Source organism: Paracoccus isoporae, assembly GCF_900101865.1.
Lineage (GTDB): Bacteria > Pseudomonadota > Alphaproteobacteria > Rhodobacterales > Rhodobacteraceae > Paracoccus > Paracoccus isoporae.
Map to the genome: position 1 here is coordinate 56835 of NZ_FNAH01000003.1, position 110859 is coordinate 167693.

Genomic DNA, 110859 nt, shown 5'->3' on the forward strand with positions numbered 1-110859 from the left:
TCGATCTCCGTCGCCTTCCAGCTCACATAATCCACCGCCTGATCGAAGCGCACCGGCGGCGCATCCTTGGGCGAGACGATCTCGAACAGCCCGGTGCCCGCCAGATCGGCGGAGACCACAGCCGCGATCTCGGCCGCCAATCCGCCTTCATCCTGATCCGCGCCATCCCCGGCCCCCGCGACGCGCAACGCCAGCGGCATCGGCCGGCTGACACCTTCGGTGATCTCGATGCGCAGCGGCGAATCCTGCGCGGCCACCAGACCGGGCAGCAGCGCCAGAAGCCCCGCAAGCCACAGGATCGCGACCCTCATTGCAGACCCTCGATCCCGTTGGGGGTGAAGGTCATCTCGACATCGTCCCATTCATAGAACTTGTCGTCCGGCAGGTCATAGCCGCCGGCCGCGCAGCGCAGCACGGCGCGGCGGGCCGCCTCGAAGGCCTGCTGGCGGGCGGGATCGGGATCCGGGTCATCGACGATGCGGAAACTGTCGGGATCGGGCACCCCGTCGCGATCCATCTGGAACCCCACCACCACGCGGGTCTCGGCCGCCTCCAGCGACAGGGTCGAAAGGTTCCAGCAGCTTTGCACCGCGTCCCGGAATGCATCTCGTTCCTCCAGCGTCATCGGCACAGAGGCGATGTCCACCGCCTCGCTGAGGTCGCGCTCCGACAGGCGGGTTTCGCCCATCGCATCGGCAAGCGCGTCGTCCAGCAGGTCGGCATTGATCGCGGCTGCACCGGCATCGTTCAGCGCATCGGTCAGCACGTCCGAGCCGCCGCCCTCGCCGGTCCCCTTCGGCGCGTTGCCGTCCACCGGGCTCGGCGTGGCCTCCTGCGCGTTCAGCGCCTCCTGTTGCAGGCGCTCCTGCTCGGCCAGACGCTGCGCGAGGTCGCGTTGCCGGGCAAGCTCTGCCTCGGCGCGGGCGCGGGCCGCCTCGGCGGCCTGTTGGCGGGCCTCGCGCGCGATCCGCGCGGCTTCCTCGCGCTCTGCGGCCTCGGCGGCGCGGCGCTCTTCTTCGGCCCGGCGCTGTTCTTCCAGTCGCCGCTCTTCCTCGGCCCGCCGCTGTTCTTCCAGGCGCCGCTGTTCTTCGGCCCGCCGCTGCTCTTCCGCTTCGCGGCGACGCTGTTCCTCGGCTTGGCGCGCCTCTTCGGCCAGGCGCTCCTGTTCGGCACGCTCCGCCTCCAGCCGCGCAGCCTCGGCCTGCTGGCGCGCCGCTTCCTCCGCTGCCCGCGCCGCTTCTTCCTGCCGGGCGCGTTCGGCCTCCGCCTCGCGTGCCGCCGCCTCCTGCGCCAGTCGTTCCTGTTCCTGCCGCTCGGCCTCCGCCTCGGCCTGGCGCTGCTGCTCCGCCTCGCGCGCCGCCTCTGCTGCCGCCAGCCGCTCGGCCTCTGCCGCTGCGGCCGCTTCGGCCGCCGCCTCCGCCTCTGCCGCCTGACGCGCCGCCAGGACCGCCTCGCGAAGCCCTTCCGGCCGGTCCGGCGGCGGGCGCGAGCTGCTCAGCGCCAGTTCGGAGACCGGCGGTGCCGCAGGCTGTTCGGGTGCCACGGGTGCATCCGGCCGTTGCGGGGCCGCCGTCTCGGGCGCAGCGTCGGGAGATGGCGTCTCGGGCGCGACCTCGATGGCGGGTTCCGGCGGGGCGGGCGCAGGCGCAAGCGTCGCCACCTCGACCGGCGGCGTCATGGTTTCGACATCGCTCAGATCCGGCGCGGCTTCCGCCGTGGTCGCGGGCTCCGGCAAGATCGTCGCGCTGCTGTCGGGCTGCGGGGTATCCAGCGCCAGATCCGGGCCCTCGGGCGCGGTGGTGTCGCCGGGCGCTTCGGGCTGGACCGGCGCTTCGCCATCGGCCTGCCCCACCGGCCCGGCCCCGCGGGACCGCGCCGCCAGCTCCTCGAATTCCTGCGCAGAGATCGTCACCACCTCGGTCAACTGTGGCGGCGGATTCTCGCGGGCGGAAAACAACGCACCCCCGACCACGGCCCACAAAACCAGCCCGGTATGGGCGAGGCCAGAGATCCACAGACCGAAGCGCTCGGCCCGGTCCCGACCCTGTCCCTGTTCGATCTCGACCGGATCCAGCATCGGATCAGCCGTCCATCCGCGGCCCGCCGGTTTCCGTCACCAGCACGATATTGTTGAACCCGGCGGCGTTCAGCGCCCCCATCACCTGCACCACGCGGGCATAGGGGATCGTGCCGTCGGCGCGCAGGAAGATCTTCGACGACTGGCGCTGCTCGGCAACCTCGCGCAGCCGGGTGACCAGCTGCGCTTCCTCGACGCTGTCATCCATCAGCACCAGCGGACCTTCGGCGGGCACCGAGATGGTCAGCGGCTCCTCCGGTTCCGCCGCCACCGCATTCGCGGCGGTATCGGGCAGTTGCAGCGGCACGCCCACGGTCAGCAGCGGGGCCGCCACCATGAAGATCACCAGCAGCACCAGCATCACGTCCACGAAGGGCGTCACGTTGATCTCGGCCATGGGCTGACGGCGGGACCGCCCCCTGCGCGCCGGCCGGTTGCGGGACTGGACCTGCATCGGTCAGCCCTCGTTCAACTGGCGCGAGAGGATGGTCGAGAACTCGTCCGAGAAATTCTCGTAATTCGCGCCCAGCCGGTCCGCGTCCGCCGTGAACTTGTTATAGAAGATTACCGCCGGAATCGCCGCCAGCAGGCCGAGCGCGGTGGCCAGCAGCGCCTCGGCAATGCCCGGCGCCACCACGGCCAGCGATGTGTCCTGCGCAATCGCGATCTGCTCGAAGGCGGTCTTGATCCCCCAGACCGTCCCGAACAGCCCGATGAAGGGCGAGGTGGAGCCGATTGTCGCAAGGAAGGACAGCCCCCGCGTCAGCCGCACCTCCTCGCGCCCGATGGCGACATTCATCGCCCGGTCGATGCGCTGCTGCGTGCCGGGGATCATGCCGCCGGTGTCATCCTGCGACTTGCGCCATTCACCCATGCCGGCCGCGAAGATCCGCTCCGCAGCCCCGCGCGGCTTGTCGCCCAGCCGGTCATAAAGATCGTCCAGAGGCTCGCCCGACCAGAAGGCGCGGTCGAATTTCGCCGCCTCCCCCCGCGCGGCGGAAAACTTCATCAGCTTCTGGATGATGAGCGCCCAGGACCAGAAGGATGCAAGGATCAAGAGCACCATCACGATCTTCACGATCAGCGAGGCACGCATGAACAATGCGATCAGCGAAAAGTCAAGTTGTTCCATGATCTGCCCGTTATGCCAGCCATTTTCGGCCTTTGCCGGGTGTTCTAGCAGATCCGGCGCGCGACGACCAACGAATTGGCGTTCAACTTCCCATGATGTGCGCTAGATCGCCAGGCAGCCGCCGCGGCCGCATATCCGCGCCCAGACAGGCCAGCACCACCCGCGCTGCAAACAGGACATGGTCGCCGCGCAGAACGGTCTGCGCAAGCTCGATCCGGGCGGGGGTGATGCGGACCGCTTCGGTCGTGACGCTCAGCGCATCATCGAAGACGGCGGGCGACAGGTAATCCGCCTCCACCCGCCGGACGGCGAAGACGAGACCCTGCTCCGCCTTCAGCCGCGCCTGATCCACCCCGAGCGCGCGGATCCATTCGGTCCGGGCGCGCTCGATATATTTCAGGTAATTGGCGTAATAGACGATCCCGGCCAGGTCGGTGTCCTCGTAATAGACCCGGACCGGCCAGCGATGCATCAGTCCCAGCTCCGGATCTGCGTGGCGAGTTCGGGGAAAAGCTGCGGGTTGGCGCAGACAATGTTACCGGCATCGACCACCGGCCCCTCGCCCCTTATCGCCTCGACGAACCCGCCGGCCTCCTTGACCAGCAAGATCCCCGCCGCGACGTCCCAGGAATGGATGCCGCGCTCCCAGTAGCCGTCATAGCGGCCTGCCGCGACATAGGCGAGATCCAGCGACGCCGCCCCGAAGCGGCGCACCCCTGCGGTCAGCGGCATCAGCCGGGCCAGATCCTTCAGCGTCGCCGGCAGCGTGTTGCGCCCGCCGAACGGAACCCCGGTGGCGAAGATCGATTCGATCATCTGGCGCCGGCCCGAGACCCTGAGCCGCTGCCCGTTCATCCAGGCCCCACCCCCCTTTTCGGCGGTGTAAAGCTCGTCCTTGGCGGCGTCGAAAATCACCGCCGCGACGATCTCACTCTTATGCTCAAGCGCGATGGAGACCGCCCAATGCGGCAGGCCGTGCAGAAAATTGGTGGTGCCATCCAGCGGATCGACGATCCAGCGGCGGGTCGGATCCTCTCCCGGCTCCTCGCCGGTCTCCTCGCCGATCCAGCCGTAATTCGGCCGCGCGCCGCGCAGCTCTTCCTTGATGATCTTCTCGGCCTCGCGATCGGCGCGGCTGACGAAATCGCCCGCCCCCTTCACGCTGACCTGAAGGTTCTCGACCTCGCGGAAATCCTTGACCAGGCTGCGGCCCGCCTTGCGGGCGGCCTTGATCATCACGTTCATATTGGCGCTCGGCATGGCGCGGCTCCTGAATCCCGGTTTGGCGGGGGTTTAGGGGCAATGGCGCGCAAAGGGAAGCCATTGCCTGCGCGCCGCGCCGCGCGCGCCCCGCCGCGCCTCAGGCCAGCGGACGCCGGTTCCTGGCCCCTTCCAGCTTCGCCAGCCGCAGGAAATGCTGCATATAGGGCTGCTGCAATTCCAACCCCCGCACCGCGGCGTGCACGGTGCGGGTCACGCCGGCCTCTCCCAGCCGCAGAAACGCCAGCTCGGGATTGTCGGCATGACGGCGCAGCACCCAGTCGGGCATCACCGCCACGCCGCGCCCGGCCGCCACCAGCATCAGCGTCACATCGGTCAGCTCGATCTGGCGGACCTCGCGCGGCTCGACCTTGGCGGGGCCGAGAAACTCCGAGAACACGTCCAGGCGCTCGCGATACATCGGATAGACGATCAGGGTTTCGGGCGCCAAATCCTCGGGCCTGACCCATCCGCGTCCGGCCAGCGCGTGCATGGCGGACACGACAAGCGTGGGCGAGTAGTCGAACAGCGGCTCGAAATGGATCTCCGGCAGGTCGTCGGGATCCATCGAAATGACCAGATCGACCTCCTCGCGCTGCAGTGCGGGCAGCGCGGTAAAGGCCAGACGCTGGCGGATGTCCAGATCGACCTCGGGGAAGCCGCGCCGGAACTGGTCGAGCGCGGGCAGGATCCAGTCGAAACAGGCATGGCATTCCAGCGCGACATGCAGCCGCCCGACCCGCCCTGCCTCGACCCCCTTCAGCTCGGCCTCCGCCGCCTCGACCTGCGGCAGCACCTGTTCGGCCAGACGCAGCAGGCGCAGCCCCGCCGCGGACAGGCGCATCGGCCGGGCGCGGCGCACGAACAGCTCCACGCCCACCTGCTCCTCCAGCGCCTTGACCTGGTGCGACAGCGCCGACTGGGTGATGTTCAGCGTCTCGGCGGCACGGGCCAGCCCGCCCTGGTCGTGAATGGCGCGCACCGTGCGGAGATGACGAAGTTCGAGATGCATGTGTTTCATAAAAAACTTGTGGATTATGAATTTGTCTCACGCCGCCGGGAATGGCACAAGGGGGCAAGCTTCAAGGATATTGTTCATGCCCACGCCGAATGTCAGTTTTGAGTTTTTCCCGCCGCGCAATCTGGACGCCTCGTTCCGGCTCTGGGAAACGGCGGGCGCGTTGGCGCCGCTGGCGCCGGAATTTGTGTCCGTGACTTACGGGGCGGGCGGCACGACCCGGCAGTTGACGCATGAGGCGGTGACGGCGCTGTCCGATCATTATGGGCTGAACGTGGCGGCGCATCTGACCTGCGTGAATGCCAGCCGCGAGGAAACGCTGCAGATCGTCGATGAATACGCGGCCTCGGGCGTGCGCGAGATCGTGGCGCTGCGCGGCGATGCCCCGAAGGGAGAGGACCGCTGGACAGCGCATCCCGACGGGTTCGCCTCCTCCGTCGAGCTGATCGAGGCGATTGCGGCGCGCGGCGACATCACCATCCGCGCCGGGGCCTATCCCGAACCGCATCCCGATTCGGGCGGCTCCAGCAATGCCGATGTGGCGTTTCTGAAGCGCAAGATGGATGCCGGGGCCAGTTCGGCCATCACCCAGTTCTTCTTCGATGCCGACACGTTCTTCCGCTTCCGCGACGCCTGTGTCGCGGCGGGGATCGACGCGCCGGTCCTGCCCGGCATCCTGCCGATCCAGAGCTGGACCGGCGCGCGCAAATTCGCCGAGCGCTGCGGCACCTCGGTGCCCGGCTGGGCGGTCGAGGCGTTCGAGCGCGCGGGCAAGGAGGGCGAGGCCGCCCTGGCGCGGAATCTGTGCGTGACGCTGTGCCGCGACCTGCTGGATGGCGGGGTCGAGCATCTGCATTTCTACACGCTGAACAGGCCGGAGCTGACCCTTGCCGTGTGTGAGGATCTGGGCGTGGAGCGCACGGGTCTCGCCGCCTGAAAACCCAGCAAATCAGGGCCGGCAACGGCTCAGTGATGCCAGTTTCCGGCGCGGCGCAGATGGCGTTGGCGGCGGCGGGCGCGGCGGCCGGTGTGGTCTTCCGCGAAGGGCGCGAGATGGCCAGTCAGCACCGCCGGGCCGCCATAAGGTCGGGCGACCGATCCATGCAGATCCTCGCTGGCGTCATGGCCGGCGAGGCGCGGCGCGCGGGCCAGGAACGCCTTGCCCCAGCCGCGCCAGTTCCCGACCGGCGGCGCGTCGGCGTCGCCGCGGAACCGGGCGCGCCAGCCATCCGGCAGCCTCATGCCCGCGGCCTCGGCCTGGTCCAGCATCCAGACCAGCGGAATATTGGCCAATGGCCGCGAGTCCTCCGCCCCCCAGAGCTGGCCGCCGATATCGGAATGATAGCCGCGGAACCACATCTGGCGCACCGCGCCCGGCGGGTGGTCGGCGCTGCGCCACAGGATCGGCTGGTAGGCTTTGCGGGTTTCGTTCAGCGCCAGGGCCTGCGCCGCGCGCTGCACATTGCCGCCGAGTTGCTGGTCGTGGAAGCGATAGCGCGGCTCGGTCAGCATCCACAGCATCGGCAGGCGGATCCCGAGCGCCATCACCGTGTCGAACACCCCGAGAAACGCGATGGGAACCCCATCATGACACAGCCTGCGCCGCAATTCGGCGCGCGCTGCATCATCGGTTCCGGTGCGGTAGTTCCGCCATAAGCTGCGTATATTCCGTGTCGTCGCCTCCTGGGCGCGCAGAAGCCCGACCTGGCCAATCATACCGGCGAGAGACCTAATGGCGAAGGCTCCGCGCGAATAACCCAGCAGGATGATCCGGTCGCCGGGGCGATAAGCTGTGGCAAGCCAGCCATAGGCATCGCGGATGCGGCTGCCCATGCCGTGGCCCATCGCGATTCCGATCAGGCTCCCCCAGTCTTCCCATTGCTGTCCGGCGGCGTAGCGGACGCGCAGATCCACCCCGCGCAAGGGGCGAAGGAGCCTGTAAATCCGGCCGATATTGGAGTGCCGCCCCGCCATCAGCGAGGCGAAGGTGCCGTCGATCAGAACGACATGGGTGACGGGCGGGCGACTCATGGCTCGAACCTAGCAGCAATTCCTTCCGGGAACATGGACCGATGCATCCCGCTTATTGTCCGCCCGGCGCAAGGCGGCGTGCACGGCGCGTACACAGGCTGTACACCGGATGTACACCGGACGTGCAGACACGCGATGCCGCGGCCCCGATGACCGGCGGCGGGGGGCGCTCCGCCGCGGAGCGCTATTTGCGGTGCGGGGCTTCCGGGGCTAGCGGTGGCGACGGGCGCGATCCGGATATCTCATCGGCGCGACCATGCGCTTGAGGAGAGGCCGCTGATCCGGCGGGTCGGGCGTGTGATCCCCAGCACCTGCCCCGGCCTCTGGCCCGGCGCCGGTGCCGAGCCCGGCTCAGCCCAGCCGGTGGGCCGTGGCGCGTTCCATCTCGCCAAAGCCGTTGAAGCGGGTATTGGTCACAACCGAATAGGCGCCGCAGCCGTGGAAGATCAGGTAGTCGCCCTCCTCCACCGCGCCGGGCAGGGTCAGCTCTCCGGGCAGGCGATCGACCGAATCGCAGGTCGGCCCGAAGATGACCCGGCCCGATTCGTCGCCGCCGCGCGGGGTGCCGTCGGGACCCAGCAACTCGATCCGGTCGATATTGCCGACTACGGGCAGTTCGGCCAACCCGCCATAGACGCCGTCATTCAGGAAGACATGGGTGCCGTCGCGCACTGCCTTGACCCGCGTGATGAGCGAGAAGGCGTCGGCGCAGATCCCCCGGCCCGGCTCGCAGACCAGACCCGGCGCGTCGTCCCCGAACACCTCCGCGGTAACGCGGCCGATGAGATCGAAGATGTCCTCCAGCGCCGGTTCGACGCCGTTCACCCGGTGCGAGGGGAAGCCGCCGCCGACATTCAGCCGCCGCGCCCGCACACCGGCCATGTCGCAGATGTCGCGCGCGGTGCGGATGTAATGTTCCCAGGCGCCGGGATCGGTGCATTGCGTGCCGGGATGGAAGGTGAGCGACGGGATGAAGCCCGCATCCGCGACCCGGCGCAGCAATTGCGCGGCCAGGTCCGGCGTGGCCCCGAACTTGGAGCCGAAATCATAGATCGCCCCCGCCACCGGCAGCTTGAAGCGCGGCGAGATCTCGCAATTCTCGGTTGGCACGGCGTCGATCAGCTTGGCCAGTTCCGATTCGCTGTCCACGGACCAGGCCTTGACGCCTGCCTCGACCGCCTGGGCGATTTCGTCGCGGGAGCGCACCGGGTTGTGGTAATGGCGCGCCGCGCCGGGCGCCATGCGGCCGATCAGCGCGATCTCGGCGGGCGAGGCCACGTCGAAGCCGGTGATCCCGGAATCGACCAGTTCGGCGATGACCTGCTCGTCCGGGTTGGACTTGACCGCATAGGTCACGAGCCCCGGAAACCCGTCCAGGAACCGCTGCGCCGTGGCGCGCAGCACCGAGGGCGCGAACACCATGACCGGGTTTTCGGGTTGCAGATCGCGGATGATCGCGGCGGGGTTGTCCCAGACAGTGTTCGACTTTGTCATCGCAGCTTCCGTTTTCGCGTGGTGACAGAGGGCCAGTGGCATCTGCCGGAAATAATGCAGTTTCCCCGCCGGTTCAAACGGGAACGCCCCGGACGGTGCCGGGGCGTTCGGAATGTCGAAGGGCGGCGCGATCAGTCGTCGTCGCGGATTTCCTCGGCCAGCTCCTCGCGCTGTTCCAGCGCCTCCTGGCTGAGTGCAGAGACCACGGCGATCCGGTCATCGGTCACGACGATGGACATCTCGCCCGGTTCCAGCATGACTTCCTTTTCGCCCAGGCCCAGGAAACCGCCGATCTCGGCAATGGCGCCGACGATCTCGCCATTGGCGTTCAGGACCAGGTCTTCCAGCTCGCCGATCTGCTCCCATTCGGCGTCGATCTCGGTATAGGCGACGCTGTCGTCCCAGTCGGTTTCGCCGGTGATGTCGACCGAGTAGATCTCGGCGCCGTCGAGCGCCTCGGCGCGCAGAAGCCCGGTCTGCATTGCGGCACCCGGATCGGCGGCGGCGGCGTCGGCGGCTGGCGCTTCGGCCGCGGCCTGGGCGGCGTCGGTTTCCATCGCCGTGTCCTCGGTGGCGGTCTGGGCGAAGGCCGCGCCGCCGAGCGAGAGGAGAAGGGCGGAGGTGAGATAGAGATGTTTCATGGTCGTTGTCCTTTCCATGTCTTTCCGCCGCACCAACTCGCGGCGGGGCGGATGCGTTGCGCGGGATCACGGAAATATGGGGTGGTGTTAGCAAAGATCAGGTGGGGGGCGGAACGGCTCGCCCCGGGCGCGCTGTTCAGACATGAATGGCGGCACAGGGCGCGCGTCCGACCGCGGGCTGACGCGTCCGGCCTCGGGGCCATGCGCCTTATCGCGCATCCCCGTCGAGCGACGGACCGGCGCGGACCGGCGACGAAGCGTCCGCCCGTGGGGCGGTCGGACGCTCGCCCGGCGGGGCTTTCGTCCCTTGTACCGGGCGGGGAGTGATTTCGGGGTTATGCCCCGTCAAAGGCGCGTCTGATCGCGTCGCCGTCCAGCTTTTTCATGGTCAGCATGGCGGCGGCGGCGCGGCCCGCGGCCTCGCGGTCATCGGCGGCCATCAGCTCCAGCATTCCCGGCGGAATGATCTGCCAGTTCAGCCCGAACCGGTCCTGAAGCCAGCCGCATTCCATGGTCTGCCCGCCCTCGGATAATGCCGTCCAGAGCCGGTCAACCTCATCCTGGCTGTCGCATTCGATCATCAGCGACAGCGCCAGATTGAACCGGTCCGGTCCGGGGGCCGCAAAGGCATAGAGCCGCGTGCCGGCGACGGTGAACTCCACCGTGCGGACGCTGCCCGCCGCACCTGCAGGGCTTTCGGCATTCTGATCGGAGATCCGCTCCACCCGGCTGTCGGGAATTGTCGCGGCATAGAATTGCGCCGCCTCGACGGCATTCTCGTGATACCACAGGCAGGGGGTCAGTCGGGTCATGGGGGTGTCTCCAGTCTGAACAGATCGATGAATTTCTGCGCCGCCTCCAGATCACCGCTGGCGCTGGCAGCGCCCTGCGAGATCATCTCGGTCAGCGTCGCGGGGCCGTAGACGGTGAAGGCCAGCGTGTTGCCGGTGCCCGACAGAATGAAGGGCGCGTCGGGGGTGCGCACCGCGCGTGTCGCCAAGTCGCCGTCGGAGAGCTGCATCTCGAAGGCCTCGGCCCCGAAATCGAAGCCGGCGCGCAGGTCCATGCCCGCCGCCGCATCCGCGCGCAGATTGACGCCCATCGAGATCATCAGCGCCGACGGGCTGATGAATCGCGTCGGATCATGGCCGGGCATTTTCATCGCCCAGACGCAGAGCGCCTCGAGCACCGGCAGCAGATCCTGCCCGGCTTGGGTCAGCGCATAGATCCCCAGCGACGCGTCATGGCTGACCACGCCGGCCTGTTCAAGCTGGACGAGCCGCTGGGACAGCACGCTGGGGGTGATGCCGGGCAGGCCCTTGCGGATCATCTGGAACCGCTTCGGCGCGAAGATGAGCTCGCGCACCACCAGAAGCGCCCAGCGATCCCCGATCAGGTTCAGCGCATGCGAGGCCAGGCAGCCTTCGTCATATCGCAGTCGCATGGAGTCGCTATGTTTGGTCATGTTTTCATACTAACAGTTGTTTTTTACTACTGCAACTGCCATGCTGTGATTCGACGAGTTCAGCTAAAGGAGACGGGACATGGCCTATTACACGGGGATGGTCGCCGCGGTGCCCACCGCGAACAAGCACCGCTACACCGAGCACGCGGCGGCATCCTGGCCGCTGTTTCGCAAGCATGGCGCGGTGCGGATGACCGAGAGCTGGGGCGTGGACACCCCGCCCGGCAAGGTCACCGATTTCCAGCGCGCCGTGGCGGCGAAGGAAGACGAGACCATCGTCTTCACCTGGATCGAGTGGCCCGACCGCGCGGCGGCCGATGCCGCCTGGCAGAAGATGGAAACCGATCCGGACATGGAAGCGATGGGCGAGATGCCGTTCGATGGCAGCCGGATGATCTATGGCGGCTTCACACCGGTCGTGGCCCATGGCCAGCTCGACGGTGCGGCGTATTACCAGGGCTTTCTGCTGGCGGTGCCGGAGGACCAGAAGGACGCCTTCATCAAGATGGCCGATGCAAGCTGGCCGGAATTCGAGAAACAGGGTGCGCTGGGCCTGGCCGAGAACTGGGGGGTCGATGTGCCCCACGGCAAGCAGACGGATTTCTATCGCGCCACCAAGGCCCAGGATGGCGAGGCGGTGCTGTTCAGCTGGATCGCCTGGCCGGACCGCGCGACCTGCGACGCGGCCGCGAAAAAGATGGAGGCCGAGATGGCCGGGCAGGAGATGCCGGACATGCCGTTTGACGGCATGCGCATGATGTGGGGCGGGTTCGAGACCATCTTCGATTCGGCCAAAAGCTGAGGACGCAGCGCGCCGCGGTCCGGCCCGGATCGGTGATGGTCCGGCCGGTGCCCGGCGCGGGTGAGCGGGACGCGCGACGATCGCGACGCAGGCGGCGGCGATCGAACCGGGAGAGGGTATTTTCATGAAAGAGAACGGGCTGACGCTGTACACCTATGGCTGGGTGCCGGAATTCGCGCGGGCTTTCGTGCGCGACTTCCGCATCCGCTGGCTGCTGGAAGAGATCGGGCGCGACTACCGCATCGCGGCATTTCCGGTGTTGGAGAAATCCCCCGCGCATCTGGCTATCCAGCCCTTCGGGCAGGTGCCGGTGCTGCGGGACGGCGATCTTGTGCTGTTCGAATCCGGCGCGATCGCGTTGCATCTGGCGGAGGCGACCGATCTGATGCCCGAGGGCCGGCGCGCCGAGGTGACGCAATGGGTGCTGGCTGCGCTCAACACGGTGGAGCTGGCGTCGGGCGGCTGGATGAACATGGTGCTGGCGGCACGGATGCCGGAGGCGTTCGGCCCGGCCTCGACGCCGGAGGCGCAGGAATTTGCCCGGCAACTCATGCGCCAGCGGCTGGATGCGCTGGAAAGCATCCTCGCCGTGCGCGACTGGCTGCTGGGCGATTTCACCGTCGCGGATATCGTGATGGTGGATGTGCTGCGCTTCGTCGCGGCCGAGGGCGCGCTTGGCGATCATCCGGCGCTGACCGGATATGTCGCCCGCGCCACCGCGCGCCCCGCCTTTGGCCGGGCGATGGAGGATCATATGGCGCATTGGGATGGGTCCGATGCGGAACAGGCGGCGGGATGAGCGCCGCATAACGAGGAGACGAAAGATGAGTTTTCATGGCAATCCCTGCTGGTATGAGTTGACCACCACCCAGGGCAAGCTGGACGAGGCGGGCGCATTTTACGGCCGCATCTTCGGCTGGAATGTCGTCGATTCCGGCATGGAGGAGTTCAGCTATCATCTCGCCACGATCGACAGGGTGCCTGTTGCCGGGCTTATGAATATGCCCGACGACGTGTCCGGCATGCCGCCCTGCTGGATGATCTATTTCGCCGTCGATGATTGCGACGCGTTCTGCCGGGACGCGACCGCGAAAGGCGCCAGCGTGCATCGCCCGCCCAGCGATATCGAGGGCACCGGGCGCTTCGCCATCCTCGCCGATCCGCAGGGTGCGGCCTTTGGCGTGTTGCAGCCGGATATGAGCCAAATGAGCGCGGAAGAGATCGCGCGGGCACGGGAGGGGGGCGGTGCGTTCAACCAGAGCCGCGCCGGGTTCGGCAACTGGAACGAGCTGATGAGCAGCGATCCCGAAGCCGCCTGGGATTTCTATGCGCCGCTGCTGGGATGGCGGAAAGGCGATGCGATGGATATGGGCGAGATGGGCACATACCAGCTTTTCCGCCGCGATGAGGCCGATATCGGCGCGATGATGGGCTTGGCCGATTCGCCGGTGCCGTCATGGCTGGCCTATTTCGGCGTGGATGGCAGCGTGGCGGCCAAGGTGGAGGAGATCACCGCGGCGGGCGGGGCCGTGCTGCATGGCCCGATCGAGGTGCCCGGCCCGGCCTGGGTTGCGGTGGCCACCGACCCGCAGGGCGCGGCCTTCGCCGTGGTCGGGCCGGAGAAATAACCCGTAACACGCTGCGCGGCCGGATCATGGCCGCGCGGGTCAATGCCTGGCGGTGGCTTGCCGCTCCGGTTCCGGTCCTTTGCCGGGGCCGGTGCCGCCCTGCCCTTGCCGCACGAATGCCGGGGGCAGGGGCGGATCACGACGCGCGGCGGGGGTGGGCGACAGCGCGGGTCCGAAGGTGACGCCGTGCCGGGCCGGATCGGACTGGGAGGAAAGACGATGGATGAACGTGACGCGATACAGGCCGTGCTGGATCGGCAGGCAGAGGCCCATGCGGCGGGCGATGCGGCTTCGGTGATGGACGCCTATGCCGAAGCGCCGGTGCTGTTCGATCTGCCGCCGCCGATGCAGGTGGAGGCCGACGCGGCCGGCTTGCAGGACTGGATCGATGGCTGGGACAGCCCGCCGCGCATAAGCTATCGCGATGTGGAGATCGCGGTGGCCGGTGATCTGGCGATGGCCTGGGGGTTCGTGCGCACCGATACGCGCCGCGACGGGCAGGAGGGCGGGTTCTGGACCCGCAGCACATGGGGGTTCCGGCGCGGTGCAGCGGGCTGGAAGATCTGCCATCAGCATAATTCGGTGCCGTTCTACATGGATGAAGATCAGCGCGCGGCGCTGGATCTGGAACCCGGCACGGGGACGGCCCGCATCTCGGAGGGAGACGGATGATGAAAGCGATGGCGGCGATGTGTCTGCCGCGCGCGGCGGGCGCGGACAGCGTGACGGCGGGCGGACACGAGGTGTATTGCGAGGTTCACGGCGAGTTTGCGGCGGAGGGGTCTCGCGATGGCTGAGACGAAGGTGGAAGGCAGCGGCGATTGCGGCAACTCACCCAAGAACCGGCTCGCGCAGGAAATTGCGGTGGGGCTGGAGACGGGCGGGCTGTCCCGCGATCTGCTGGCCGAGGATGTGGTCTGGCAGCGGGCGGACGGCCGTGAGATTGCCGGGGCCGAGGCGGTGCTGGCGGCGTTGTCCGAGGTGCAGGCGCCCCGGCGGGTCGTGGTCGATCACGCGATTTCGCATGGCAAGGTCGGCGCGGCGAACGGGATCAGCACCGGGCGGGACGGCAAAGCGCGGGGGTTTGCGCATGTGATCGGGTGGAGCTCGACCAGTGCGAAGAAGGTTGCGGTTGTTCGGAGTTATGGGGTGGGGTGAAGGTGTAGTGGCGGCTAAGCGGACGGAGCTGAAATTGCCAGCTTAGGGTCAGATGCCCGAGCTCATGGTCTGCTCCCTATTTCAGCGAATTCACTCTGCCGCTTTCCGCTTTGACCGGTCTGCAGCCCAGATGTCGTCGATGGATTCAACCTTAAGGACATCCTTTATCTTCTGGACCGCCTGCGGCGAGTATCGAGCGTGCGTCACACGGCCGACCTTGATTTCCTTGAAGCAGTCGGCGTCCGCACGAAGGTCAAGGTGATCGACCACAGCGCGGGATTTCGGCGGCGTCAGCCCAACCTTTTTGGCGAGTTGCGCCGCACCGAGGCTGTAAAAATCCAGCTCGTTTACGCGCCGCACAGCGACAACAGCCCCTGTCCCCTCTCCCTCTTTCAGCAGTTGGACAGGCGTTCCTTCATTCTTCGTCAGGCGAAGGCTGAGAGATGGGCCATCTCCTTCTGCCGTGATGTTGATCGAAGCCACGCCGGGGAAGACTGATGACCATGCCTCGCCACCCGCGAGGCGGGTGCAGACTTTGTCAAGCTCGCGGTCGCTTGGTTGCTCGTAATCGCCATTCACCGCACTCTCCAGCACGGCAAGGCTGCGTGCCTTGGCGACAGCATCCATCCTCTTTCGGGTGCCCGGAGCCAAGAGGCCCTTTATCTCCTCGATCTCCTTGTCAAAGAGTGCCGCCAAATCCCTTGGCGCTGTTGTCGATATTGGAAGGACGCGCTCGGGCAGTTCAAGTAACAGCTTCTGGTCAAAGATTTCGTCGTGAATATCACGAAATAGCGTTACGCCCGCTTGTGCATAGAAGTACAACTGATGCTCTGACATATCGACTAGGTAGTGCTGGGCTGCGTCCCGCTGCCCATTGATCGTTTGCAAAGTAAGCGCCTGCTCATCGGTCAGAAATTTCACGCTCGCATCGGTCAGCCCTCTCCGGACGCAAGCATCAAAGCCGATAGTCTGCTTCTCGCGCGCCTTCCTGATCTTCCCGCCCCTATGCCGAATTGCCGATTTGAGAAGCATCTCAAAGGAATGGTCCAGCAAGATGAGAACAGCCTCCGCTCTGCCGCGATCCCAAGGGCGGTTGAAGTGGTCAATAGAAAGGACAAGCGCGTTGATCGCCTTTTCGCGAAGCTGTCGAACTTCCTTCTTCATGCGCTTCCCAGTGACCTCTTAAATCCACGGCGGCTTATCTCTAACTTAATGCCCCGCGTCGCTCGGCGAATTGAATTACCCAACATCTCTGGAAGCAGCCGGTCGTGCAAGATATAGCATTGGTCAATTCGGGCTCAAACCCGACATTCCCTCCAACCCACCCCGCCCGGAACGGCCGCGTCAGCGGCCCGGGCAAGCGCCTGCCCGTCCGGGCGGGCTGGCGCTCTGGTGCCGTCAGACCTGCGGCTCAGCGAAGAGATGCGGGTTGCGCGATAAAGCGCGCAGCTCGGACCGATGCGGCGCCACCCCACGGGCAGGCGCGCGCCCTCGGTTGGGGTTAAACCGGGGACATCGGAGCCGAACCCTCAGACCCCCGCCGCCCGGCGCTTGTTGATCGCCACGCGGCGCAGGAAGGCGGCGACGAAGATCGCCGTCAGCACCAGCACGATGGTCGCGGCGGGCGCGCTGTCGAGATAGAAGCTCGCATAGGTGCCGAGCAGCATGCCTGCGATGTTCACCGCCACCGCGACGATCAGCATCCGCCCGAAGCTGCGCACCACGAGGAAGGCGATGGCGCCCGGCGCGATCAGCAGGCCCACGGCGAGGATCAGCCCGGTCGCGCTCAGCGTGGCGACGATGGTCAGCGACAGGATGGTCAGCAGCCCGTAATGCAGCAGATCGACCGGCAGGCCCGAGGCGCGGGCCTGGGCCGGGTCGAAGGCGTGCAGCATCAGATCCTTCCATTTCACCAGCAGCGCCACGCAGACCACGGCCGAGATCCAGCCGGCATTGATCAGGTCGGCCGCGCCGATGCCCAGCATGTTGCCGAACAGGATATGGTCCAGATCGACATTGGTGCGGATCGCCACCACCATGACGATGCCCAGCCCGAACATGCCGGAAAACACCACCCCCATCACGGTGTCCTGCTTCACGCGGCTGTTCTCGGCCAGATATCCGGTGGCAAGCGAGGTGACCATCCCCGCGGCGAAGGCCCCGACGATCAGCGGCAGGCCCAGCATATAGGCCAGCACGATGCCCGGCAGCACCGCATGGCTGACCGCGTCGCCCATCAGCGCCCAGCCCTTGAGCACCAGAAAGCAGCTCAGCAGCGCGGTGGGGGGTGCCACCAGCAGGCAGATCAGGAAGGCGCGGTCCATGAAGGGGAAGGCGAAGGGGTGCAGCAGCGTCTCGGTCATGGGGCCGGCTCCAGCGCCGCGGCGGCGCGGCGGCGCGCGGCCAGCAGCCCGTGTTTCGGGGCCCAGATGAAGGCGGCGAGGAAGATCAGCGTCTGCATCACCACGATGATCCCGCCGGTCGCGCCGTTCAGGAAGAAGCTGACATAGGCGCCGACGAAGCAGGTGACGGCACCGATCGCGACCGAGGTCAGGATCAGCCGCGGGAAACGGTCGCAGATCAGATAGGCAGTGGCACCCGGCGTCACCACCAGTGCGATGACCAGAAACGCGCCCACCGTCTGCATGGCCGCCACGATGCAGGCCGACAGCAGGGTGAAGAAGACCAGCTTCAGCAGCCCGGCGCGCAGCCCGATGGAGCGGGCATGGCTTTCATCGAAGAACACCACCATCAGATCCTTCCATTTCACCGCCAGCACTGCGAGCGACCCCAGCCCGATGATCGCAAGCTGGCGCGTCTCGCCCGGCGTGACGGCCAGGATGTTGCCCATGGTGATGGCCTGCAGATCGACCGCAATCGGGTTGATCGAGACGAGGAACAGGCCGAGGCCGAAAAACGCGGTGAAGATCAGCCCGATCACCACATCGACCTTCAGCCCGGAACGGTCCGACAGGAACAGCATCGCGCCCGCCGCCAGCCCCCCCGACAGAAACGCGCCGAAGGCCAGCGGAAAGCCCAGGAGATAGGCTCCCGCCACGCCGGGCACCACGGAATGCGACAGCGCATCCCCGATCAGTGACCAGCCCTTGAGCATCAGATAGGCCGACAGGAAGGCGCAGACCGCCCCGACCAGCGCCGAGACCAGCATGGCGCTGAGCATGAAGCCATAGGTGAAGGGATCGAGAAGCAGGCTCATGCGCCCTCCCCGTCGCGGCTGGCGGCGCGGCGCGCATCCTCGCGGCGCTGCATCTGTTCGCCGTAATGCACCAGCGGGCGTTCATCGTCGGAATAGATCGTCACCGCGCGGGCGTCGTCATCGTCATGCAGCGTTTCGCCGCCGAGCGTGAAATGCCGCAGCACGCCGCCGAAGGCCCGTTCGAGATTGGCGCGGGTGAAGGTCGTCTCGGTCGGGCCGTACGCCAGCACCGTGCCCTTGACCAGCACCACCCGGTCGCAGAATTCCGGCACGGAGCCGAGATTATGGGTGGAGACCAGCATCACCCGCCCCTCGGCGCGCAATTCGCCCAGCAGGCTGATGATCCGCTCCTCGGTTTTCACATCGACGCCGGTGAAGGGCTCGTCCAGCAGAATGACCTGCCCGTCCTGCGCCAGCGCACGGGCCAGGAAGACCCGCTTCTTCTGGCCGCCCGATAGCTCGCCGATCTGGCGGTGGCGGTAATCGGACATGCCCACCCGCTCCAGCGCCGCGCCCACCGCCGCGTGATCGGCGCGGGACGGGATGCGCAGCAGGCCCATCTTGCCGTAGCGGCCCATCATCACCACGTCCTCGACCAGCACCGGGAACGACCAGTCCACCTCCTCGGATTGCGGGACATAGGCCACGAGATTGCGCCTGAGCGCCTCGCGCACCGACAGGCCGAGAAGACGGATCTCTCCGGCGGCTTCGGGGACGAAGCCCATGATCGCCTTGAACAGCGTCGATTTCCCGGCCCCGTTCACGCCGACCAGCGCCGTCACCGTGCCGCGCGGAATGGCGAAACTGGCATGGCGCAGCGCGGTATGGCCGTTGCGATAGGTGACGGTCACGTCGCGGGCCAAGATCCCGCCATCTGGGGCGGTGCCGGGTTCGGTCATCTGCTGTTTCCTTCCTCGAGCCCGGCGGCGATGGTCTCGGCGGTGACGCGCAGCAAATCGAGATAGCTGGGCACCGGGCCACCCGCATCGGACAGGCTGTCCACGTAAAGTTCGCCGCCGTAATGCACGCCGGTCTCGCGCGCGATCTGGCGGGCGGGGGCGGTGTTGACGGTGCTTTCGCAGAACACCGTCGGGATGTCGTTCTGCCGCACCCCGTCGATCACGCCGCGGATCTGTTGGGGCGTGCCCATGCGGTCGGCATTCATCGGCCAGAGATACAGCTCCTCAAGCCCGAAATCCCGCGCCAGATAGGAGAACGCGCCTTCGCAGCTTACCAGCCAGCGGCGCGATTCGGGCAGCGCCGCGATGCGGTCGCGGATGGGCGAGATCGCGTCGCGGATCTGCTGCTGATAGGCGGCGGCATTCGCGCGGTACTGCGCCGCATTGGCCGGATCATGTTCCGCGAAGGCTGTGGCGATATTGTCGATATAGGCCATCGCCGTATCCAGCCCTATCCAGGCATGGGGGTTGGGGTTGCCCTCATACGCGCCCTGCGCGACCGCGATGGGGGTGATCCCCTCGGTCAGGGTGACGGAGGGCAGATCGCCCAGATTGGCCAGGAACTGCTCGAACCAGATTTCCAGGTTCATGCCGTTGCGCAGGATCAGATCGGCGCCTTCGGCGCGGACGAAATCGCGCGGTGTCGGCTGGTAGCCGTGGATCTCCGATCCGGGCTTGGTGATCGAGACGACCTCGGCCGCATCGCCCGCCACCTGCCGGGCCATGTCGGCCAGCACGGTGAAGGTGGTGACGACCTTCATGCGCTGCGGCGCGGGGTCCGGTGCGCCGCCCTGCTGCGCGGCAACCGGCGAGACGGAGAGCGCCGCCGCCAGCGCGATGGATCCTGTCAGGCTGCGCATGTCCCGTTCCCTGCTGCCAACTCGCTTTCTGTAAATGCAATTCATTCGCATTAGTCAAGCGCAAATGCGACGCGTTCGCAATTCCTTGTCAAGCCGCAACGATGGGTCTAGACCGGAGACAGGCAGCGACGGGGCGGGGCATGAGCGCAGAGACCACGGATTTCGCCACCGCGCTCCGCGAGGCCGGGCTGCGGGTGACGCAGCAGCGCATGGTGCTGCTGTCCATCCTGATGGAGGCCGCCGATCATCCCAATGCCGACGAATTGCTGAGCCGGGCGCGCGAGATGGACGATTCGGTCTCGCTGGCCACCGTGTATCGCACCATCTCGACGCTGGAGGAGGCGGGGCTGATCCGCAAGCTGTCGCTGGAGAACGAGCCGGCGCGCTATGAGCTGGCGCAGGCGGCGGAGCATGACCATCTGGTCGATATCGACAGCGGCGAGGTGATCGAGCTGGCCAGCGCCGAGATCAACCGCCTGCGGGCGGAGCTGGCGGCGCGGCTGGGATATGAGATCGTCAGCCAGCACACGCTGATCCGCGCGCGCAAGACCCGCGACCGTCAGCCGGGGTAAAGATCGCGAAACCTGCCGAGCGCCTCGTCGAAGGCGCCGCGCAATGCCGGATCGGGCCGGATCTCCGCCCCGATCCGGGGCGGGGTGCAAACCTGCGCCGGATCGGCACTGCTTTCGGCCATCAGCCCCAGCCGCGCCGCGCCGAAGGCGGCGCCGAAATCGCCGCTTTCCGGCACCAGCACCGGCAGGTCCAGCGCCGTGGCAATGACGCGCAGCCAGTAATCCGACCGCGCCCCCCCGCCCAGCGCCAGCAGCGCGGCAGGATCCGATCCGGCGGCACGCAGGGCGGCCAGGTTATCCGCGAAGGCGAAAGCCACGCCTTCCAGCACCGCCTGGGTCATGGCGGCGCGGTCGCTGCGCGCCGACAGACCTGCGAATCCCGCGCGGACCGAGGCGCTGTTATGCGGCGTCCGGTCGCCCGACAGATAGGGCAGGAAGCTCACCTCTCCGGGCGGGCGCAGCGCGGTGCCAAGCTCCGCCGTCAGATCGGCGGCGGGTCGGCCGACGATCCCGCTGAGCCATTCCAGCGCGCCCGAAGCAGACAGGATCACCCCCATCTGGTGCCACATGCCGGGCAGCGCGTGGCAGAACGCATGCACGGCGCTGTCCGGGCGCGGCAGGTAGCGGTCGGTGGCGGCAAACAGCACACCCGACGTGCCGAGCGAGACGAAGCCCTGCCCTTCGGCCACCGTGCCGGCCCCGATCGCGGTGGCGGCATTGTCGCCCGCCCCGCCGGCCACGGGAATGCCTTGTGCCAGCCCGAACTCGGATGCGACCTCGCCGCGCAACCCGCCGGAGACCGCGCTGCCCTCGATCAGACGGGCCATCTGGTCGCGCCGCATCCCCGAGGCCGCAAGCAGCCTGTCGGACCAGGCGCGCGCGCCGGTGTCCAGCCAGCTTGTGCCCGCCGCGTCCGACATCTCGGCCACGCGCTCGCCGGTCAGCCAGAGCCGCAGGTAATCCTTGGGCAGCAGCACGCAATCGACCTGCGCGAAAAGCTGCGGCTCCTCCTCGGCCATCCAGAGCAGTTTCGGCGCGGTGAAGCCGGCGAAGACGATATTGCCGGAGATCTCGCGGAACTCTGGCATCGCATCGAGCCGCGCGGCCTGGGACTGGCTGCGCGAATCGTTCCACAGAATGGCCGGGCGGATCACATGGTCGGCGCGGTCCAGCGTCACCGCGCCATGCATCTGGCCCGACAGCCCGATCCCTTTAACCGCCGAGAGATCCTGTCCCGCCGCAAGCTCCCGCAGGGCGTCGCGCGTGGCCTCGATCCAGTCGGAGGGCGCCTGTTCGGACCAGCCGGGATGGGGGCGCGACACGGTCAGCGGGGCAGTCGCGGAGGCCAGCACCTGCTGCGCATCGTCCATCAGCAGCGCCTTCACGCCCGAGGTGCCCAGATCGATTCCAAGATACATGTGTTACCCCACCAAGATCAGGCGTCAGCCATCATCCTGCGCAGAGTGTCGGGCAAATCGGACGCCGCCGCAATCACCGCATCCGGGTTCAGCGGCGTGACCTGCCCGGCCAGCCCGGCCGGTCCGGCATGGCTGCCGCCAAGGAACGCTACCACCCGCATCCCGGCCGCCTGCGCAGCCCGGATCCCGGCCGGGCTGTCCTCGATCACGATGCAATCGCGGGGCACCACGCCGAGCCGGTCGGCCACGAAGAGAAACAGATCCGGGGCGGGCTTGCCCTGCGCGACCTGGGCTGCCGAATAGACATGCGGCGCGAAATCGTTCTGCAAGCCGCACAGCCTCAGCGTATGGGCCAGACGCGCCGGGGTGGAGGACGACGCCACCGCCTTCGGCGCGGCGGGCAGGGCGCGCAGCGCCGCCGCGATCCCCTCGATCGGGCGCAGCTCGGCGTCGAACCGCGCGGCCAGCCGGGTGCGGTATTCGGGCAGCAGCACCGTGGCATCCGCGCCCTGTTCGCGGGCAACGATCCCGACGATCTCGGCCACCGAGCGGCCGATCATTCGTTCGTAGATCCGGGCGTTGGAGATCTCTGCCCCGGCCCAGCGCAGCGTCCGGCCCAACTCGGCCACCGAAATCGGTTCGCTGTCGATCAGAACGCCGTCGCAATCGAAGATGAAGGCGGTCATGTCCGGCCCAGATAGCTCTCCAGCGTGGCTTTGGTGCCGCGATCCCACAGCAGGGTCAGCCAATGGGCGAAACGGTCCTGAAAGCCCGGATTCCGGCCGACCTCGCCATAGATCTCGGCCATCTCCAGCCATGCGGCGGGGCGGTCGCGGGCGGCGCGGGCGGTGTCGGACAGGCGGTCCCAGTTCGGATCGTTCGGCGCGATCTCGGCACCCGAATCGGTGGTTCCGGCGCAGTAGCGGCACCAGAGCGCGGATTCCAGCGCCAGCCCGTCGATGGACTGGCCCGAGGCGAGGCGGTCGGCAATGGTCGGGATGATGAATTTCGGCTGCCGGTTGGAGCCGTCGAGGCACAGCCGCCGCACCGTATCCCCGATCTTGGGATTGGCGCAGCGTTCCTTGACCTTGGCGAAATAGGCCTGAAGATCGGTGTTCGGGACGGGCGGTACGGCGGGAATGATCTCCTCCTGCTCGATCTTGTCGAGAAAGCCGCGCACGAGGTCGTTCTCCATCGCTTCATGGACGAAGTGAATATCCATCAGCCCGGCCGGATAGGCGATGACGGCATGGCCGCCATTGAGGATGCGGATCTTCATCAGCTCGTATGGGGTGACATCCGCGACGAACTCCACCCCGACCTCTTCCAGCGCCGGGCGGCCGGCGGGGAAGTCATCCTCCAGCACCCACTGGATGAAATCCTCGCAGAAGACCGGGCTGTCATCCTCCACCCCCATCTCGCGGATCAGGGCGCGCTCACGATCCGAAGTGGCGGGGGTGATGCGGTCCACCATGCCGTTGGGAAAGGCCACCTGCGCCGCGATCCACTCCGCCAGATCGGGGTCGAAGAGGCGCGCGGTTTCCACCACCGCCTCGCGCGCGATGACGCCGTTATGGGGGATGTTGTCACAGGACATGACGGTGAAGGGCTGTTGCCCGGCCTCGCGCCGCGCCCGCAGCCCGGCGACCAGCAGGCCGAACACGGTTTGCGGCGCATCCGGGTTCTGCCCGTCTTCGGCGATGGCGGGATGGGCGGGGTCGAAATGCCCGGTCTCGGCATTGATGAAATAGCCGCCTTCGGTGATGGTCAGGCTGGCGATTTTCGTGGCCGGGTCGGCCAGACGCGCAATGACCGCGGCGGGATTTCCGGGGGCGAGATAGTCGATCATCGCCCCGATTACCTGCGGATCGGACGCATCGGCGGATTGCTCGACCACGGTATACAGGAAATCCTGCGCCGCCAGCACCTCGCGCATCCGCGCGTCGGACGGCATGACGCCGGCACCGACAATGGCGAAATCATGGCCCCGCCCGACATTCATCAGCCGGTCGAGATAGACGGCCTGATGGGCGCGGTGGAAATTGCCCAGGCCGAAATGGACGATCCCGCCGGTCAGCGCCGCGCGGTCATAGGACGGCGTGGCGATCGGCAGGTCGGGCAGGTTCGCGGTGTTCAGCTTCATTTCAGCTCATCCAGTTGCCGCCGTCCACGTTGAAGCATTGGGCGACGATGTAATCGGCTTCGGGCGTGGCGAGGAAGACTGCCATGCCGGTGAGGTCTTCGGCGCGGCCCATCCGGCCATAGGGGACGGCGTCGCCGACCTCGCGCTTCTTATGGCCGCGCGGCTTGTTTTCATAGGCGGCGAACTTGGCATCCACGCCGTCCCAGTGGTCGCCATCGACGACGCCGGGGGCGATGGCGTTGACGTTGATCCCATGGGCGATGAGGTTCAGTCCGGCGGACTGGGTCAGGCTGATGACGGCGGCCTTGGTCGCGCAGTAGACCGCGACCAGAGGCTCGCCGCGCCGCCCGGCCTGGCTGGCCATGTTGATGATCGTGCCGCGGCGGCCGGTGTCGATCATGTGCCGCGCGACCGCCTGCATGGTGAACAGCGTGCCCGCGACGTTGATCGAGAACAGCCGGTCGTAGCTGTCGCGGGTGATGTCGGTGATCGGGGCCAGATCGAACAGCGCCGCGTTGTTGATGAGGATGTCGATCCCGCCCATCTGCATGGCCGCCTCGGCCACCCCAGCGTCGATGCTGGTCTGGTCCGCGACATCCATGACGATCGGGATCGCGCCGATCTCGCTTGCGGTGTCGCGCACCGCTTCGGCGTCGATATCGGCGATGGCGACCACGGCCCCCTCGCGCAGATAGGCCTGCGCGAAAGCCCGGCCGATGCCGCGCGCGGCCCCGGTGATGAGTGCGGTCTTGCCGGGCAGCCGGGTTCCGGCGACGCTCACGCCGCCAGCCCGTCTTCCCGGAACTTGTAGACCCGGCCATCCTGCGGGGTCAGCCAGATCTTGTCGCCGTGATGGACGGGAAACTCGCCCTCGGCCCGCGCGATCACGTTCTCGCCGCTGTCCAGCTCGACATGCAGCAGCGTGTCGGAGCCCAGATGTTCCGCCACGCCGACCGTGCCGGGAAACGCGCCTTCGGTGGTCGACATGCGCCAGTGTTCGGGGCGCACGCCGATGGAATGTGCGCCCATGCGCCGCGCCGCCTCGCCCTCGATGAAATTCATGTTGGGCGAGCCGATGAACCCGCCGACGAAGCGGTTTGCCGGGCTGTTATAGAGATCCAGCGGGCTGCCGACCTGCTCGATGCGTCCGGCGCGCAGCACCACGATCTTGTCGGCCATGGTCATCGCCTCGACCTGATCGTGGGTGACGTAGATCATCGTGGTCTTGAGCTTGTTGTGCAGATCGCTGATCTCGACCCGCATGTTCACCCTGAGCGCCGCGTCGAGATTGGACAGCGGCTCGTCGAACAGGAAGGCCGCCGGTTCGCGCACGATGGCCCGCCCGATGGCGACACGCTGGCGCTGACCGCCGGAAAGCTGGCCGGGCCGGCGGTCCAGATAGCTGTCGAGGTTGAGGATCTTCGCCGCGCGGTCCACCCGCGCCTTCTGCTCTGCCTCGGGCATCTTGGCCATCTTCAGCGGAAAGGCGATGTTCTTGCGCACCGACATATGCGGGTAAAGCGCGTAGGACTGGAACACCATCGCCAGCCCGCGCTTGGCGGGTCCGGCATCGGTCACGTCCTGCCCGTCGATCAGGATCCTGCCAGAGGTCACGTCCTCAAGCCCCGCGATCAGGCGCAGCAGCGTGGATTTGCCGCAGCCCGACGGGCCGACGAAGACGACAAACTCGCCCTCGTTGATCTCCAGATCGACGCCGGGGATCACCTCCACGTCACCGAAGCTCTTGCGGACATTCTGAAGCGTAATCGCGCCCATGTTCTCAGTCCCTTCTTATTTCACCGCGCCGAAGGTCAGGCCGCGGACAAGTTGTTTCTGGCTGAACCAGCCCATGATCAGGATCGGCGCAATCGCCATGGTCGAGGCCGCCGACAGCTTCGCCCAGAACAGGCCCTGCGGGCTGGAGAAGGACGCGATGAAGGCCGAAAGCGGTGCAGCGTTGGTGGTGGTGAGCTGGATGGTCCAGAACGCCTCGTTCCAGGCCAGGATGATGTTCAGAAGCAGCGTCGAGGCAATCCCCGGCACCGCCATCGGCGTCAGCACATGGACGATTTCCTGCCCCAGCGTCGCCCCGTCCATCCGTGCCGCTTCCAGGATCTCGCCCGGAATCTCGCGGAAATAGGTATAGAGCATCCACACCACGATCGGCAGGTTCATCAGCATCAGGATGATGACCAGCCCGATCCGCGTGTCCATGAGACCCGTATTGAGGAAGATCAGATAGATCGGCACCAGCACGGCAACGGCGGGCATCATCTTGGTGGACAGCATCCACATCAGGATGTTCTTGGTCTGCTTTGTCGGGGCGAAGGCCATCGCCCAGGCGGCGGGAATGGCCACGATCAGCGCCAGGATGGTCGAGCCGACGGCGATGATGACGGAGTTGGTGAACGGCCGAATATAGTCGTTCTGGGTCTGCACCTCCCCATAGCTTTGCAGGGTGAAGGACGGGATCAGGTCGAAGCCCGCAATCGCCTCCTGCTCGGTCTTGAAGCTGGTGATGACGGTGTAGAGGATCGGGAAGAAGATCAGCAGGGCCACGACCCATGCGGCGATGGTCCAGCCGATCTTGGTCTGCGTCGAGACTGCGCGTGCCATGGTGTCCTCCTCAGTCCAGGTTCTTGCCGACGGCGCGCATCAGGAAGATGGCGACGATATTGGCCAGCACGACCGCGATGATCCCGCCTGCCGCGGCCCCGCCAATGTCGAAGTTCAGCCGCGCGGCGCGATAGATCAGATAGGTCAGGTTGGTCGAGGCATTGCCCGGCCCGCCATTCGTCGTCACCAGGATTTCGGCATAGATGCTGAGCAGGAAAATGGTCTGGATCAGGATCACCACCGTAATTGCCCGCGACATATGCGGCAGGGTCAGATAGATGAACCGGCTCAGCGCCGAGGCGCCGTCCATCTCGGCCGCCTCCATCTGCTCGCCATCCAGAGATTGCAGCGCGGTCAGCAGGATCAGCGTGGCGAAAGGCAGCCATTGCCAGGCCACGATCAGGATGATCGAGAACAGCGGATATTGCGCGAACCAGTCCACCGGCGCCATGCCGAGGAACTGCGCCACATCGGCAAAGACGCCGTAGGACGGGTGCATGATCATATTCTTCCAGATCAGCGCGGCCACAGGCGGCATGACGAAGAAGGGCGAGATCACCAGGATCCGCACGATGCCCTGCCCGAAGATCGGCTTGTCGATCAGCAGCGCGATCAGGATGCCGCCGACGACCGTGATGCACAACACGCCCAGCACCAGGATCAGCGTGTTCCAGATCGAATCCCAGAAGGCCGGATCGGTGTAGAAATACTGGTAGTTGAACCAGCCGGCCCAGCTCGTCTGGGTGGGGTTCAGCAGGTTGTAGTTCAGGAAGGAGTAATACAGCGTCATGCCGAGCGGCACGATCATCCAGATCAGCAGCAGGATGATGGCGGGTGCCCGCATGATCTTCGCGAGGCTCTGGGTCTGGCGTGTCGCCATGGCGTAGCTCTCCGGGTGGAAACGATGCGGGGGCGACGGCGCGCGCCGTCAGCCTGGCCGGCCTGACCCCGCCCGGATGATCCTATCCGGGCAGGGTCGCGCGGTTCGGGTCAGCGGCTGATATAGCCCGCGCGGGTCATTTCGCGCGTCACGTTGGACTGGGCGCCCGCCAGCGCATCCTCGGCCGACATCTGCCCGGCCAGTGCGGCCGAGAATTGCTGCCCGACCGAGGTGCCGATGCCCTGGAATTCCGGGATCGCCACGAATTGGCCGCCGGTATAGGGAATGTCCTGCACCGAGGCCTTCTGGGTGTTCGCGCTTTCGATGGCGTTCAGCGTCATCTCGGCGAAGGGCGCGGCTTCCTGGTATTCGGCATTCTCATAGAGCGAGGCGCGCGTGCCCGCGGGCGCGTTGCGCCAGCCATCGGCCTCGGCCACGGCTTCGGTATAGGCCTTGCTGGTCGCCCAGGCGACGAAGGTCTTGGCGGCTTCCGGCGCGTCCGAGGTGGCCGGGATGGCCAGGCTCCACGACCACAGCCAGTTTCCGTGATTGTCGACGCCTTCCTTGTTCGGGAATTGCGCGAAGCCGACACTGTCCGCGACGGTCGAGTTCTCCGGGTCGGTCACGAAGCTGGCGGCGATGGTGGCGTCGATCCAGATGCCGCATTTGCCCTGCTGGAACAGCGACAGGTTCTCGTTGAACCCGTTGGAGGATGCGCCGGGCGGGCCGTAACTGGTCATCATGTCGAGATAGTCGGTCAGCGTGGCGTTCCATTCCTCGCTGTCGAATTGCGGCTGCCAGTCGGGATCGAACCAGCGCGCGCCATAGCTGTTGGCCATGGCGGTCAGGAAGGCCATGTTCTCACCCCAGCCCGGCTTACCGCGCAGGCAGATGCCATAGACTTCCTCGTCCTTGTTGGTCATCGCCTCGGCGGCGGCGCGGATCTCGGCCCAGGTCGGGCTGTCGGAGATGGTGACGCCTGCGGCCTCTGCCAGATCGGTGCGATACATGACCATCGCCGATTCCGCGTAGAACGGCACGGCATAGAGCGTGCCGTCCACCGACAGCGCGTCGCGCACCGGCGGCAGCAGATCCTCGCTGTCGTAATCGGGCAGGTCCGACAGCGGCAGCAGCCAGTCCTGGTTGGCCCAGATCGGAACCTCGTAATTGCCGATGGTCAGCACGTCATACTGGCCGCCGCGGGTGGCGATGTCGGTGGTGACGCGCTCGCGCAGGATGTTCTCCTCCAGCGTCACCCAGTCGAGTTCGATATCCGGGTTTGCTTCGGTGAAAGGCGCGGTCATGCGTTGCATGCGGATCATGTCGCCGTTGTTGACGGTGGCGATGGTCAGGGTCTCGGCCAGGGCCGGGACCGACAGCGCGGTCACGGCACAGGCCCCCGCGAGGGCGCGAGTGATATGGGCCATAATTCCTCCTCCATGCGCGACAAATGCTCGCGTTATGGGCAAATGCTCACAGCTTTCGCTATACTTGTCAAACCGAAACTCGCTATGACCGGGAAGCAGGCGCCGCAGAACGCGGCGGAAGAGGGCGGAATGACGCGGGAAAACAACAGGCTGGATCAGGCGGCGCGGGCGGCATGGATGTCATGGGTCGGCGGCATGACGCAGGACGAGATCGCCCGCGAGCTGGGCGTGTCGCGCCAGACGGCGCAACGGCTGGCGGCGCAGGCCATGGCGGCGGGCATCGTCAAGGTGCGAATCGATCACCCGCTGACGGAGTGTCTGGAACTGGCCGGGCGGTTGCGCAGCCGCTTCGGTCTGCGCCAGGCCGAGGTCTCGCCCGAGGAGGCGGGGCTGTCCGGCGTGGCGATGCTGACGGCCGAGTTCATCGAGTCCCAGCTTGGCCGGGCAGAGCCGATCACGCTCGCCATCGGGACCGGCCGCACGCTGCGCGCCGGGGTCGCCCAGATGCGGCGCATGGACTGCGCGCAGCACCGCATCGTCTCGCTGACCGGCAATATCGCGCAGGACGGCTCCGCCGCCTATTACAACGTGCTGTTCGCGCTGTCCGACCTGGTGACGGCGCACAGCTATCCGCTGATGGTCCCGGTCATTGCCGCCACCGCAGAGGAGCGCGAGGCGCTGCACCGCCAGCCCGGCAACCGGCGGGTGATGGATATGGCGGCGAATGCCGATGTGGCGCTGATCGGTCTGGGCGATTTCGGGCCGCGCGCACCGTTGCAACAGGACCGGTTCCTGACCGGCGCCGAGGTGCGTGCCCTGGCCGATCAGGGTGCGGTGGGCGAGATCCTGGGCCATGCCTATGACGCCAGGGGCCAGATGCTGCCGCGCGACGAACGTGTGGCCTCGGCCCCCCTGCCCGACCCGGCCCGCGCGCTGATCGTCGCCGCGGCCCGCGGGCCGGACAAGCACGCCGCCCTGCTCGGCGCGCTGCGCAGCGGGCTGATCAACGGGGCGATCTGCGATGCGGGGACCGCCCGCTGGGTGCTGGACCAGCCGTCGCGGGACGACTGACCGGATCGGTTTTCCCTTTCGCCGCGCCCCTCCGGTCCCTATATCCGCCGCGCAAGCAACGGAGTTTTTTTGATGGGCTACAAGATCACCGTCGCCGGTGCCACGAGCAATCTCGGCCGTGAAATCCTGAACATCCTGGCCGAGCGGAAATTCCCGGCCGAGGAGGTGGTGGCGCTGTCGCCGCGCCGCTCCCTCGGCACCGAGGTCAGCTATGGCGAGCGCACGCTGAAGACGCGCGACATCGACAGCTTCGATTTCGACGGCACGGATATGGCGCTGTTCGCGCTCGACGCCGACGACGCGCGCAAATATGCGCCGCGTGCGGCGGAGAGCGGCTGCGTGGTGATCGACGGCTCCGACGCGTTCCGCATGGACCCGTCCGTGCCGCTGATCGTGCCCGAGGTGAACGCCGCCGGGATCGAGAGCTATCGCGAGCGCATGGTCATCGCCTGCCCCGACGCGGCGACATCGGCGCTCGTCGCGGCGCTGAAGCCGCTCCATGACCGCGCGCGGATCCGCCGGGTGGTGGTCTCGACCTACCAGGCCGTCTCCGGCGCCGGGAACGAGCAGATGGACGAGCTGTGGAACCAGACCAAGGGCATGTATGTCCCCGGCCAGGAGGTGGAGCCGAACCACCTGCCCCGCCAGATCGCCTTCAACGTGATTCCGCAGGTCGGCGCGTTCATGGAGGACGGGGCGAGCCGCGCGGAATGGCAGATCGTGACCGAAACCAAGAAGATCCTCGACCCTTCGATCCGCATCGCCGCGACCTGCGTGCGGGTGCCGGTCTTCGTGGGCGACGCGGAATCGGTGAATGTCGAGTTCGCGGATTTCCTGGATGAGGACGAGGCCCGCGACATTCTGCGCGAGGCGCCCGGCCTTCTGGTCGTCGACAAGCAAGAGGATGGCGGCTATGTCACCCCGGTCGAGACGGTGGGCGATTTCGCGACATTCGTCTCGCGCATCCGGCAGGATCCGACGGTCGAAAACGGGCTGAATCTGTGGCTGGTGGCCGATAATCTGCGCAAGGGCGCGGCGCTGAACCAGGTCCAGATCGCCGAGATCCTCGGCCGGGAATATCTGCAGAAAGGATAGGCGCGGGGGCCGAGCTGCACCGCGCTTCGCCTTCAGCCAGTGCCGCTCTCTCCGCGCTGCGCTTCTGCGGTGGGCTGCTCCCCGCCCGGTGTGACCCCGGCGTCCGGCGCGGCCTCCGGCGCGTCTTCTGCCTCCGCCCGGACGGTCTCGCCATCCGATTTCGCCAGCATCCGCATCGTGGCGCGGAAATGATCCGCCGGCATGGTCGCCAGCGTCACCGCGTCCTCGTCGGGATTGCGCTCCAGGAACGCGGCCAGAAGCCGATGCCCGAGCCCGTAGCCAGTCCAGCGGCGGATGGTCTTGCTGCCGCCCAGGAACCATGCGGCGTGGTCATAGCCGAGCTGCGACCATTCATTCATCGCCCGTCGCGTCAGGCCGGGGGCCGGTGTGACGGCATCCCACGGATCGGGCTTGCCGCCCAGCACCTGGCGCACGAAATGCCCGGCCAGCCCCTCCGTCACCAACGCCTCGCCCAGCGAACTGCCATAGCCCGGCCCGTCCCAGCGGATCACGTGATGGATCTCGTGGATCAGCGTGCGTTGCAACGCGGCCGCATCGAATCGCGGCGGGTCGATGGTAATCTGCACCTCGCCGGGCGCAGGCGCGTATCCGGCCACGCCCCAGCCGGTGATGACCCGCTCGCCCGACCGGATCACCACATCGAAATCCGGCAGATCGGCGTGTTCGGCGGCGATGTCCACCGCCTCGCGCACGGCAGCGCGGATGTCGGACATGATGAGCGTCAGATCGAGACGCGCATTCAGGAAATGCAGATTCGTGACAGGCATCGGTTTCGCGATCAGGGATCCTGGGCGCACCCTAATCGCTCCGGCCAGAAGGTGCCAGCGGCGCGCGGGGTCGGGGCTGCAGATGGGCGGAAAACCCGCCGCCGCCCCGGTCAGATTTCCGGGACCAGAACCTCGCGCTTGCCGACATGGTTGGCGCTGCTGACCACGCCCTGATCCTCCATCATCTCGACGATGCGGGCGGCCTTGTTATAGCCGATGGCCAGTTTGCGCTGGATATAGCTGGTGGAGCATTTGCGGTCCTTGGCGACGATCATCACCGCCTGGTCGTAAAGCTGATCATCGCCATCGGCGGAGTTGCCAAGCCCCAGAACCGCATCGATATCGCCCGCCACCTCGTCCTCGGGGCCATCCACCACGCCGGATTTATATTCCGGCGGGCCGAAGGATTTGAGATGGTTCACCACCTCCTCGACCTCTTCATCCGACACGAAGGGACCGTGGACACGCGTGATGCGCGAGCCGCCCGCCATATACAGCATGTCGCCCTGCCCCAGCAGCTGCTCGGCCCCCTGCTCGCCCAGAATGGTGCGGCTGTCGATCTTCGAGGTGACCTGAAAGGAAATCCGGGTCGGGAAGTTCGCCTTGATCGTGCCGGTGATGACATCGACCGAAGGCCGCTGCGTCGCCATGATGAGATGGATGCCGGATGCCCGCGCCATCTGCGCCAGACGCTGGATGCAGGCCTCGATCTCCTTGCCCGCGACCATCATCAGGTCGGCCATCTCGTCGACGATGACGACGATATAGGGGAAGGTCTCGGGCTGGAATTCCTCGGTCTCGAAGATCGGCTCGCCGGTATCCTCGTCAAAGCCGGTCTGGACGGTGCGCTTGAACATCTCGTCGCGGGCCTGCGCCTCGCGGACGCGGCCGTTATAGCCCTCGATGTTGCGCACGCCCATCTTGGACATCTTGCGATACCGCTCCTCCATCTCGGCGACGACCCATTTCAGCGCCACCACGGCCTTTTTCGGATCGGTCACGACGGGTGAAAGAAGATGCGGAATGCCGTCATAGACGCTGAGTTCCAGCATCTTCGGGTCGATCATGATGAGCCGGCATTCCGCCGGGGTCAGCTTGTAGAGCAGCGACAGGATCATGGTGTTGATCGCCACCGATTTCCCCGACCCGGTGGTTCCCGCGATCAGCAGATGCGGCATCTTCGCAAGGTTGGACACAACCGGGCCGCCGCCGATATCCTTGCCCAGCGCCAGCGGCAGCGGATAGGACGCATCGCCATAGGATTTCGCCGACAGGATCTCGCGCAGCAGCACCTTCTCGCGCCGCGCATTGGGCAGTTCGATCCCGATCACACTGCGCCCCGGCACGGTGGAGACGCGCGCCGACAGCGCCGACATGGAACGCGCGATGTCGTCGGCCAACCCGATCACGCGGGACGCCTTCAGCCCCGGTGCGGGTTCGAGTTCGTAAAGCGTGACCACCGGGCCGGGATGGACGGCGGTGATCTGGCCTTTCACCCCGTAATCGTCCAGCACCGCCTCCAGCATCCGCGCATTCTCGGCCAGCGCCTCTTCGGAGAGCTGCAGCCGCTCGATGGTCGCGGCGGCGGTCAGCAGGGACAAAGGCGGCTTCTCGTAGCCGCTGCCGGTTTCGTCGAAGCGCAGCGAGGGCTGCGCCTCGTCCCGCGCCTGGCGCGACGGCGCGGCGGCCTTGCGCGATGCGACCACGACGCGCGCCGTCTCGGCCCCGAACGGGTGCGGCTCGGCGGGCTCGACCGGGGGGTTCTCTGCCGCGTCATCATCCAGCGCGACCTCCTGCCGGCCGGCATTCAGCCGCTGGGTGACCGAGCTGAGCAGATTGCTGCTGCGCTTGGAGATCGCGTCGGTGATCCGCGCGTTCACCTCGTCCTCGGAAGGGGCGGAGGCATCATGCGCCTGCGGCTCGACCAGTTCGCTGTCGCCGTCATCCCAGTCGCTGTCCTCACGGCGGCGTGCGAACAGGCCGCGCCGCTTCTCTCGGACGGTGTCGTCCTGATCCTCGGTCTCCGCGCGGCGCCCGGCCTGTCGCGCCTTGATGCCGCGTGCCGCCCCGACCGCGCCTGCCGCGCCACGGCCCAGCAGGCGCAGCACCATGTCATAGGCCGTCACCAGCCCCGTGCCCAGCCAGCGCAGCAGCCGCCGCGCCTCGGCCATATCAAAGCCCAGCACGAAGCCGTAGAACAGCACCGCCGCGACCGCCATCATGGCGGCCGCCAGCTTCAGCGAGGCCGCGATGCCAAAGGGCAGCAGCGTCATCAGCCCGCCCATGATCATGTCCCCGAAATGGCCACCCAGCCCGAAGCTTTCCTGCCAGCCCGCAGGCGGCACCAGCGAGGCGCAATAGACCGATCCCACTGCCACGGCGATGGGCAGGAACACCGCGCGCATCACCCGCTCCTCGCCCTTGTGCAGCATCATCCGCAGCCCCCAGACCAACGCGCCCAGCACCAGCCCCCAGGCCCCGTAGCCCGCGATCATCATCAGCGGCGCGGCAATATAGGCGCCAAACCGGCCCAGCAGGTTCACCGGCGGCTGATCGGTTGCAGCAAGGAAGCTGGGATCGTCGGGCGACCAGCTATACAGGATCATCGCCAGCACCGCCGCCAGAACGACCAGCGCGGCGCCGACCAGCTCCTTGCCGCGCCGTTCCAGCGCAGCCTGGGTATTCTGATCAAACAGAGGATCGCGGTGTTTCGCCTGCCAGCTCGCCATGCTTCCTGTCCCTACTCGTAGATCGTTTGCTTCAGGCATTCGAGCGCCTGTTCGGTCTCCGCCTCGTCCGCCACCAGCGCGACGCGGATGTAATTCTGGCCGGGATTTAACCCATCCACCTCGCGCGACAGATAGGCCCCCGGCAAGACCTGGATCCCCGCCTCGCGCCACAGCTTGCGGGCCGCCGCCTCGCCGTCATCGACCTGCAGCCACAGAAAGAACCCGCCATCCGGCGCGCGGTATCCCGGCACATGGCCGAGCACCCGGTCGGCCACGGCATATTTGCGGTGATAGAGCGCGCGGTTCTCGACCGCGTGGCTTTCATCGTTCCAGGCGGCGGTGCTGACCGCCTGCGCCGAAAGTGGCAGCGGCGCGCCGGAATAGCTGCGCAGCCGCCGGATCTGGCCGATCGCATCCGCACCGCCCGCCGCGAAGCCGGAGCGCAGCCCCGGCAGGTTCGAGCGTTTCGAGAGCGAATTGAACATCACCACCCGGTCGGCCAGCCCCATCCGCGTGGCCATCGCCAGCGCACCGGGCGGCGGGTCGTCGCGGTAGATCTCCGAATAGCATTCATCGGCAAAGACCAGGAAATCATGCCGGTCGGCCAGCGCGATCAGATTCTCCAAATACTCCCCATCGGCGATCGACCCCTGCGGGTTGGCCGGAGAGCAGATATAGGCGATGGCGGTCCGGTCCAGCGTGCCGGCGTCCAAAGCCGCGAAATCGGGCAGAAACCCGTTCTCGGCCACGGCCGGCACAAAGACCGGCGCGGCACCCACGGCAGCCGCCGCCACCGCATAGACCTGATAGAACGGGTTCGGGATCAGGATGGCCGGCTGGGCGCCATTCTTCTGCTCGGGGCACAGCGCCAGCGCGGCATTGAACAGCCCCTCGCGGGTGCCGTTCAGGCTGGTGATCCGGTCCGGCGCGATCTCGATGCCGTGGCGGCGCGAGATCCAGCCCGAAATCGCGTCGAGCAACTCCGGCGTGCCTTCGTTGGGCGGATACTTCCCGAAAAGCGCAATGTTTTCCGCCATGATCGGGGCGACGAAATCCGGCATCGGGTGGCGCGGCTCGCCAATGGTCATGACCACGGGCGCGCCGCCGGGCTCGATGCCCGACAACAGCTTGCGCAAGCGCGGAAACGCGTATTCCGGCAGGTTCGAAAACCGCTCGGGTTGTGCCATGACTGCCTCTCTCGTCGGGATCGTCGCGCCCCGTTACCGTCTCAGGTTACAAAAACCCGCGCGTGCAGTCCAGCGAATCTAGGCGTCGAGCGCGGTTTGAATGGCCTGGGCGACGCGAAGCAGACGGCGATCCCCGCCCCGCGCGCCCATCGCCATGATGCCGCAGGCCGGCCGCGCCGTGGGCAGGGTCATGGCCGGAAGCCCCATGAGATTGCCGATCCGCGTGTTGCGCAGCGTCAGCAGGTTTTGCGAGGCAAAGAACGCCGCATCCGTCAGCAGCCGCTCGCGATCCGGGGGCAGGATGGCCACACTGGGCAGGATCACCGCGTCGAATCCGGCCACGGCCTCGGCCCATTGCGCGCGCAGCCGGTCAAGCGCCGCCCAGGCCGCCACGTAGTCCGGCGCGGAGACCGCCTTGCCGGCCCGGAACCGCTCCAGCACCGGCGGATACATCGCCTCTGGCGCCTCCTCGATATGCGCCGACCAGATGCCGTAAGCTTCCGGCGCGAACAGGAGCGGCGACAGCGGCATCGCCTCGGCCACGCATCTCGGGGCGGCGCGGGCGATACCCGCCCCGGCGCGCGCCAGCGCCTCCACCGCCTCCTCGAAGGCGGCAACCGGGGCCTCGTCGGCCTCCTCGAAGGGTGCGCCGTCCAGCACCATCAGCCGCAGCCGCGCCGGGTCGGCACCGGCCAGATCGACCGGCGGCGCGGCGGCGATCGCGCTAAACAGCGCGGCGCAATCCTCGACCGTGCGGGCCAGAGGTCCGGCCACGTCGAAGCGCGGGCAGAGCGGCACCACACCGCGCGAAGGCACCGCGTCATTGGTCGGCTTGAAGCCCACCAGCCCGTTCCATGCGGCCGGCGCGCGGATCGAGCCGCCCGTGTCCGACCCGATCGTGGCCGCCGCCAGCCCCAGCGCGACCGACACCGCCGAACCGGAGCTGGACCCGCCCGGCGCCAGCGCCGGGTCGAGCGCGTTGGGCGGCGTTGCGGTGATCGGGTTCACCCCCAGCCCGCTGAAGGCCAGTTCCGTCATATGGGTCTTGCCGAGGCAGACCAGCCCGGCCGCATCGGCATTTCGAAGGATGTCGGCATCGCGCCGGGGCACCCGTCCCTTCAGCAGCGCCGAGCCGGCCTCTGTCGCGACCCCCGCCGTGTCGATATTGTCCTTCCAACTGATCGGCACCCCGTCGAGCAGGCCCAGCCGCTGCTCGGCCTTGGCCCGGTCATGGGCGGCAATCGCCTCGGATCGCGCCCGCTCCGGGGTCAGCCGGGCAAAGATCAGGTCGCGGTCGGGATGGTGTTCGGTCGCATCGAGATAAGCGTCCGTCAGATCCACGGGCGAGACCAGCCCCGCCATGATCGCACGCCCCTGTTCGCAGGCCGGTTTGGTAAGCCAGTCCATATGTCCTCCGCCGCTTGCCTGCGAAGGCTACTGCCCGAGGCGCGGCCCGTCCATGAGTTTTGGCCGATGGACCTTGCCGGGACGCGGCCCTAGACTCGCGGCATGAAAAACGAATTCGACGTGGTGATTGCCGGGGGCGGGCTGAACGGGCCCGCACTGGGTCTGGCGCTGGCGCAGGCCGGGTTGCAGGTCGCGGTGGTCGATGCGGCGCCGGAACGGGCGCGGGCGGACCAAGGGTTTGACGGGCGCGCCTATGCGCTGGCGCTGGCCTCGGTGCGGCTGTTGCGTGCCATCGGCATCTGGGACGAACTGGACGGCCAGTCCCAGCCGATCACCCGCGTTGTGGCCCGGCAGGGGCGATCCGGCCCGGCCGATCCGCTGGGGCTGTTCTTCGACGCCGCCGAGATCGAAGAGGGCGTGCTGGGCCATATGCTGGAGGATCGGTTCCTCTATCGCGCGCTCATGGACGCGATGAACGGCCGGCTGAGCCATCTGGCCGCCACCGAGGTGACCGGGCAGCAGGCCGATCCCGGCGGCATCGACGTGACGCTGTCGGATGGCAGGGTGCTGCGCGCCCGGCTGCTGGTCGGGGCGGATGGGCGGCATTCGGGCGTGGCGGCGCGCGCCGGGATCAGCCGGACGGGCTGGGATTACGGCCAGACCGCGCTCGTCGCCGCGCTGAACCAGTCGCGCCCCCATGACGGCGCAGCGCATCAGGTCTTTCTGCCCACCGGCCCGCTGGCGGTGCTGCCGCTCACCGGGGCGCGGTCGTCGATCGTCTGGTCGCTGGACCAGCCGGTGGCCCATGCGATCGCCGGGCTGGATGACGCGGACTTCCTGGCGGCGCTGTCGCCGCATATCCGCGATATTGCGGGCGAGATCTCGCTCGCCGGGCCGCGATTCTCCTATCCGCTGTCGCTGTCGCTGGCAGAGCGCTACGTGGCTGACCGTGTGGCGCTTGTGGGCGATGCGGCGCACGGGGTGCATCCCATCGCCGGCCAGGGCCTCAATCTGGGGCTGCGCGATGTCGCCGCGCTGGCCGAGGCGGTGGTGGATGCCGCCCGCAACGGCGAGGATATCGGCTTTGCCACCACGCTGGAGCGGTATCAGGGCTGGCGGCGGTTCAACGCGACCGCGATGGCGCTCGGCATGGATGGGGTGAACAGCCTGTTTTCCAACGACCGCCCGCTGCTGCGGCTGGCGCGCGGCATGGGGATGGGGGCGGTCAACGCGGTGCCCGCCTTGCGCCGGGGCTTCATGCGGCAGGCGGCCGGGCTGAGCCTGGACCCGATGCCGCGCCTGCTGGCCGGAAAGCCGCTGTGAGCGTCGCGATCAGTCGGCCTTGATCTGCCGCGCCTCGTCGATCAGCATGATCGGGATGCCGGCGCGGATCGGAAAGGCCAGCCCGGCCGCGCGCGAGACCAGCTCCTGCCTCTCGGCATCATAGATCAGTGCCGAATGGGTCGCGGGACAGACAAGCGCCTCCAGCATGTGCCGGTCGAATCCGGGTTCCGCCATCGGCCCCTCGGCCGGGCCTGCGGCGTCCTGGACACTGTCATCGCTCATTGCATCACCTCGTCATTCTCGCCGTTGCGAAGCTGGTATTCCAGCAGCCCTTCCAGCAATGCGCGCCGCGCCGCCAGCGTCTCCGCCTCCAGCAGCGCCTGCTTGTCCTGCACCTCCAGCGGCAGGGCCATGGCCAGCGAGTTGACCAGCAACTCGCCATCGGCGTCGTCGGCGGCCTCCCAGTCGGTCGACAGCTCGTTCGCATCCATGTAGCGCCGCATCAGCGACAGGAACCCGTCGCGGTCCCAGTCCGGGTCATCCTCGCTGTCGAGATGGTCGTCGTCATAGCCCTGCCAATCGACATGCCCGGTCGGGTAAGGCTGGAACCCCTGCTCCACCCGGTCGAGATGGAAGCGCGAGATCTGGCCGAGCGAGATCAGGTAGCGACCGTCCTCCTGCTCGGAGAAGCCCACGATCCGCCCGGCCGAGCCGACGCCCGCCAGCGTCTCGCCCGACTCGTCCAGCGGCTGGATCATGCCGATCAGCCGGTGCGGCGTCTTCAGCGCGTCCTCCACCATCTGCAGATAGCGCGGCTCGAAAATGTCCAGCGGCAGCCTTGTGCGCGGCATCAGCACCGCGCCGGGCAGGATGAACAGGGGGAGTGTATCGGGAAGGTCGATTTCGCGCCGGGTCATGCGAAGATCAGGCTGGACAGCCGGCGCCGCCCCTTCTGCGCCACCGGATCGGTCGGCTTCAGCGCATCGAAAATGGTGATGAGCTGCGCCTTCGCGGCACCGTCATTCCAGTCGCGGTCGCGGCGAAAGGATTCCAGAAGCTGATCGACGGCTTCCTCGACATCGCCGCCGGCATGAAGCGCCGTCGCATAGTCGAACCGGGCCTGATGATCGGCGGGATCGGCCTCGACCTTTTGGCGCAGATCATCCAGCGGGCCGGCGCTCGCCGCCTGCTGGGCCAGTTGCAACTGCGCCCGCGCGGCCTCGACCGGGGAGGATGCGCTGATGGCGGCAGGCACCTGTTCCAGCGCCTGCGCGGCCTCGGCCTGTTTGCCGCCCGCCAGATGGGCGCGGATCAGACCGCCCCAGGCCTCGGCATTCTCCGGCTCCTCGCCGATGATGGCGGCAAAGGTTTCGGCGGCGTCGCCATGGGCGCCCTCGGCCAGCATGGTCTCGGCCGCCTCCAGCGCCTCGCCCAGCCCGCCATCATCGCCGGAGAGCTGGGTCAGCTTGTCGATGAATTTCTTCAGCTCGCTCTGCGACAGCGCGCCCTGAAAGGCAACGACCGGCTGACCCTGCCAGAACGCGTAGACGGTCGGAATCGACTGGACGCGAAGCTGACCGGCGATCATCTGGTTTTCATCGACATTGACCTTGGCCATGACCACCCGGCCCTTGGCCTTGGCCACCTCTGCCTCCAGCGCCGGACCCAGCGTCTTGCACGGGCCGCACCACGGCGCCCAGAAATCGACGATGACCGGCACCTGCATGGATTTCTCGACGACTTCCTGCATGAAGTCGGCCTCGGTCACATCCTTGATGATCTCGCCCGTCTGGGGCGCGGCGGTGTCGTCTCCGGAAAGCAGTTCAGCCATTTCAACCTCGATTTCGTGTTTGGCGCCAATATGGGGCGCGACCGGGCGGGGTGAAAGGGGCCTCAGAGATCAAAGCTGGCGAATACCGGCACATGATCGGACGGGCTGTCCCAGCCGCGCACAGGCCGCAACACGCGGCTGCCATGCCCGGCATTGCTGATATCCGGCGTGGCCCAGATATGATCCAGCCTGCGCCCGCGATCCGAGGCGTCCCAGTCGCGGTTGCGGTACGACCACCAACTGTAAAGCTGTCCCTCGGGGATGTCCTGCCGGGTGATGTCCACCCAGCGTCCGGCGTCTTGCGCCTCGGACAGATGCGCGACCTCGATCGGGGTGTGGCTGACCACCTTCAGCAATTGCTTATGCGACCACACGTCGTCCTCGCGCGGGGCGATGTTGAAGTCACCCACCATGATAGAGCGGGCGGGCCGGTCCTCGTGGAACACGTCGCGCATCTCGGTCAGGAAATCGAGCTTCTGGCCGAATTTCTCGTTGACCTCGCGGTCGGGAATGTCGCCGCCTGCCGGAATGTAGAAGTTATGGATCACAACGCCGTTTTCCAGCCGCGCCGCGACATGGCGGGCATGGCCCAGCCGGGCATAGTCGCGGTCGCCTGCATCCTCGACCGGCAGGCGCGACAGGATGGCGACGCCGTTATAGCCCTTCTGGCCACGCGCCACGATGTGATCGTATCCGAGCGCACGGAACCCCTCGGTCGGGATCTTCTCGACCGGCGATTTGCACTCCTGCAGGCACAATATGTCAGGTGCCTCCTCGCGCAGCAGCCGTTCGACCAGCCCGGCGCGCAGCCGGACGGAGTTGATGTTCCAGGTGGCGATGGTGAACATGGACTATCCTTCCGTCAGGGCGCAGACCCTAGCGAGCCTGTCCCTGACTGTCGAGACCGGCGAAAATTCCCTTTGCCCGCCCCGGCTTGGCCGATACAAGGCGCATGCAGAAAGCAGGAACGGAACCGGATGAAGATCACGATTGACGAGGCGCTGTCGCGCGGCGGCGCAGGTATTTTCCAGAAGCGGCTGCTGCTGATTTTCGGGCTGGTCTGGGCGGCGGACGCGATGCAGGTCATCGCGGTCGGCTTCGCCGCGCCATCCGTCGCGGTGACATTCGGGCTGGAGCGGGCGATGGCGCTTCAGATCGGCACCATGTTCTTCCTGGGCATGTTCGTCGGGGCCTTCGTCTTCGGCCGCGTCGCCGACGTGATGGGCCGGCGCAACGTGCTGCTGCTGACCGTGGCGGCGGATGCGGTGTTCGGGCTCGCCTCGGTCTTTGCGGGCGATTTCACGTTGCTGCTGTTCCTGCGCTTCCTGACCGGGATCGCGGTGGGCGGCACGCTGCCGGTCGATTACGCGATGATGGCCGAATTCCTGCCGCCCAAGAATCGCGGCCGCTGGCTGGTGCTGCTGGAAGGGTTCTGGGCCATCGGCACCATCGTCGTGGCGCTGACGGCATGGATCGCCTCCGCCTACGGGGCCGAGGCGCCCTGGCGGTGGATCTTCCTGGTCGCCGCCCTGCCCGCGCTGATCGGCATCTTCCTGCGGATCTGGGTGCCCGAATCGCCGATGTATCTGCTGCGCAAGGGGCGGCAGGACGATGCGCGCCGGGTGGTGAACCGGGTTCTGGCAACGAACGGGGCCGAGAAACTGCCCCATGACACCGAGCTGACCCTGACTGCCCCGCCCGAAGGCGCGCCCGGCTCGATCTTTTCGGGCAGCCTGCTGATGCGGACGACCGGGATCATGGCGGTCTGGTTCCTGGTATCGCTGTCCTATTATGGCGTGTTTATCTGGGTGCCCGGCTGGCTGGCGGCCGAGGGCATGGGCTGGGTGCGAGGCTACGGATTCCTGGTCATCCTCGCCCTGGCGCAGATCCCCGGCTATGCGCTGGCGGCGTACGGGGTCGAACGCTGGGGCCGGCGGGCAACGCTGATGGGGTTCCTGCTGGCTTCGGCCGCTGGCTGTTTCCTGTTCACCCTGTCGCTCAACCCCGCGCTCGTCGCGCTGTCGCTGATCCTGATGAGCTTCGCGCTGCTGGGAAGCTGGGGTGCGCTTTACGCCTTCACGCCAGAGCTTTACCCGACCAATCTGCGCGGCACCGGGATGGGCACGGCCTCGGCCATCGCCCGGCTGGGCGGGCTGTTCGCGCCGACACTGCTGACCTTCGCCTTCGCGCGTGGCTTCGGCTTCGCCATCGGGGTATTCGCGATCCTGCTGGTGCTGGGGGCGGCCGCGCTGCTGCTGGTGCGCACCGAGACCCGCGACCGCGCCATCGGCTGACGCGGCCGGCATCGTCCAGGTCGACCCATGAAAAAAGGCCCCGGCTTGCGCCGGGGCCAGTCCGAGACAGGGAGGGTGTGGCCGTATCCCCGAACCACTGGGCTTCGCGGCTACAACCCTAAGCCGCAGAGCCGGTTCCGCCCCCGCCCTGATTTTTCACGCCACCAGCCGGTAGCCGCCGCTTTCCGTGACCAGAAGCCGCGCGTTCGAGGGATCCGGCTCGATCTTCTGGCGCAGGCGATAGATATGCGTCTCCAGCGTGTGGGTGGTGACGCCGGCGTTATAGCCCCAGACCTCGTGCAGCAGCACGTCCCGCGCAACGACCCCATCCTGTGCGCGATAAAGGAATTTCAGGATATTCGTCTCCTTCTCGGTCAGGCGGATCTTCCGGTCCTTTTCATCGACCAGCATCTTCATCGCCGGCTTGAACGTGTAGGGGCCAAGCTGAAAGATCGCGTCTTCGGACTGTTCATGGGTGCGAAGCTGCGCACGCAGCCGCGCCAGCAGCACCGGAAACTTGAACGGCTTGGTGATGTAGTCATTCGCCCCGCTGTCCAGCCCCAGGATGGTGTCGGCATCGGTGTCATGCCCGGTCAGCATGACGATCGGGCATTTCACGCCCTGCTTGCGCAGCCGCTTGCACAGCTCGCGCCCGTCCGTGTCGGGCAGGCCCACATCCAGCACGACGAGATCGAAGATGGCCCCCTTGGTCTTTTCGACCGCCTCGGCCCCCGTGCCCGCCTCGAACACGTCGAACTCCTCGGTCGCGACCATCTGCTCGGCCAGGGCCTCGCGCAGATCTTCCTCATCGTCCACCAGCAAAATCTTCTTCAAACCGGCCATGCTCTTGCCTCCTTTGGCGTTGTCCCGCAGAAGCTGGCTTGCGCGCGCCGCCCCGTCCAGCGATGTTGCAAATTCCTCACGCGCTGTTGTCGCGGGAGCCAGAAATGTTTCAGTTTGTTTCAACAATGAGCCTGCTGCCGACCCTGTCCGAACGAATTTCCCGCGCCCGCGCCGAGCTGCGCATGGGGCTGGCCATCGGCATGGATGGATGGCTGGTGGCGGCGATCGAGACGCTGCGCCCCGACCGTCTGGCAGCGCTGCGCGCGGCGGGGGAAGTGGCCGTCACCCTGACCGCGCGCCGGGCCGAGACGCTGAAGATCCGGGTCTATGACGGCGATCTGGCACGGATCGAGATGCCGGGCGCGGCGGATCTTCCCTGGCTGCGCGCCGTGGCCGATCCCTCCGCCGATCTGATGACGCCGATGAAGGGCCCGTTCAGCAGCCTGCGGGGAGGCGATACCACCCCGCATCTGGCCGCGATCCTGCTGGCCAAGTCGGCCCAGCTTCTGCCCGCACTCGTCATGGTCCGCGCCGACGTGCCTGCGGAGCTCTCGCGCCTGTCCGCCCGGCCAGTGATCGACGCACTCGCGCAGGAGGCGCTGCTGCACCCGGTCGCCGCCGCCCGTCTGCCGCTGGAGGCTTCGGAACAGTCGCGCCTGCACATTTTCCGCCCCGAAGACGGCGCGGCCGAGCATTACGCGGTCGAGATCGGTCAGCCCCGGCGAGACGGGACCCCGCTGGTCCGGCTGCATTCCGCCTGTTTCACCGGCGACGTTCTGGGCAGCCTGAAATGCGATTGCGGGCCGCAGCTTCATGCCGCGCTTGCCGGCATGGGTGCGCTTGGCGAAGGCGTGCTGCTCTATCTCAACCAGGAAGGGCGCGGCATCGGGCTGGCCAACAAGATGCGCGCTTACGGTCTGCAGAATCAGGGCTTCGACACGGTAGAGGCCAATCACCGGCTGGGATTCGAGGATGACGAGCGCGACTTCCGCATCGGCGCCGCGCTGCTGCGCGAAATGGGATTCTCCCGCGTCCGGCTGATGACCAACAATCCGCGCAAGGTGGCGATGCTGCAATCACACGGCATCGAGGTGGTCGAGCGTGTCCCGCTGATCCTGCCCGCAAACCGGTTCAATCGCGCCTACCTGGCCACGAAGGCCGAGAAATCGGGCCATCTGCTGTGAGCCCGGCCGACATCGTGCTGACGCCCGCGGGGCTGCGATTCCTTGGCCGGCACCTGCCCTGCAGCATCGGGCGCGGCGGCGTGACAAAGGCCAAGGCAGAAGGCGACGGTGCCACGCCTTCGGGCATCCACGCCGTGACCGCCTGCTGGTACCGGCCCGACCGGATCGCCCGGCCCGCGCCCTGGGCCGTGCCCATCGGACCGGTTGACCTGTGGTGCGATGCCTCGGGCCACCCGGACTATAACCGCCATGTGCGCGCGCCCTTCGCGGCCAGCCACGAAACCCTGCGCCGCGCCGATCCGCTCTACGACATCGTGCTGACGACCGACTGGAACTGGCCCGCCGCCGTACCGGGCATGGGATCGGCGATCTTCCTGCATCAATGGCGCAGACCGGGCTATGCCACGGCAGGCTGCATCGCGATGGCGCGCCGGGATCTGGTCTGGCTGGCCGCGCGCGCGGCCCCCGGCACGCGGATCATCGTGCCGGATGCGATCCCGAAACATGACGGCCCGCGCGGTGCGGCGGCCGACACACGCGTCTAGCCCTTGGCGGAATAATCCCGCGCGCCGAAAATGGCGCTGCCCACCCGGATATGCGTCGCCCCCTCGGCAATGGCGGATTCGAAATCCGCGCTCATCCCCATCGACAGGCCCGGCAGACCCTCACTCTCGGCCAGCCGACGCAGCAGGCGGAAATGCGGCGTCGAGTCCCCGGATTCGGGCGGGATGCACATGAGGCCCTGCGGATTCAGGCCGAGTGCGCGGATCTGTTCCAGAAACCCGGCCAGCTCATCCGGCAGGATCCCCGCCTTCTGCGGCTCATCGCCGGTATTGATTTGCACGAACAGCTCCGGCGCCGTGCCATGCGCCTCGATCGCCGCGACCAGCTTGCGGGCCAGCGACATGCGATCCAGCGTGTGGATGGCGTCGAACAGCCCGACCGCGGCCTTGGCCTTGTTCGATTGCAGCGGTCCGATCATGTGCAGCCTGACGCCGGGATGCCTGCCCTTCCAGCCCGGCCATTTGCCCTGCGCCTCCTGCACGTAATTCTCGCCGAAGACGCGATGGCCCGCCGCCAGCACCGCCTCGACGCGCGCATCGGGCTGGACCTTGCTCACCGCGATCAGCTCCACCGCGCCCTCGGCCCGTCCGGCCGCCTGTTCCGCCGCCCGGACGCGGTCGATGATCTCGTTCAATCCCATGCCGGGACCGTCCCAAAAGAAAAGAGCGGGCGCAAGGCCCGCTCTTTCCGAATATTCGTTCGATCGTGGGATCAGAAGTTGAACTTGATGCCCATGTCCGAACGGATGTTCTCGTTGTAGCCACGCTCGATCGAGCCGGCCAGGATGGCGCCGCCCAGGTCGTACTTGGCACCGATACCGAACGCGTTGTCGGTGGCGTTGCCCGGCGCGTCGTTGTTGGCGATGTAGGCCGACAGGGTGGTCATCGGCGCAACTTCGTAGTCGCCGTACAGCACGACGGTCTGGCTGTCGAACGCGGTCGGGCCGTTGTCCAGCCAGTTCAGACCGATGCCGTTCGAGGTGCCCGGCATGGTGTAGTAGGCGCCGACGAAGTACTGATCGTTGTTGTCGATGCCAGCGCCGTTCTGAACGGCAGCAGCGGACAGCTGGATCTGGTTCCATTCGTAGTCGATCGAGATGCCGACTTCTTCCGACGAACCGATCGGCGAACCCGCGGTCTGGTCGGGATCGACATAGGACAGACGACCGGTGAAGCCACCGACGCTGTACTCGGCTGCAACGCCCATGCGGTCATTCTCGACGCCGTAGCCGCCGGTGCTGAACGCGTAGAACGAACCCTGAGTGTTGCCGTAGGAACGGCTGATCAGGCCGACTTCCGATTCGTACAGCAGGCCGACCGAGTCGAACGCGGTGCCGACGTTACCCATGGAGACGGTCAGACCGCCCGAGGTCACGTAGACATAGCCCGGCGAGGTGGTCGAGTTCGAGTTGCCGTCGTCGTACTGCAGACGAACGCGGGCACCGAAATCAACGCCCTGATCGGTGGTGGTCGAACCATCGATGTTGAAGCGGACGCGGGTGTCGATCTGCGCTTCTTCGGTACGACCTTCCTGATAGTCGATCGCGGCGCGGCCGTAGCCCGAAATGGTGACGTCAGCGGCGGCGACGCCAGCCGACATGACCAGAGCGGTGGTCGCGAACAGAGTCTTTTTCATGGTGTTCCCTCTTGTCTCTCGGTGTTCCCCCCAGAACCGCGTTTCTGCGGCTTGGGTATGGGGAAGGTGTCGCCCTTTCGTCCCGTCAATGCAATTAAAAGGCCTTTCACATTACGGGATTGCCCGATTTGTGGTGCACATTGGTCACACTGAACGCGGGGGTTCTGCACGGGCGGAACTGCGGGAAAAGCTTGTCCGTGGCGGCTGTTCCGGGCTAATGAGCGGCAAGACCTTCGGGCATCACCAGTATAAGGACTCCGCCATGATCCGTTTTGCGCTCCGTGCCACCGCGACCCTCGCGATGACCCTGTCGCTGGCGGCATGCGGCGGCGGCGGACTGTTCGGGGGTGGCGACCGCAGCGGGCCGCAGGCCCTGCAGCGCGAGGACCCGGGCGAGACCACGATCTGGGATGTGTTCGGCAATCGCAGCAACGCCAACACCGCCGTCGCGGTGAACAAATATCTGTGGAATGCCAGCCTCGACGTGCTGAACTTCCTGCCGATCCAGTCGGTCGACCCCTTTACCGGGGTGATCGTCACCGGCTACGGCACCCCGCCCGGCGGCGGGCGCAGCTATCGCGCCACGATCCAGGTCACCGATCCGGCGCTCGACGCGCGCTCGCTGAAACTGTCGCTGCAGGGCGCGGGCGGGGCGGCCATCGCGCCGGGCACGGTGCGCGCGGTGGAGGACGCCATCCTGACCCGCGCCCGCCAGCTTCGCGTGGCCGACGGGCGGCTGTAACTAGGGACTTACTTCTCGGACAGGCCAGCGTTAAACCCTTCGGGCAATACCATGCCCGGAGTCACCATGTCCTACCACCCCGCAACCAGCGAACCGCATTGGCAGCAGGCCTGGGCCGATGCCGAGAGCTTCAGGGCCGTGCGGGACGAACGCCCGAAATACTACGTGCTGGAGATGTTCCCCTATCCGTCCGGGCGCATCCATATGGGCCATGTGCGCAACTACACCATGGGCGACGTGGTGGCGCGGTTCAAACGCGCGCAGGGGTTTTCGGTGCTGCATCCGATGGGATGGGATGCGTTCGGGATGCCGGCCGAAAACGCCGCGATGGAACAGGGCGGCCATCCGCGCGACTGGACCTATGGCAACATCGCGACCATGCGCGATCAGTTGAAACCGCTGGGCCTGTCGATCGACTGGAGCCGCGAATTTGCCACCTGCGACGACGATTATGTCGCGCAGCAGCAGGCGCTGTTTCTGGATTTCCTCGACGCCGGGCTGATCACCCGCAAATCGGCGCAGGTGAACTGGGACCCGGTCGACATGACCGTGCTGGCCAATGAGCAGGTCATCGACGGCAAGGGCTGGCGCTCCGGCGCGCCGGTAGAGCGCAAGGAGCTGACGCAGTGGTTCTTTCGCATCTCGGATTACTCGGACGAGCTGCTGTCAGCGATTGACGGGCTCGACGGCTGGCCGGAAAAGGTCCGGCTGATGCAACAGAACTGGATCGGCAAGTCGCGCGGCTTGCAGTTCCGTTTCCAAACCGTGGACGCGCCCGACGGGTTCGATGAGATCGAGGTCTACACCACCCGCCCCGATACGCTGATGGGGGCGAGTTTCGTGGCCCTGTCGCCCGATCATCCGATGGTCAAGCAGCTGGCCGCGGGCAATGCCGAAATCGCCGCTTTCATCGAGGAATGCCGCCGCATCGGCACCACCGAGGAAGCCATCGAAACCGCCCCGAAAATGGGCTTCGACACCGGGCTGAGCGTCACCCATCCGCTCGATCCCGACTGGAAGCTGCCGATCTGGATCGCGAATTTCGTGCTGATGGATTACGGCACCGGCGCGATTTTCGGCTCCCCGGCCCATGACGAGCGCGACCACGAATTCGCCACCAAATACGGCCTGCCGATTCGCGCGACCTTCGGTGAAAAGGGGATGGACCTTGCCGCCGCCGACGGGATGGTGGCAAAGGCACCCTATGTGCCGCTGAAATCCGAAACGGTCAGCTATGTGCGCGGCTTCTCCGGCCAGCCGGAGCAGAGCGGCGAGGCCGCCGTGACCGCCGCCATCGCCCATGCCGAGGAGCAGGGTTACGGCGAGGGCGTGACGAAATATCGCTTGCGGGACTGGGGCATCTCGCGCCAGCGCTACTGGGGCTGCCCGATCCCGGTCGTGCATTGCGATAGCTGCGGCACCGTGCCCGAGGCGAAGGAGAATCTGCCGGTGCTGCTGCCGCAGGATGTCAGCTTCGACCAGCCCGGCAACCCGCTGGACCGGCACCCGTCCTGGCGGCAGGCGAGCTGCCCCGAATGCGGCGGTGCGGCCACGCGCGAGACCGACACGATGGACACCTTCGTCGATTCGTCGTGGTATTACGCCCGCTTCACCTCGCCCCACGCGGCGACGCCCACCGACCGGGCGGATGCCGATTACTGGATGAATGTGGACCAGTATATCGGCGGGATCGAACATGCGATCCTGCATCTGCTCTATTCCCGATTCTTCGCCCGCGCGATGGTGAAAACCGGCCATCTGCCCGAACAGGCCAAGGAACCTTTCGATGCGCTGTTCACCCAGGGCATGGTCACGCATGAGATTTACATGACCCGCGACGCGCGCGGCCGGCCGGTCTATCACCTGCCAGAGGATGTGACCGACGGCACTCTCGCGGATGGCACGGCGGTCGAGGTGATTCCCTCGGCCAAGATGTCGAAATCCAAGAAAAACGTCGTGGACCCGGTCAATATCGTCGCCAGTTTCGGCGCCGACACCGCCCGCTGGTTCATGCTGTCCGACAGCCCGCCTGAACGTGACGTGGAATGGACCTCCGCCGGGGCCGAGGCGGCGTATAAATTCCTCTCCCGCCTCTGGCGCCTGGCCGATGACGCGCCCGAAGGCGGCGACGATCCCGAGCTGACCCGAAGCGCCCATCGCGCCATCGCCGATGTCACGAAATCCATCGAAAGCTTCGCCTTCAACAAGGCGGTCGCGAAGCTCTATGAACTCGCCAACGCCGTCGGCAAATCGAAGGCGGGCGGCGAGGCGCGGCGCGAGGTGCTGCGGATCACCGCGCAGCTTCTGGCGCCCATGGTGCCGCATCTGGCCGAGGAGATATGGGCCAAATCCGGCGGCATCGGGCTGGTGGTGGATGCTGGCTGGCCCAAGGCCGATCCGGCATTGCTGGTCGATGACACCGTGACCCTGCCCATCCAGATCAACGGCAAGCGGCGCGCGGAGATCAGCGTCGCCAAAGACATGCCCAAGGACGAGATCGAATCGCTCGTCCTTGCCGACGAGACGGTGCAGAAATTCCTGGACGGCGCCGCGCCGAAAAAGCTGATCGTGGTGACGGGGCGGATCGTCAATGTCGTGGCGTAGCCCCCTGCCCCGCCGCGCGGCCATCGCCGGGCTGGCGGCACTGGCCCTCGCCGGGTGTGACCTGACCCCGGCCTACGGCCCCGGCGGCACCGGCACGGCCCTGCAGGGCAAGGTGGCGCTGCGCGACCCCGACAGCATCGACAGCTTCGCGTTGAACCGGCGGCTGAGCGAGCGGCTCGGCCCGGAACAGGCGGCGCTCTACAGCCTGGATTACCGGCTGACCATCGCCGCGGTGTCACAGGCGATCACCCCCTCCGAGGTGGCGACCCGCTATTCGCTGAACGGCACTGCCGATTTCGCGCTGACCGACAACGCCACCGGCGCCCCCATCGTGCAGGGCCGGGTGTCCAGCTTCACCTCCTATTCCGCGACCGGCACGACCATCGCCACCACCACGGCCGAGCGTGACGCGCATGAGCGGCTGATGGTGATGCTGGCCGACCAGATCGTGACGCGGCTGCTGGCCACGGGTCCGCGGCCGGGATGATCCTGAAGGGCGCAGAGATCAACCGCTATCTCGCCCGGCCCGATCCGACCCGGCCGGCGCTGCTGATCTATGGCCAGGACGCCATGCGGGTGGCGCTGAAGCGCGCCGAGGCGGTGGCCGCACTGACCGGCCCCAACGCCGACGAGGAAATGCGCCTGACCCGGATCCCCGGCGCCGATCTGCGCAAGGACGCGACGCTGGTGGTCGATGCCATCAAGGAGGTCGGCTTCTTCCCCGGTCAGCGCGTGGTGCTGGTCGAGGACACCCCCGACGCCGCAGCCCCCGCCCTCGCCACCGCGATCGGGGAATGGGCGCATGGCGACGCGGCGATCGTGGTCACGGCGGGCGGGCTGACCAAATCATCCGCGCTGCGCAAGCTGTTCGAGCCGCATGCATCCGCCGTGACCGCCCCGATCTATGACGATCCGCCCGGCGAGGAAGAGATCCATCGCTGGCTGGCCGAGGCCGGGCTGACGGATGTGCCGCAACCCGCCATGCGCGACCTCTTGGCGTTGTCGCGCGCGCTCGATCCCGGAGATTTCCGCCAGACGGTGGAAAAGATCGGGCTTTATAAACACGGCGACGACAGCGCGCTCTCGCCCGAGGAGATCGCGCTGATGGCCCCCTCCACCATCGATGCCGAGGTCGATGAGCTGATCGACGCGGTGGCCGAGGGCAAGTCGGACCGGTTCGGCCAGCTCATGCGCCGCATCGAGGGTCAGGGCATCGCGCCCGTGACCATCTGCATTGCCGCGCTGCGCCATTTCCGTGCGCTGCACGCCGCCAGCGCCGATCCGGGCGGGGCGCAGGCCGGGCTGTCGCGGCTGCGCCCGCCGGTCTTCGGGCCACGCCGCGACCGCATGGCACGGCAGGTGCAGGGCTGGGGGATGCGCAACCTGGAAGAGGCGATCCACCATCTTCTCGACACCGATCTGCAACTGCGCAGCGCCTCGCGCGCGCCGCAAATGGCGCTGATCGAGCGGGCGCTGATCCGGCTTTCCATGATGCCGCGCGGCGCGCGATGACCCCGCCCGCCCGCGCCGCGCAATGAGCACCGCCCTCGTCATTGGCGGCGGCCCGGCCGGGCTGATGGCCGCCGAGGAGCTGGCGCGCGCGGGCCATCCGGTGATCCTCGCCGAGGCGATGCCGACACCGGCGCGCAAATTCCTGATGGCGGGGAAATCGGGGCTGAACCTGACCCGTAACGAGCCGCTGCCGCAATTCATGCAGAATCTCAGCTTTGGCGCACAGGACGATCCGCCCCCCTGCCTGGCCGATCCCGACGCCGTCTTCGGCCCCGAAGACGCGATGAGCTGGGCCAGCGGGCTGGGGATCGAATTGTTCACCGGCTCCACCGGCCGGGTGTTTCCGGTCGGCATGAAGGCCTCGCCGCTGCTGCGCGCCTGGCTGGCCCGGCTGCGCGGAGCGGGGGTCGAGATCCGCACCAGATGGCGCTGGCAGGGTTGGGACGATGGCGGCTTCGCCTTCGACACGCCGCAGGGCAGGCAGGCGATCCGGCCCGGCGTCGCGGTGCTGGCGCTTGGCGGGGCAAGCTGGCCCCGGCTGGGCGCGGACGGCTCATGGCAGCCTGATCTGGCCGCGCAAGGCGTGCAGGTCGCGCCGTTTCGCCCGGCCAATATGGGGCTGCGCGTGGCGTGGTCAGCGCCGATGCGGCGGCATTTTGGCCAGCCGGTCAAGGCCACCGCGATCCGGGCGGGCGACACGGTTAGCCGAGGCGAATGGGTGATCTCGCGCCACGGGATGGAGGGCGGCGGAATCTACGCCGTCTCGGCCGCGATCCGCGACGGGGCACCCGCGACCCTCGACCTCGCGCCGGATCTCTCCCACGCAGCCCTGAGCGCGCGCTTCGCCGGGACGCGCGGAAAAATCTCCATCGGCAACTGGCTGCGCCGCGTGCTGGGCGATCCGGTCCGCGCCGCGCTGATGCTGGAATGGGGCCGCCCCTTCCCCGACACGGCCGAGGGCTGGGCCGCGCTGGCGAAAACCCTGCCCATCCGCCATGACGGCCCGATGGGGCTCGACCGCGCCATCTCCTCGGCAGGGGGCATCCGCTTCGCCGCGCTGAGCCCGTCGCTCGGACTGCGCGCCCTGCCGGGCGTGTTCGCCGCCGGAGAGATGCTCGACTGGGAGGCGCCGACCGGCGGCTATCTGCTGACCCATTGCCTCGGCACGGGCCGACAGGCCGGGCGCGCCGCCGCGCGCTACCTGTCCGAGGTGCGCCGGTAGGCCGGGCGGGCATGCATGCGTGCCTCGTATTCCTCCAGCCAGGCCTCTCCGATCGGGAACCGCGCCGCCCGCGCCCAGATCAGGCAATGGGTCAGGATGATGTCGGGCACGGTGATCTCCTCGCCCATCAGGAAAGGCCCCTCCGCCGCCCGCCGGCTCAATGTCTTCTGGCTCTGCTGGAACTCCCAGCGCAGCGATTGCTTGATCCCGGTCACGCGCAGCTCTTCGGGCAGCACGAAGGTATGACGCGCGGCCGTCCACAGGATCGCGTCGAACTCGTCCAGCAAAAACTGCGTCAGGCTGTCCTGCCGCGCCCGCGCCCGCGTCCCGGCCGGGTGGGTCAGCGCGCCATGCCGGTCGGCCAGATATTGCAGGATCGCGGTCGAATCGCTGATCGGCACCCCGTCATCGACCAGCACCGGCACCTTGCCCGAGGGGTTCAGCTCCACCACCTCGTCGGATCGGGGCGGGGCCGGGTGATGCTCGAAGGGCTGGTCCAGCTCCTCCAGCATCCACAACACGCGGAACGCGCGGGTCGAGGCGGGTCCGATCACTTGATACATCTGCAACGCTGCTCCTTTGCCGGTTCTGGCACCCGCGCAGGCTAGGCCGATGCGCCGGGCGCGGCAAGCAGGCTCCGCCGCCGCTTGACCCTGACCTGCGACTGCGCCAATGCTGCCTTGAGGCCCGGAGAGCGCGCTATGTCCACCCCGTCATCGAAACTGTTCACGCCGATCCTGATCGGCGGCTGCATCATCCTGCTGATCAACTTCGCGCTGCGCGCCAGCTTCGGGGTGTTCCAGATCCCGGTGCAGGAGAGCTATGGCTGGCTGCGGTCGGATTTCTCGCTGGCCATCGCCATCCAGAACCTGGCCTGGGGGATCGGCCAGCCGCTGTTCGGGGCGCTTGCCGAACGCTGGGGGGATCGCTGGGCGGTGATCCTGGGCTCGCTGCTCTACGCGCTTGGCCTGGCGATGTCGGCCGTGGTGACCACCCCCGCCGCGATGCAGATGTGGGAGATCGCGGTGGGTTTCGGCATCGCCGGCACCGGGTTCGGCGTCATCCTGGCGGTGGTCGGCCGCGCCGCCAGCGACGAGAACCGCTCCCTCGCGCTCGGCATCGCCACCGCCGCCGGATCGGCCGGGCAGGTCTTCGGCGCGCCATTGGCCGAGGGGCTGCTGGCGTTTCTGCCGTGGCAGGGCGTGTTCCTGACCTTCGCGGCGCTGTCGCTGACCATGATGCTGTTCCTGCCGCTTCTGGGGCCGGGCAAACCCGCCGCACCGAGCGAGTTGGAGGAAAGCCTCGGTTCGGTCCTCAAGCGCGCCTTCCGTGACCCGTCCTATCTGATGATCTTCGCCGGGTTCTTTTCCTGCGGCTATCAGCTTGCCTTCGTCACCGCACATTTTCCTGCACTGGTGACCGAGATGTGCGGCCCGATCGCGCCGGGCAGCCTGCTGCACTCCATCGGCATCACCACCACCTCGTCGCTGGGGGCGTGGTCGATCTCGCTGATCGGGCTGGCGAATATGGCGGGGACTATCTTCGCGGGCTGGCTGGGCAATCGCTACAGCCGCAAATATCTGCTGGCCGGGATCTATACGCTGCGCACGCTGATCGCGGCGGCCTTCATCCTGACCCCGATCACACCCGGCACGGTGATCCTGTTCAGCGTGGGCATGGGCGCGCTGTGGCTGGCGACCGTGCCGCTGACCTCGGGGCTCGTCGCCTATATCTACGGGCTGCGCTACATGGGCACGCTGTATGGATTCGTGTTCCTGTCGCATCAGCTCGGCTCCTTCCTGGGCGTCTGGCTAGGCGGCACGCTCTATGACGCGACCGGCGGCTATACGATGGTCTGGTGGGTGGGCGTGGGCGTCGGCGCCTTCTCGGCGCTGATCCATCTGCCGGTGCGCGAGGCCCCGTCGCGCCTGCCCGCCGCCGCCTGATGGCGACAGAATCGCAGCTCGCCTCTCGCGCATGTGACGCAACCCAACCGGTTATCAGCTTGTTAAGCCGCATGAATAACAGCGCGTTGCAGGGAGTGACCGCCATGATGAAACAAGTTGCCGCGGCTTCGGCCGCCTTGATGATGATCGCTTTGCCCGTGTCCGCCGATCCGGGCAATGGCAATGGCAAGCCTGCCAAGGTCAAGCAGATGCAAAAGCAGGGTGGCGGGGCGGGCCGCGCCGCCTATGCCAGCGACTGCCCGCCCGGACTGGCCAGGAAAACCCCGTCCTGCATCCCGCCCGGACAGGCGAAGAAGCGGGGCAATTACGGGCGCAATGTCGGCGACATCCTGCGGGTTGGCGATTATGTCATCATCCGCGACCCGGCCCGCTATGACCTCGAACGGCGGGATGGCTGGCGCTATTATCGCGGGGCCGATGACCGGGTCTATCGCGTGGACCGCGACAGCAACAAGGTGCTGGCGGTGCTGAACCTGATCGACGCCTTCACGAACTGAGCGCGTCGCGGCAATCGGCAGGCGCAGCGCGCCCAGCCTGACCGCAACCGCCCCGGCTTCAGCCCTTTGCCGCGGCAGGCTCCTTCCATGTCAGCGTCATCTGGGTCTGCGTCACCCGCGCCGCCACCTTTCCGTCGCCGCGCGTGACCACCACCTCCCAGATCTGCGTGGTGGACCCGATATGAACCGGCGTCGCCGTCGCCCGCGCCACGTCGCCTATGCGGATCGGGCGCAGGAAATTCACCTTCGATTCCAGCGTCGTCGTGTTCTCGCCTTCCTTGAGGTTCAGCGTCGCGCCGGTCCCGGCGATATTGTCGGTCAGCCCCAGGATCGCGCCGCCATGCATCACGCCGTTGCGGTTTGACAGCGCCTCCGTCACCGCCAGCTCCATCACCACCCGGTCGCGCCCCGCCTCGATCAGCGTCATGCCGAGCGTATGGGCGAATTCCGGCTGCGCGCGGGCAACGTCCTGAAGGCGGGCGGGATCGGTCATGTCGGCTCCTGTCTCTGGCGGTGTCGCCGCGGATCTTCCCGCGCGCCGGGGTGAATGACAAGCCACGCCGCACCCCCTCGCCAAGCGCGCCGGGTCGCGTTAATCCTCGGCCCATGATCTGGGACGCCATCGCCAATATTCCGACCGCGCAGCTTGTGACCTTCGTCACCGGCGGGCTGCTGCTCAACCTCGCGCCGGGGCAGGACGTGCTGTTCGCCTCGGCTTGCGGGATCAAGGGCGGGCCGCGCGCGGGCGCGGTGGCAGGGCTTGGCGTGGGCATCGGGGTGCTGTTCCACCTGACGCTGGCCACGATCGGTCTGGGCGCGGTGGTGGCCGCCCATCCGGGCCTGTTGCGGCTGATCAAATATGCGGGCGCGGCCTATCTGCTGTTCCTGGCCTGGCAAAGCTGGCACGCCACCCCGCACGGCCCGGCCCGCCCGGCACCGGAAAGCCTGTGGCGCATCCTGCGGCGCGGCGCGCTTTCCAACATGCTCAACCCCAAGCCGGTGCTGTTCCTGCTGGCCTTCCTGCCGCAATTCACCCATGTCTCCTACGGCCCGATCTGGCAGCAGATCCTGGGGCTGGGGCTGATCTTCGCCGCCACCGGCACGCTGGTGACCATCGGCTACGGCGTCGTCGCGGGCTGGCTGGGTCTGCGGCTGGGGCGGCATCTGGGCATGATGAACAAGCTGGCGGCGGTGATCTTTGCCGGGCTGGCCGTCCGCATGGTCGCGAAGTGAGGCTGACCCCCTACGCACCGCCCCCGGACCCCCCCGAGATCCTGCACCACGACCACGAGATCCTGGTGGTGAACAAGCAGGCCGGGCTGCTCTCCGTCCCCGGCCGCAGCGCCGAGAAGGCCGATTGCCTCATCCACCGGCTGCGCGGCCCGTTTCCCACCGTGCTTCTGGTGCACCGGCTGGACATGGACACCTCCGGGGTGATGGTCTTTGCGCTGACGCCGCATGCGCAGCGCCACCTGTCGAAGCAGTTCGAGGAGCGGCGGGTGAAGAAAGCCTATCTCGCCCGGCTCTCGGGCCGCGTGGCCGAGAAAACCGGCACCGTCGATCTGCCGCTGACCGTCGACTGGCCCAACCGCCCGCGCCAGAAGGTCGACCCCGAGCACGGCCGCCCCGCGCGCACCGACTGGCGCGTGATCCGCGCAAGCGAGGCCGAGACCCGCATCCGGCTCTTCCCGCTCACCGGGCGCAGCCACCAGCTCCGCGTCCACATGTCAGAGACCGGCCACCCGATCCTGGGCGATCCGCTCTATGCCACCGGCGCGGCGGCGGATCACCCGCGTCTGATGCTCCACGCCGAATCGCTGCGCATCCGCCATCCCGACAGCGGCGTGCAGATCGGCTTCTCGGCCCCCGCACCGTTCTGACCCCGATCCCGAAGGCGCAGGGTTCCGCCCATCGCGCGGCACGCGGGACACAGGGCGTGGCCTTTCCTCACGCATCGGTGAATAGTTGACAACCAGAGCACCCGGCGGACCAGCGGCCGGGCGCGGGACCGGGCCGGGGCGACATCACCGCGCCGCATCACGGTTCAGGGTGCGGGTTGAACGGTATGACGGGGGTTTCGGATGTATGCATTGCTGCGCAGCTTTCTCGGGAAATTTGTCAAAACCGGCCATCTGACGGTGATCGACCACAGCGGCGCGCGCCATGATTACGGCGACGGCACCGGTCCCCGCCTGGTGGTCCGTCTGCACAGCAAGGCCGCGGAACGCGCCATCGCCACCAACCCGGCGCTGAAATTCGGTGAAGCCTATATGGAGGGCGAGATCGACCTGCTCGAAGGCACGGTCTATGACCTCATCATGCTCGGCTATGCCAATGCCGGTCGCGCGCTGATGCCCGCCGCCTGGATGCAGGCCTTCGAGCGGATGCGCATCGTCACCCGCCGCTTCCAGCAGATCAACACAAGGCTGCGGGCGCGCGGCAATGTGCAGCGCCATTACGACCTGTCAGCCCGGCTCTACCGAATGTTTCTCGACCCCGACATGCAGTATTCCTGCGCCTATTACCCCGGCCCCGATCTGCCGCTGGACGAGGCGCAATTGCTGAAAAAGCGCCACATCGCCGCCAAGCTGATGATCGAGGACGGCATGGAGCTGCTCGATATCGGCTGCGGCTGGGGCGGCCTGGGCCTCTATCTGGCGCGGGTGGCAGGCGCACGGGTGGACGGGGTGACGCTGTCGGACGAACAGCTTGCCGTCGCCCGCCGCCGCGTGGTGCGGGAGGATCTGGCCGGCCAGGTGGATTTCCGCATCCAGGATTACCGCGAGATTGACCGCGATTTCGACCGCATCGTCTCGGTCGGCATGTTCGAGCATGTCGGCATCAACCATTTCGACGCCTATTTCCGCAAATGCGCCGCCATGCTGCGCCCCGGCGGGGTGATGCTGCTGCACACGATCGGGCGCGCCAACCCGCCCGGCGCCACCAACCCGTTCCTGCGCCGCTATATCTTCCCCGGCGGCTATATCCCGGCCATGTCCGAGATCCTGCAATCGGTGGAACGCTCCGGGCTGATCGTGACCGATACCGAGGTGCTGCGGCTGCATTACGCCGAAACCCTCAAGGCCTGGCGCGCGGCCTTCATGGCGCGGCGCGACGAGGCGAAGGCGCTCTATGACGAGGCGTTCTGCCGGATGTGGGAGTTCTACCTGGCCGGCAGCGAGGCGGCGTTTCGCGAAGGCGGCATGGTGGTGTTCCAGATCCAGCTTGCCCACCGCGTCGATTCGGTCCCTGTCACCCGCGACTACATCCCCGCCGCCGAGGAACGGCTGGCGCGCTGCGAAGCACAGCGCGGCATCCCCGCCCCCGCCTGGCCCGAGGACTGGCCCGCCGACTGGTCCGGCCGGATCACCGCCGCGGCGCGCTCCGATCTCGACCGCGCCGCTTCCGCGCGGCGCAACGCAACGTCACGACGGCCCGGCTGATCGCGTCGCCGCGCGCTGCGCTATGCTGGCAAACAGCACCGCTTGGGAAGGGGGCCGGGGCCATGATGCCAGCACGCAGCGATCTCGCGACGCATGAGGTGACAAACCAGCCGCCCCCGCCGGGCGACCGCGATCTCTGGGCCGATGATCCGCTGCTTCGGGCATTCCTGACCGGCAGCGACGCACGGACCGATCAGATCGCCCCCTATGCGCGCAGCTTGGGCACGCAGGCGCTGCGCGACGCCGCACGGCAGGCCAATGACCACCCGCCCGAGGCGGTGATCTTCGACACGGGCGGGCGCAGGCTGGACGAGGTGCGGTTTCACCCCGCCTATCACCAGCTCATGCAGCTCTCGACCGAAGCAGGCTATGCCGCGATCGCGTGGGAGGATGCGCCGTGCGGGCATCTGTCCCATGCGGCGATGGTCTATCTGGCCAGCCAGGTCGAGCCGGGGCATTGCTGTCCGCTGACCATGACCTATGCCGCAGCCCCGGTCCTGCGCCGGATGCCGGGGCTAGAGGACTGGACCCGCGCCATCGCCTCGCGCCGCTACGATCCCGCGATCCGGCCCGTTGCCGAGAAACACGGCGCCACGATCGGCATGGCGATGACAGAAAAGCAGGGCGGCTCGGATCTGCGCGCCAACACCACGCAGGCGCAGCCGGATGGCGATCTGTGGCGGCTCTCAGGGCATAAATGGTTCTGCTCTGCCCCGATGTCGGACGGGTTCCTGAAGCTGGCGCAGACCGCCCAGGGGCTGAGCTGCTTCCTCGTCCCCCGCTGGCTGGAGACCGGCCGCAACGCCATCGAAATTCAGCGGCTGAAAAAAAAGCTCGGCAACCGCGCCAATGCCTCGGCGGAAATCGAGTATCGCGGCGCGCAGGCGCATCTTCTGGGCGCGGACGGGGACGGGGTGCGCGTGATCCTCGACATGGTCCACCACACCCGGCTGGATACCGCGTTGGCCCCCGCCGGGCTGATGCGCGCCGCCCTGACCGAGGCGCATCGCTGGGCCAGCCATCGCCGCGTGTTCCAGAAGACGCTGATCGACCAGCCCCTGATGCAGGCGGTGCTGGCGGATCTGACGCTGGACTGGCTGGGCAGCCTGGCGCTGTCGCTGCATGTCGCGCGCAGCTTCGACGGTGCCGGGCCACAGGACCGCGCCTTCGCCCGGATCGGCGTCGCCATCGCCAAATACCTGTCGAACAAGCTCTGCCCCTTGGTCGTGGCCGAGGCGATGGAGGCGCTTGGCGGCATCGGCTATATCGAGGACGGCCCCCTGCCGCTTCTGTATCGCGAGGCACCGCTGAACGGGATCTGGGAAGGATCGGGCAATGTCATCTGCCTCGACGTGCTGCGCAGCCTCGCCCGCGCGCCCGGCGCAGCGGAGATGCTGGATCAGGAACTTGATGCCGCGCGCGGCCTCGATGCTGGGTTCGACCGCGCGCTTGCGTCCTATCGCCACGACTGGCGGGCGCAACCTGCCGAGGCGGAGGCGCGGCAATTCGTCGAACGGACCGGGCTTCTGCTCAGCGCCGCGATCCTCATCCGCCATGCGCAGGACGGGCGGATCGACCACGCCCTGCCCGCCGCCTTCATCGCGACAAGGCTCGGCGGCCCGCGCGGCCGCTTCGCCGGGGCGGCTGCGGTGCCGGACCCGGCCCGGCTGCTGGCGCTGTGTTTCGCGCCAACCGCCTGACTCCCCGCCGCTATGCGCCCGCATCCCGCGCCCGCATCCGGGCAGTTCGCTTGACTTTCGCCCCCCCCGGCACCATTCAGCCCGGAGACGAAAATCCGAAGGAATGCCGATGGCGCGCAGCGAAAAGAAGGAAGGTCTCTGGGAAACGGTCAAGACCGTGTTCTGGGCGCTCGTCATCGCGGGGATCTTCCGCACCCTGTTCTTCCAGCCCTTCTGGATCCCCTCGGGCAGCATGAAGGACACGCTGCTGATCGGGGATTTCCTGTTCGTCAACAAGATGGCCTACGGCTACTCGGCTGTCTCCTGCCCCTTCTCCATGTGCCCGATCGAGGGCCGCATCCTCGAATCCCAGCCCGAGCGCGGCGACGTGGCCGTGTTCCGCCACCCGACCCGCGGCGTCGATTTCATCAAGCGCGTCATCGGCCTGCCGGGCGACCGGGTGCAGATGCGCGAGGGGCGGCTGTTCATCAACGAAAACCCGGTCAGCTACGAGGAAGAACCCGATTTCATCGAGGAAAAGGCCCCGCAGGGCTCGCACCGGCTGACCCCGCGCTGCAGCAATGACCCGGTCCCCGAAGGCGGCGCCTGCGTCAAGGAGCGGCTGACCGAGAACCTGCCCGACGGGCGCAGCCACAGCGTGCTGAACATCACCGATGGCTGGATCGCCGACAACACCCCGGTCTTCACCGTGCCGGAGGGGCATTATTTCTTCATGGGCGACAACCGCGACAACTCCGAGGATTCGCGCTTCCCGGCCGTGACCGGCGGGCTGGGCTTCGTGCCGGCGGAATATCTGATCGGTCGGGCCGACCGGATCATGTTCTCCTCGGCCGGGCGCTCGATGCTGTTCTTCTGGACCTGGCGCCCCGACCGCTTCTTCAAGGCGGTGAATTGAAGGTCTCGGCCGAGCTGCGCGGCTTCATGGCCCGGCTGGGCCACGACTTCGCGCGCCCCGAACTGCTGATCCAGGCGCTGACCCACGGCTCCGTCGCCTCGCCGACGCGGCCGCACAACCAGCGGCTCGAATTCCTGGGTGACCGGGTGCTGGGCCTGACCGTGGCCGAGGCGCTGTTCGCCGCCGACCGCAGCGCCACCGAAGGCCAGTTGGCGCCGCGCTACAACACGCTGGTGCGCGGCGAGACCTGCGCCGAGATCGCCCGCGAGATCGGGCTGGGCGAGGTGCTGAAGCTCGGCCGTTCCGAGATGATGTCCGGCGGCCGCCGCAAGGAGGCGTTGCTGGCCGACGCGATGGAGGCGGTGCTGGCCGCCATCTATCTCGATGCCGGGTTCGATGCGGCGCAGACCGTGATCCTGACCCTGTGGGCCGGGCGGCTCGACAATGTCGAAGACGACGCCCGCGACGCCAAGACCGCGCTTCAGGAATGGGCGCAGGCCAACGGGATGAGCCCGCCGCAATACAGCGTCACCGATCGAAGCGGCCCCGACCACGCCCCGGAATTCGAGATCACCGTGGCGCTGGAAAACGGCCGCCGCGCCGTCGCCCGCGGCAAGGGCACCAAGCGCAGCATCGAACAGCAAGCCGCCCGGACGATGCTGGCGGAGATCGGGGCGTGAGCGGCGATCTGCACGGCCCGCACGCGATCTGCCGACCGCCCATGCGTGGCGACGCACCGCCCCGGCCCGCCGCCCCGTTTCCCCCAAGCCGCCCCCTGTCGCGGCGCCACCTCCATCACCGGACCCCAACCCATGACCGATGACCACACCCAGACCCGCGCCGGCTTCATCGCCCTGATCGGCGAACCCAATGCCGGGAAATCCACCCTGCTGAACCAGATGGTCGGCGCCAAGGTCTCCATCGTCACCCACAAGGTCCAGACCACCCGCGCCCGCATCCGCGGCATCGCGATGGAGGGCGCGGCGCAGCTTGTCTTTGTCGACACGCCCGGCATTTTCCGCCCGCGCCGCCGGCTCGACCGCTCGATGGTCGCCGCCGCATGGGGCGGGGTGTCGGATGCCGATGTGATCGTCCTGCTGATCGAGGCGCATCGCGGCCTGACCGACGGGGTCCAGCAGATCCTCGACAATCTGCGCGAAACGGCGGGCGACCGCCCCGCGGCGCTGGCGATCAACAAGATCGACCGGGTGAACCCCGAAATCCTGCTGTCCCTGACCCAGCAGATGAATGAGGCCTATCCCTTCGCCCAGACCTTCATGATCTCGGCCCAGAAAGGCCGCGGCACCGACGCGCTGCGCAAATACCTGGCCGAAACCGTCCCCGAAGGCCCGTGGCTCTACCCCGAGGATCAACTGGCCGATCTGCCCATGCGCATGATCGCCGCCGAGATCACCCGCGAGAAGCTGACCCTGCGCCTGCACGAAGAACTGCCCTATCAGCTCACCGTCGAAACCGAGGCGTGGGAGGACCGCAAGGACGGCAGCGCCCGCATCGATCAGATCGTCTATGTCGCCCGCGCCGGTCACAAGGGCATCGTGCTGGGCCATAAGGGCGAAACCATCCGCGCCGTCGGCAAGGCCGCCCGCGAGGAGCTGACCGATTTTCTCGGCCGCCCCGTCCATCTGTTCCTGACCGTCAAGCTGCGCGAGAACTGGCTGAACGAGGCGGAGCGATTCACCGAAATGGGTCTCGATTTCAACGATGGCTGAACGGCTGGCGGCGCATGTCTGGGTCGGGGCCTATCTGACCCGGCTGGGTCTGGCCAATCTCCCCGCCTATGTGCTGCGCCACGGCGACGACACGGCGGGCGCGGTGCTGGTCAAATGCGCCACGCTGGACGGGCAGGCGACGCTCTGGCGGCGCGAATGGAATTTCGAGAGCGACACCCGGCCCTGGACCCGCATCAGCGCCGGTCCCGAGGCCGAGATCGACGCCGCGATCAACCGCGAAGCAGGTTTCGACCCCGATCTCTGGGTGATCGAGATCGAAAGCCGCGACGGCCGCACCCTGCTGGACGAGGACGGGCTGGGATAGCGCGCGCCTTGACATGCCGCCCGCCCGCACCCTAACCCCGGCCACGGCAGAACGACGCCGAAAACCATCAACCGCATGATGCCGACTGCTCCGGCATCTGCGCCGGAAAGCACCATGCCCAACCCAGATCGACGCCCCGCGACAACCGCCTCCGCCCTGCCCGGCATCGCCGCGATGAGCCTGGCGATGTTTCTGCTGCCCGCGGGCGACGCGCTGACCAAATCGCTGACCAGCATCATGGACCCGATCCAGATTGCCGCGATCCGGGCGGTTATCCAGGTGGCGCTGCTGTGGCTGGCGCTACCGCTGCTGCGCGGTTTCGCGGGCGGGCCTTCCCTGTCGGGATGGTCGATCCTGTCGGGCGTGCTGACGGCGGTGGTGGCGCTGTCGCTCATCACCGCGTTCCAGACCATGCCCATCGCCACCACCATCGCGATCTTCTTTGTCGAGCCGCTGCTGCTGATGCTGCTGGCAGGGGTGTTTCTGGGCGAAACCCCCGGCCCGCGCCGCTATGCGGCGGCGGCGGTGGGGCTCTGCGGCACGCTGATTATCCTGCGGCCGAACCTGGCGGAGTTCGGCGCGGCGGTGATCCTGCCGCTGATCGCCGCCCTGGCCTTCGCGCTGAACATGATCGTCACCCGCAAGGGCACGCGCCATGTCTCGCCCTTCAGCTTCCAGCTCGGCGCGTCGGTGCTTGGCATGATCGTGCTGGTGGCGGCGGCGCTGATCCGCACAGCCCTCGGCGGGGCATCGCCCGTCTCGCTGACCGGGCTGCCGGTCTGGGCGCTTGTCTTCCTGCTGGCCTCCGGCGCGATGATCGCGCTGACCTTCCTGCTCATCACCTTCGCCTTCAAGCACAGCGAGGCGAGCGTGCTGGCGCCGTTCCAGTATCTCGAGATCCTCGGCGCGGTGATCGTCGGCTACCTGGCCTTTGGCGAGGTGCTGGACCCGCTGACCCTGCTGGGCACGGTGATCGTGCTGGGTTCCGGGCTCTACGTGCTGCACCGAGAGGCGCGCGCCGGAAAGCCCGCCCCGCCCGCGCCGGGGCTGCGGGGTGGCGATTAGGGTTCGGGGCCGACTTCTGCCCGCTCCGAACCCCGCGCGCCCCCAGGCACCGCCGGAAACCTGACAGGCCCGGCGACGCCGTGGTGGGAGGTTGGGCGCGACTTATTCCGCCGGCACCTGCTCACCGGCCTGCACCACCAGCGAGGCAAGCTGGCCGCACAGCGCCGCCTCGTCCGCGCCCTGCTGGGATGCCGCATCGGCCAGCGACTGCTCGACGCCCATGGCGCTGACCATGCCGTCCTGCCCCTTGGCATAGGCCTCCTCGGCTGCGGCCTCGTCGCTGGCGGCGGGCATCATCGCCAGCAGCTCGGTCTGCGTCTCGATGGCCGCACCGTCGATGTGCCCCTGCGCCTGGCAATATTCCAGCACGCCCAACTGATTGCGCGCGGCGGACACCGCCATATCGGGATCCTGCGCGGCGCCATCCTGCGCATGGGCCAGGCCAGCAGTCAGGGCGAGACCCAGGGCGAGAGCGGTTGTCTTGAACATATCAAACCTCAACATTGATGCGGCTTGCGTGCCGCCGCGGTCAATCTGCGCATCCCGCCCGCAACATCAACCGCACCCGCCGGGGATGAGTGCCGAACCGCCGAAACCCGCCCCGCGCATCGGCAAGACTCCCCCTGCCCATTCCGATCCGGCCACGGTAACAACAGCGTCATGGAACCCGCGCCGCAGCCCGCTGATTCGCCGAAAGGCTTTCTCTTCGCCCTTGGCGCCTACGGGCTCTGGGGGGTGCTGCCGCTCTACATGAAGGCGCTCGCCCATATCCCGCCGCAGGAGGTGATCGCCCATCGCGTCATCTGGTCGCTGCCCATCGCCGGGGCGGTGCTGCTCGCGCAGCGCCGCACCGATGACATCCGCGCCGCCATCGCAAGGCCGCGCCTGCTGCTGATGGCCGGGCTGACGGCGGTGCTCATCACCGTGAACTGGCTGATCTATGTCTGGTCCATCGCCAATGACCGCGCCATCGAGGCGGCGTTGGGGTATTATATCAACCCGCTCTTCTCGGTGACGCTGGCCGCACTTCTGCTGGGCGAGCGGCTGACCCGGATGCAGATCGGCGCGGTGCTGCTGGCGGCGGCGGCGGTGGCCATCCTGACGGTGGAGACCGGCAGCCTGCCCGCCGTGGCCGTCGGGCTGACCTTCTCCTGGGGGTTCTATGCGTTCTTCAAGCGGTCCCTGCCGCTCGGCCCCAACCAGGGCTTCACGCTGGAGGTGATGCTGCTCTTCCTGCCCGCGCTTGCCTATCTGATCTGGTTGCAGATGCAGGGGGCGGGGCATTTCGGGCGCAACTGGCAGGACACGCTGCTGCTGATCGGCTGCGGCCCGGTCACGGCCATCCCGCTGATGTTCTACGCCAACGGCGCCAAGCTGCTGCGCCTCTCGACCATCGGGATCATGCAGTATCTCACCCCGACCATGGTGTTCTTCATCGCCGTGCTGATGTTCGGAGAGCCCTTCGACGGCGCCAAGCTGATCGCCTTCCCGATGATCTGGCTGGCACTGGCAATCTATTCATGGTCGCTGCTGCAATCCGCCCGCGCCCGGCGTCGCGCCGCGCGGATGAAGACCGCCCTGCGCCCGGAGTGAGCCTGCCGGTCTCGCGCCACGATATATGCGTCGCGCAGGCGGCCTGACGGATCAGCCCGCGCTCGCCACCCACCAGGTCGTTCCGGACGGATCGCGGAACCCGCCCCGCCGGTCGCCATCCTTCTGCGGCTCCAGCGGCTGCACCGCCTCCGCCCCGGCCGAGAGCGCCCGCGCATAGACCGCCTCGGGATCGTCGAGATAGAGATGCAGATGCGCGCCGCCGCCAAGATCGGCCTGCCCGACCATCACCACGCTGTCGCCGATCCGGGTCTCGGCATGGATGACCTCGCCATCCTCGCCACGCTGCACGCGCAGCGCCTCGGCACCGAAGACGCTCTGCGCGAACTCCAGCACCGCACCGGCATCGCTGACGATCAGGTAAGGGGACAGATCGGGATAGCTGGCAGGCTTGTACATCGTTCATTCCGGTAACTGCGGCGGTGTCGCTCAACGTCGCGGAGCCGCCGTATGTTCCGTGTCGGCAGCGTGTGCCGTTCGGGGCGCGTTAACCTGTCGGTGTACATCCGGTGTACAGCCTGTGTACGCGCGGTGTACGCGCTGTGCGGGCGGTTTTTCAGCCGGATTTCGGCAGCGCCTCGATCAGCACGAAGGCCTGCGCCCAGGGGTGATCGTCGGTCAGCGTGACGTGAACCACCGCCTCATGGTCAGTTGGTGTCATCTTGTCCAGCCGCTCCGCCGCCCATCCGGTCAGATGCATCACCGGCTGGCCGCTGCGCAGGTTGGAGACCGACATATCGCGCCAGCTTATGCCCATTGCCAGCCCGGTCCCAAGCGCCTTGGAACAGGCTTCCTTGGCTGCCCACCGCTTCGCCAGCGTGCCGGCCTCGTCCTTGCGGCGCGCGGCCTTGGCCAGTTCGCGCTCGGTAAAGACACGGTTGCGGAACCGGTCGCCGTGGCGGTCCAGCACGCCCCGGATCCGCTCGATATTGGCCAGATCCGTGCCGATTCCCAGAATCATCGCGCGCCCGCCGGGAACGCAGCGGCACAGGCCCGGCGGCGCTTACGCACCGCGCGCCTCGTCCATGCGGCGGCGCATCTCCTGCACCGCGGCGGGCAGGCCGATGAACAGCGATTCCGCGATCAGGAAATGGCCGATATTCAGCTCCTTCACCTGCGGAATCGCGGCGATGGGGCCGACCGTGTCGAAGGTCAGCCCGTGGCCCGCATGGACCTCCAGCCCCAGCGAGTCCGCCAGCGCCGCGCCCTCGCGCAGCCCGTCGAGTTCCGCATCGCGCTCCGCAATCCGGCCCTCCGTGTCGAAATCGCAATAGGCGCCGGTATGCAGTTCCACCACCGCCGCCCCGATCCGCGCGGCGGCCCGGATCTGGGCCGGCTCATGGCCGATGAACAGCGAGACCCGACAGCCCGCCGACCGCAACGGCTCGATGTAATGGCCAAGCGCATTCTCGTTGCCCGCCACGTCCAGCCCGCCCTCGGTAGTGCGCTCCTCGCGCTTTTCGGGCACCAGGCAGACCGCATGCGGCGTGTGGCGCAGCGCGATGGTCTGCATCTCCGCCGTCGCCGCCATTTCCAGGTTCAAGGGCAGGCGCAGCCCCGCCATCAGCGCATCAATATCGGCGTCGCTGATATGGCGACGATCCTCGCGCAGATGGGCGGTGATGCCGTCCGCGCCCGCTTCTTCCGCCAGTTGCGCGGCCCTGAGCGGGTCCGGCCAGGGCGTGCCGCGCGCATTGCGCACCGTCGCCACATGATCGATATTCACGCCGAGTCTCAGCATCGCGGCACCTCCTGCCCGCAGGTTAGACCGGCTGCGGCGGCGGCGCGAGTCCCGTTGCCGTCACCCACCAGTTTTCATGCGCCGCACCAATGCGATAGGCGGCCAGCCCCGCCGCGCTTGCATCGGTGAAAATCCCGAAACAGGTCGCGCCAGAGCCGGACATCCGCGCCAGCAGCGCACCCGCGTCGCGCAATTCCCGCAGCACCGTGGCGATCTGGGGGCAGAGCGTGATCGCCGGCGCCTCCAGATCGTTGCGGCAGGTCTGAAGATAGGCAACGAGTGCGGGCAGGTCGAAGCGGTCGGGCATTGCGGGCAAGGGCGCATTGTCCTTGCGCTGCAAGGCGCTGAAGACTTGCGGGGTGGGCATCTCGACGCGCGGATTGACCAGCACCAGCCGCAGATCCGGCATCTCCGGCACGGGCTCGATGATCTCGCCCACGCCGCGCATCCGGGCCGGGCGCGCGGCCAGGCAGACCGGCAGATCCGCCCCCAGCCGCTCGGTGGCGTCCGGGATCGGCACGCCCATCCGCGCCAGCCCGCGCAGCACCGCCGCCGCATCCGCCGAGCCGCCGCCGATCCCGGCGGCGACGGGCAGGGTCTTGGTCAGCCGGATCGCCGCCTGTCCGCCCGCCAGCCGCGCAGCCTTCAGGCAAAGATTGTCGTCCTCGTCCAATCCGCTGGCAAAGGGGCCGTCCACCGACAGGCTCAGCGGCCCCGCATCCAGCGTCAGCTTATCCCCCGCCGCCGCAAACACCACCAGCGAGTCGAGCAGGTGATACCCGTCCGGCCTCTGCCCGGTGACATGCAGCGCCAAATTCAGCTTGGCCGGCGCGACTTCCGTGACGCTCATTCGGTCGCGGAACGCTCGGCCGCGCCTGGCTCCGACGGCAAACGCCCCCCATTCGCCGCCTCCTCCGCCAGCACCGCATCCAGCCCACGCTGCAATTTCGCCCGGATTCGCTGCGAATCTTCCTCGGTTTCGGGGCCGAAACTCAGCGCCCGGCTCCACTGGATTTCCGCCTCGCGCTTGCGGCCGACCTGCCAGTAGATATCGCCCAGATGGTCATTCACCAGCGAATCGTTGCTCATCAGCGCGACGGCGCGTTCCTGCGGCTCCACCGCCTCGCGGTAGCGGCCAAGCCGGTACAGCGCCCAGCCGAGCGAATCGAGGATATAGCCGTCATCCGGCGAGAGCCGCACGGCGCGTTCGATCAACTCCAAGGCCTCATCGAGATTCTCGCCCCGATCGACATAGGAATAGCCCAGGTAATTCAGCATCTGCGCGTTGTTCGGCTGGATTGCCAGCGCCGCGCGCAGATCGGCTTCGGCGCGCGGAAAATCCCCCAGCCGCTCCAGGGCGATGGCGCGGGCATAGCGCGGGAACCACAGCGCATCGGTGTCGGCCGGGTCGATCAGCGCCACGGCCTTGTCATAGGCCGGAACCGCCTGGGCCCATTTTTCCTGCTGCCGCATCAGATCGCCAAGCGCGATCCAGCCCTCGGGCAACTCGGGATGGGCCGCGGTCAGCGCCAACGCCGCCTTTTCCGCATCGCCCATCCGATCCGCACGGGCAAGCGCGTCGATCCGCACCAGCTCGGCAGTGGGGCGCATCTGGTCCTGTTCGCGCAGCTTGTCGAACTGCGCCTCGGCGGCATCGAACTGGCCCACCGATTGCAGCATCTGCGCCACCATCAGCCGGGCATCGGCCATGTCGGGCGCGACATAGCTGGCCATGCGGGCATGGATCAGCGCCAGCGGGTTCGGATCGACGTCATTGGCCAGCAGCGTGGCGAAGGTCAGATAGACCTGGGCCACGCCGTCGCGCGGGTTCTGCACCACGTCGAAGGCCACCGGCTCGCCCTGCCGGAGCCGGTCGGCCAGATCCTCCGCCACGCCGTCGATTGCGATCCCGGCCACATCGTCCAGCTTCTGCAGCGCCTCGTCCCGCCGGTCGATCTGGGCCAGCACCTGCGCCTCGACCACGGCGGACATGATGTTCTGATCGGGCGCGTCGCTCTCCAGCAGGGCCGCGGCGGATTCGAAGTCACCGACCAGAGCCTTTGCCAGCGCCATGTTGTAATCGACCAGCTCGCCCGTGCCGGGGATCGCCCGCACACGCTCGAACGCGGCATCGGCATCGGCGGCGCGGCCCAGGCCCAGCAGGGCCCAGCCCCGCAACATCCCGTCGAGCAGCACTTCGGGGCCCTGCGGATCACCCGGCCCGGTTGCGTCCAGGGCCGCGAGCAGCCCCTCCCAATCCTCGTCCTGCGCCGCCCGCGCACGCGTGACAAGCTCGACGAGGCGCGACGAGATCCCCGCCCCGCCCGCATCTATCCGCTCGTCGATCAGGCCGAAGGCGCGGTCGATCTGGCCCGAGGCAAGCAGCGTCACGAGCGCGCTGTCATTGAGATAGCTGGAGGACGGATCCTGCGCCAACGCACGGAGGTAATACTCAGCCGCAGCCTCGAAATCATTCTCCATCGCCGCCGTGCGCGCCGCCAGATACGGCCCGACGAGATCGCGGGTCAGGGGCGCGGATGTATCCGGTGGCGCCTCTGCCTCGGCGGGCTCCGTCGCGGCATCCTGGGTCGTGTCCCGGTCGGGGCGCGGTGGCGGCGGGGTCGAATCCTGCGCCCAGGCCGGCATGGATGTCGGCAGCGCGGCCGGCGCCGCGGCCAGACATGCAAGGGCGAGAAGGTGCAGAAGCTTCATCAGGTCCGATCCGGTATTCCGTGTCGGCACGACCCTATCCCCGCCACCGCGGACACGCAACGCCGGGACCGGGCGCCGTGTCGCCCGCCGCCATCACATATTCGGGTAGTTCGGCCCGTCCGCACCCTGTGGTGTTGTCCAGACGATGTTCTGCGACGGGTCCTTGATGTCGCAGGTCTTGCAATGGACGCAGTTCTGGAAATTGATCTGGAACCGGGCCTCGTCGCCCTCGCCCACCACCTCATAGACGCCTGCCGGGCAATAGCGCTGCGCAGGCTCGGCATATTCGGGCAGGTTGATCTCGATCGGGACGGAGGGATCCTTCAGCTTCAGATGCGAGGGCTGGCTTTCCTCGTGATTGGTGAAGCTGAAACTGACATTGGTCAGCCGGTCGAAGCTGAGCTTGCCGTCGGGTTTGGGATAGTCGATCTTCGGGTAATCCGCCGCCTTGCCGGTGGCCTGCGCGTCGGTCTTGCAGTGTTTCCACGACCCGAGGGGATTCCAGCCGGTCAGGTTGGCCACCCACATGTCGAACCCGCCAAGCGCGAGGCTGGCCCAAAGCCCCATGCGCGACCAGATCGGCTTGACGTTGCGCACCTTCTTGAGATCCGCCGCGACCGGACCGGAGCGGATATCGTCTTCGTAAGCGGTCAGCTCGTCGCCCTCGCGCCCCTCTGCGATGGCAGCGGCCGCAGCGTTTGCGGCGGCGATGCCCGACAGCATGGCGTTGTGATTGCCCTTGATGCGCGGCACGTTCACCATCCCCGCCGAACAGCCCAGAAGGACGCCGCCGGGGAAACTCAGCTTCGGCAGCGACTGCCAGCCGCCTTCGGTGATGGCCCGCGCGCCATAGGCGACGCGCTTGCCGCCCTCCAGCAGTTCGGCCACCATCGGGTGATGCTTGAACCGCTGGAACTCCATATAGGGATAGAGATAGGGGTTGGCGTAGTTCAGGTGTACGACGAAGCCGACCAACACCTGATTGTTCTCGAAATGATAGATGAAGCTGCCGCCGCCGGCATTCTTGCCGAGCGGCCAGCCCATCGTGTGGGTGACGGTGCCGGGCTTGAACTTCTCCGGGTCGATTTCCCAGATCTCCTTCATGCCGAGCCCGAATTTCTGCGGCTCATGCCCGTCCGAGAGGTTGTATCTGGCGATCACCTCCTTGGAGAGCGAGCCGCGCACCCCCTCGGCCAGCATCACGTATTTCCCGCGCAGCTCCATGCCGGGTTCATATTGCGCGCCGGGCGTGCCGTCGGCATTCAGCCCCATCTCGCCCGCGACGACCCCGGCCACGCGCTCGCCATCCAGCACGAGCGCGGAACAGGCCATGCCGGGAAAGATTTCCACGCCCATCGCCTCGGCCTGCTCGGCCAGCCAGCGGGTGACGTTGCCCATCGAGACGATGTAATTGCCGTGATTGTTCATCAGAGGCGGCATCGGCCAGTTCGGCACCCGCATCTGGCCGGACTCCCCGAGAATGTAGAAATTATCCTCCGTGACCTCCTGCGTCACCGGGGCGCCCTTGTCGCGCCAGTCGGGGATCAGCGCATCCAGACCCGACGGGTCCAGCACCGCGCCGGACAGGATATGCGCCCCGATCTCGGAGCCTTTTTCCAGCACGACCACGTTCAGATCTTCGTTGATCTGCTTGAGCCGGATCGCCGCGGAAAGCCCCGCAGGTCCGCCCCCCACGATCACAACGTCGAAATCCATCGACTCGCGTTCGACTGCGTTGTCCTGCTCGGTCATCTGGCTTGCCTCCGCTCGCATTTGCTTCCGCATTTCTAGACCCTGAGACCCCGCCCGGCAATGATTACGCGGCGCTGCAGCAAGACGTTAGCGCAATCTTCGTAAACATGGCGGCGGGATCGGGTGCGGAAAGCATCAAGATTCGGCGGCGGGACGCGCACACCGGACTGTTTCCCTTGCATTGCCCGCGCGGATGATGGAACGCTGGGGGACAACGGAACCCCGCGCCCCTGCCATTTGTTTGGCGGGGGCGTTGTCCTAGACCACGCCGCGTGCCGCCGTTGGCGGGGCGGCGGCAGACGCAGCAGAAGCAGGAAAGACGATGGAAAAGATCCCCATGACGCGCGCCGGATATGAACAGCTCGACGGCGAACTGCGCGATCTCAAGGGCACCGAGCGGCCGGCGATCATCGCGGCCATTGCCGAGGCGCGGTCGCATGGCGATCTGTCGGAAAATGCCGAATATCATTCCGCCCGCGAGAAGCAGAGCTTCATCGAGGGCCGCATCAAGGAGCTGGAGCAGGTGCTGTCGCGCGCCGAGGTGATCGACCCCTCGAAGCTGTCGGGCAGCATCAAGTTCGGCGCCAAGGTGGTCCTGCTGGACGAGGATACCGAGGAAGAGAAGACCTACCAGATCGTCGGTGAGCACGAGGCCAGCCTGGAAAAAGGGCTGCTGAACATGCGCTCGCCGTTGGCACGGGCGCTGATCGGCAAGGAAGAGGGCGACAGCGTCGATGTGCAGACGCCCGGCGGGCTGCGCAGCTACGAGATCCTGTCGGTCCGGTTCGCGTGATGCCGGACTGGCGCGGCGGACGGGACAAGGCCGGGCGGGCCACCATCATCGGTGCGGCGCTGACGGCGCTGTGGCTGGTGATGCTGCTGCTGTTCTGGCTGACCTCGGGCGGTGCCGGAGACGGGCCGGGCCGCTGGGTGTCCATTGTCGCGGCGCTGATGCCGGTGGCGCTGATCTGGGTCGCCGTGCGGCTCGCCCATTCCGTGCAGGCACTCGGTGACGAGGCGCAGGACTTGCGCGCGTCGCTGGAGCATCACCTCCTGCGCCGTGAGCCGCCGCGCGGCGGGGCGGAAGCTGCGGCGCCCGAGACGGCAACGCCAAGGCTTGCCGCGCCCCCGCCGCGCCCTGCGCCGCCTGCCGCCACCCGCGAGCGTGCGGCGGCGCCTCCGCCCGTCCGCCGCGAGGAACCGCGCCAGTCCAGCCTCGGCTTCGATGCGCCGGAGCCGGTGGATCTGCCCGCCGAGACGGTCCTGCGCGCGCTGAACTTTCCCGACGGCCCGGATGATGCCGCGGCCATCGCGGCGCTGCGCGATGCGCTGCGCGATCCCGACCATGCGCGGCTGATCCGCAGCGCGCAGGACGTGGTGACACTGCTGGCCGATCGCGGCATCTATACCGACGATCTGGAGCCGGCCCCGGCCGATGCTGCCGCCTGGCGCCGGTTTGCCGAGGGGCAGCGGGGTCAGGCCGTCTCCGGCGTCGGCGCGGTTCACGACCCGCAAATGCTGGAGGCCGCGGTGGTCGCCATGCGCAGCGATGACGTGTTCCGCGATGCGGTGCATCATTTCCTGCGGCTGTTCGACCGCGGCGCGACCGCGCTGCTGCCGCGCCTCTCGGATGACGAGATCGTCTGGCTGGCAGAGACCCGCTCGGCGCGGGCCTTCATGCTGATGGCGCGGGCGGCGGGGTTGTTCGGGCAGGAGGAGGGATGAGCCGAGCCGAACCCGGCGCATCGGCTTGCGCCTGATCGCGACGCCGATATGGTTGCCTCCTGACCCCTGACCCAGTGAACGTCATGCCGATACCGACACCCGCCCTTTCGCGCAGGGACCGCGCACAGGAACAGGCCCGCAGCCGCGCCCTGTCGCGCACACCCATGCAGAGCCTGCGGCACGGCGCGTTGCAATCGCTGCCCTTCTTGCTGGTGATCGCGCCGTTCGGGCTGCTGTTCGGGGTGGTGGCGACCGCGGCAGGGTTCGACCTGGCCGAGACGATGGGCTTCACCATCCTGGTCTTCGCCGGCGCATCGCAATTCACCGCAGTGCAGTTGATGACCGATCAGGCCCCGGTCTGGCTGGTCATCCTGTCATCGCTGGCAGTCAACCTGCGCATGGCGATGTATTCGGCCTCCATGGTGCCGTGGCTGGGCACCGCCTCGCAACCGACCCGCGCAGCCATTGCCTATGCGCTGATCGATCAGACCTATGTCCTGTCGATCGATTACTATCAGAACGCGCCGCGGCTGAGCCTGCCGCAGAGGCTCGGCTATTTCGCGGGCACCTCGCTGGTGATGTGCGGGGCCTGGGTCTCGTGCAGCCTCGCGGGCGCGGTGTTCGGCCGCGCGATCCCGGACAGCATTCCGCTGGATTTCGCCGTGCCGATCACCTTCCTCGCGATGATCGCGCCGGCGCTGCGGACGCCCGCCCATGTGGCGGCGGCCAGCGTGGCCGTGATCGTCTCGCTGTTGCTGGTGGGGCTGCCTGCGGGCGTCGGGCCGATGATCGCCGCGCTGCTGGCGATGCTGACCGGCGCCGGGGTGGAGACCATGATGATCCGCAGAAGGGACAGCGCGTGATGCCCGGCTATGGCAGTTTCGAGATCTGGCTGATCATCCTGTCGGTGGCCATCGGCACGTTCTTCCTGCGCTACAGCTTTCTGGGCGCGATCGGCAATCGTCCGATGCCGGAATGGGTGCTGAGGATGCTGCGCTACACCGCCGTCGCGGTGCTGCCCGCCTTGGCCGCGCCGCTGGTGCTCTGGCCGGCGGCAACGGAAGGCCAGACCGACCCGGCCCGCCTGGCCGCGGCAATCGTCACGGTGATCACCGGCCTCGTTGCGCGCAATGCGCTTGCCGCCATCATCGCCGGCGCAGTCACGCTGGCGATCGGGCTTTACCTGTCATAGGCCTCGATCGAGCCGTCCTTCATCTGCAGCAGATCGCCGTGAACCAGCCGCGGATCGTCGTCGAGGAACTGGGTGGACTGAACGCCCGGCAGGGTCAGGAACCAGTCGCGCAGGCGCAGCGGGCTGAACCCGCTTGGCGCGCCCTCGAAGCCCGGTGTGGATCGCAGCACGGCTGAGCTGCCCACCGCGCAGAACGCCTTGCCGACCGGGCCATTGCCCTGCGCCGCGCGCAGGGCGCTCTCGGCCACCTCGGCCGTGACCGGCACGGTGTCCAGCGTCACGTAGTAACGCTCTCGCGGCAGGTTCCGGGCATGGTAGTCGATATAGACATTCCGCATCTCCGGCGTGATGCCATAGAGAACGTCATGGCGTTCGGGCGCGCGCGGATGGACGAAGCTGCCGGCGGGGTCGAAGATCACCCGCTGGCTGGCATTGATCATCAGCGCCGAATGGCCGCCCTCGCCCCGCGCCAGCCCGATCACCGTGATGAGCGAGATCGACGGCTGTTCGTCCGAACGGTACTGCACCGCACGCACGGCCTCGTCGCTGGCCCATTTGTTGTCGGCACCGCAGGCGGCCAGAAACAATGGCAGCGCCAGGGCGATCAGAACGCGCCGCAGCATCAGGCGTTCGTCAGCGCCAGAAACACCAGGACCCCGAGCGACAACACGGCGGACCAGGTGGCGAATTTCACGAAGCCGGCGAACATCTTTTCATGCTCGCGAATATCCATCGTGCCGTGTTCGTGCTCGGTTGCGTCATTCTGTGCCATGGCCTGTGTCCCTCACGCCGTTATTCGCGCCTTGCATAGACGATTGTCCGTCGGCTGTCACGCCGCTGCGCGCCACAGCACGCCACCGTGATCGTCCGTCCCTGCACGGGTGATGCGCCCCTCCTGCGCCAGCCGGTTCAGATGCCCGACCGATTCGACGAGCGCCAGGCCGAACTCCCCCGCGCCGATCGGCCGCTTGAACAGTGCCGGAAAGCAGCCCACCGCGGTCAGCCTCTGCTCAGACAGGGCGCGATGCACGCGGTCGAGCGCCGAGACGTGATTCTCGCGCATCTGGTTCAGCCGCAGGGGCAGGCCGGTGAAGGCCAGCTTGTGGCCGGGAAGGACGAGATGGCGATCTTCTGCCATGGCGGCGAAGCGGTCGCAGCTTTCCAGCCATTCGCCCACCGGATCGGCCTCCGGCTCGGTCGGATAGACGCCGAGATTGGGCGAAATCCCGGGCAGAAGCTGGTCGCCGCCGATCACCAGATCGTCGCCAAGCGACCAGAAGGTGGCATGTTCGGGCGCATGACCATCGCCGGTCGCCACGCGCCAGTCGCGCCCGCCGAACCTGACGGTCTGCCCATCGCAGATGCGGCGATAGCCCAGCGGAATCGGATGAACGCAGTCGGAGAAATTGAACGGACGCTCGCCCGCGCGCTGTGCCAGCATCTCCGGCGGCATGCCGGCGGCGCGCCAGAAGGCCAGCGATTGCGGCGGCGGCGCGTCCTGCTCGTCCAGCACCAGCATCCGCGCGGTCAGCCAGGCGGTGCGGGTCGCCCAGATCTCGGCGCCGTGATCCGCGAACCAGCCGGCCAGGCCGACATGGTCCGGGTGGTGATGGGTGACGATGACCCGCCGCACCGGCTGGCCGTGAAGCGGGCCGTCCAGCAAGGTCTGCCAGATCGCCCGGTTCTTCGCCGTGTCGAAGCCGGTATCCACCAGCGTCCAGCCATCGCCCTCGTCAAGCGCGTAGACATTCACGTGATCCAGCTTCATCGGAAGCGGCAGGCGCATCCACACCACGCCCGGCGCGACCTCGATGGCTTCGCCGGGGCCGGGCGGCTCGGCCCAGGGATGCCGGATCTCTGCGCTCACGCCAGGCCCAGGGCCTTGTCGCTGACCGCGTCCAGATCCGCGACCCCGGCCTCCACCCCGGCCAGATCGGCAGCGAAATGCGGCAGGACACGGTCCACATAGATGCGGGCGAGCGCCTTTTCATCCTCGCCCCCGGCCACCGCGGCCTTCAGATGGTAATAGGCGCCAAGCACGCGGGAGAAGGCCTGCAGATAGGGCATGGCTGCCGCGAAGCGGTCCTCCATCTTCATCTCGACCAGCTTGCCGGTGACTTCGGACAGGGTTTGCGCGGCGGTCCAGATCTCTTCGACCCGGCGTGGCCAGAGCTGGCTGTTGGCGCGCGCGAAATCCTGGACCTCGTCCAGGAGCGACTGCGCCGCGCTGCCGCCATCGGCCATCTTGCGGCCGACCAGATCCATCGCCTGGATGCCGTTCGTGCCCTCGTAGATGGGCGTGATGCGGACATCGCGCCAATACTGCGCCGCGCCCGTCTCCTCGATATAGCCCATGCCGCCATGCACCTGAATCGCGGTGTCGGCCACGCGGCAGCCTACATCGGTGCCGTAGGTCTTGGCCACCGGCGTCAGCAACGCGGCGCGCGCCGCCCAGTCGGCATCCCCGGTGGCGCGGGCCAGATCGAGCGCGGTCGCGCAGGCCAGGCAGATCGCGCGGGCGGCGAACACCTCGGCCCGCGACACGGCCAGCATCCGGCGCACATCGGCATGGCGGATGATCGGACCGAACTGCTCACGCTCCGCCGCGTATTCGGCGGCCTTCTGCAACGCCGCCTCGGCCACGCCCACGCCCTGCACCCCGACGCCGAGACGGGCCGCGTTCATCATCGTGAACATGGCCGCCATGCCGCCATTTTCCCTCCCGATCAGCCAGCCCGTCGCGCCCTCATAGCTCATGACGCAGGTGGGAGAGCCGTGAATGCCCATTTTCTCCTCAAGGCTGACGACCTTCAGGCTGTTGGCCTTGCCCGGATTGCCGTTTTCGTCGGGCAGGTATTTGGGCACCATGAACAGGCTGATCCCCTTGGTTCCCGCAGCCCCGTCCGGAAGCCGCGCCAGCACCGCGTGACAGACATTTTCGGTCACGTCGCTGTCGCCCCAGGTGATAAAGATCTTCTGCCCGGTGATGGTATAGCTGCCATCGCCATTCGGCTCGGCCTTCGTCTTCAGCGCACCGACATCGGAGCCGGCCTGCGGCTCGGTCAGGTTCATCGTACCGCTCCATTCGCCGGAGGTCAGCTTGGGCAAATAAAGCGCCTTCATCTCGTCACTGGCATGATGTTCGAGCGCCTCGATCTGGCCCTGGGTCAGAAGCGGGTTGAGTTGCAGCGCCAGGCAGGCGCCGGACATCATCTCCGAGACCGACATGTTCAGCGTCTGCGGCAATCCCGCCCCGCCATGGTCGGGATCGGCCGACAGCCCGATCCAGCCGCCTTCGGCAATGGCGCGGAACCCCTTGTCGAAGCCGGGAGAGGATCGCACGACGCCGTTTTCCAGCCGCGCCGGATGCGCGTCGCCCGCAGGGTTCAGCGGTGCCAGCACTTCCGCGCTCATCCGCCCGGCCTCGGTCAGAATGGCGTCGACAAGGTCGGGGGTGGCTTCGGAAAACCGCTCGGTCCCGGCCACTTCGGCAAAGGGCACGACGTGGTTGAGGATGAAGCGGATCTGATCGACAGGGGCGCGGTAAGCCATCGGAACTCCCTCGCCGGCTTGCCGGTTAGGCGCACGGCGTCTATGCAATGTTTCAGTCAGACCAGATTACAAGCGCCGACCGGTCCGGCAAGACATGCACCGATAAAACCCTGCGTAACGACAGCTTTGACCCCTCATGCAAGCCGAAACCCGCCGCCTGACGCCCGAGTCCGAACAAATCGCCTATGCCGCGATGCTGCTCGCGCAGGGACGTCTGGTGGCGATGCCGACCGAGACGGTCTACGGGCTGGCGGCGGACGCCACGAATGCGCAGGCGGTGGCAGAGATCTACGCAGCGAAGGGTCGGCCGAGTTTCAATCCGCTGATCGTCCACGCCCCGGACCTGGAGACGGCGGCGCGGTTCGGGCGCTTGGACGCAGAGGCAAGGCGGCTGACGGAGGCGTTCTGGCCCGGCGCATTGACGCTTGTTGTTCCGTTGCGCCCGGATGCGGGACTGGCCTCGCTGGTGACGGCGGGACTCGACACGGTGGCGCTGCGCGTGCCGGCGCATCCGGTGGCACAAGACCTGCTGCACGCCTTTGGCGGGGTCGTCGCTGCGCCATCGGCCAATCCGTCGGGACGGATCAGCGCGACGACGGCGGGGCATGTGCTGGACGGGCTGCAGGGCCGGCTGGCGGCGGTGATCGATGCCGGGCCGTGCGAGGTCGGTGTCGAATCGACCATCATCGGCTGGCAGCAGGGCATCCCGGTCCTGCTGCGGCCGGGCGGATTGCCGCCCGAGGTGATTTCCGACTGCCTGGGCACGCGGCTTCTGCCACCGACGCCCGATCCGGGGCGCCCCGCAGCGCCAGGAATGCTCTCAAGCCACTATGCACCCGCGGCCTCTGTCCGGCTTGATGCCGCGACCGCGGCAGCGGGTGAGTTCCATATCGGCTTCGGGGCGGTCTCGGGAGATGTCTCGCTGTCGAAATCGGGTGATCTGGTCGAGGCGGCGTCGAAGCTGTTCGATCTGCTCCACCGGGCCGATGCCAGCGGAAAGCCGATCGCGGTGGCGCCCATTCCGGCACATGGGCTGGGTGCGGCGATCAATGACCGGCTGCGCCGCGCCGCCGCGCCGCGCTGATCCATCGCGTCAGGCCCGCCCGGCGGCACCCGACAGAAGCAGCGGATCGACACCCAGCGATTGAAGCGCACGCAGCCAGACCTCGCCCGGATCGCCGAACGCGTGATCATGATCCATTTCCGCGGTCAGCCAGCCATTGGCACGGATCTCGCTGTCCAACTGCCCCGGCCCCCATCCGGCATAGCCAAGCGCGAGGATGGCCCGTTCTGGGCCGCGCCCCTCGGCCAGTTCGACGAGCATGTCGCGCGTGGTCGTCAATTCGAGGCCGGAGCCGACAGCCATCGTGCCCTCATGCTCCGCGCCGGTCGCAGGGTGCAGCAGGAACCCCCGCACCGGCTCGACCGGGCCGCCGATCCGGACCGGCAGGTCCGGTACAGCCCCGCCTGTCTCGATCCCCAGCATCTCCAAGAGCTTGGCGAAGCGCATCTGCTCCATCGGCTTGTTCAGCACGATCCCCATCGCGCCGTCATTGCCGTGCGCGCAGACCAGCACGACCGAGTGGGCGAATCGCGGATCGGTCATCTCGGGCATGGCGATCAGGACCTTGCCGGTCAGGTCGCTGTCGGGGTCAATAGGGTGAGGGTTCGTCTGCTCGGGCGTCATGCGGGGCCTCCTGCCCTGATAGATCGGGTCTGGCACCCGCATCCGCAACCCTGTCCCGAAAAGGTGATTTCAGCCCGGATCGCCGGCGCGGTAGACCGTGGCCCATGAAATACGCGCTTGTCCTGACCCTGCTGACCGCCCTGCCCGCCACGGCCCAGACCCTGCCCGAGGGGCTGCGATCCGCCGGTTTTCTGCCCGGCTGGACGGATGCGGCGGGCAACCGGATCGCGGCGCTGGAACTGGTTCTGGAGCCGGGCTGGAAAACCTATTGGCGCAGCCCGGGCGATGCCGGGCTTCCGCCCGAATTCGACTGGATGGGCAGCAATATCGCAGAGGTGGCGTTTCACTGGCCTGCGCCAGAGATCATCGACTCGGACGGGCTGCGCACGCTCGGCTATCACGACCGGCTGGTTCTGCCCTTCACCGTCACGCCACAGGACCCGGACCGGCCGGTCGGGATCTCGGCCCAGGTCACGTTCGGTCTGTGCGAGAATATCTGCATCCCGGCGCAACTGACGCTCAGCGCCGCGGGCCCAGGCGATCGACCTGACCGCGACATCCTCGCGGCCATGGACGCGGCCCCGGCTCAGCGCGAGATTCGCCCGGCCTGTGCCATCGGCGCGATCGAGGACGGCATGACCGTAACCCTGTCCCTGCCGGAACCGGGCCGCGATCTGGCGGTGGAGTATCTGGCCGATCCCTCAGTCTGGGTGTCGGCGCCGGAACTCAGCCCCGATGGCGGCGAGGCCACCGTGGATCTGGTGGCCCCTTCCGGGCAGCCTTTCGCGGTTGCCGCGGACGGCATCGTGATGACCCTGCTGGGCGAGGACGGTGCCAGCGAATTTCGGGGCTGCGCCGCGGCCTGACGCGTCAAACACCGAGACACCACCGCATGATCGCCTTCTGGGCATGAAGCCGGTTCTCCGCCTCGTCGAAGATCACCGAATGCGGCCCGTCCATCACCGCGCTCGTCGCCTCGTCATTGCGATGGGCGGGCAGGCAATGCATGAACAGCGCATCGGGCTTTGCCTTCGCCATCAGCTCTTCGTTCACCTGATAGCCGCGCAGCTGGTTATGCCGCCGCTCCTTGGCCGATTCGGGATCATGCATGCTGACCCAGGTGTCAGTGACGACCAGATCGGCGCCCTCGACGGCCTTGTGCGGATCCCGCTCGATCTCGGCCCGGACGCCCTGTTGCCGGGCGAAGTCGAGCCATTCGCGTTCGGGGTCGAGCGTCTGCGGCCCCGTGAAGGTCAGATCGAAGCCGAATTGCCCGGCCGCGTGCACGAAGCTGGCGCAGACATTGTTGCCATCGCCCGACCAGACCACCTTTTTGCCCGCGATCGGGCCGCGATGCTCCTCATAGGTGAGAATATCGGCCATGATCTGGCAGGGATGGGTGCGGTTGGTCAGCCCGTTGATGACCGGCACGGTGGCATATTCGGCCATCTCCTGAAGCGTCGCCTCCTCGAAGGTGCGGATCATGATGAGATCGACATAGCGCGACAGGACGCGGGCCGTGTCTGCGATGGTCTCGCCATGGCCGAGCTGCATTTCCCTGCCCGACAGGACCATCGTCTGCCCGCCCATCTGGCGCACGCCGACATCGAAGCTGACGCGGGTGCGGGTCGAGGGTTTCTCGAAGATCAGCGCCACCATGCGCCCCGCCAGCGGCGCCTCGTCGTCCGGCGTGCCCTTGGGGCGGCCGTCCCTAGCCGTTTTCATGGCGCGGGCGCTGTCGATGATGGCGCGGAGATCGTCTTTCGAGGTGGTGTGGATGTCGAGAAAATGCGTCATGTCGGTTCTGTCTTTCGGATATCGGCTCAGCAAGCCCGCTTGTCGGGCCCGGGTCAAGGGGGCGCTGCCCCCGCCGCGCGTGCCGCGCGGCCTCCCGGGGTATTGTCATGAAGAAGAAAGGTCTCGTCGCCGGGTCATCACCCGGACCGGCCTGCCCTCGCCATCCTCGCGGATCGCGTCGCCGCGAAACCCGGCCTTTTCATAGGCGCGTATGGCGCGCAGATTGTCCGTAGCGGGGTCAATGGCCAGCGTCGAGACATTGGCCAGAAGCTGATCGCCAAGCGCGCGGAGCCAGGCCCCGCCATGACCGCGGCCTTGCGGCGCGCCGAACACGTCGATGGCCAGGCTGTCGGCCGGCAGGCCGGCGAAATGCGGAGCAGGCCAGTGATGGGCCGGATAATATTGCGCATAGCCTAAATCGAGGTCGTCGCGGCTGGCGATCACCTGGTGCATGACCGGGTTGTCCAGATCCTCGCTGACAAGCGCGATCTGGCGGTCCGGGCCGGGCCACCATTCCGCCACAGGCGGCTGGCGCAGCCATTCGGCCAGCATGGGCAGATCGGCCTCCGTTACAGGTCTGAACCGGTACTCAGCCATTCAGTGACGCCGCCGCCCGGTCGAGCCGGTCCACCGCCTCCGCAATCTCGTCATCCGTGATGTTCAGCGGCGGCAGCAGGCGCAGCGTGTCGTCGGCGGCGGCGACGGTCAGGATCTGCTGGTCGTAGCCGGCCTTGACCATCTCGCCCGGCGCGATCCGGCATTTCAGGCCCAGCATCAGCCCTTGCCCGCGCACCGCCTCGAAGATGTCGGGATGGGCGGCCACCAGCCCTTCCAGCTTCTGACGCAGAAGCCCGCCCTTGCGGTTGACCTCTGACAGGAAGGCCGGCTCCGCGACGATCTCCATCACCCTGGCGCCGACCGCGCAGGCCAGCGGGTTGCCGCCATAAGTCGAGCCATGCGTGCCCGCGATCATCCCCGCCGCGGCGTCTTGCGTGGCCAGAACGGCGCCGAGCGGAAAGCCTCCGCCGATCCCCTTCGCCACCATCATGATATCGGGCGTGATCCCGGCATATTCATGCGCGAAGAGCCGACCGGTCCGGCCCATGCCGCATTGCACCTCGTCCAGGATCAGCAGCGTGCCGGTTTCGTCGCAGAGCTGCCGGATCTCCTTCAGATCCGCGTCATCCAGGGGGCGGATGCCGCCCTCGCCCTGGATCGGCTCCAGCATCACCGCGCAGCTCTGATCCGAGAGAGCCGCCTTCAGCGCCGCCAGATCGCCCCAGGGCAGTTGGCGGAACCCCGGCATCAGCGGGCCAAAGCCCTTGACCATCTTCTCGGACCCGGCCGCGGCGATGGCGCCAGTGGAGCGTCCGTGGAATGCGCCCTCGAAGGTCAGGATCTCGACCCGTTCGGGCTGTCCGGTCTGGTGGAAATATTTTCGCGCCATCTTGATCGCCAGCTCCGCCGCCTCGGTGCCGGAATTGGTGAAGAATACGGTGTCGGCAAAGCTGTGCGCGACCAGCAGATCCGCCAGCCGCTCCTGCTCCGGGATCCGGTAGAGATTGGAGACGTGCCAGATCCGGCTGGCCTGCTCGGTCAGCGTGGCGACCAGGTCGGGATGGGCGTGACCCAGCACGTTCACGGCGATGCCCGCACCCAGGTCCAGATAGCGCGTGCCATCCCCGATGATTGCCCATGCCCCCTCGCCACGCGCGAAGGAGAGGGGCGCGCGGTTATAGGTCGGCAGGACATGCGGAAATTCGGACATGGGAAGGCTCCTTCAACTGGCCTTGATCGGATAAGCAGGTGGAATCGCCCGTGTAACCGCCGGACATGCGGGATCGCGCCTCAGCGGCGTCGGGGACGGGCGATATATGCGGTCCGGTCGATCATGGGTGATTGAATGCGGCAAATCCGGCGTTTCAGCAAGCGCTAATTTCGCCGGGGAAGGTGCCATGTGTGGTCCGCAGCAGCGCGAAACATGGTGATGAGACCATACCTGGGCAGGATCAGCTTCGTCCTAGCATGCGGGCTCACGGCTTCATCCGGTAGCCGCTGCGCAGCAGATAGAGCGCCAGCCCGCAGACCGCGAGCACTGCGCCCGCGCAGACCGCGCCGCCCAGAACTGGGCTCGAATCGCTGACGCCAGTGAAGCCATAGCGCGCCCCGTCGATCAGGTAGAAGATCGGGTTGGCATGGCTGATCGCACGGAACACCGGCGGCAACGCCTCGATCGAATAGAACGTGCCGGAGAGGAAGCTGAGCGGGGTGACGATGAAATTGGTGATCGCCGCCATCTGGTCGAATTTCTGCGCCAGGATGCCCCCGATCAGCCCCAGCCCGCCCATCAGCAGCGCACCCAGCACGATGAACAGCGCCGCGATCAGCGGATGAACCGGGAACTGCCCGATCACCAGTGCCATGCCGATCCCGATCACCAGCGAGACCAGCCCGGCGCGCGCCACGGCGCCGGTCAGATAACCGGTCAGGATCTCTCCGGCCGAGAGCGGTGGCATCAGCGTGTCCACGATATTGCCCTGCATCTTCGAGGCGATGATGCTGGAAGACGTGTTGGCAAAGCTGTTCTGGATCACCGTCATCATCAGGATGCCCGGCCCCAGGAACACCAGATAAGGCAGGCCCATCACCTCGCGATCGCCGCGGCCGAGTGCGACGGAGAACACCACGACGAACAGCCCCGCCGTCATCAGCGGCGCGAAGATCGTCTGTTGCCAGACCGCCATGAAGCGGCGGATCTCGCGTCCGGCCAGGGTTTGCAGCCCCAGCCAGTTCACGCGGCCAAAGCGGCGGGCGCCCATCGGGCGGCGGACGATCTGTTCGGTCTGGGGCATGAGGCCTTCTTGAATTGGCGGGCGCGGCGGGATATTTCTCGGTATTCCCGGTGTGACCGGGCATGTCTGAAATTGCAAGATGGGCGGGGGACCGCCGGAAAGGCTGAGATGTCCTGGACCGACGAGCGCGTCGAAACCCTGAAGCGGATGTGGTCTGAGGGCCAGTCGGCCAGCCAGATCGCGAAGGAGCTTGGCGCGGTGACCCGGAATGCCGTGATCGGCAAGGTCCACCGGCTCGGCCTATCGAACCGCAACGAAGGCGAGGGCGACGCGGCGGCGAATGCGGCCCCCGCCGCCGCGCCGAAGGCGGAGCCCAAGGCGAAGGCCGCGGCCAAGGCGAAATCCAAGGCGAAATCCGAGCCGCCCAAGGCCGAGGCCGCCGCGACGCCCGAGCCTGCTACTGAGGCAGCCGTGTCGCCCGCGCAGCCCGCCTTCCCGTCGCGCCGGCCCATCGTCCCCGCCGGCCAGCCCTTGCCGCCGCAGCCGTCGGCCAACGAGATCAGCCCCGAGGCGCTCGCCAATGTCCGCGAGGTCGAGAAAAAGGCCCGCAAGCTGTCGCTAATGGAATTGACCGAGCGCACCTGCAAATGGCCGATCGGTGATCCGGCGACCGAGAAATTCTGGTTCTGCGGCCTGCCCGCGCAGCAGGGCAAACCTTATTGCGAGGCCCATGTCGGCGTGGCGTTTCAGCCGATGAGCTCGCGCCGCGATCGTCGGCGCTGATGCTGGGCTGGCTCGATCACGCAGAGACGGGCGGCGGGGCCGCGGCCCATGCGCTGATGCGGGATCAGGCGGTCAGGCTGGCGGCGGCCGGGATCGCGGTGCGCGGCGCGTTGCAGACCAGCGATGCCGCCGCCGATGAATGCCACTGCGCGATGACCCTGCGGATTCTGGGCGATGACGGGCCGGATGTGATGATCTCGCAGGATCTGGGCCGCGAATCGCGCGGGTGCCGGCTGGATACGGGCGCGCTCGAATCCGCCGCGCAGCGCGTGCTGGAGACGCTGCCTGAGGCGGAGCTGCTGATCCTCAACAAGTTCGGCAAGCAGGAAATCCTCGGCCGCGGCATGGTGTCGGTCATCGCCGCCGCGATGGAGCGCGGGCTTCCGGTGCTGATCTCGGTCGCGCCGCAGCAGCAGGCGGAATTCGCAGAGTTCGCAGGCGGGCTTGCAACGAAGGTGAAGCCGGCGGATCTGGATGCGTGGTGCGACCGTGCGACCCGTCTCCGCGCGGCATGACGGTGCAGCCGTGACCGAGATCGACGCGCGCGGATTGCTCTGCCCGCTGCCCGTGCTGCGGCTGCGCAAGGCCCTGACTGGACTGCCCGAAGGCGCGCGTGTCACCTTGCTGGCCACCGACCGCATGGCCGCCATCGATGTGCCGCATTTCTGCGCAGAAGCAGGCCACAGACTGATCGCCACCGAGACCCAGCCCGATGGCGCGATGCGCTTCGAGGTGCGGCGCGGCGCCGCCTTTGACTGCCGCGCGGATGGCGGCTAGCGCACCTGCCCGAGCCGCCCGGCCGCGATCGCGGCCATGTTCAGAATGTCGTTCACCGTGGACGAGGTCGAGCAGATCTGGATCGGCTGCGGCACACCGGTCAGGATCGGACCGATCACGGTCGCACCCGCCATTTCCTGCATCAGCTTGACCGAGATCGACGCGGAGTGGCGGGCAGGCACCACCAGCATGTTGGCCGGGCCGGAGAGCCGCGAGAACGGGTATTTCGCCGCCTGATCCATGTTCAGCGCGACATCCACGGTCATCTCGCCCTCATACTCGAAATCGACCCGGCGGGCATCGAGCACCTTCGTGGCCTCGGCCATTTTCTCGGCCCGTTCGCTGACCGGGTATCCGAAATTCGAGAAGGAGAGGAAGGCCACCCGCGGATCGAGGCCGAGGCCGCGGGCCACATGCGCGCCGCGCGTGGCGATGTCGGCCAGATCCTCGGCCTCGGGCCACTCATGGACCAGCGTATCCCCGATCAGCACGATCCGGCCCTTGTGCAGCACGGCCGTGATGCCCACCGCGCCATCCTGCGGCCGCACATCGAAGACCTGCCCGATCTGGGAGAGCACATGCGCGTTCTTGCGCGTGGCACCCGTCACCAGCCCGTCGCCATGACCATGCGCCAGCATCAGCGCCGCGAAGACGTGCCGGTCGCGATTGACCTGCTTGTCTGCATCCTCCCGATCAACCCCCTTGCGCTGCAACCGCGCATAGAGAAACTCGTGATAGGCGTCGAGATGGCGGGTCGAGCCGGCATTGACCACGGTCAGCTCGCGCACGGCATCGCCCAGCCCGGCCTCTTCCAGCTTGCGGTGCACATCGTCCTCGCGTCCCACCACCGTCGCCGGTCCCATGCCGCCGCGTTGCCAGGCCACCGCGGCGCGCAGCACGCGCGGATCGTCGCCTTCGGCAAAGATCATCCTTGCCTGATGCTGGCGGGCGCGGGCGTGGATGCCCTGCAGGATCGCCGCTGTCGGGTCCATCCGCGCCTGAAGCGCGTCGCGATAGGCCTCCATGTCGATGATCGGGCGGCGCGCCACGCCGGTGTCCATTCCGGCCTTGGCCACGGCGGGCGGCACGACATGGATCAGCCGGGGATCGAAGGGCGTCGGGATGATGTAATCGCGCCCGAATTGCAGCTTGCGCCCGTAAGCCACGGCGACCTCGTCCGGCACATCCTCGCGCGCCAGCTCGGCCAGGGCCTGCGCGCAGGCGATCTTCATCTCGTCATTGATGGCGCGGGCATGAATGTCGAGCGCGCCGCGAAACAGATAGGGGAACCCCAGCACATTGTTGACCTGGTTGGGATAGTCGCTGCGCCCCGTCGCCACGATGGCATCGGCGCGCACGGCGTGGGCATCTTCCGGCGTGATCTCGGGGTCGGGATTGGCCATGGCGAAGATCACCGGGTTATCGGCCATGCTCTCGACCATTGCCTGCGTCACCGCGCCCTTGGCCGAGACACCCAGGAACACATCCGCGCCCGTCATCGCCTCTTCCAGCGTGCGGGCCTCGGTGGCGACGGCATGGGCGGATTTCCATTGGTTCATGCCCTCGGTCCGGCCCTGCCAGATGACACCCTTGGTGTCGCACATGATGCAGTTCTCGTGCCGCGCGCCCATTGCCTTCAGCAGCTCAAGGCAAGCGATCCCGGCGGCCCCCGCGCCGTTGAGCACGATGCGCACATCCTCGATCCGCTTGCCCGACAATTCGAGCGCGTTGATGAGCCCTGCCGCGCAGATCACCGCCGTGCCGTGCTGATCGTCGTGAAACACCGGAATGTCCATCAACTCCTTCAGCCGGCTCTCGATGATGAAGCATTCCGGGGCCTTGATGTCTTCCAGATTGATGCCCCCGAAGGTCGGCCCCATCAGCCGGACGGCGTTGACGATCTCGTCGGGGTCTTCGGTATCAAGCTCGATATCAATGGCGTTGACGTCGGCGAAGCGCTTGAACAGCACCGCCTTGCCCTCCATCACCGGCTTGGAGGCCAACGCGCCCAGGTTGCCAAGGCCGAGGATCGCCGTGCCGTTGGAGATCACGGCGACCATATTTCCCTTGGTGGTGTAGTCATAGGCCGTCTCGGGACGCTCCGCGATGGCTTGGACCGGCACCGCCACGCCCGGCGAATAGGCCAGCGACAGATCGCGCTGCGTGGCCATCGGTGTCGAGGGCACCACGTCGAATTTCCCCGGCCGGGGCTCCATGTGATAGGACAGCGCCTCCTCGGGCGTGGTGCGGGCGGTGCGGGGTCTGGTCTCGTTCATCGGTCCTCCGGCCTTCTCGTGACGCCTGTCTACGCCGCGCGGCCGGGACGCTCAATCAGGTCGCGCCATTGCGGCCAGGCGGTTTCACCCCGTAGACCACGCAATACAGCGCCGGGACGAAGAGCAGCGTGATGAGCGTGCCGACGATGATCCCGCCCATCATCGAGAACGCCATCGGCCCCCAGAACACCTGACGCGAGATCGGGATCAGGGCCAGGCTGGCCGCGGCGGCGGTCAGCAGGATCGGGCGGGCCCGGCTGTCCGAGGCGTGATAGACCGCATCCCATCGATCCTGCCCTTTCTGGATCAGGTTCTCGACCTCATGGACCAGGATGATGGAGTTGCGGATCAGGATCCCCGCAAGGGCCAGGATCCCCAGGATCGCGACAAACCCCATCGGCACGCCGAATCCGACCAGCACGATCACCACCCCGATCAGACCCAGCGGGGCGGCGGCGAACACGATGGCCGACAGCCGGAAACTCTGCATCTGCGCCATGATGAGGAACGCCATGCTCAGAAGCATGAGCGGGACCACGGCGGCGATGGGTTCCTGGCTTTCGGTCGAGCTTTCGACCGTGCCGCCGACCTCGATGCGGATGGTGGATGGCAGGCTGTCCTTGAATTCCGCAATCGACGGGGCGAGATCCGCAACCAGCGTTGCGGGCTGATCGGCCGAGGCGATGGCGGCCTTCACCGTCACCGTCGGCAGCCCGTTCCGCTGCATAATGAGCGGCTGCTCGGTCGCATATTCCAGCTTGGCCAGGCTGGCCAGCGGGATGGGCGTGCCGCTATCCGTGGCGAATTGCAGGTTGCGCAGCGTGTCGATGGAGCTGCGCTCTTCCGCCGAGGCGCGGCTGATGACGTCGATCAGGAACTCGCCGTCGCGAAGCTGGGTCACGGTGCGTCCCGAGAACATCATCGCCAGGGCTTCCGCGATATCCGCCGAACTCACCCCCAGCCTGCGCGCCTGATCCTGCCGCACGCGCAACCGCAACACCCGCGCCGGTTCGTCCCAGTCGAGGGCGATATCGCTCAGCCGCGTATCCTGTGACATCAGCGCCGCCAGATCGCGGGCGGCGTCGCGCGTCGCCCCGATCTCCGGGCCGGAAACGCGATACTGCACCGGCTTGCCCACCGGCGGGCCGACCTCCAGCAGCTTCACATAGATGTTTTCGTCAACAAACGCGGTCTCGGCCAGCCGATCCAGGCGCGCCTTGACGCGGTCGCGCGCCGCGAGCCCGGTGGTCTGGATCACCACCTGCCCCATATGCGGCCCCGCGGTCGGCACGTCGAGCGCCAGGACAAATCGCGGCGCACCCATCCCGATGTACGTTGTCCAGTATTCCACGTCCGGGTCGTCGCGCAGATGGGTTTCCAGCCGGTCCATCGTATCGCGCGTCGCCCGGATCGAGGCGTTCTGGCGCAGTTCCACATCCACGACCAACTCGGTGCGGTCGGTGGTGGGAAAGAACTGCTGCTCGACGAATTGCATGCCCCAGATCGAGACCAGGAAGGCGATCAGCGTCACGCCGACCGTGATCCATTTGAACCGCATTGCCGCGCGGAGCAGGCGATGGAAGATGCGCCGCAGCCAGCCGGGATTGCCGTCGTGGTGCTTCATCTTCCGCGGCAGGAAGGTGATGCCCAGGATCGGCGCGAACAGCACCGCGACGATCCAGCTCACCACCAGCGAGACCGCGATGACCACGAAGAGCGAAAAGGTGAACTCGCCCGCATCCGAATTGTTCAGGCCGATGGGAATGAACCCCGCCACCGTGACCAATGTGCCGGAGAGCATCGGGAAGGCAATGGATGTCCAGGCATAGGAGGCCGCATCGGTCAGCGTCTCGCCGATTTCCAGCCGCGAGATCATCGTCTCGATGGCGATCATCGCATCGTCCACCAGCAGACCGAGCGCGATGATAAGCGCGCCGAGCGACACGCGTTGCAGCGTGATGCCGTAGTAATCCATGAAGACGAAGGTGATGGCCAGAACCAGCGGGATCGACATGGTGACCACCATCCCGGCCCGGAAGCCGAGGCTGATGAAGCTGACCACCAGCACGATGGCCACGGCCTCCATCAGGGCTGTGACGAAATGGCCGACCGCCTCCTCGACGACCTGGGGCTGATCGGCGAACTTGGCCATCTCGATCCCGATCGGCAGGTCGGCGGCGACATCCGCCATCAGCGCGTCGACCTGCGCGCCGAAATCCAGGATGTTCTGCCCCTCTTTCATGCCGATCTGCAGGCCGATGGCGGGTTGGCCGTTATAGCGGAACAGGTTCTCCGGCGGGTCCTGGTAGCCGCGCCGGACGGTGACGATATCGGCGAGGTTGAAGAACCGGTCGCCGATCCGGAAATTCACATCCGAAATGGCGTTCGCGTCACCGAACTCCCCGTCCACGCGCACCAGGATCCGCTCCGGCCCGGATTCGATCACCCCGGACGGCGCAATCACGTTCTGGCTGTAGACGGTATTGAGCACCTGATCCTGGTTCAGCCCCAACGCCGCGAGGCGCGAGGGCGAGAATTCCAGATAGATCTCCTCGTCTTGCACGCCCAGCAACTCGACCTTGCCGGCCAGCGGCAGCGCCTGCACCTGATCGCGGATCGCATCGACGCGGTCACGCAGTTCGCGCGGGGTGAAGCCGTCCGCGGTGAAGGCATAGATATTGCCGTAGACATCGCCGAAATTGTCGTTGAAGCGGAACCCGGCGAACTCTTCGGGGAAGTCCGGCCGGATATCGGCCATCATGTTGCGCACGCGCTTCCAGATTTCCGGCACCTGGTCGCCTTTCACCTCCGGCGACAGCTCGACATAGACCACCGCCTGACCCGGCATGGTGACGGAGCGGGTGAATTTCAGCTCGTCCAGCTCCTCCATCTTCTTCTCGATCCGCTTGGTCACCTGGTCCAGCGTCTCGTCGATGGAGGCCCCCGGCAAGGCTGCAGCGATCACCATGACCTTGATGGTGAAGTTGGGATCCTCCTCCCGCCCCAGATTGACGTAGGACATGCCGCCCGCCAGCATGGAGACGATCAGCAGGAACCACACGAAGCTGCGATGCTTCAGCGCCCAGTCGGACAGGTTGAACCGCCGCGCCGGCATCAGGGCCTCACCCGCCGGCCCACCGGCTGGCCGTCCTGCAGGGAGTTGACGCCGCGGATCACCACCTCCTCGCCGACGCTCAGCCCAGACAGGATCTGCACCTGCCCGGCGAAACGCTCGCCGGTCTCTACCGGGCGATGCTCGACCTGGGCCGCGCCGTCCTGGCGGTGGATCACCCAGACCGCCACCGCGTCCCCCGTCCCGGTCAGCGCCGGTTCGGGCACCGACAGGGCAGATCCGGCATCCCCCGCACGCTGCGCGCGGATCAGCGAGTTGAGCCGGAAACTGGTCGAATCATCCATCGCCACATGCACGCGCCGGGTCCGGGTCGCGGCGTCGGCCAAGGGCTCCACCCGTTCGATCTGGCCGGAGACCCGCGTGTCGGGATCGGCTTCCAGCCAGATCGTCATATCCGTGCCGACCGGCATGGTGCTCAGCGCAACCTCCGGCAAATCGATCATCGCCTCGCGCGTGGATTCGTCCGACAGGGTCAGCACGGGCGTGCCCGCACCCACCACCGCGCCCGGATTCTCGAACACCGCCGACACCACCCCGTCGAAGGGCGCCATCAGCCGCGCGAAACCTTCGGCATCCTCGGCCCGCGCGAGTTCGGACCGCGCCTGCCGCAGACCCGCTTCCGCCGATTTCAGCTCGCGCTCCGCCTGTTCCAGCCGCGCGGTGGAGGCGACGTTGCGCCGGGCCAGGCCGCGCACCCGTTCGGCGGTCAGGCTCGCGGTTTCCTGCGTGACCTCCGCGGTCTCCACCGCCGCACGGGCCGCGCGCACATTGTCCTGCAAATCGTCGGGCGCGAGTTCGGCCAGCAATGCCCCCGTCTTCACCGTCTCGCCCACATCTACCGGGCGGGCGGACAGCCGGCCAAGGGTCTGAAAACCAAGCTGCACCTCGGTCGCGGCGGCCACCACGCCCGCGAAACTGCGGCGCTGCGACGGGTGATCGGCCACGACGATGGAGACGACGGGCCGGATGACCGGCGCTGTCGCCGTCGCCTCCTCGCCCCCCGACCAGGGCAGCTCGATCGCCTGCGCCGCCGGGGCGGCAAGCGCCGCCATGACAAAAAGCGCGGCGCGGATCACGGGTCGATCTCCGCGGCGACGACCTGCCGCCCGGGATAGAGCCGCTGTGACCCCGCGCCGACGATCACATCGCCCGCCGCGACCCCGCTTTCCAGCAGGACGAACCCGTTTTCGAAACTCTCGATCGCCACCTCGCGCAGTTCCGCGCGCCCGCCCTCGCCGACCAGCCAGACCGCCGGGGCCCCGGCGTCGGAGCTGAGCGCGGTCCACGGGATCCGCACGGCGCTGCCTTCGCTGATCCGGATGGTGCCGCTGACCGCGGCACCCAGCAGCGAGACATCGTCGGGCGCGTCCGCCACCTCGGCCCGCAGCCTGACCGACCCGGTCGAAGCCTCGACAAGCGGCGCGATCTCGGTGACGCGCGCCGTCATCGGTGCGGCGGAGACATCGAGCGTGCGCAGCGCGACGGGCTGGCCCATCGCATCGTCCAGCATCGCCATGTCCGGGGTCAGGAAGACAGCCTCGATTCCCGACATCGCGGCCAGCGACAACACCGACTGCGCGGCGCCCACGACCTGCCCGGGCTCGCCCTGCCGCGCCGTGACGACGCCATCGAACGGCGCGGTCAAATCGGTGTCCTCCACCGTCCGCCTGGCCTGGTCGAGCGCGCTCTGCGCCTGCTTGGTCTGGGTTTCGGCGGCGCTCAGCGCCTGGCGCGCCGTGTCGCGCGCCGCGCGCGTGCCGACGCCGCGTTCCAGCATCGCGGCGGCACGTTCCGCGGCAAGCCGGGCCTGCTGTTCGGCCGCCTCGGCCGCCGCGAAGCTGGCCTGGGCGGCGTTCAGCGACTGTTCGGATTGCTGCGGGTCGATCCGGGCCAGCACCTCGCCGCGGGCGAAATGGTCGCCTTCGAGCACCAGCACCTCGGTGATGCGGCCGCCCCGGCGAAAGCCCAGGTCAACGGACTCGCGGGCCTCGAGCGTTCCGGTCAGGCTGAGATCGACGCCGACATCGTCCTGGCGCAGCTCGATCAGCTCGACGCCGATCGCGTCCGCTGCCCGCACCTCGCCCGGCAGGGTTGCCTGGCCAGCCGCAAACGCCGCGGCACCAATCGTTAAGACATATCTCGGCTGGATCAAGCGGGGCCTCCATCCACCGGGTTTTGATGCCCCAATTCGGTCAGCTTGAAAAGACACGCCTGCGGCATCTACCGCTGCGTCACATGCGATTTGATCTGGCCAGCACAAGCTGCAATTATAAGCGTTCGGTGTCGACCGACCTGCGTGTCACCCGAATGTCGCCGGCCTGTGATAGGGTCACGCAATCTTTTGGAACCAGGGACGATCCCGGACTCTTTGCCTGATGATACTGGAGTTCTATATTATTCACCCAGCCAGACGGTGTGTCGAGTAGTTGCAGATGTTGCGAGTGAATGATGACATTTCCATTGAGGAGTGGGAGCTTGTCGAAAGCTTCACCCGCGCGCAGGGGCCGGGGGGGCAAAACGTCAACAAGGTCTCCACCGCGGTCGAGCTGCGTTTCGAGGCCGAACGGTCGCCGAGCCTGCCTGACGCGGTCAAGCGCCGGCTGCGGCGGCTGGCGGGGCGTCGCTGGACGCAGGACGGCGCGGTCATCATCCTGGCCCAGGAAACCCGCAGCCAGTCGCGCAATCGCGACCTGGCCCGCGACCGGCTGGCAGATCTAATCCGGCGCGCCGCGCAGGCGCCCAAGCGGCGCATCCCGACCCGCCCGACCCTGGGCAGCCAGCGCCGCCGCTTGCAGGCAAAGGCGCAGCGCGGCACGGTCAAGGCGCTGCGCGGCCGGGTGGAGCCGGGACATGACTAACGCGTTCCGCCTGGCTCTGGGTCGGATCCTGGGCAGCCGACCCCCGGCGCTTCAGGTCGGCGCGCTCTGCGTGCATCGCGTCACGGGTCAGGTTCTGCTCATCACCAGCCGCGATACCGGCCGCTGGATCATCCCCAAGGGCTGGCCGATGAACGGACACAGCGTCGGAGACGCCGCCCTGCGCGAGGCGTGGGAGGAGGCCGGGGTCCGGGGCGCGGTCTCTCGCGAAGCGTTCGGCCATTATGGCTACATGAAGCGGCTCGGGGATGGTCTGTCGACGCCGATCCGCGTGCAGGTTCATCTGGTCGAGGTGGATGATCTGGCCACCGAGTTTCCCGAGAGCGCCGAACGTGACCGGCAATGGTTCGCTCCGGCCGACGCGGCGAGCCGCGTGGAGGAGGCGGAGCTGAAATCCCTTTTTCATAAGCTCAAAGCATAAACTGATCAAAATTTCTGTCGGTTTTACTTGCCGCTAACCCGCCGCGCCCTATGCTCTGGCCGATGTTGAAAGACCGCGAATATCACGTTCTGGACAAGGATCTGTCAAAGCTCGGCCATGCCGAAGGGGCGGGCCGCGTCGCCGGCCGCCCGCTGCGCCGCTTCGGGCTGATTCTCTGGGTCGTCGGCCTGCTGGCCCTGCTGGCCGCCTTCGCCGGGGCCGACGTGCCCAGCCAGGGGACGATGATCGCGGGGCTGGCGGTGGCCATGTATCTCGGCCTCAACATGGGGGCGAACGACGTCGCGAACTCGGCCGGGGCGGCCATTGGTGCGCGCGCCCTGCCCATCGGCCTCGGCCTGGCGGCGGTGGCCGCGGCGGAGCTGTGCGGCGCGCTTCTGGCCGGCAGCGCCGTGACCCGCACCATCGCGGAGGAGATCATTGCGCCGGCACAGGGCACGGGTGCCGGGCGCGAACTGGCCAGCGTGATGGCCTGCGCGCTTGTCGGCGCCGGTCTGTGGATCACCCTGGCGAACTGGGCGCGGGCGCCCGTCTCCACCACCCACAGCATCGTCGGCGCGGTGGCCGGGGCCGGCATGGCCGCGATGGGTGTTACGGCGGTGAACTGGGCGATGATCGGCCAGATTGCGCTCGGCTGGGTGTTCGCGCCGCTTGCAGCGGCGCTCATGGCGGCCGGCATCCTTGGATTTCTTCGCTGGCGCGTGCATTTCGCCGAAGACAGCGTGAAGGCCGCGCGGCTCTGGTTGCCGCTGCTGATCGCGGTGACCGTGACGGTGTTTGCGCTTTATGTCGCCAGGCTTGCAAATCGCGGCGGGCTCACGCCGGCCTGGCTGGGCCTGTGCGTGACGCTGGGCATTGTCTCGCATCTCCTGTCGCGATGGCATCTCGACCGGCAGCTCATCCGGCACCGCAACCGGTCCGTTGCGCTGAAGAACATCCTTGCCGGTCCGCTGGTGGTGACGGTGCTGCTGTCCGGCTTCGCCCACGGCGCCAACGATGTCGGAAACGTCGCCGGTCCGTTGACCGTGCTGCTCGCCGGGACCGAGGCAGAGGACATGCCACGCTGGATCATCGGGATGGCGGGGATAAGCGTCGCGGCGGGGTCGCTGATCTTCGGGCGTCGGCTGGTGCGCATGGTGGGCAGTTCCATCACCCGGCTGAACCCGGTGCGGGCCTTCTGCGCGGCCCTGGCCGGTGCGGCGACGGTGTTGGGCTGCTCTGCGCTCGGCCTGCCGGTTTCGACCACCCATTGCGCGGTGGGCGGGATCTTCGGCGTCGGGTTTTATCGCGAATGGGAGGACCGCCTGCGCCGCAAGACCCGCAAGGCTCTGCCGGTGGAGGAGATGCATCGCCGCCGGCTGGTGCGGCGCAGCCATGTCTGGACCACGCTGGCAGCCTGGGCGGTCACCGTGCCGGGTGCGGGGATGATGGCGGCAGGTGTGTTCGGCCTTCTGTCGATGGTAAGATGACGCATTGTTGCTGGCGAGAATCCGCCGAATATGCTATCCCTCCGGCAAAGAGCGCGGTCAAAAGCGTGACGAGGCAGTGATGATTCGAGCGATCCGGGCCGTTCTGGCCATGGCTTTCCTGGCAGTTCTGACCGCTTGCGGCGGCGACAGCGCCCCGGTCAGCAGCGCGACGACACCGCGCTTCCTGGCCTATCAGGGCCCGCCGGTGACGCAGGTGGTGGTCAACAAGTCGGACCGGCTGATGTTCCTGCTGTCGGACCGGACCGTGCTGAAGGCCTACAAGATCCATCTCGGCAATGAACCTGTCGGCAGCAAGCAGTTCGAGGGTGACGGCAAGACGCCCGAGGGCATCTTCTTCGTTGACCGCTTCAACCCGCGCAGCGCCTATCACCTCTCGGTCGGGATCGACTACCCCCGCCCCCAGGACGAGGCGCGCGCCGCGATGTATGGACGCAAGCCGGGCGGCGACATCTTTTTCCATGGGCGGGGGCCGGACGGGCGAAAGGCGTTCCAGGACGGCAAGGATGACTGGACCGCCGGCTGCATCGCGGTCGAGGATGCCGAGATCGAGGAGATCTATGCCATGCTGCGCAAGGGCACGCAGGTGGTCATCAATCCCTGATCCACGCGCTGCTGTCCCGTCTGCTTAGCGGGGTTGCCGGGGCGCGCATGACAGTAATCAAGCCACTGGCGGGCGGGATGGCCGCCCCCCTCCGCGCTCTCGGCGCGGAACGGATGAGTTAGAGCAGCACGCTTGCTGCCGCGAGGCAAACCTGACCGGTGCCATCCGGCGCAGATTTCCCGGTAAGCGAGCGCCGCGAATGGCTCCGCCCCGCAGCCGGGTCGCGAAACCGCCTGGATGGAAGGCAGCGCCGCCCGCTCTGGCGCGACGCGTCAGGTTCCGGTCATCCCGTCCCAGAAATTCCGCACCTTGTTGAAGAACCCGGAGGATTGCGGCGAATTGTCGGCCTTGATCTCGTCAAACTCTCGCAGCAACTCCCGCTGCCGCGCGGTCAGGTTGACCGGCGTCTCCACCACCAGTTCGATCAGCATGTCGCCCGGCTCGCCGCGCATGCCGGCGCCGTGCCGCAAGGGCGGCATGCCCTTGCCGCGCAGCCGCATCTGCCGGCCGGACTGGCTGCCGGCGGGCACCTTGACCCGTGACCTGCCGCCATCAATGGTCGGCACCTCGACCTCGCCGCCAAGTGCCGCGGTGGCCATGCTGACCGGAACCTGACAGGCCAGCATCTTGCCGTCGCGCAGAAAGATCTCGTGCTCCTCGACGGTGACGAAAATATACAGATCACCCGCCGGTCCGCCGCGCAGCCCGGCCTCGCCCTCTCCGGCCAGCCGGATACGGGTGCCGGTCTCGACGCCTGCAGGGATATTGACCTGCAAGGCGCGGCGCGTCTCGACCCGGCCCTCGCCGTGACAGGCGGGACAGGGATTCTTGACCATCTGCCCGGCGCCGTTGCAGCTTGGGCAGGTCCGCTCGACGGTGAAGAAGCCCTGGCTGGCCCGCACCTTCCCCATGCCAGAGCAGGTCGGGCAGGTCACTGGCTCCACAGCACCTTCCGCCCCGGTCCCCTCGCATTCCGAGCAACTGACCGAGCCGGGCACGTTGATGGTTTTCTGCGCCCCCTCATAGGCCTCTTCCAGCCCGACCGAGAGATTATAGCGCAAATCCTGGCCGCGCGTGGCCCGCTGCCGGCCGCCGCCCGCGCGCGCGCCCATGAAATCCCCGAACAGATCGTCGAACACATCGGCGAACGCCGTGCCGAAATCGCCCTGCCCCGCAGCACCGCCGCGCCCGAAGCCGCCAAACCCGCCCGAGCCGTCAAAGGCGCTGTGACCGAAGCGATCATAGGCCGCCTTCTTCTGCGGATCCTTCAGGCAGTCATAGGCTTCGTTGACTTCCTTGAACTTCGCTTCGGAGGTCGGGTCGGAGCCGTTGCGGTCGGGGTGAAGCTCCTTCGCCTTGCGGCGATAGGCTTTCTTGATTTCGTCGCCCTGCGCGCCTTTCGACAGGCCGAGCGTCTCGTAGTAGCAGCGTTTCGCCATTCCGTGCCCCTTACGCGAGAGCCGGCCCGGACAGAATGCCCGAACCGGCCCCCAAGGTCATTCGCGCTTACTTGCGCTTGTTTTCGTCCAGATCCTCGAAATCGGCATCGACGATATCGTCATCCACGTCACGCGGCGCGTCGGGGTCGGGCTGGGCCTCGCCCTCATCCGATTGCGCCTTGTAGATCGCTTCGCCGAGCTTCATCGACGCATCCATGACATTCTGGATGCCGCCCTTGATCTTGCCGGCATCCTCGGTCTTGAGGGCCTCTTCAAGTGCGTTGACGGCCAGTTCGATCGCCTCGACGGTCGAGCCATCGACCTTGTCGCCGTGCTCCTCCAGCGATTTCCTGGTCGAATGGATCAGGCTTTCGGCCTGGTTGCGGACCTCGACCAGTTCGCGGCGGCCCTTGTCGGCCTCGGCGTTTTCCTCGGCGTCCTTGACCATGCGTTCGATGTCCTCGTCGGACAGACCGCCCGAGGCCTGGATGGTGATCTTCTGTTCCTTTCCGGTGCCCTTGTCTTTCGCACTGACATTCACGATGCCGTTCGCGTCGATATCGAAGGTCACCTCGATCTGGGGCATGCCGCGCGGGGCGGGCGGGATGTTCTCCAGATTGAACTGGCCGAGCAGCTTGTTATCCGCCGCCATCTCGCGTTCGCCCTGGAAGACCCGGATCGTCACCGCGCCCTGATTGTCCTCGGCGGTCGAGAAGATCTGCGATTTCTTGGTCGGGATGGTGGTGTTGCGGTCGATCAGCCGGGTGAACACGCCGCCAAGCGTTTCGATCCCCAGTGACAGCGGCGTCACATCCAGCAGCACCACATCCTTGACGTCACCCTGCAGCACGCCGCCCTGAATCGCGGCACCAAGCGCCACCACCTCATCGGGGTTCACGCCCTTATGGGGTTCCTTGTCGAAGAACTTGGTCACTTCCTCGATCACCAGCGGCATGCGGGTCTGACCGCCGACCAGGATCACCTCGTCGATCTCGCCCTTCGAGACGCCTGCATCCTTCAGCGCCGCCTTGACCGGATCCATGGTCTTGCGAACCAGGTCGCCCACCAGGCTGTCCAGCTTGGCGCGGGTCAGCTTGACGACCATGTGCAGCGGCGTGCCGGTGTCCTTGTCCATCGAGATGAACGGCTGGTTGATCTCGGTCTGAGTCGAGGAGGACAGCTCGATCTTGGCCTTTTCCGCCGCCTCTTTCAGACGCTGCAGCGCCATCTTGTCCTTGGTCAGATCGACGCCGTGTTCCTTTTTGAACTCGTCAGCGAGGTAGTTCACGATCCGCATGTCGAAATCTTCACCGCCGAGGAACGTGTCCCCGTTGGTCGATTTCACCTCGAACAGGCCATCGTCGATTTCCAGGATGGTGATGTCGAACGTGCCGCCGCCAAGGTCATAGACCGCGATGGTCTTGCTGTCCTTCTTGTCCAGACCGTAAGCCAGCGCGGCCGCGGTCGGTTCGTTGATGATGCGCAGAACCTCAAGCCCCGCGATCTTGCCCGCATCCTTGGTGGCCTGACGCTGGGCGTCGTTGAAATAGGCCGGCACGGTGATGACCGCCTGGGTCACATCCTCACCCAGATAGGATTCGGCGGTTTCCTTCATCTTGCCAAGGATCATGGCGCTGATCTGGGCGGGGGAATATTTCTCGCCCCGCGCCTCCACCCAGGCGTCGCCGTTGCCGCCATCGACGATGTCGTAGGGCACCAGCTTCTTGTCCTTCTCGACCGCCTCGTCACCGATGCGACGGCCGATCAGGCGCTTGACGGCGAAAATCGTGTTGGTCGGATTCGTCACGGCCTGGCGCTTGGCGGATTGTCCCACCAGGCGCTCGCTCTCCGTGAAGGCAACGATCGACGGGGTGGTGCGCGCACCTTCACTGTTCTCGACCACTTTCGGCTGGCTGCCGTCCATGATGGCAATACAGCTATTGGTCGTGCCCAGGTCGATCCCGATGACTTTTGACATGTTCAAACCTCTCTTCCGGCGATGTCGGCGGCCTGCGGGTCCAAAGCTGGCCCCCGAAGACCTGATCCCATTGTTTGACGTGCCGGCCCGCTGGCCGACTTCGTTGGGCTATATAGGAAGGGGCAATTCTGGCTGCAAGAACCACTGCGCGCGCGGACGGCGCTGATTTTCCGCCTTCTTCAGAACGGGATCGGAGAGCGGTGGCGGATCAGCGCCCGGCAGACCAGCTCAGCGACACCTTGTCGCGATTCACGAAATCGCCCATCAGCCCCAGCATCATCAGCACCAGCCCCGCATAGATCGGATAGGTCAGGCTGGAATTATGCGGCGTGTAGTTCACGAAGGCATAGCCGCGGGTCTGATCGATGACGTGGAACAGCGGATTCCAGTCGAACATGTTCAGCATCATCGGCGGCAGCGTGTTGGCCACCACCATCTTGCCCGAGGTAATCATGTTCAGCCGCCGGTAAAGCTGACTGATCATCGCCACGCCTTTCGGCCACCAGGGCTGCAGCGCCCGGAACAACAGCCCGATGCAGCACCCGGTGAACCAGGCCAGAATGAACATGCCGATGCAGGGCACGAGATATTCGATATTGAGCGGCTCGATAAACGTATTCGCCATCAGCAGCAGAACCGCGGCGGCGAGAAACTGGTTGTAAAGGACCGAAAACGCGGCGGCCAGCAGCGCGATGATCGTGTTCATCGGCGCGTGCTTCATCAGCGGCGAGACCGGGCCCTCGGCCGTCATGATCTGCTGGATCGCCATGTTGTGGGACATAAACATGAAGATCCCACTCATGATATAGACGATCATGCTGCCGCGGATGGGAGAACTTCGGATTCCGATCACGAAGAAGATCAGGTAAAACACAGAGACCATGATCAAGCCGCGCAGCACGACCATCATCAACCCGGCCACGGCATTGCGTTCGCCCCTGCGAAGCTTGTAGACAGTCATGTGGTAGATCAGCGCGATGGTGGTCAGGCCGGCCTGACGGAAGTTTTTGGTCTGTCGCTGCTCGAACATGATCGCTCTCCGTCATGGCGTATCTTGCCCTGACCCCGGCTCCGCATCATAAGGGGCTGAAACTGCCTGCACAATCGTTCAGTCAATGTTAAGTGAATCGAGATACGGGTGACGACATGGATTTTGACAAGCTCACCAGCGTGATGCGGCAACTGGCGCTCGGGGCCGGCGACCGGATCATGGAGATCTACAACGCCGATGATTTCGAGGTTCGGGCCAAATCCGACGCCTCCCCCGTGACCGAGGCGGATGAGGCCGCCGACGCGCTGATCGCGGATGGCCTGCGCGAGGCCTTTCCCGACATCACCCTCGTCACCGAAGAGCAGGCGGAAACCCACAGCCAGAATGCCCGCACATTCCTGATCGTGGACCCGCTGGACGGCACCAAGGAATTCGTGAAGCGCCGGGGCGATTTCACCGTGAACATCGCCTATGTGGAAAATGGCGTGCCGATCCGCGGCGTGGTCTATGCGCCCGCCAAGCAGCGGCTGTTCTACACCACTGCCGATGGTCGCTCGGTGGAGGAGACCGGTCCGTTCGGTGAGGTTGTGGGAGAGACCCATCCGATCGGCGTCAACCCGATGCCGGACAATCGCGGGCTGATGGTGGTCGCGTCGAAATCCCACCGGGACGAGGCGACCGATGCCTATATCGCGCGCTACAAGACCCGTGACATGACCTCTGCCGGGTCGTCGCTGAAATTCTGCCTCGTGGCGACGGGCGAGGCGGATCTCTATCCGCGCCTTGGCCGGACGATGGAATGGGATACCGCGGCGGGCGACGCCGTGCTGCGCGGCTCCGGCGGCGAGGTCGTGCGCTTCGACGACCACACCCAGCTGGCCTATGGCAAGCCCGGTTTCGAGAATCCGTTCTTCATCGCCTACGCCCCCGGTGTGCTGCTCGTCAAAGACGAGGCGTGATGTCGGTTGTCATCGTCATTCCGGCACGGTTCGCCTCGTCGCGCTATCCCGGCAAGCCGCTGGCGATGCTGCGCGGCGCGACGGGCCGCACCGCCTCGCTGATAGAGCGAAGCTGGAATGCGGCGCAAGCCGTGGCCGGGGTGGACCGGGTCGTGGTCGCGACGGATGATCGCCGGATCAGCGACGCGGCCGGGGCTTTCGGTGCCGAGGTGGTGATGACCTCGCCCGACTGCCGCAACGGCACGGAGCGTTGCGCCGAGGCGGTGGCCCATCTGGGCATCGCTCCCGAGATCGTGGTGAACCTGCAGGGAGACGCGCCGCTCACCCCCGCCTGGTTCATCGAGGATCTGGTCGCCGGACTGCGCAAGACGCCCGAGGCGGAGCTGGCAACGCCGGTTCTGCGCTGCTCAGGCCGGATGCGCGCGGATCTGCTCGCCGATCGCGTCGCCGGGCGTGTCGGCGGCACGACGGCCGTGTTCGGCGCAGCCATGCAGGGGCTCTATTTCTCCAAGGAGGTGATCCCCTACGCCGCGCGCGACTACGCCCCGGACGAGCCGACACCGGTCTTTCACCATGTCGGCGTCTATGCCTACCGGCCCGAGGCACTTCAGGCCTATCCCGGCTGGCCGGAGGGCAGGCTGGAAATGCTGGAAGGGCTGGAACAACTGCGCTTCCTGGAAAATGGCCGACATGTGCTCTGCGTCGAGGTCGAGGCGCGCGGCCGTCAATTCTGGGAGTTGAACAACCCGGAGGATATTCCGCGGATCGAGGCGATGCTGGCGGAGATGGGCGAGGCGTGACCCCGCCCCGGACGAGCGTCGTCATCGTGTCCCGCGGGCGGGCGGCTCATCTGCGGCGCTGCCTACTGGCCCTGCGCCTGCAACATCACCCCGATTTCGAGATCGTCCTGGTCGCGGATGCGGCGGGTCTCCCGGAGTGTCCCGAACTGGACATCAAGCGGATCGCCTTTGACGAGCCGAATATTTCTGCGGCGCGCAATCTCGGGATCGGCGCCGCCGCGGGCGGGGTGATTGCGTTCATCGACGACGATTCCATCGCGGAGCCGTGCTGGCTGTTCCGGCTGACCGCGCCGTTTTGCGACCCGCAGGTCATTGCGGCCACCGGCTGGACGCGGAACCGCGACGGATTTTCTTGGCAGGCGCGCAGCCATTTGATCGGACCGGATGGGCTGACACGCACGTTTCCATCAGCGCCGGGCATCAGTCTGCATCCGCCCTGCGACGGGGCGGCTGTCAGCACGCTGGGGACGAACTGCGCCTTTCGCGCCGACGCGGTGCGGGCGATCGGGGGATTCGACCCGGCCTTCGCCTATCACCTCGACGAATCGGACGTTAATCTCCGGCTGGCCGCGGCCTTCCCGCACGGGCTTACCGCCATCGTGCCGGATGCGCAGGTGATCCACGAACAGGCCGCAAGCGCACATCGCAGCGCGGCCCTGGCCGCGCGGGACCTGACCGCCAAGGGGCGCTCGACGGCGATCTTCGCGCGCCGTCATGGTGCGGACATCCCGACCGAGCGCCTCGTCTCGCGCCATCGGCGGCAGCTTTTGCGGCAGATGCTGGACGGTCGGCTGGACCCGTTCAAGGTCGCGCCGATCCTGAAGACGCTGCGCCGCGGGATTGCGGAAGGCCGGGACGCGGAGGCAACGGACCCGCCATCGCCGCGCCAGGATGCGCCCCCCGATTTCCGCGCACTCGCCCCTGCAGCGGATGACCCGCTGACCCTTACCGGATGGCACTGGCAGGCCACCGCTCTACGCCGCCGTGCGGCCCGTGACACAGCGGCCGGTCGGATCGTGACGCTGATCCTGTTGAGCCCGAGTTTTCTGCCCCATCGCGTCACCCTGACCGAAGGCGGCTGGTTCGAGCAGATGGGCGGGCTCTGGGGCGCATCGGAGCCGGATGATCCGCCCGTGCGGGCGTGGACGATGACCAGGCGATCCCGCCGGGAGCGCGATTTGGCGGAGGCCCGCCGGAACTTGTCACTTTATGCAGGCGTTTGCGCAGCGCGCTTGTGGACTGCAAGACGTTCAAAGTAAAAGAGAGCCACATTGCGCCCTCTGAAATCAAAAGGAAAATTCACCATGAGTCGGAAAGTAACGAAAGCTATTTTTCCTGTCGCCGGCCTGGGTACGCGCTTCCTCCCCGCCACGAAGTCGATTCCGAAGGAAATCATGACGCTCGTCGATCGGCCGCTGATCCAGTACGCCATTGACGAGGCCCGCGCCGCCGGGATCGAGGAATTCATCTTCGTGACCTCGCGCGGGAAGGGCGCGCTGGAAGATTATTTCGATCATGCGCATGAGCTTGAAGCCAATCTCAAGCGCGCCAACAAGACCGAGTTGCTGGACATCCTGCGCGCCACCAACATGGATTCCGGGGCCATCGCCTATGTGCGCCAGCACAAGGCCATGGGGCTGGGTCACGCCGTCTGGTGCGCCCGCCGGCTGGTGCCGAATGACGAACCCGTCGCGGTCATCCTGACCGACGACGTCATCATGGGCGAGCCGCCCTGCCTGCAGCAGATGATCGAGGCGCATGCCGAAACCGGCGGCACCATGGTCGCGACCATGGAAGTGCCGATGGAAAAGACGAAATCCTACGGCGTGCTCGATATTGCCGAAGATATGGGGGCCATCGTGAAAGCCAAGGGGCTGGTGGAAAAGCCCAAGGAAAACGCCCCGTCCAACCTCGCGGTGATCGGGCGCTACATCCTCGCCCCGACCGTTCTGCAGAACCTGAACCGGCTGCGCGAAGGTGCGGGCGGCGAGATCCAGCTCACCGACGCGATTGCCGACGAGATCGTGGACGGGCGTGACGTGTACGGTCTGCGCTTCCGGGGCGAGCGTTACGATTGCGGCTCCAAGGCCGGCTTCCTGCAGGCGACGGTGGCCTACGGGCTGGAGCGCGACGATCTGCGCGAGGAGTTCCTGCAATATCTCAACGAAGTCATGTCGCTGCAGCGCGCGGCCGAATGATGCCTGACCATGTTCTGGTGACCGGCGGCGCCGGGTATATCGGCTCGCATGCATGCAAGGCGCTCAAGGCGGCGGGGTTCGTGCCCGTCACCTATGACAGCCTGCTGACCGGCTGGCGCGAGGCGGTGAAGTTCGGCCCGTTCGAGCAGGGCGAGCTGATGGACCGGGCGCGGCTGGATGAGGTTTTCGCCAAGTACAAGCCCGTCGCCGTCATGCATTTCGCCGCGCTGAGCCAGGTCGGCGAGGCGATGGCGGAGCCCGGCAGATACTGGCGCGGCAATGTCTGCGCCTCGCTGAACCTGATCGAGGCGACGGTCGCAGCCGGGGTGACGGATTTCGTGTTCTCTTCGACCTGCGCGACCTATGGCGACCATGACGGGGTGGTGCTGGACGAGACCACGCCGCAACTGCCGCTCAACGCCTATGGCGCCTCGAAACGCGCCATCGAGGACATGCTGAAGGATTTCGGCGCGGCGCATGGGCTGAACAGCGTCATTTTCCGCTATTTCAACGTGGCCGGTGCGGACCCGGATGGCGAGGTGGGCGAGTTCCACCGGCCCGAAACCCATCTTGTCCCGCTGATCCTCGACGCCGTCGATGGCCGCCGCCCGGCGCTGACCATCCACGGCACGGATTACCCGACAGAAGATGGCACCTGCATCCGCGACTATGTCCATGTGATGGACCTGGTCGATGCGCATGTGCAGGGGCTGAACTGGATGCGGGCCGGAAATGGCCCCCGATCCGGCGGAACGGAAGTGTTCTGCCTGGGCACGGGCGACGGGTTTTCGGTCCGAGAGGTGGTGTCCTCCGCCGGCAGCGTGACCAACCGGCCGGTGCCGATGGAGGACGGGCCGCGCCGCGCGGGTGACGCGGTCAAGCTGGTGTCCGGCAGCAAGAAGGCCGGCGAAGTGCTTGGGTGGTCGCCCGACCGCTCGACCATGCCGCAGATGATCCGCGATGCCTGGCGATGGCATCAGAATGGCGGGTATGACGGCTGAACCACCTGTCATGCTGGACGTGTCGCGGCTGGTGTCCCGGATCGGCACCGGCCCGCTGACCGGCATTGACAGGGTCGAGGCTGCCTGGCTGCGCCATCTGGCCGGGCGGGCGCATCTGCTTTTGTGCCGGATCGGTCGCGGGCAGGCCCTGCTTCCGGCGGAAGACGGTCCGCGCATCCTCAAATGGATCGGAGGCGATCTGAGCACCCTGCCCGCCCGCGCCGGCTGGCGCGACGCGGCGGGAGGTCGCGGATCGGCATCGGCGCGGGCCCGCACGGCATTGCGGCGCAGCGCCCTTGCCGTGACCCGGCCCTCGGGGCGCGGCCTGATCCGTCATGTCCGGCATCACCTGCCGGGCTGCGTGGCCTATCTGAATCTCGGCCACAGCAATCTCCACCGCGATCTTCTGAACAATCTGAACGGCCTCCGGCGGGTGGTCATGATCCACGACACGATCCCGCTGGATCACCCCGAATTCACCCGCGACGGTCAGAGCGAGAAGTTCCGCGCGCGCTTCGTCTCGGCGCTGTCGCTGGCCGATCTGATCGTCGCCATCTCGGATGCCACGGCGGATTGCATCGCGCATTGGCAGAAACGGCTGGCCATCCCGCGCCAGCCGGAGGTCATCGTGGCGCGGATCGGGACCGATCTTGCCGCGCCCGACGAGGGCCAGCTCCCGGCCGGTCTGGATGTCACCACGCCATTCTTCGTGACCATCGGCACGATCGAGCCGCGCAAGAACCATGCGGTTCTGCTGGATGCCTGGGAAATTCTGGCACAGCGCCTGCCTGCGGATCGGATGCCGCGCCTTTTCATCATCGGGCGGCGCGGCTGGAGCAACGAGGCGCTGTTCGCGCGGCTCGACCGCCTGCCGTCGGACAGCGCGGTCATGGAATGCGCCGGGCTGTCCGACGCGGCGGTGGCCAGCCTGCTTTCGCGCTGCAACGGGCTGCTGATGCCCTCGCGGGCCGAGGGGTTCGGTCTGCCCCTGACCGAGGCGGCAGGGCGCGGCGTGCCGATCCTGTGCACGGACCTGCCCTCGTCACGCGAGCTGCTTGGTCCCTATCCGACCTATCTGTCACCGGACCGGCCCGCGCAATGGGCTGACTCAGTTGCAACACTTTGCGGGATTCAACCCTCTCGCGCACAATCTCTTGCTATTCCGGACTGGAAACTGCATTTCAAATCAATTGATAATGCGCTGAGTTAATCGGAATTTCCGAAAAACAGTCAAGCGGGACGATTAGTGGCAATTCGGATCGGCTCCACCCTGAATGCGCTGCGCCTGCGCGCGACGAGACAATGGTATCTCGGCCGCGCCCTGCGGCGGCGCAAACAGGTGCAGCCGGTCCGGGTGCTGATGAAGACCGTGCCGCGTGACGCGATCCTGTGCTTTGTCACGCAGCGCAACGAAGCCGTCCGGCTGCCGTTCTTCCTGGATTATTACCGCAATCTCGGGGTGGGGCATTTCCTGTTCGTTGACAATAATTCCGACGACGGCAGCGCCGATTTTCTGCTGAAGCAGAAGGATGTCTCGCTGTGGCGCACCACGACCAGCTACAAGGCGGCGCGGTTCGGGATGGACTGGATCAACTGGCTCTTGTTCCGCTACGGCACCGGGCATTGGTGCCTGACGGTGGACCCGGACGAGTTCCTGGTGTTCCCGCATTGCGACACCCGCTCGCTTCAGGCGCTGACCCACTGGATGTCCACCTCGGCGATCAAGTCCTTCCCGGCGATGCTGCTGGATATGTATCCAGACGGCCGGATCGGCGATCAGCCCTACCGCGCCGGCCAGAACCCGATGGAGATCGCGCGCTATTTCGACCCGGCGAATTACATGGTCCACAAGAACGGGCGCTACGGCAATCTCTGGATCCAGGGCGGGCCGCGGGCGCGCAGCTTCTTCGGCCGGACGCCGGAGCGTGCGCCGGCGCTGAACAAGATCCCGCTCATCCGGTGGAAGCGCAACTACGCCTATATCTCCTCGACCCATATGGCGCTGCCGCGCGCGCTCAACATCGTCTATGACGAGGATGGCGGCGAGCGGATCTCGGGGGTGCTGCTGCACGCGAAGTTCCTGTCCAGCTTCATCGAGAAATCCAGCGAGGAGATGGAGCGGGGCGAGCATTACGCCGACAGCCAGGAATACCAGGCCTACAGCGCCGCACTACAGGACGACATGACCCTGCTGACCGGGGAATCGCGCGAGTTCGAGGATTGGCGCCAGCTTGAACATCTGGGGCTGATTTCATCGGGGAACTGGGCATGACGGCGCCGACCCGCCTTGGCGTGGTGTTCTTGTGCCATGACGAGCTGGCGGTGGCGTCGTCCATGGTGCGGATCTGGCATGATGGCGGCGCGGCGGTCGCGATCCATGTCGACCGGCGCACCCGCGGCAAGCGGTACAACGCGATGTGCCAGTCACTGGCGGATCTCGACAACGTGGAATGGGCGGATCGGCGCGAATGCGACTGGGGCATGTTCTCGATGGTCGAGGCCACGCAATCCGCCGCCGCGATCCTGCTGGAAAACTACCCGGACGTGACCCATGTGATCGTCGCGTCGGGCAGTTGCCTGCCGCTGCGCCCGGTCCGCGAGTTGTGCGACTACCTTGCCCGCCATCCCGGTGTCGATTTCATCGAGAGCGTGACCGCCATGGATGTCGGCTGGACGGTCGGCGGCCTGAATATCGAGCGCTTCGAGCGGTATTATCCCGTGTCCTGGCGCAAGCGCCGCATGTTGTTCGACTGGCTGGTGCAGGCACAGCGCCGGATCGGATTGCGTCGCCGGATCCCGCGCGGACTGGTGCCGCATCTCGGTTCGCAATGGTGGTGCCTGACCCGCGAGACGCTGAGCGCCATCCTGACCGATCCGCGTCGCGGCGAGTTCGACCGCTATTTCCGCTGGAGCTGGATCCCCGATGAAAGCTATTTCCAGACCCTCGCCCGCCGCCACTCCACACGCATCGAGAGCCGCTCGCTGACGCTGGCCAATTTCGACGACCAGGGCAAACCCTATATCCTCTATGGCGATCACGCCGAGATGCTGGCGCTGTCGCGCTGTTTCGTGGCGCGGAAATTCTGGCCCGGCGCGACCGAGCTGCTCGCCCGCTTTCCCGAAGATGCCGGGCCGGCGCACGCGCAGGACGAACCCGACCCGGCCCATATTGAGCGGATCATCGGGGCCGCGGTGATGCGCCGCCGCCTCGGCCGGCCGGGTCTCTACATGCAGAGCCGGTTTCCGAAGAAGGACCGCGAAAACGGCAAGACCGCCGGTTCCTACGCCGTGCTTCAGGGCTTTACCGATCTGTTTCCGGATTTCGAGCACTGGCTGCAGGCCCGCGTCGATGCGGATGTGCATGGACATCTATTCGCCCCCGACGCGGTCGAATTCGCCGGCCGTCCGGAGATCGGACCGGGCGGGCTGTCCAGCCACCCGGAAACCCGCGACTACGATCCGTTCGGCTTCCTGACCAGCCTGATCCGCATCACCGATCGCAGCCAGGTGTTCCAGTATGCGCCGCGCGATGCGCAGGATCTGTCCTGGTTCATGGTGACCGACCCGAACGCCACGATCCGTGTTGTCACCGGCGCCTGGATCGTGCCGCTGATGCATTCCGACATGCCCTTCGACGATGTGCGCCGTATCGCCGCCAAGCTGCAACGGATCGAGCTGGGGCAGCTCGACATCCTGCGCTCGGTCTGGGTCAAGGCCGATGTCGAGGTCTGGGAGCTGGCCGATTTCGTTTCCCGCCCCGCCGCGATCCTGCAACGCATCGTGCGCGACCTGACGCCGGGAAGCTGGCCGCTCTACGATCAGCCGCCGGTGCTGCGCGATCTCGATCAGGTCGGCCGCTTCCTGCAACGGCTGCGCAATGCCGGGCTGCAGCCGCGGCTGATGGGCGATTTCCCGGCCACCAGATCGGAGCAGGACTGGCATGTCTGATTTTCGCAGTTTCGTCATCTTCGCCGAGATGCGGACCGGGTCCAACCTGCTTGAAGCCACGCTGAATTCGGTCAAGCACGTCACCTGCTTCGGCGAGGCGTTCAACCCCTATATGCTGGGCTGGCCGGAAACCGACCAGATCCGCGGCGTGACCAAGGCCGAGCGGGAAAACGACCCGCTGCATCTGCTGGCGGCGA

General features: G+C 67.0%; 114 protein-coding genes (2 of these 114 running past the window's edge). 53 read left to right on the forward strand and 61 right to left on the reverse strand.

The window, feature by feature from the left end:
* The 7 genes from tolB to BLT73_RS06590 all read right to left on the reverse strand — a co-directional run.
* Positions 1-311, reverse strand: partial view of a Tol-Pal system beta propeller repeat protein TolB gene (gene tolB, locus BLT73_RS06560; RefSeq protein ID WP_090522056.1) — the beginning only. 1018 nt of this gene lie to the left of the window's left edge; 311 of the gene's 1329 nt are visible here — the first part of the coding sequence; the start codon lies at positions 309-311; its stop codon lies beyond the left edge, outside the window.
* Complete coding sequence (locus BLT73_RS06565; protein ID WP_090522057.1) at positions 308-2077, reverse strand: hypothetical protein; 1770 nt, start codon at positions 2075-2077, stop codon at positions 308-310. Before BLT73_RS06565 ends, tolB begins: the two co-directional genes overlap by 4 nt.
* 4 nt (positions 2078-2081) lie before the next feature.
* Positions 2082-2531, reverse strand: coding sequence for an ExbD/TolR family protein (locus BLT73_RS06570; protein ID WP_090522059.1), 450 nt, complete (start codon positions 2529-2531; stop codon positions 2082-2084).
* 3 nt (positions 2532-2534) lie between these two features.
* Entirely contained in the window at positions 2535-3209 is a 675-nt protein-coding gene (tolQ, locus tag BLT73_RS06575; protein ID WP_090522061.1) for a protein TolQ, read from the reverse strand.
* Positions 3210-3291: 82 nt separating this feature from the next.
* Entirely contained in the window at positions 3292-3681 is a 390-nt protein-coding gene (gene ybgC, locus BLT73_RS06580) for a tol-pal system-associated acyl-CoA thioesterase (RefSeq protein ID WP_425438807.1), read from the reverse strand.
* Positions 3681-4469 carry an inositol monophosphatase family protein gene (locus tag BLT73_RS06585; protein ID WP_090522065.1) on the reverse strand — a complete coding sequence of 263 codons (789 nt, stop codon included), beginning with the start codon at positions 4467-4469 and terminating at the stop codon, positions 3681-3683. Before BLT73_RS06585 ends, ybgC begins: the two co-directional genes overlap by 1 nt.
* 100 nt (positions 4470-4569) lie before the next feature.
* The gene (locus tag BLT73_RS06590; protein WP_090522541.1) at positions 4570-5481 is read right to left on the reverse strand and encodes a LysR family transcriptional regulator; all 912 of its coding nucleotides are present in this window, start codon (positions 5479-5481) and stop codon (positions 4570-4572) included.
* Positions 5482-5566: 85 nt separating this feature from the next.
* Between BLT73_RS06590 and BLT73_RS06595 the strand changes: the two genes are divergently transcribed.
* Positions 5567-6424 carry a methylenetetrahydrofolate reductase gene (locus BLT73_RS06595; RefSeq protein WP_090522067.1) on the forward strand — a complete coding sequence of 286 codons (858 nt, stop codon included), beginning with the start codon at positions 5567-5569 and terminating at the stop codon, positions 6422-6424.
* 29 nt (positions 6425-6453) lie between these two features.
* On the opposite strand, the gene BLT73_RS06600 is transcribed toward BLT73_RS06595, so the two are convergent.
* From BLT73_RS06600 to BLT73_RS06620, 5 genes are all read right to left on the reverse strand, one after another.
* Positions 6454-7518 carry a DUF2235 domain-containing protein gene (locus BLT73_RS06600; RefSeq protein WP_090522069.1) on the reverse strand — a complete coding sequence of 355 codons (1065 nt, stop codon included), beginning with the start codon at positions 7516-7518 and terminating at the stop codon, positions 6454-6456.
* Between the two features lie 351 nt (positions 7519-7869).
* On the reverse strand, positions 7870-9012 hold the full coding sequence (locus tag BLT73_RS06605) for a type III PLP-dependent enzyme (RefSeq protein WP_090522543.1): 1143 nt from the start codon (positions 9010-9012) through the stop codon (positions 7870-7872).
* Between the two features lie 131 nt (positions 9013-9143).
* Positions 9144-9653 carry a PRC-barrel domain-containing protein gene (locus BLT73_RS06610; RefSeq protein ID WP_090522071.1) on the reverse strand — a complete coding sequence of 170 codons (510 nt, stop codon included), beginning with the start codon at positions 9651-9653 and terminating at the stop codon, positions 9144-9146.
* Between the two features lie 335 nt (positions 9654-9988).
* Complete coding sequence (locus BLT73_RS06615; protein WP_090522072.1) at positions 9989-10465, reverse strand: VOC family protein; 477 nt, start codon at positions 10463-10465, stop codon at positions 9989-9991.
* Positions 10462-11118 (reverse strand): winged helix-turn-helix transcriptional regulator, encoded by a 657-nt coding sequence (locus BLT73_RS06620; protein WP_090522074.1) that lies wholly within the window; start codon positions 11116-11118, stop codon positions 10462-10464. The genes BLT73_RS06615 and BLT73_RS06620 overlap by 4 nt, the downstream gene beginning before the upstream one ends.
* 79 nt (positions 11119-11197) lie before the next feature.
* Here BLT73_RS06620 and BLT73_RS06625 point away from each other — a divergent pair, with 79 nt between their 5' ends.
* The 6 genes from BLT73_RS06625 to BLT73_RS06645 all read left to right on the forward strand — a co-directional run bounded on the left by BLT73_RS06625 (position 11198) and on the right by BLT73_RS06645 (position 14706).
* A complete protein-coding gene (locus BLT73_RS06625; protein WP_090522076.1) occupies positions 11198-11920 on the forward strand; it encodes a DUF1428 domain-containing protein in 723 nt (240 codons plus the stop codon).
* 124 nt (positions 11921-12044) lie between these two features.
* On the forward strand, positions 12045-12719 hold the full coding sequence (locus tag BLT73_RS06630; protein ID WP_090522078.1) for a glutathione S-transferase family protein: 675 nt from the start codon (positions 12045-12047) through the stop codon (positions 12717-12719).
* A gap of 25 nt (positions 12720-12744) precedes the next feature.
* Complete coding sequence (locus BLT73_RS06635; RefSeq protein ID WP_090522081.1) at positions 12745-13548, forward strand: VOC family protein; 804 nt, start codon at positions 12745-12747, stop codon at positions 13546-13548.
* A gap of 219 nt (positions 13549-13767) precedes the next feature.
* Positions 13768-14220: a YybH family protein gene (locus tag BLT73_RS06640; RefSeq protein ID WP_176804977.1), complete on the forward strand. Its 453-nt coding sequence runs from the start codon at positions 13768-13770 to the stop codon at positions 14218-14220.
* A complete protein-coding gene (locus BLT73_RS17775) occupies positions 14217-14345 on the forward strand; it encodes a hypothetical protein (RefSeq protein WP_281246293.1) in 129 nt (42 codons plus the stop codon). The genes BLT73_RS06640 and BLT73_RS17775 overlap by 4 nt, the downstream gene beginning before the upstream one ends.
* Positions 14338-14706: a nuclear transport factor 2-like protein gene (locus BLT73_RS06645; protein WP_090522084.1), complete on the forward strand. Its 369-nt coding sequence runs from the start codon at positions 14338-14340 to the stop codon at positions 14704-14706. Before BLT73_RS17775 ends, BLT73_RS06645 begins: the two co-directional genes overlap by 8 nt.
* A 90-nt stretch (positions 14707-14796) precedes the next feature.
* Here BLT73_RS06645 and BLT73_RS06650 read toward each other — a convergent pair whose 3' ends face one another.
* The 5 genes from BLT73_RS06650 to BLT73_RS06670 all read right to left on the reverse strand — a co-directional run bounded on the left by BLT73_RS06650 (position 14797) and on the right by BLT73_RS06670 (position 19742).
* Positions 14797-15870 (reverse strand): DUF3644 domain-containing protein, encoded by a 1074-nt coding sequence (locus BLT73_RS06650; protein ID WP_090522085.1) that lies wholly within the window; start codon positions 15868-15870, stop codon positions 14797-14799.
* A 365-nt stretch (positions 15871-16235) separates the two neighbouring features.
* On the reverse strand, positions 16236-17069 hold the full coding sequence (locus tag BLT73_RS06655) for a metal ABC transporter permease (protein WP_090522086.1): 834 nt from the start codon (positions 17067-17069) through the stop codon (positions 16236-16238).
* Complete coding sequence (locus BLT73_RS06660) at positions 17066-17923, reverse strand: metal ABC transporter permease (RefSeq protein WP_090522088.1); 858 nt, start codon at positions 17921-17923, stop codon at positions 17066-17068. Before BLT73_RS06660 ends, BLT73_RS06655 begins: the two co-directional genes overlap by 4 nt.
* Positions 17920-18822, reverse strand: coding sequence for a manganese/iron ABC transporter ATP-binding protein (locus BLT73_RS06665; RefSeq protein WP_090522089.1), 903 nt, complete (start codon positions 18820-18822; stop codon positions 17920-17922). Before BLT73_RS06665 ends, BLT73_RS06660 begins: the two co-directional genes overlap by 4 nt.
* Positions 18819-19742 (reverse strand): metal ABC transporter substrate-binding protein, encoded by a 924-nt coding sequence (locus tag BLT73_RS06670; protein ID WP_090522091.1) that lies wholly within the window; start codon positions 19740-19742, stop codon positions 18819-18821. The genes BLT73_RS06665 and BLT73_RS06670 overlap by 4 nt, the downstream gene beginning before the upstream one ends.
* A gap of 140 nt (positions 19743-19882) precedes the next feature.
* Between BLT73_RS06670 and BLT73_RS06675 the strand changes: the two genes are divergently transcribed.
* Complete coding sequence (locus BLT73_RS06675; RefSeq protein ID WP_090522092.1) at positions 19883-20314, forward strand: Fur family transcriptional regulator; 432 nt, start codon at positions 19883-19885, stop codon at positions 20312-20314.
* Here BLT73_RS06675 and xylB read toward each other — a convergent pair.
* The 8 genes from xylB to BLT73_RS06715 all read right to left on the reverse strand — a co-directional run bounded on the left by xylB (position 20302) and on the right by BLT73_RS06715 (position 28798).
* The gene (xylB, locus tag BLT73_RS06680) at positions 20302-21732 is read right to left on the reverse strand and encodes a xylulokinase (RefSeq protein ID WP_090522094.1); all 1431 of its coding nucleotides are present in this window, start codon (positions 21730-21732) and stop codon (positions 20302-20304) included. The two genes, BLT73_RS06675 and xylB, sit on opposite strands and share 13 nt — an antisense overlap.
* A 17-nt stretch (positions 21733-21749) precedes the next feature.
* Complete coding sequence (locus tag BLT73_RS06685) at positions 21750-22418, reverse strand: HAD family hydrolase (protein ID WP_090522096.1); 669 nt, start codon at positions 22416-22418, stop codon at positions 21750-21752.
* Positions 22415-23875, reverse strand: a complete 1461-nt coding sequence (locus BLT73_RS06690; protein ID WP_090522098.1) for a mannitol dehydrogenase family protein — start codon at positions 23873-23875, stop codon at positions 22415-22417. Before BLT73_RS06690 ends, BLT73_RS06685 begins: the two co-directional genes overlap by 4 nt.
* A gap of 1 nt (position 23876) precedes the next feature.
* Positions 23877-24656, reverse strand: a complete 780-nt coding sequence (locus BLT73_RS06695) for an L-iditol 2-dehydrogenase (protein WP_090522100.1) — start codon at positions 24654-24656, stop codon at positions 23877-23879.
* Positions 24653-25651 carry an ABC transporter ATP-binding protein gene (locus BLT73_RS06700; protein ID WP_090522102.1) on the reverse strand — a complete coding sequence of 333 codons (999 nt, stop codon included), beginning with the start codon at positions 25649-25651 and terminating at the stop codon, positions 24653-24655. Before BLT73_RS06700 ends, BLT73_RS06695 begins: the two co-directional genes overlap by 4 nt.
* A 15-nt stretch (positions 25652-25666) precedes the next feature.
* Positions 25667-26491 (reverse strand): carbohydrate ABC transporter permease, encoded by an 825-nt coding sequence (locus BLT73_RS06705; RefSeq protein WP_090522104.1) that lies wholly within the window; start codon positions 26489-26491, stop codon positions 25667-25669.
* 10 nt (positions 26492-26501) lie between these two features.
* On the reverse strand, positions 26502-27371 hold the full coding sequence (locus BLT73_RS06710) for a carbohydrate ABC transporter permease (protein ID WP_090522106.1): 870 nt from the start codon (positions 27369-27371) through the stop codon (positions 26502-26504).
* Between the two features lie 110 nt (positions 27372-27481).
* Entirely contained in the window at positions 27482-28798 is a 1317-nt protein-coding gene (locus BLT73_RS06715; protein WP_090522108.1) for an ABC transporter substrate-binding protein, read from the reverse strand.
* Positions 28799-28882: 84 nt separating this feature from the next.
* On the opposite strand from BLT73_RS06715, the gene BLT73_RS06720 reads away from it, so the two are divergent.
* Both BLT73_RS06720 and BLT73_RS06725 read left to right on the forward strand, forming a co-directional pair.
* Complete coding sequence (locus BLT73_RS06720) at positions 28883-29869, forward strand: sugar-binding transcriptional regulator (protein WP_245727140.1); 987 nt, start codon at positions 28883-28885, stop codon at positions 29867-29869.
* A gap of 72 nt (positions 29870-29941) precedes the next feature.
* A complete protein-coding gene (locus BLT73_RS06725; protein ID WP_090522110.1) occupies positions 29942-30964 on the forward strand; it encodes an aspartate-semialdehyde dehydrogenase in 1023 nt (340 codons plus the stop codon).
* A 32-nt stretch (positions 30965-30996) separates the two neighbouring features.
* Here the strand turns inward: BLT73_RS06725 and BLT73_RS06730 are convergent, their stop codons facing one another.
* The 4 genes from BLT73_RS06730 to BLT73_RS06745 all read right to left on the reverse strand — a co-directional run bounded on the left by BLT73_RS06730 (position 30997) and on the right by BLT73_RS06745 (position 37075).
* Positions 30997-31752, reverse strand: coding sequence for a DUF2268 domain-containing putative Zn-dependent protease (locus BLT73_RS06730; RefSeq protein WP_090522112.1), 756 nt, complete (start codon positions 31750-31752; stop codon positions 30997-30999).
* A 110-nt stretch (positions 31753-31862) separates the two neighbouring features.
* Positions 31863-34481 carry a DNA translocase FtsK gene (locus tag BLT73_RS06735; protein WP_090522114.1) on the reverse strand — a complete coding sequence of 873 codons (2619 nt, stop codon included), beginning with the start codon at positions 34479-34481 and terminating at the stop codon, positions 31863-31865.
* 11 nt (positions 34482-34492) lie between these two features.
* On the reverse strand, positions 34493-35668 hold the full coding sequence (locus BLT73_RS06740) for an aminotransferase class I/II-fold pyridoxal phosphate-dependent enzyme (RefSeq protein WP_090522116.1): 1176 nt from the start codon (positions 35666-35668) through the stop codon (positions 34493-34495).
* A gap of 78 nt (positions 35669-35746) precedes the next feature.
* Positions 35747-37075, reverse strand: a complete 1329-nt coding sequence (locus BLT73_RS06745; RefSeq protein WP_090522118.1) for an amidase — start codon at positions 37073-37075, stop codon at positions 35747-35749.
* Between the two features lie 102 nt (positions 37076-37177).
* Between BLT73_RS06745 and BLT73_RS06750 the strand changes: the two genes are divergently transcribed.
* Entirely contained in the window at positions 37178-38398 is a 1221-nt protein-coding gene (locus BLT73_RS06750; protein ID WP_090522120.1) for an FAD-dependent monooxygenase, read from the forward strand.
* Between the two features lie 9 nt (positions 38399-38407).
* Here the strand turns inward: BLT73_RS06750 and BLT73_RS06755 are convergent, their stop codons facing one another.
* The 4 genes from BLT73_RS06755 to BLT73_RS06770 all read right to left on the reverse strand — a co-directional run bounded on the left by BLT73_RS06755 (position 38408) and on the right by BLT73_RS06770 (position 41038).
* Positions 38408-38593, reverse strand: coding sequence for a Trm112 family protein (locus tag BLT73_RS06755; protein ID WP_090522547.1), 186 nt, complete (start codon positions 38591-38593; stop codon positions 38408-38410).
* 44 nt (positions 38594-38637) lie between these two features.
* The gene (locus BLT73_RS06760; protein WP_090522122.1) at positions 38638-39276 is read right to left on the reverse strand and encodes an LON peptidase substrate-binding domain-containing protein; all 639 of its coding nucleotides are present in this window, start codon (positions 39274-39276) and stop codon (positions 38638-38640) included.
* On the reverse strand, positions 39273-40190 hold the full coding sequence (locus BLT73_RS06765; RefSeq protein ID WP_090522124.1) for a thioredoxin family protein: 918 nt from the start codon (positions 40188-40190) through the stop codon (positions 39273-39275). The genes BLT73_RS06760 and BLT73_RS06765 overlap by 4 nt, the downstream gene beginning before the upstream one ends.
* Before the next feature lie 62 nt (positions 40191-40252).
* Positions 40253-41038, reverse strand: a complete 786-nt coding sequence (locus tag BLT73_RS06770; RefSeq protein WP_090522126.1) for an exodeoxyribonuclease III — start codon at positions 41036-41038, stop codon at positions 40253-40255.
* Positions 41039-41167: 129 nt separating this feature from the next.
* Here BLT73_RS06770 and BLT73_RS06775 point away from each other — a divergent pair, with 129 nt between their 5' ends.
* Positions 41168-42484: an MFS transporter gene (locus tag BLT73_RS06775; protein WP_090522128.1), complete on the forward strand. Its 1317-nt coding sequence runs from the start codon at positions 41168-41170 to the stop codon at positions 42482-42484.
* Between the two features lie 156 nt (positions 42485-42640).
* Here BLT73_RS06775 and BLT73_RS06780 read toward each other — a convergent pair whose 3' ends face one another.
* A complete protein-coding gene (locus tag BLT73_RS06780; RefSeq protein WP_090522130.1) occupies positions 42641-43327 on the reverse strand; it encodes a response regulator transcription factor in 687 nt (228 codons plus the stop codon).
* Between the two features lie 125 nt (positions 43328-43452).
* Between BLT73_RS06780 and ribA the strand changes: the two genes are divergently transcribed.
* Together ribA and BLT73_RS06790 are read left to right on the forward strand one after the other, a co-directional pair.
* Positions 43453-44511 (forward strand): GTP cyclohydrolase II, encoded by a 1059-nt coding sequence (gene ribA / locus BLT73_RS06785; RefSeq protein ID WP_090522132.1) that lies wholly within the window; start codon positions 43453-43455, stop codon positions 44509-44511.
* Positions 44508-45056 (forward strand): L,D-transpeptidase family protein, encoded by a 549-nt coding sequence (locus BLT73_RS06790; protein ID WP_176804979.1) that lies wholly within the window; start codon positions 44508-44510, stop codon positions 45054-45056. The genes ribA and BLT73_RS06790 overlap by 4 nt, the downstream gene beginning before the upstream one ends.
* Here BLT73_RS06790 and BLT73_RS06795 read toward each other — a convergent pair.
* Positions 45053-45715: a YggS family pyridoxal phosphate-dependent enzyme gene (locus BLT73_RS06795; RefSeq protein WP_090522134.1), complete on the reverse strand. Its 663-nt coding sequence runs from the start codon at positions 45713-45715 to the stop codon at positions 45053-45055. The two genes, BLT73_RS06790 and BLT73_RS06795, sit on opposite strands and share 4 nt — an antisense overlap.
* A gap of 71 nt (positions 45716-45786) precedes the next feature.
* Positions 45787-46710, reverse strand: a complete 924-nt coding sequence (locus tag BLT73_RS06800) for a porin (protein WP_090522136.1) — start codon at positions 46708-46710, stop codon at positions 45787-45789.
* Between the two features lie 262 nt (positions 46711-46972).
* Between BLT73_RS06800 and BLT73_RS06805 the strand changes: the two genes are divergently transcribed.
* The 5 genes from BLT73_RS06805 (at position 46973) to BLT73_RS06825 (ending at position 52790) form a co-directional block, all read left to right on the forward strand.
* Positions 46973-47452: a DUF3576 domain-containing protein gene (locus BLT73_RS06805; RefSeq protein ID WP_090522551.1), complete on the forward strand. Its 480-nt coding sequence runs from the start codon at positions 46973-46975 to the stop codon at positions 47450-47452.
* A 66-nt stretch (positions 47453-47518) separates the two neighbouring features.
* Positions 47519-50056 carry a leucine--tRNA ligase gene (leuS, locus tag BLT73_RS06810; protein ID WP_090522138.1) on the forward strand — a complete coding sequence of 846 codons (2538 nt, stop codon included), beginning with the start codon at positions 47519-47521 and terminating at the stop codon, positions 50054-50056.
* Complete coding sequence (lptE, locus tag BLT73_RS06815; protein ID WP_090522140.1) at positions 50043-50543, forward strand: LPS assembly lipoprotein LptE; 501 nt, start codon at positions 50043-50045, stop codon at positions 50541-50543. The genes leuS and lptE overlap by 14 nt, the downstream gene beginning before the upstream one ends.
* The gene (holA, locus tag BLT73_RS06820) at positions 50540-51568 is read left to right on the forward strand and encodes a DNA polymerase III subunit delta (RefSeq protein ID WP_090522142.1); all 1029 of its coding nucleotides are present in this window, start codon (positions 50540-50542) and stop codon (positions 51566-51568) included. Before lptE ends, holA begins: the two co-directional genes overlap by 4 nt.
* Before the next feature lie 22 nt (positions 51569-51590).
* A complete protein-coding gene (locus BLT73_RS06825; RefSeq protein WP_090522144.1) occupies positions 51591-52790 on the forward strand; it encodes a BaiN/RdsA family NAD(P)/FAD-dependent oxidoreductase in 1200 nt (399 codons plus the stop codon).
* Here BLT73_RS06825 and BLT73_RS06830 read toward each other — a convergent pair.
* Entirely contained in the window at positions 52766-53353 is a 588-nt protein-coding gene (locus BLT73_RS06830) for a glutathione S-transferase family protein (protein WP_090522146.1), read from the reverse strand. The genes BLT73_RS06825 and BLT73_RS06830 overlap by 25 nt on opposite strands.
* A gap of 138 nt (positions 53354-53491) precedes the next feature.
* Here BLT73_RS06830 and BLT73_RS06835 point away from each other — a divergent pair, with 138 nt between their 5' ends.
* The gene (locus tag BLT73_RS06835) at positions 53492-54736 is read left to right on the forward strand and encodes an MFS transporter (protein WP_090522147.1); all 1245 of its coding nucleotides are present in this window, start codon (positions 53492-53494) and stop codon (positions 54734-54736) included.
* A 104-nt stretch (positions 54737-54840) separates the two neighbouring features.
* Positions 54841-55254 (forward strand): hypothetical protein, encoded by a 414-nt coding sequence (locus tag BLT73_RS06840; protein WP_090522553.1) that lies wholly within the window; start codon positions 54841-54843, stop codon positions 55252-55254.
* Positions 55255-55312: 58 nt separating this feature from the next.
* Here the strand turns inward: BLT73_RS06840 and BLT73_RS06845 are convergent, their stop codons facing one another.
* Complete coding sequence (locus BLT73_RS06845; protein WP_090522149.1) at positions 55313-55747, reverse strand: PaaI family thioesterase; 435 nt, start codon at positions 55745-55747, stop codon at positions 55313-55315.
* A gap of 113 nt (positions 55748-55860) precedes the next feature.
* Here BLT73_RS06845 and BLT73_RS06850 point away from each other — a divergent pair, with 113 nt between their 5' ends.
* From BLT73_RS06850 to BLT73_RS06890, 9 genes are all read left to right on the forward strand, one after another.
* Entirely contained in the window at positions 55861-56487 is a 627-nt protein-coding gene (locus BLT73_RS06850) for a LysE family translocator (RefSeq protein ID WP_090522151.1), read from the forward strand.
* A 2-nt stretch (positions 56488-56489) separates the two neighbouring features.
* Positions 56490-57134: an RluA family pseudouridine synthase gene (locus BLT73_RS06855; RefSeq protein ID WP_090522556.1), complete on the forward strand. Its 645-nt coding sequence runs from the start codon at positions 56490-56492 to the stop codon at positions 57132-57134.
* A 201-nt stretch (positions 57135-57335) separates the two neighbouring features.
* A complete protein-coding gene (locus BLT73_RS06860) occupies positions 57336-58697 on the forward strand; it encodes a cyclopropane fatty acid synthase (RefSeq protein ID WP_090522153.1) in 1362 nt (453 codons plus the stop codon).
* Between the two features lie 62 nt (positions 58698-58759).
* Entirely contained in the window at positions 58760-60397 is a 1638-nt protein-coding gene (locus tag BLT73_RS06865) for an acyl-CoA dehydrogenase family protein (RefSeq protein ID WP_090522154.1), read from the forward strand.
* A gap of 109 nt (positions 60398-60506) precedes the next feature.
* On the forward strand, positions 60507-61292 hold the full coding sequence (lepB, locus tag BLT73_RS06870) for a signal peptidase I (protein WP_090522558.1): 786 nt from the start codon (positions 60507-60509) through the stop codon (positions 61290-61292).
* Positions 61289-61972: a ribonuclease III gene (gene rnc, locus BLT73_RS06875; RefSeq protein WP_090522156.1), complete on the forward strand. Its 684-nt coding sequence runs from the start codon at positions 61289-61291 to the stop codon at positions 61970-61972. Before lepB ends, rnc begins: the two co-directional genes overlap by 4 nt.
* 132 nt (positions 61973-62104) lie before the next feature.
* Entirely contained in the window at positions 62105-63022 is a 918-nt protein-coding gene (gene era / locus BLT73_RS06880) for a GTPase Era (RefSeq protein WP_090522158.1), read from the forward strand.
* Entirely contained in the window at positions 63015-63347 is a 333-nt protein-coding gene (locus tag BLT73_RS06885; protein ID WP_090522161.1) for a DUF1491 family protein, read from the forward strand. Before era ends, BLT73_RS06885 begins: the two co-directional genes overlap by 8 nt.
* A 114-nt stretch (positions 63348-63461) precedes the next feature.
* Complete coding sequence (locus BLT73_RS06890; RefSeq protein WP_090522163.1) at positions 63462-64412, forward strand: DMT family transporter; 951 nt, start codon at positions 63462-63464, stop codon at positions 64410-64412.
* A 102-nt stretch (positions 64413-64514) separates the two neighbouring features.
* Here BLT73_RS06890 and BLT73_RS06895 read toward each other — a convergent pair whose 3' ends face one another.
* Positions 64515-64901, reverse strand: a complete 387-nt coding sequence (locus BLT73_RS06895; RefSeq protein ID WP_090522165.1) for a pore-forming ESAT-6 family protein — start codon at positions 64899-64901, stop codon at positions 64515-64517.
* A gap of 171 nt (positions 64902-65072) precedes the next feature.
* Between BLT73_RS06895 and rarD the strand changes: the two genes are divergently transcribed.
* Positions 65073-66005 carry an EamA family transporter RarD gene (rarD, locus tag BLT73_RS06900; RefSeq protein ID WP_090522167.1) on the forward strand — a complete coding sequence of 311 codons (933 nt, stop codon included), beginning with the start codon at positions 65073-65075 and terminating at the stop codon, positions 66003-66005.
* Between the two features lie 51 nt (positions 66006-66056).
* Here rarD and BLT73_RS06905 read toward each other — a convergent pair whose 3' ends face one another.
* From BLT73_RS06905 to BLT73_RS06930, 6 genes are all read right to left on the reverse strand, one after another.
* Positions 66057-66422, reverse strand: coding sequence for a VOC family protein (locus BLT73_RS06905; protein WP_090522169.1), 366 nt, complete (start codon positions 66420-66422; stop codon positions 66057-66059).
* Positions 66423-66579: 157 nt separating this feature from the next.
* The gene (gene acpS / locus BLT73_RS06910; RefSeq protein WP_090522171.1) at positions 66580-66984 is read right to left on the reverse strand and encodes a holo-ACP synthase; all 405 of its coding nucleotides are present in this window, start codon (positions 66982-66984) and stop codon (positions 66580-66582) included.
* Between the two features lie 42 nt (positions 66985-67026).
* Positions 67027-67764, reverse strand: a complete 738-nt coding sequence (locus tag BLT73_RS06915; RefSeq protein ID WP_090522173.1) for a pyridoxine 5'-phosphate synthase — start codon at positions 67762-67764, stop codon at positions 67027-67029.
* Between the two features lie 22 nt (positions 67765-67786).
* Entirely contained in the window at positions 67787-68614 is an 828-nt protein-coding gene (locus BLT73_RS06920; protein ID WP_090522175.1) for a 4-(cytidine 5'-diphospho)-2-C-methyl-D-erythritol kinase, read from the reverse strand.
* Positions 68611-70476 carry a tetratricopeptide repeat protein gene (locus BLT73_RS06925; protein WP_090522177.1) on the reverse strand — a complete coding sequence of 622 codons (1866 nt, stop codon included), beginning with the start codon at positions 70474-70476 and terminating at the stop codon, positions 68611-68613. The genes BLT73_RS06920 and BLT73_RS06925 overlap by 4 nt, the downstream gene beginning before the upstream one ends.
* A 93-nt stretch (positions 70477-70569) precedes the next feature.
* Positions 70570-72228, reverse strand: a complete 1659-nt coding sequence (locus BLT73_RS06930) for an electron transfer flavoprotein-ubiquinone oxidoreductase (RefSeq protein ID WP_090522560.1) — start codon at positions 72226-72228, stop codon at positions 70570-70572.
* Between the two features lie 322 nt (positions 72229-72550).
* Between BLT73_RS06930 and greA the strand changes: the two genes are divergently transcribed.
* The 4 genes from greA (at position 72551) to BLT73_RS06950 (ending at position 75145) form a co-directional block, all read left to right on the forward strand.
* Entirely contained in the window at positions 72551-73021 is a 471-nt protein-coding gene (gene greA, locus BLT73_RS06935; protein ID WP_090522179.1) for a transcription elongation factor GreA, read from the forward strand.
* Positions 73021-73953, forward strand: coding sequence for a hypothetical protein (locus tag BLT73_RS06940; protein ID WP_090522181.1), 933 nt, complete (start codon positions 73021-73023; stop codon positions 73951-73953). Before greA ends, BLT73_RS06940 begins: the two co-directional genes overlap by 1 nt.
* 83 nt (positions 73954-74036) lie before the next feature.
* A complete protein-coding gene (locus tag BLT73_RS06945) occupies positions 74037-74816 on the forward strand; it encodes an AzlC family ABC transporter permease (protein ID WP_090522183.1) in 780 nt (259 codons plus the stop codon).
* Entirely contained in the window at positions 74816-75145 is a 330-nt protein-coding gene (locus BLT73_RS06950) for an AzlD domain-containing protein (RefSeq protein WP_090522186.1), read from the forward strand. Before BLT73_RS06945 ends, BLT73_RS06950 begins: the two co-directional genes overlap by 1 nt.
* Here BLT73_RS06950 and BLT73_RS06955 read toward each other — a convergent pair.
* Genes BLT73_RS06955 through BLT73_RS06970 form a run of 4 tightly spaced genes read right to left on the reverse strand, consistent with a single transcriptional unit; the run spans position 75133 to position 78697 of the window.
* Entirely contained in the window at positions 75133-75768 is a 636-nt protein-coding gene (locus BLT73_RS06955) for a hypothetical protein (protein ID WP_090522187.1), read from the reverse strand. The two genes, BLT73_RS06950 and BLT73_RS06955, sit on opposite strands and share 13 nt — an antisense overlap.
* Complete coding sequence (locus BLT73_RS06960; RefSeq protein ID WP_090522189.1) at positions 75768-75917, reverse strand: aa3-type cytochrome c oxidase subunit IV; 150 nt, start codon at positions 75915-75917, stop codon at positions 75768-75770. The genes BLT73_RS06955 and BLT73_RS06960 overlap by 1 nt, the downstream gene beginning before the upstream one ends.
* A 57-nt stretch (positions 75918-75974) precedes the next feature.
* Positions 75975-77012, reverse strand: coding sequence for an MBL fold metallo-hydrolase (locus BLT73_RS06965; RefSeq protein ID WP_090522191.1), 1038 nt, complete (start codon positions 77010-77012; stop codon positions 75975-75977).
* Entirely contained in the window at positions 77009-78697 is a 1689-nt protein-coding gene (locus BLT73_RS06970; RefSeq protein WP_090522192.1) for an acyl-CoA dehydrogenase, read from the reverse strand. The genes BLT73_RS06965 and BLT73_RS06970 overlap by 4 nt, the downstream gene beginning before the upstream one ends.
* Before the next feature lie 136 nt (positions 78698-78833).
* Between BLT73_RS06970 and BLT73_RS06975 the strand changes: the two genes are divergently transcribed.
* Positions 78834-79781 (forward strand): L-threonylcarbamoyladenylate synthase, encoded by a 948-nt coding sequence (locus BLT73_RS06975; RefSeq protein ID WP_090522194.1) that lies wholly within the window; start codon positions 78834-78836, stop codon positions 79779-79781.
* 9 nt (positions 79782-79790) lie between these two features.
* On the opposite strand, the gene BLT73_RS06980 is transcribed toward BLT73_RS06975, so the two are convergent.
* Positions 79791-80384, reverse strand: coding sequence for a YqgE/AlgH family protein (locus BLT73_RS06980; protein ID WP_245727143.1), 594 nt, complete (start codon positions 80382-80384; stop codon positions 79791-79793).
* Between the two features lie 104 nt (positions 80385-80488).
* Here BLT73_RS06980 and BLT73_RS06985 point away from each other — a divergent pair, with 104 nt between their 5' ends.
* Positions 80489-81250 (forward strand): protein-disulfide reductase DsbD domain-containing protein, encoded by a 762-nt coding sequence (locus BLT73_RS06985; RefSeq protein ID WP_090522196.1) that lies wholly within the window; start codon positions 80489-80491, stop codon positions 81248-81250.
* Positions 81251-81254: 4 nt separating this feature from the next.
* Here BLT73_RS06985 and argF read toward each other — a convergent pair whose 3' ends face one another.
* The 4 genes from argF to BLT73_RS07005 all read right to left on the reverse strand — a co-directional run bounded on the left by argF (position 81255) and on the right by BLT73_RS07005 (position 85033).
* The gene (gene argF / locus BLT73_RS06990; protein WP_090522198.1) at positions 81255-82181 is read right to left on the reverse strand and encodes an ornithine carbamoyltransferase; all 927 of its coding nucleotides are present in this window, start codon (positions 82179-82181) and stop codon (positions 81255-81257) included.
* A gap of 105 nt (positions 82182-82286) precedes the next feature.
* A complete protein-coding gene (locus BLT73_RS06995) occupies positions 82287-82778 on the reverse strand; it encodes a GNAT family N-acetyltransferase (protein WP_090522200.1) in 492 nt (163 codons plus the stop codon).
* On the reverse strand, positions 82771-83949 hold the full coding sequence (locus BLT73_RS07000) for an aspartate aminotransferase family protein (RefSeq protein ID WP_090522202.1): 1179 nt from the start codon (positions 83947-83949) through the stop codon (positions 82771-82773). The genes BLT73_RS06995 and BLT73_RS07000 overlap by 8 nt, the downstream gene beginning before the upstream one ends.
* A gap of 265 nt (positions 83950-84214) precedes the next feature.
* Complete coding sequence (locus BLT73_RS07005; RefSeq protein WP_245727145.1) at positions 84215-85033, reverse strand: ABC transporter permease; 819 nt, start codon at positions 85031-85033, stop codon at positions 84215-84217.
* A 108-nt stretch (positions 85034-85141) separates the two neighbouring features.
* Between BLT73_RS07005 and BLT73_RS07010 the strand changes: the two genes are divergently transcribed.
* The 3 genes from BLT73_RS07010 to BLT73_RS07020 are packed head-to-tail and all read left to right on the forward strand — an operon-like array spanning position 85142 to position 86533.
* Positions 85142-85756, forward strand: coding sequence for a GcrA family cell cycle regulator (locus tag BLT73_RS07010; protein WP_090522204.1), 615 nt, complete (start codon positions 85142-85144; stop codon positions 85754-85756).
* The gene (locus tag BLT73_RS07015) at positions 85756-86271 is read left to right on the forward strand and encodes a DUF2478 domain-containing protein (protein WP_090522206.1); all 516 of its coding nucleotides are present in this window, start codon (positions 85756-85758) and stop codon (positions 86269-86271) included. Before BLT73_RS07010 ends, BLT73_RS07015 begins: the two co-directional genes overlap by 1 nt.
* On the forward strand, positions 86231-86533 hold the full coding sequence (locus BLT73_RS07020; RefSeq protein WP_090522208.1) for a sulfurtransferase TusA family protein: 303 nt from the start codon (positions 86231-86233) through the stop codon (positions 86531-86533). The genes BLT73_RS07015 and BLT73_RS07020 overlap by 41 nt, the downstream gene beginning before the upstream one ends.
* Here BLT73_RS07020 and BLT73_RS07025 read toward each other — a convergent pair.
* The 4 genes from BLT73_RS07025 to BLT73_RS07040 are packed head-to-tail and all read right to left on the reverse strand — an operon-like array spanning position 86530 to position 94094.
* Positions 86530-88809 (reverse strand): NADP-dependent malic enzyme, encoded by a 2280-nt coding sequence (locus BLT73_RS07025; RefSeq protein WP_090522209.1) that lies wholly within the window; start codon positions 88807-88809, stop codon positions 86530-86532. The two genes, BLT73_RS07020 and BLT73_RS07025, sit on opposite strands and share 4 nt — an antisense overlap.
* A 55-nt stretch (positions 88810-88864) precedes the next feature.
* On the reverse strand, positions 88865-91924 hold the full coding sequence (locus BLT73_RS07030; protein ID WP_090522211.1) for an efflux RND transporter permease subunit: 3060 nt from the start codon (positions 91922-91924) through the stop codon (positions 88865-88867).
* Positions 91924-93018 carry an efflux RND transporter periplasmic adaptor subunit gene (locus tag BLT73_RS07035; protein WP_245727149.1) on the reverse strand — a complete coding sequence of 365 codons (1095 nt, stop codon included), beginning with the start codon at positions 93016-93018 and terminating at the stop codon, positions 91924-91926. The genes BLT73_RS07030 and BLT73_RS07035 overlap by 1 nt, the downstream gene beginning before the upstream one ends.
* Positions 93015-94094 carry an efflux RND transporter periplasmic adaptor subunit gene (locus BLT73_RS07040; protein ID WP_090522213.1) on the reverse strand — a complete coding sequence of 360 codons (1080 nt, stop codon included), beginning with the start codon at positions 94092-94094 and terminating at the stop codon, positions 93015-93017. Before BLT73_RS07040 ends, BLT73_RS07035 begins: the two co-directional genes overlap by 4 nt.
* Positions 94095-94374: 280 nt before the next feature.
* On the opposite strand from BLT73_RS07040, the gene arfB reads away from it, so the two are divergent.
* The 4 genes from arfB to BLT73_RS07060 all read left to right on the forward strand — a co-directional run bounded on the left by arfB (position 94375) and on the right by BLT73_RS07060 (position 97348).
* Positions 94375-94800, forward strand: a complete 426-nt coding sequence (gene arfB / locus BLT73_RS07045) for an alternative ribosome rescue aminoacyl-tRNA hydrolase ArfB (RefSeq protein WP_090522215.1) — start codon at positions 94375-94377, stop codon at positions 94798-94800.
* Complete coding sequence (locus tag BLT73_RS07050; RefSeq protein ID WP_090522216.1) at positions 94793-95239, forward strand: NUDIX hydrolase; 447 nt, start codon at positions 94793-94795, stop codon at positions 95237-95239. Before arfB ends, BLT73_RS07050 begins: the two co-directional genes overlap by 8 nt.
* Before the next feature lie 62 nt (positions 95240-95301).
* Positions 95302-96726, forward strand: coding sequence for an inorganic phosphate transporter (locus BLT73_RS07055; RefSeq protein ID WP_176804981.1), 1425 nt, complete (start codon positions 95302-95304; stop codon positions 96724-96726).
* A gap of 79 nt (positions 96727-96805) precedes the next feature.
* Positions 96806-97348 carry a L,D-transpeptidase family protein gene (locus tag BLT73_RS07060; protein ID WP_090522219.1) on the forward strand — a complete coding sequence of 181 codons (543 nt, stop codon included), beginning with the start codon at positions 96806-96808 and terminating at the stop codon, positions 97346-97348.
* A gap of 272 nt (positions 97349-97620) precedes the next feature.
* Here BLT73_RS07060 and dnaJ read toward each other — a convergent pair whose 3' ends face one another.
* The 3 genes from dnaJ to BLT73_RS07075 form a co-directional block, all read right to left on the reverse strand.
* A complete protein-coding gene (dnaJ, locus tag BLT73_RS07065; RefSeq protein WP_090522221.1) occupies positions 97621-98787 on the reverse strand; it encodes a molecular chaperone DnaJ in 1167 nt (388 codons plus the stop codon).
* A 67-nt stretch (positions 98788-98854) separates the two neighbouring features.
* Entirely contained in the window at positions 98855-100765 is a 1911-nt protein-coding gene (gene dnaK / locus BLT73_RS07070; protein WP_090522223.1) for a molecular chaperone DnaK, read from the reverse strand.
* Between the two features lie 208 nt (positions 100766-100973).
* The gene (locus BLT73_RS07075; protein WP_090522225.1) at positions 100974-101795 is read right to left on the reverse strand and encodes an ABC transporter permease; all 822 of its coding nucleotides are present in this window, start codon (positions 101793-101795) and stop codon (positions 100974-100976) included.
* Positions 101796-101911: 116 nt separating this feature from the next.
* Between BLT73_RS07075 and cysQ the strand changes: the two genes are divergently transcribed.
* The 9 genes in view from cysQ to BLT73_RS07120 are tightly spaced (at most 45 nt apart) and all read left to right on the forward strand, a layout consistent with a single transcriptional unit that may run on beyond the window.
* Positions 101912-102715 carry a 3'(2'),5'-bisphosphate nucleotidase CysQ gene (cysQ, locus tag BLT73_RS07080; protein ID WP_090522227.1) on the forward strand — a complete coding sequence of 268 codons (804 nt, stop codon included), beginning with the start codon at positions 101912-101914 and terminating at the stop codon, positions 102713-102715.
* The gene (locus tag BLT73_RS07085) at positions 102715-103515 is read left to right on the forward strand and encodes a 3-deoxy-manno-octulosonate cytidylyltransferase (RefSeq protein ID WP_090522229.1); all 801 of its coding nucleotides are present in this window, start codon (positions 102715-102717) and stop codon (positions 103513-103515) included. The genes cysQ and BLT73_RS07085 overlap by 1 nt, the downstream gene beginning before the upstream one ends.
* Positions 103512-104774: a glycosyltransferase family 2 protein gene (locus BLT73_RS07090; protein WP_176804983.1), complete on the forward strand. Its 1263-nt coding sequence runs from the start codon at positions 103512-103514 to the stop codon at positions 104772-104774. The genes BLT73_RS07085 and BLT73_RS07090 overlap by 4 nt, the downstream gene beginning before the upstream one ends.
* A gap of 45 nt (positions 104775-104819) precedes the next feature.
* On the forward strand, positions 104820-105713 hold the full coding sequence (locus BLT73_RS07095; RefSeq protein WP_090522232.1) for a UTP--glucose-1-phosphate uridylyltransferase: 894 nt from the start codon (positions 104820-104822) through the stop codon (positions 105711-105713).
* On the forward strand, positions 105713-106714 hold the full coding sequence (gene galE / locus BLT73_RS07100) for a UDP-glucose 4-epimerase GalE (RefSeq protein ID WP_090522570.1): 1002 nt from the start codon (positions 105713-105715) through the stop codon (positions 106712-106714). The genes BLT73_RS07095 and galE overlap by 1 nt, the downstream gene beginning before the upstream one ends.
* Positions 106704-107924, forward strand: coding sequence for a glycosyltransferase family 4 protein (locus tag BLT73_RS07105; RefSeq protein ID WP_090522234.1), 1221 nt, complete (start codon positions 106704-106706; stop codon positions 107922-107924). Before galE ends, BLT73_RS07105 begins: the two co-directional genes overlap by 11 nt.
* Positions 107925-107960: 36 nt before the next feature.
* Positions 107961-108986 (forward strand): glycosyltransferase family 2 protein, encoded by a 1026-nt coding sequence (locus BLT73_RS07110; RefSeq protein ID WP_245727150.1) that lies wholly within the window; start codon positions 107961-107963, stop codon positions 108984-108986.
* Positions 108983-110662, forward strand: a complete 1680-nt coding sequence (locus BLT73_RS07115) for a DUF5927 domain-containing protein (protein WP_090522236.1) — start codon at positions 108983-108985, stop codon at positions 110660-110662. The genes BLT73_RS07110 and BLT73_RS07115 overlap by 4 nt, the downstream gene beginning before the upstream one ends.
* Positions 110655-110859 carry the beginning of a sulfotransferase family 2 domain-containing protein gene (locus BLT73_RS07120; protein ID WP_090522238.1) on the forward strand. Its footprint extends 1184 nt past the window's final position, so only the first 205 of its 1389 coding nucleotides appear in the window; its start codon is at positions 110655-110657; its stop codon lies beyond the right edge, outside the window. Before BLT73_RS07115 ends, BLT73_RS07120 begins: the two co-directional genes overlap by 8 nt.

Bases quoted from the DNA above. Each gene is read 5' to 3' on its own strand.
- BLT73_RS06565 (WP_090522057.1), bottom strand. From the start codon at position 2,077: ATGCTGGATCCGGTCGAGATCGAACAGGGACAGGGTCGGGACCGGGCC.
- BLT73_RS06570 (WP_090522059.1), bottom strand. From the start codon at position 2,531: ATGCAGGTCCAGTCCCGCAACCGGCCGGCGCGCAGGGGGCGGTCCCGC.
- tolQ (WP_090522061.1), bottom strand. From the start codon at position 3,209: ATGGAACAACTTGACTTTTCGCTGATCGCATTGTTCATGCGTGCCTCG.
- ybgC (WP_425438807.1), bottom strand. From the start codon at position 3,681: ATGCATCGCTGGCCGGTCCGGGTCTATTACGAGGACACCGACCTGGCC.
- BLT73_RS06585 (WP_090522065.1), bottom strand. From the start codon at position 4,469: ATGCCGAGCGCCAATATGAACGTGATGATCAAGGCCGCCCGCAAGGCG.
- BLT73_RS06590 (WP_090522541.1), bottom strand. From the start codon at position 5,481: ATGCATCTCGAACTTCGTCATCTCCGCACGGTGCGCGCCATTCACGAC.
- BLT73_RS06595 (WP_090522067.1), top strand. From the start codon at position 5,567: ATGCCCACGCCGAATGTCAGTTTTGAGTTTTTCCCGCCGCGCAATCTG.
- BLT73_RS06600 (WP_090522069.1), bottom strand. From the start codon at position 7,518: ATGAGTCGCCCGCCCGTCACCCATGTCGTTCTGATCGACGGCACCTTC.
- BLT73_RS06605 (WP_090522543.1), bottom strand. From the start codon at position 9,012: ATGACAAAGTCGAACACTGTCTGGGACAACCCCGCCGCGATCATCCGC.
- BLT73_RS06610 (WP_090522071.1), bottom strand. From the start codon at position 9,653: ATGAAACATCTCTATCTCACCTCCGCCCTTCTCCTCTCGCTCGGCGGC.
- BLT73_RS06615 (WP_090522072.1), bottom strand. From the start codon at position 10,465: ATGACCCGACTGACCCCCTGCCTGTGGTATCACGAGAATGCCGTCGAG.
- BLT73_RS06620 (WP_090522074.1), bottom strand. From the start codon at position 11,118: ATGACCAAACATAGCGACTCCATGCGACTGCGATATGACGAAGGCTGC.
- BLT73_RS06625 (WP_090522076.1), top strand. From the start codon at position 11,198: ATGGCCTATTACACGGGGATGGTCGCCGCGGTGCCCACCGCGAACAAG.
- BLT73_RS06630 (WP_090522078.1), top strand. From the start codon at position 12,045: ATGAAAGAGAACGGGCTGACGCTGTACACCTATGGCTGGGTGCCGGAA.
- BLT73_RS06635 (WP_090522081.1), top strand. From the start codon at position 12,745: ATGAGTTTTCATGGCAATCCCTGCTGGTATGAGTTGACCACCACCCAG.
- BLT73_RS06640 (WP_176804977.1), top strand. From the start codon at position 13,768: ATGGATGAACGTGACGCGATACAGGCCGTGCTGGATCGGCAGGCAGAG.
- BLT73_RS17775 (WP_281246293.1), top strand. From the start codon at position 14,217: ATGATGAAAGCGATGGCGGCGATGTGTCTGCCGCGCGCGGCGGGCGCG.
- BLT73_RS06645 (WP_090522084.1), top strand. From the start codon at position 14,338: ATGGCTGAGACGAAGGTGGAAGGCAGCGGCGATTGCGGCAACTCACCC.
- BLT73_RS06650 (WP_090522085.1), bottom strand. From the start codon at position 15,870: ATGAAGAAGGAAGTTCGACAGCTTCGCGAAAAGGCGATCAACGCGCTT.
- BLT73_RS06655 (WP_090522086.1), bottom strand. From the start codon at position 17,069: ATGACCGAGACGCTGCTGCACCCCTTCGCCTTCCCCTTCATGGACCGC.
- BLT73_RS06660 (WP_090522088.1), bottom strand. From the start codon at position 17,923: ATGAGCCTGCTTCTCGATCCCTTCACCTATGGCTTCATGCTCAGCGCC.
- BLT73_RS06665 (WP_090522089.1), bottom strand. From the start codon at position 18,822: ATGACCGAACCCGGCACCGCCCCAGATGGCGGGATCTTGGCCCGCGAC.
- BLT73_RS06670 (WP_090522091.1), bottom strand. From the start codon at position 19,742: ATGCGCAGCCTGACAGGATCCATCGCGCTGGCGGCGGCGCTCTCCGTC.
- BLT73_RS06675 (WP_090522092.1), top strand. From the start codon at position 19,883: ATGAGCGCAGAGACCACGGATTTCGCCACCGCGCTCCGCGAGGCCGGG.
- xylB (WP_090522094.1), bottom strand. From the start codon at position 21,732: ATGTATCTTGGAATCGATCTGGGCACCTCGGGCGTGAAGGCGCTGCTG.
- BLT73_RS06685 (WP_090522096.1), bottom strand. From the start codon at position 22,418: ATGACCGCCTTCATCTTCGATTGCGACGGCGTTCTGATCGACAGCGAA.
- BLT73_RS06690 (WP_090522098.1), bottom strand. From the start codon at position 23,875: ATGAAGCTGAACACCGCGAACCTGCCCGACCTGCCGATCGCCACGCCG.
- BLT73_RS06700 (WP_090522102.1), bottom strand. From the start codon at position 25,651: ATGGGCGCGATTACGCTTCAGAATGTCCGCAAGAGCTTCGGTGACGTG.
- BLT73_RS06705 (WP_090522104.1), bottom strand. From the start codon at position 26,491: ATGGCACGCGCAGTCTCGACGCAGACCAAGATCGGCTGGACCATCGCC.
- BLT73_RS06710 (WP_090522106.1), bottom strand. From the start codon at position 27,371: ATGGCGACACGCCAGACCCAGAGCCTCGCGAAGATCATGCGGGCACCC.
- BLT73_RS06715 (WP_090522108.1), bottom strand. From the start codon at position 28,798: ATGGCCCATATCACTCGCGCCCTCGCGGGGGCCTGTGCCGTGACCGCG.
- BLT73_RS06720 (WP_245727140.1), top strand. From the start codon at position 28,883: ATGACCGGGAAGCAGGCGCCGCAGAACGCGGCGGAAGAGGGCGGAATG.
- BLT73_RS06725 (WP_090522110.1), top strand. From the start codon at position 29,942: ATGGGCTACAAGATCACCGTCGCCGGTGCCACGAGCAATCTCGGCCGT.
- BLT73_RS06730 (WP_090522112.1), bottom strand. From the start codon at position 31,752: ATGCCTGTCACGAATCTGCATTTCCTGAATGCGCGTCTCGATCTGACG.
- BLT73_RS06735 (WP_090522114.1), bottom strand. From the start codon at position 34,481: ATGGCGAGCTGGCAGGCGAAACACCGCGATCCTCTGTTTGATCAGAAT.
- BLT73_RS06740 (WP_090522116.1), bottom strand. From the start codon at position 35,668: ATGGCACAACCCGAGCGGTTTTCGAACCTGCCGGAATACGCGTTTCCG.
- BLT73_RS06745 (WP_090522118.1), bottom strand. From the start codon at position 37,075: ATGGACTGGCTTACCAAACCGGCCTGCGAACAGGGGCGTGCGATCATG.
- BLT73_RS06750 (WP_090522120.1), top strand. From the start codon at position 37,178: ATGAAAAACGAATTCGACGTGGTGATTGCCGGGGGCGGGCTGAACGGG.
- BLT73_RS06755 (WP_090522547.1), bottom strand. From the start codon at position 38,593: ATGGCGGAACCCGGATTCGACCGGCACATGCTGGAGGCGCTTGTCTGT.
- BLT73_RS06760 (WP_090522122.1), bottom strand. From the start codon at position 39,276: ATGACCCGGCGCGAAATCGACCTTCCCGATACACTCCCCCTGTTCATC.
- BLT73_RS06765 (WP_090522124.1), bottom strand. From the start codon at position 40,190: ATGGCTGAACTGCTTTCCGGAGACGACACCGCCGCGCCCCAGACGGGC.
- BLT73_RS06770 (WP_090522126.1), bottom strand. From the start codon at position 41,038: ATGTTCACCATCGCCACCTGGAACATCAACTCCGTCCGGCTGCGCGCC.
- BLT73_RS06775 (WP_090522128.1), top strand. From the start codon at position 41,168: ATGAAGATCACGATTGACGAGGCGCTGTCGCGCGGCGGCGCAGGTATT.
- BLT73_RS06780 (WP_090522130.1), bottom strand. From the start codon at position 43,327: ATGGCCGGTTTGAAGAAGATTTTGCTGGTGGACGATGAGGAAGATCTG.
- ribA (WP_090522132.1), top strand. From the start codon at position 43,453: ATGAGCCTGCTGCCGACCCTGTCCGAACGAATTTCCCGCGCCCGCGCC.
- BLT73_RS06795 (WP_090522134.1), bottom strand. From the start codon at position 45,715: ATGGGATTGAACGAGATCATCGACCGCGTCCGGGCGGCGGAACAGGCG.
- BLT73_RS06800 (WP_090522136.1), bottom strand. From the start codon at position 46,710: ATGAAAAAGACTCTGTTCGCGACCACCGCTCTGGTCATGTCGGCTGGC.
- BLT73_RS06805 (WP_090522551.1), top strand. From the start codon at position 46,973: ATGATCCGTTTTGCGCTCCGTGCCACCGCGACCCTCGCGATGACCCTG.
- leuS (WP_090522138.1), top strand. From the start codon at position 47,519: ATGTCCTACCACCCCGCAACCAGCGAACCGCATTGGCAGCAGGCCTGG.
- lptE (WP_090522140.1), top strand. From the start codon at position 50,043: ATGTCGTGGCGTAGCCCCCTGCCCCGCCGCGCGGCCATCGCCGGGCTG.
- holA (WP_090522142.1), top strand. From the start codon at position 50,540: ATGATCCTGAAGGGCGCAGAGATCAACCGCTATCTCGCCCGGCCCGAT.
- BLT73_RS06825 (WP_090522144.1), top strand. From the start codon at position 51,591: ATGAGCACCGCCCTCGTCATTGGCGGCGGCCCGGCCGGGCTGATGGCC.
- BLT73_RS06830 (WP_090522146.1), bottom strand. From the start codon at position 53,353: ATGTATCAAGTGATCGGACCCGCCTCGACCCGCGCGTTCCGCGTGTTG.
- BLT73_RS06835 (WP_090522147.1), top strand. From the start codon at position 53,492: ATGTCCACCCCGTCATCGAAACTGTTCACGCCGATCCTGATCGGCGGC.
- BLT73_RS06840 (WP_090522553.1), top strand. From the start codon at position 54,841: ATGATGAAACAAGTTGCCGCGGCTTCGGCCGCCTTGATGATGATCGCT.
- BLT73_RS06845 (WP_090522149.1), bottom strand. From the start codon at position 55,747: ATGACCGATCCCGCCCGCCTTCAGGACGTTGCCCGCGCGCAGCCGGAA.
- BLT73_RS06850 (WP_090522151.1), top strand. From the start codon at position 55,861: ATGATCTGGGACGCCATCGCCAATATTCCGACCGCGCAGCTTGTGACC.
- BLT73_RS06860 (WP_090522153.1), top strand. From the start codon at position 57,336: ATGTATGCATTGCTGCGCAGCTTTCTCGGGAAATTTGTCAAAACCGGC.
- BLT73_RS06865 (WP_090522154.1), top strand. From the start codon at position 58,760: ATGATGCCAGCACGCAGCGATCTCGCGACGCATGAGGTGACAAACCAG.
- lepB (WP_090522558.1), top strand. From the start codon at position 60,507: ATGGCGCGCAGCGAAAAGAAGGAAGGTCTCTGGGAAACGGTCAAGACC.
- era (WP_090522158.1), top strand. From the start codon at position 62,105: ATGACCGATGACCACACCCAGACCCGCGCCGGCTTCATCGCCCTGATC.
- BLT73_RS06885 (WP_090522161.1), top strand. From the start codon at position 63,015: ATGGCTGAACGGCTGGCGGCGCATGTCTGGGTCGGGGCCTATCTGACC.
- BLT73_RS06890 (WP_090522163.1), top strand. From the start codon at position 63,462: ATGCCCAACCCAGATCGACGCCCCGCGACAACCGCCTCCGCCCTGCCC.
- BLT73_RS06895 (WP_090522165.1), bottom strand. From the start codon at position 64,901: ATGTTCAAGACAACCGCTCTCGCCCTGGGTCTCGCCCTGACTGCTGGC.
- rarD (WP_090522167.1), top strand. From the start codon at position 65,073: ATGGAACCCGCGCCGCAGCCCGCTGATTCGCCGAAAGGCTTTCTCTTC.
- BLT73_RS06905 (WP_090522169.1), bottom strand. From the start codon at position 66,422: ATGTACAAGCCTGCCAGCTATCCCGATCTGTCCCCTTACCTGATCGTC.
- acpS (WP_090522171.1), bottom strand. From the start codon at position 66,984: ATGATTCTGGGAATCGGCACGGATCTGGCCAATATCGAGCGGATCCGG.
- BLT73_RS06915 (WP_090522173.1), bottom strand. From the start codon at position 67,764: ATGCTGAGACTCGGCGTGAATATCGATCATGTGGCGACGGTGCGCAAT.
- BLT73_RS06920 (WP_090522175.1), bottom strand. From the start codon at position 68,614: ATGAGCGTCACGGAAGTCGCGCCGGCCAAGCTGAATTTGGCGCTGCAT.
- BLT73_RS06925 (WP_090522177.1), bottom strand. From the start codon at position 70,476: ATGAAGCTTCTGCACCTTCTCGCCCTTGCATGTCTGGCCGCGGCGCCG.
- BLT73_RS06930 (WP_090522560.1), bottom strand. From the start codon at position 72,228: ATGACCGAGCAGGACAACGCAGTCGAACGCGAGTCGATGGATTTCGAC.
- greA (WP_090522179.1), top strand. From the start codon at position 72,551: ATGGAAAAGATCCCCATGACGCGCGCCGGATATGAACAGCTCGACGGC.
- BLT73_RS06940 (WP_090522181.1), top strand. From the start codon at position 73,021: ATGCCGGACTGGCGCGGCGGACGGGACAAGGCCGGGCGGGCCACCATC.
- BLT73_RS06945 (WP_090522183.1), top strand. From the start codon at position 74,037: ATGCCGATACCGACACCCGCCCTTTCGCGCAGGGACCGCGCACAGGAA.
- BLT73_RS06950 (WP_090522186.1), top strand. From the start codon at position 74,816: ATGCCCGGCTATGGCAGTTTCGAGATCTGGCTGATCATCCTGTCGGTG.
- BLT73_RS06955 (WP_090522187.1), bottom strand. From the start codon at position 75,768: ATGCTGCGGCGCGTTCTGATCGCCCTGGCGCTGCCATTGTTTCTGGCC.
- BLT73_RS06960 (WP_090522189.1), bottom strand. From the start codon at position 75,917: ATGGCACAGAATGACGCAACCGAGCACGAACACGGCACGATGGATATT.
- BLT73_RS06970 (WP_090522192.1), bottom strand. From the start codon at position 78,697: ATGGCTTACCGCGCCCCTGTCGATCAGATCCGCTTCATCCTCAACCAC.
- BLT73_RS06975 (WP_090522194.1), top strand. From the start codon at position 78,834: ATGCAAGCCGAAACCCGCCGCCTGACGCCCGAGTCCGAACAAATCGCC.
- BLT73_RS06980 (WP_245727143.1), bottom strand. From the start codon at position 80,384: ATGACGCCCGAGCAGACGAACCCTCACCCTATTGACCCCGACAGCGAC.
- BLT73_RS06985 (WP_090522196.1), top strand. From the start codon at position 80,489: ATGAAATACGCGCTTGTCCTGACCCTGCTGACCGCCCTGCCCGCCACG.
- argF (WP_090522198.1), bottom strand. From the start codon at position 82,181: ATGACGCATTTTCTCGACATCCACACCACCTCGAAAGACGATCTCCGC.
- BLT73_RS06995 (WP_090522200.1), bottom strand. From the start codon at position 82,778: ATGGCTGAGTACCGGTTCAGACCTGTAACGGAGGCCGATCTGCCCATG.
- BLT73_RS07000 (WP_090522202.1), bottom strand. From the start codon at position 83,949: ATGTCCGAATTTCCGCATGTCCTGCCGACCTATAACCGCGCGCCCCTC.
- BLT73_RS07005 (WP_245727145.1), bottom strand. From the start codon at position 85,033: ATGCCCCAGACCGAACAGATCGTCCGCCGCCCGATGGGCGCCCGCCGC.
- BLT73_RS07010 (WP_090522204.1), top strand. From the start codon at position 85,142: ATGTCCTGGACCGACGAGCGCGTCGAAACCCTGAAGCGGATGTGGTCT.
- BLT73_RS07015 (WP_090522206.1), top strand. From the start codon at position 85,756: ATGCTGGGCTGGCTCGATCACGCAGAGACGGGCGGCGGGGCCGCGGCC.
- BLT73_RS07020 (WP_090522208.1), top strand. From the start codon at position 86,231: ATGCGTGGTGCGACCGTGCGACCCGTCTCCGCGCGGCATGACGGTGCA.
- BLT73_RS07025 (WP_090522209.1), bottom strand. From the start codon at position 88,809: ATGAACGAGACCAGACCCCGCACCGCCCGCACCACGCCCGAGGAGGCG.
- BLT73_RS07030 (WP_090522211.1), bottom strand. From the start codon at position 91,924: ATGCCGGCGCGGCGGTTCAACCTGTCCGACTGGGCGCTGAAGCATCGC.
- arfB (WP_090522215.1), top strand. From the start codon at position 94,375: ATGTTGCGAGTGAATGATGACATTTCCATTGAGGAGTGGGAGCTTGTC.
- BLT73_RS07050 (WP_090522216.1), top strand. From the start codon at position 94,793: ATGACTAACGCGTTCCGCCTGGCTCTGGGTCGGATCCTGGGCAGCCGA.
- BLT73_RS07055 (WP_176804981.1), top strand. From the start codon at position 95,302: ATGTTGAAAGACCGCGAATATCACGTTCTGGACAAGGATCTGTCAAAG.
- BLT73_RS07060 (WP_090522219.1), top strand. From the start codon at position 96,806: ATGATTCGAGCGATCCGGGCCGTTCTGGCCATGGCTTTCCTGGCAGTT.
- dnaJ (WP_090522221.1), bottom strand. From the start codon at position 98,787: ATGGCGAAACGCTGCTACTACGAGACGCTCGGCCTGTCGAAAGGCGCG.
- dnaK (WP_090522223.1), bottom strand. From the start codon at position 100,765: ATGTCAAAAGTCATCGGGATCGACCTGGGCACGACCAATAGCTGTATT.
- BLT73_RS07075 (WP_090522225.1), bottom strand. From the start codon at position 101,795: ATGTTCGAGCAGCGACAGACCAAAAACTTCCGTCAGGCCGGCCTGACC.
- cysQ (WP_090522227.1), top strand. From the start codon at position 101,912: ATGGATTTTGACAAGCTCACCAGCGTGATGCGGCAACTGGCGCTCGGG.
- BLT73_RS07085 (WP_090522229.1), top strand. From the start codon at position 102,715: ATGTCGGTTGTCATCGTCATTCCGGCACGGTTCGCCTCGTCGCGCTAT.
- BLT73_RS07095 (WP_090522232.1), top strand. From the start codon at position 104,820: ATGAGTCGGAAAGTAACGAAAGCTATTTTTCCTGTCGCCGGCCTGGGT.
- galE (WP_090522570.1), top strand. From the start codon at position 105,713: ATGCCTGACCATGTTCTGGTGACCGGCGGCGCCGGGTATATCGGCTCG.
- BLT73_RS07105 (WP_090522234.1), top strand. From the start codon at position 106,704: ATGACGGCTGAACCACCTGTCATGCTGGACGTGTCGCGGCTGGTGTCC.
- BLT73_RS07115 (WP_090522236.1), top strand. From the start codon at position 108,983: ATGACGGCGCCGACCCGCCTTGGCGTGGTGTTCTTGTGCCATGACGAG.